The 115,343-nt window shown below is 38.9% G+C and carries 92 protein-coding genes, 2 tRNA genes and 3 rRNA genes (1 of these 97 running past the window's edge); 59 read left to right on the plus strand and 38 right to left on the minus strand.

All coding sequences use genetic code 11. The features are described 5' to 3' along the window. A protein-coding gene (mrcA, locus tag BTA34_RS16430) for a peptidoglycan glycosyltransferase/peptidoglycan DD-transpeptidase MrcA (protein ID WP_151436469.1) crosses the window boundary here: on the minus strand, nt 1–824 show its beginning. 1,711 nt of this gene lie to the left of the window's left edge; 824 of the gene's 2,535 nt are visible here — the first part of the coding sequence; the start codon lies at nt 822–824; the stop codon falls past the left edge of the window. A 115-nt stretch (nt 825–939) separates the two neighbouring features. Here mrcA and BTA34_RS16435 point away from each other — a divergent pair, with 115 nt between their 5' ends. The 11 genes from BTA34_RS16435 to trpS all read left to right on the plus strand — a co-directional run bounded on the left by BTA34_RS16435 (nt 940) and on the right by trpS (nt 10,672). Continuing rightward, nucleotides 940–1,764 carry a hypothetical protein gene (locus tag BTA34_RS16435; protein WP_151436470.1) on the plus strand — a complete coding sequence of 275 codons (825 nt, stop codon included), beginning with the start codon at nt 940–942 and terminating at the stop codon, nt 1,762–1,764. Continuing rightward, nucleotides 1,752–2,330, plus strand: coding sequence for a fimbrial assembly protein (locus BTA34_RS16440; protein WP_151436471.1), 579 nt, complete (start codon nt 1,752–1,754; stop codon nt 2,328–2,330). The genes BTA34_RS16435 and BTA34_RS16440 overlap by 13 nt, the downstream gene beginning before the upstream one ends. After that, a complete protein-coding gene (locus BTA34_RS16445; RefSeq protein ID WP_151436472.1) occupies nt 2,327–2,857 on the plus strand; it encodes a hypothetical protein in 531 nt (176 codons plus the stop codon). Before BTA34_RS16440 ends, BTA34_RS16445 begins: the two co-directional genes overlap by 4 nt. Continuing rightward, nucleotides 2,854–3,954 carry a type IV pilus secretin PilQ gene (pilQ, locus tag BTA34_RS16450; RefSeq protein ID WP_151436473.1) on the plus strand — a complete coding sequence of 367 codons (1,101 nt, stop codon included), beginning with the start codon at nt 2,854–2,856 and terminating at the stop codon, nt 3,952–3,954. Before BTA34_RS16445 ends, pilQ begins: the two co-directional genes overlap by 4 nt. Nucleotides 3,955–4,533: 579 nt before the next feature. Then, nucleotides 4,534–5,055 carry a shikimate kinase AroK gene (gene aroK, locus BTA34_RS16455; RefSeq protein ID WP_129586866.1) on the plus strand — a complete coding sequence of 174 codons (522 nt, stop codon included), beginning with the start codon at nt 4,534–4,536 and terminating at the stop codon, nt 5,053–5,055. A gap of 54 nt (nt 5,056–5,109) precedes the next feature. Next, on the plus strand, nt 5,110–6,204 hold the full coding sequence (aroB, locus tag BTA34_RS16460) for a 3-dehydroquinate synthase (protein ID WP_151436474.1): 1,095 nt from the start codon (nt 5,110–5,112) through the stop codon (nt 6,202–6,204). A 170-nt stretch (nt 6,205–6,374) separates the two neighbouring features. Beyond that, complete coding sequence (locus BTA34_RS16465) at nt 6,375–7,319, plus strand: SPOR domain-containing protein (protein WP_151436475.1); 945 nt, start codon at nt 6,375–6,377, stop codon at nt 7,317–7,319. Nucleotides 7,320–7,401: 82 nt separating this feature from the next. Beyond that, nucleotides 7,402–8,217, plus strand: coding sequence for an adenine-specific DNA-methyltransferase (dam, locus tag BTA34_RS16470; RefSeq protein ID WP_151436476.1), 816 nt, complete (start codon nt 7,402–7,404; stop codon nt 8,215–8,217). A gap of 44 nt (nt 8,218–8,261) precedes the next feature. Then, on the plus strand, nt 8,262–8,936 hold the full coding sequence (rpe, locus tag BTA34_RS16475; protein ID WP_151436477.1) for a ribulose-phosphate 3-epimerase: 675 nt from the start codon (nt 8,262–8,264) through the stop codon (nt 8,934–8,936). After that, nucleotides 8,933–9,622: a phosphoglycolate phosphatase gene (locus tag BTA34_RS16480; protein ID WP_151436478.1), complete on the plus strand. Its 690-nt coding sequence runs from the start codon at nt 8,933–8,935 to the stop codon at nt 9,620–9,622. Before rpe ends, BTA34_RS16480 begins: the two co-directional genes overlap by 4 nt. A gap of 21 nt (nt 9,623–9,643) precedes the next feature. Continuing rightward, nucleotides 9,644–10,672: a tryptophan--tRNA ligase gene (gene trpS / locus BTA34_RS16485; RefSeq protein WP_151436479.1), complete on the plus strand. Its 1,029-nt coding sequence runs from the start codon at nt 9,644–9,646 to the stop codon at nt 10,670–10,672. A 126-nt stretch (nt 10,673–10,798) separates the two neighbouring features. On the opposite strand, the gene yiiM is transcribed toward trpS, so the two are convergent. Together yiiM and sodA are read right to left on the minus strand one after the other, a co-directional pair. Continuing rightward, entirely contained in the window at nt 10,799–11,473 is a 675-nt protein-coding gene (gene yiiM / locus BTA34_RS16490) for a 6-hydroxyaminopurine reductase (protein ID WP_151436480.1), read from the minus strand. 115 nt (nt 11,474–11,588) lie between these two features. Beyond that, complete coding sequence (gene sodA, locus BTA34_RS16495) at nt 11,589–12,212, minus strand: superoxide dismutase [Mn] (RefSeq protein ID WP_075672604.1); 624 nt, start codon at nt 12,210–12,212, stop codon at nt 11,589–11,591. 372 nt (nt 12,213–12,584) lie between these two features. Here sodA and acs point away from each other — a divergent pair, with 372 nt between their 5' ends. The 4 genes from acs (at nt 12,585) to BTA34_RS16515 (ending at nt 18,682) form a co-directional block, all read left to right on the plus strand. After that, nucleotides 12,585–14,543, plus strand: coding sequence for an acetate--CoA ligase (gene acs / locus BTA34_RS16500; RefSeq protein ID WP_151436481.1), 1,959 nt, complete (start codon nt 12,585–12,587; stop codon nt 14,541–14,543). A gap of 158 nt (nt 14,544–14,701) precedes the next feature. Next, entirely contained in the window at nt 14,702–15,013 is a 312-nt protein-coding gene (locus BTA34_RS16505; protein WP_088494195.1) for a DUF485 domain-containing protein, read from the plus strand. Next, complete coding sequence (locus tag BTA34_RS16510) at nt 15,010–16,665, plus strand: cation acetate symporter (protein ID WP_151436482.1); 1,656 nt, start codon at nt 15,010–15,012, stop codon at nt 16,663–16,665. The genes BTA34_RS16505 and BTA34_RS16510 overlap by 4 nt, the downstream gene beginning before the upstream one ends. A gap of 433 nt (nt 16,666–17,098) precedes the next feature. Next, nucleotides 17,099–18,682, plus strand: coding sequence for a phosphoethanolamine transferase (locus tag BTA34_RS16515; protein WP_151436483.1), 1,584 nt, complete (start codon nt 17,099–17,101; stop codon nt 18,680–18,682). 355 nt (nt 18,683–19,037) lie between these two features. Here the strand turns inward: BTA34_RS16515 and rrf are convergent. The 5 genes from rrf to BTA34_RS16540 form a co-directional block, all read right to left on the minus strand. Next, nucleotides 19,038–19,153 (minus strand): 5S ribosomal RNA (gene rrf / locus BTA34_RS16520). A gap of 118 nt (nt 19,154–19,271) precedes the next feature. Beyond that, nucleotides 19,272–22,278, minus strand: a 23S ribosomal RNA gene (locus BTA34_RS16525). Nucleotides 22,279–22,594: 316 nt separating this feature from the next. Next, nucleotides 22,595–22,670, minus strand: a tRNA-Ala gene (locus BTA34_RS16530). A 160-nt stretch (nt 22,671–22,830) separates the two neighbouring features. After that, nucleotides 22,831–22,907: transfer RNA gene (locus BTA34_RS16535), tRNA-Ile, on the minus strand. Between the two features lie 71 nt (nt 22,908–22,978). Then, nucleotides 22,979–24,521: ribosomal RNA gene (locus tag BTA34_RS16540) — 16S ribosomal RNA — on the minus strand. Together the 16S, 23S and 5S rRNA genes with 2 tRNA genes alongside form the textbook arrangement of a ribosomal RNA operon. A 495-nt stretch (nt 24,522–25,016) precedes the next feature. On the opposite strand from BTA34_RS16540, the gene BTA34_RS16545 reads away from it, so the two are divergent. Both BTA34_RS16545 and mdtD read left to right on the plus strand, forming a co-directional pair. Then, nucleotides 25,017–25,703: a FadR/GntR family transcriptional regulator gene (locus BTA34_RS16545; protein WP_151436484.1), complete on the plus strand. Its 687-nt coding sequence runs from the start codon at nt 25,017–25,019 to the stop codon at nt 25,701–25,703. An 82-nt stretch (nt 25,704–25,785) separates the two neighbouring features. Beyond that, nucleotides 25,786–27,180 (plus strand): multidrug transporter subunit MdtD, encoded by a 1,395-nt coding sequence (gene mdtD, locus BTA34_RS16550; protein ID WP_151436485.1) that lies wholly within the window; start codon nt 25,786–25,788, stop codon nt 27,178–27,180. 67 nt (nt 27,181–27,247) lie between these two features. Here mdtD and rbsK read toward each other — a convergent pair whose 3' ends face one another. After that, complete coding sequence (rbsK, locus tag BTA34_RS16555) at nt 27,248–28,177, minus strand: ribokinase (RefSeq protein ID WP_151436486.1); 930 nt, start codon at nt 28,175–28,177, stop codon at nt 27,248–27,250. 281 nt (nt 28,178–28,458) lie between these two features. On the opposite strand from rbsK, the gene ravA reads away from it, so the two are divergent. After that, nucleotides 28,459–29,958 carry an ATPase RavA gene (gene ravA, locus BTA34_RS16560; protein ID WP_151436487.1) on the plus strand — a complete coding sequence of 500 codons (1,500 nt, stop codon included), beginning with the start codon at nt 28,459–28,461 and terminating at the stop codon, nt 29,956–29,958. 7 nt (nt 29,959–29,965) lie between these two features. After that, nucleotides 29,966–31,423 (plus strand): ATPase RavA stimulator ViaA, encoded by a 1,458-nt coding sequence (gene viaA / locus BTA34_RS16565; RefSeq protein ID WP_151436488.1) that lies wholly within the window; start codon nt 29,966–29,968, stop codon nt 31,421–31,423. Here the strand turns inward: viaA and asnA are convergent, their stop codons facing one another. Next, nucleotides 31,424–32,416, minus strand: a complete 993-nt coding sequence (gene asnA, locus BTA34_RS16570) for an aspartate--ammonia ligase (protein WP_151436489.1) — start codon at nt 32,414–32,416, stop codon at nt 31,424–31,426. 159 nt (nt 32,417–32,575) lie between these two features. Between asnA and asnC the strand changes: the two genes are divergently transcribed. From asnC to glmS, 15 genes are all read left to right on the plus strand, one after another. Then, nucleotides 32,576–33,037: a transcriptional regulator AsnC gene (gene asnC / locus BTA34_RS16575; protein ID WP_023583317.1), complete on the plus strand. Its 462-nt coding sequence runs from the start codon at nt 32,576–32,578 to the stop codon at nt 33,035–33,037. 99 nt (nt 33,038–33,136) lie between these two features. Continuing rightward, the gene (mioC, locus tag BTA34_RS16580) at nt 33,137–33,577 is read left to right on the plus strand and encodes an FMN-binding protein MioC (protein ID WP_151436490.1); all 441 of its coding nucleotides are present in this window, start codon (nt 33,137–33,139) and stop codon (nt 33,575–33,577) included. Nucleotides 33,578–33,954: 377 nt separating this feature from the next. Beyond that, nucleotides 33,955–35,853 carry a tRNA uridine-5-carboxymethylaminomethyl(34) synthesis enzyme MnmG gene (gene mnmG, locus BTA34_RS16585; RefSeq protein WP_151436491.1) on the plus strand — a complete coding sequence of 633 codons (1,899 nt, stop codon included), beginning with the start codon at nt 33,955–33,957 and terminating at the stop codon, nt 35,851–35,853. Next, complete coding sequence (gene rsmG, locus BTA34_RS16590) at nt 35,850–36,476, plus strand: 16S rRNA (guanine(527)-N(7))-methyltransferase RsmG (protein ID WP_151436492.1); 627 nt, start codon at nt 35,850–35,852, stop codon at nt 36,474–36,476. Before mnmG ends, rsmG begins: the two co-directional genes overlap by 4 nt. A 613-nt stretch (nt 36,477–37,089) precedes the next feature. Beyond that, nucleotides 37,090–37,467 (plus strand): F0F1 ATP synthase subunit I, encoded by a 378-nt coding sequence (gene atpI / locus BTA34_RS16595; RefSeq protein WP_151436493.1) that lies wholly within the window; start codon nt 37,090–37,092, stop codon nt 37,465–37,467. A gap of 31 nt (nt 37,468–37,498) precedes the next feature. Then, on the plus strand, nt 37,499–38,323 hold the full coding sequence (gene atpB / locus BTA34_RS16600) for a F0F1 ATP synthase subunit A (protein ID WP_100157813.1): 825 nt from the start codon (nt 37,499–37,501) through the stop codon (nt 38,321–38,323). 45 nt (nt 38,324–38,368) lie between these two features. Then, the gene (gene atpE, locus BTA34_RS16605) at nt 38,369–38,608 is read left to right on the plus strand and encodes a F0F1 ATP synthase subunit C (protein WP_004246596.1); all 240 of its coding nucleotides are present in this window, start codon (nt 38,369–38,371) and stop codon (nt 38,606–38,608) included. Between the two features lie 61 nt (nt 38,609–38,669). Then, a complete protein-coding gene (gene atpF, locus BTA34_RS16610; protein WP_036914499.1) occupies nt 38,670–39,140 on the plus strand; it encodes a F0F1 ATP synthase subunit B in 471 nt (156 codons plus the stop codon). Nucleotides 39,141–39,152: 12 nt separating this feature from the next. Beyond that, nucleotides 39,153–39,686, plus strand: a complete 534-nt coding sequence (gene atpH, locus BTA34_RS16615; protein ID WP_006534344.1) for a F0F1 ATP synthase subunit delta — start codon at nt 39,153–39,155, stop codon at nt 39,684–39,686. A gap of 14 nt (nt 39,687–39,700) precedes the next feature. Then, a complete protein-coding gene (gene atpA, locus BTA34_RS16620) occupies nt 39,701–41,242 on the plus strand; it encodes a F0F1 ATP synthase subunit alpha (protein ID WP_006534343.1) in 1,542 nt (513 codons plus the stop codon). Nucleotides 41,243–41,300: 58 nt separating this feature from the next. Further along, nucleotides 41,301–42,164, plus strand: coding sequence for a F0F1 ATP synthase subunit gamma (gene atpG, locus BTA34_RS16625; RefSeq protein WP_006534342.1), 864 nt, complete (start codon nt 41,301–41,303; stop codon nt 42,162–42,164). A gap of 34 nt (nt 42,165–42,198) precedes the next feature. Beyond that, a complete protein-coding gene (gene atpD, locus BTA34_RS16630; RefSeq protein ID WP_023583323.1) occupies nt 42,199–43,581 on the plus strand; it encodes a F0F1 ATP synthase subunit beta in 1,383 nt (460 codons plus the stop codon). 21 nt (nt 43,582–43,602) lie between these two features. Continuing rightward, entirely contained in the window at nt 43,603–44,019 is a 417-nt protein-coding gene (locus BTA34_RS16635) for a F0F1 ATP synthase subunit epsilon (protein ID WP_006534340.1), read from the plus strand. Between the two features lie 152 nt (nt 44,020–44,171). After that, complete coding sequence (gene glmU / locus BTA34_RS16640) at nt 44,172–45,545, plus strand: bifunctional UDP-N-acetylglucosamine diphosphorylase/glucosamine-1-phosphate N-acetyltransferase GlmU (protein ID WP_151436494.1); 1,374 nt, start codon at nt 44,172–44,174, stop codon at nt 45,543–45,545. A 161-nt stretch (nt 45,546–45,706) separates the two neighbouring features. Next, a complete protein-coding gene (gene glmS, locus BTA34_RS16645) occupies nt 45,707–47,533 on the plus strand; it encodes a glutamine--fructose-6-phosphate transaminase (isomerizing) (RefSeq protein WP_151436495.1) in 1,827 nt (608 codons plus the stop codon). Nucleotides 47,534–47,700: 167 nt separating this feature from the next. Here glmS and BTA34_RS16650 read toward each other — a convergent pair whose 3' ends face one another. Further along, a complete protein-coding gene (locus BTA34_RS16650) occupies nt 47,701–48,147 on the minus strand; it encodes a DUF411 domain-containing protein (RefSeq protein WP_151436496.1) in 447 nt (148 codons plus the stop codon). Nucleotides 48,148–48,624: 477 nt separating this feature from the next. Further along, nucleotides 48,625–49,032: a YgiW/YdeI family stress tolerance OB fold protein gene (locus tag BTA34_RS16655; RefSeq protein ID WP_151436497.1), complete on the minus strand. Its 408-nt coding sequence runs from the start codon at nt 49,030–49,032 to the stop codon at nt 48,625–48,627. A gap of 359 nt (nt 49,033–49,391) precedes the next feature. Here BTA34_RS16655 and satP point away from each other — a divergent pair, with 359 nt between their 5' ends. Then, nucleotides 49,392–49,955: an acetate uptake transporter gene (gene satP, locus BTA34_RS16660; RefSeq protein ID WP_151436498.1), complete on the plus strand. Its 564-nt coding sequence runs from the start codon at nt 49,392–49,394 to the stop codon at nt 49,953–49,955. Between the two features lie 19 nt (nt 49,956–49,974). Here the strand turns inward: satP and BTA34_RS16665 are convergent, their stop codons facing one another. From BTA34_RS16665 to BTA34_RS16675, 3 genes are all read right to left on the minus strand, one after another. After that, entirely contained in the window at nt 49,975–50,559 is a 585-nt protein-coding gene (locus BTA34_RS16665; RefSeq protein WP_151436499.1) for a rhomboid family intramembrane serine protease, read from the minus strand. Nucleotides 50,560–50,668: 109 nt separating this feature from the next. Then, nucleotides 50,669–51,580 carry an N-acetylglucosamine kinase gene (gene nagK, locus BTA34_RS16670; protein ID WP_151436500.1) on the minus strand — a complete coding sequence of 304 codons (912 nt, stop codon included), beginning with the start codon at nt 51,578–51,580 and terminating at the stop codon, nt 50,669–50,671. Nucleotides 51,581–51,738: 158 nt separating this feature from the next. Continuing rightward, on the minus strand, nt 51,739–52,290 hold the full coding sequence (locus BTA34_RS16675) for an NADAR family protein (RefSeq protein ID WP_151436501.1): 552 nt from the start codon (nt 52,288–52,290) through the stop codon (nt 51,739–51,741). 1,366 nt (nt 52,291–53,656) lie between these two features. Between BTA34_RS16675 and BTA34_RS16680 the strand changes: the two genes are divergently transcribed. The 9 genes from BTA34_RS16680 to BTA34_RS16720 all read left to right on the plus strand — a co-directional run bounded on the left by BTA34_RS16680 (nt 53,657) and on the right by BTA34_RS16720 (nt 66,848). Beyond that, nucleotides 53,657–54,055: a hypothetical protein gene (locus BTA34_RS16680; protein ID WP_151436502.1), complete on the plus strand. Its 399-nt coding sequence runs from the start codon at nt 53,657–53,659 to the stop codon at nt 54,053–54,055. A 171-nt stretch (nt 54,056–54,226) separates the two neighbouring features. Beyond that, a complete protein-coding gene (gene bcsA, locus BTA34_RS16685; protein WP_151436503.1) occupies nt 54,227–56,347 on the plus strand; it encodes a UDP-forming cellulose synthase catalytic subunit in 2,121 nt (706 codons plus the stop codon). Between the two features lie 2 nt (nt 56,348–56,349). Beyond that, entirely contained in the window at nt 56,350–58,701 is a 2,352-nt protein-coding gene (gene bcsB / locus BTA34_RS16690; protein WP_151436504.1) for a cellulose biosynthesis cyclic di-GMP-binding regulatory protein BcsB, read from the plus strand. 13 nt (nt 58,702–58,714) lie between these two features. Further along, complete coding sequence (locus BTA34_RS16695; RefSeq protein WP_151436505.1) at nt 58,715–62,416, plus strand: cellulose biosynthesis protein BcsC; 3,702 nt, start codon at nt 58,715–58,717, stop codon at nt 62,414–62,416. Nucleotides 62,417–62,431: 15 nt separating this feature from the next. Then, complete coding sequence (gene bcsD, locus BTA34_RS16700; protein ID WP_109373335.1) at nt 62,432–62,902, plus strand: cellulose biosynthesis protein BcsD; 471 nt, start codon at nt 62,432–62,434, stop codon at nt 62,900–62,902. Between the two features lie 39 nt (nt 62,903–62,941). Continuing rightward, entirely contained in the window at nt 62,942–63,853 is a 912-nt protein-coding gene (locus BTA34_RS16705; RefSeq protein WP_151436506.1) for a sensor domain-containing diguanylate cyclase, read from the plus strand. Between the two features lie 196 nt (nt 63,854–64,049). Continuing rightward, the gene (gene galU / locus BTA34_RS16710; protein WP_265576121.1) at nt 64,050–65,009 is read left to right on the plus strand and encodes a UTP--glucose-1-phosphate uridylyltransferase GalU; all 960 of its coding nucleotides are present in this window, start codon (nt 64,050–64,052) and stop codon (nt 65,007–65,009) included. Between the two features lie 73 nt (nt 65,010–65,082). After that, nucleotides 65,083–66,111 (plus strand): glycosyl hydrolase family 8, encoded by a 1,029-nt coding sequence (locus BTA34_RS16715; RefSeq protein WP_151436507.1) that lies wholly within the window; start codon nt 65,083–65,085, stop codon nt 66,109–66,111. 308 nt (nt 66,112–66,419) lie between these two features. After that, nucleotides 66,420–66,848 carry a TOBE domain-containing protein gene (locus BTA34_RS16720; RefSeq protein ID WP_151436508.1) on the plus strand — a complete coding sequence of 143 codons (429 nt, stop codon included), beginning with the start codon at nt 66,420–66,422 and terminating at the stop codon, nt 66,846–66,848. Nucleotides 66,849–66,969: 121 nt separating this feature from the next. Here BTA34_RS16720 and BTA34_RS16725 read toward each other — a convergent pair whose 3' ends face one another. The 7 genes from BTA34_RS16725 to fdnG form a co-directional block, all read right to left on the minus strand. Next, a complete protein-coding gene (locus tag BTA34_RS16725; RefSeq protein ID WP_151436509.1) occupies nt 66,970–68,619 on the minus strand; it encodes an LTA synthase family protein in 1,650 nt (549 codons plus the stop codon). A gap of 110 nt (nt 68,620–68,729) precedes the next feature. Continuing rightward, nucleotides 68,730–70,592, minus strand: a complete 1,863-nt coding sequence (selB, locus tag BTA34_RS16730) for a selenocysteine-specific translation elongation factor (RefSeq protein ID WP_151436510.1) — start codon at nt 70,590–70,592, stop codon at nt 68,730–68,732. Next, the gene (selA, locus tag BTA34_RS16735; RefSeq protein WP_151436511.1) at nt 70,589–71,980 is read right to left on the minus strand and encodes an L-seryl-tRNA(Sec) selenium transferase; all 1,392 of its coding nucleotides are present in this window, start codon (nt 71,978–71,980) and stop codon (nt 70,589–70,591) included. The genes selB and selA overlap by 4 nt, the downstream gene beginning before the upstream one ends. A gap of 15 nt (nt 71,981–71,995) precedes the next feature. Continuing rightward, on the minus strand, nt 71,996–72,916 hold the full coding sequence (gene fdhE / locus BTA34_RS16740; RefSeq protein WP_151436512.1) for a formate dehydrogenase accessory protein FdhE: 921 nt from the start codon (nt 72,914–72,916) through the stop codon (nt 71,996–71,998). 206 nt (nt 72,917–73,122) lie between these two features. Beyond that, nucleotides 73,123–73,779: a formate dehydrogenase cytochrome b556 subunit gene (fdoI, locus tag BTA34_RS16745; RefSeq protein WP_151436513.1), complete on the minus strand. Its 657-nt coding sequence runs from the start codon at nt 73,777–73,779 to the stop codon at nt 73,123–73,125. Further along, nucleotides 73,776–74,714: a formate dehydrogenase subunit beta gene (gene fdxH / locus BTA34_RS16750; protein WP_151436514.1), complete on the minus strand. Its 939-nt coding sequence runs from the start codon at nt 74,712–74,714 to the stop codon at nt 73,776–73,778. Before fdxH ends, fdoI begins: the two co-directional genes overlap by 4 nt. A gap of 11 nt (nt 74,715–74,725) precedes the next feature. Then, nucleotides 74,726–77,773, minus strand: a complete 3,048-nt coding sequence (gene fdnG, locus BTA34_RS16755) for a formate dehydrogenase-N subunit alpha (protein ID WP_151436515.1) — start codon at nt 77,771–77,773, stop codon at nt 74,726–74,728. Between the two features lie 178 nt (nt 77,774–77,951). On the opposite strand from fdnG, the gene fdhD reads away from it, so the two are divergent. Next, nucleotides 77,952–78,782 carry a formate dehydrogenase accessory sulfurtransferase FdhD gene (fdhD, locus tag BTA34_RS16760; RefSeq protein ID WP_151436516.1) on the plus strand — a complete coding sequence of 277 codons (831 nt, stop codon included), beginning with the start codon at nt 77,952–77,954 and terminating at the stop codon, nt 78,780–78,782. 75 nt (nt 78,783–78,857) lie between these two features. Here the strand turns inward: fdhD and BTA34_RS16765 are convergent, their stop codons facing one another. Together BTA34_RS16765 and umoA are read right to left on the minus strand one after the other, a co-directional pair. Beyond that, nucleotides 78,858–79,721, minus strand: a complete 864-nt coding sequence (locus BTA34_RS16765) for an ATP-grasp fold amidoligase family protein (protein WP_151436517.1) — start codon at nt 79,719–79,721, stop codon at nt 78,858–78,860. Nucleotides 79,722–79,976: 255 nt separating this feature from the next. Then, nucleotides 79,977–80,513, minus strand: a complete 537-nt coding sequence (gene umoA / locus BTA34_RS16770; RefSeq protein WP_151436518.1) for a UmoA family flagellar biogenesis regulator — start codon at nt 80,511–80,513, stop codon at nt 79,977–79,979. A gap of 227 nt (nt 80,514–80,740) precedes the next feature. On the opposite strand from umoA, the gene BTA34_RS16775 reads away from it, so the two are divergent. The 5 genes from BTA34_RS16775 (at nt 80,741) to BTA34_RS16795 (ending at nt 88,282) form a co-directional block, all read left to right on the plus strand. Beyond that, nucleotides 80,741–81,628, plus strand: coding sequence for a LysR family transcriptional regulator (locus BTA34_RS16775; RefSeq protein WP_151436519.1), 888 nt, complete (start codon nt 80,741–80,743; stop codon nt 81,626–81,628). 422 nt (nt 81,629–82,050) lie between these two features. Further along, nucleotides 82,051–82,827, plus strand: a complete 777-nt coding sequence (locus BTA34_RS16780) for a Slam-dependent surface lipoprotein (RefSeq protein WP_151436520.1) — start codon at nt 82,051–82,053, stop codon at nt 82,825–82,827. 185 nt (nt 82,828–83,012) lie between these two features. Beyond that, nucleotides 83,013–84,377, plus strand: a complete 1,365-nt coding sequence (locus BTA34_RS16785) for a porin family protein (protein WP_151436521.1) — start codon at nt 83,013–83,015, stop codon at nt 84,375–84,377. Between the two features lie 41 nt (nt 84,378–84,418). Then, complete coding sequence (locus BTA34_RS16790) at nt 84,419–87,472, plus strand: TonB-dependent receptor domain-containing protein (protein ID WP_151436522.1); 3,054 nt, start codon at nt 84,419–84,421, stop codon at nt 87,470–87,472. A gap of 27 nt (nt 87,473–87,499) precedes the next feature. Continuing rightward, nucleotides 87,500–88,282: an energy transducer TonB gene (locus BTA34_RS16795; RefSeq protein WP_151436523.1), complete on the plus strand. Its 783-nt coding sequence runs from the start codon at nt 87,500–87,502 to the stop codon at nt 88,280–88,282. 61 nt (nt 88,283–88,343) lie between these two features. Here BTA34_RS16795 and BTA34_RS16800 read toward each other — a convergent pair whose 3' ends face one another. Both BTA34_RS16800 and BTA34_RS16805 read right to left on the minus strand, forming a co-directional pair. Then, nucleotides 88,344–90,305, minus strand: coding sequence for an insecticidal delta-endotoxin Cry8Ea1 family protein (locus BTA34_RS16800; RefSeq protein WP_151436524.1), 1,962 nt, complete (start codon nt 90,303–90,305; stop codon nt 88,344–88,346). Between the two features lie 22 nt (nt 90,306–90,327). Then, a complete protein-coding gene (locus BTA34_RS16805) occupies nt 90,328–90,498 on the minus strand; it encodes a hypothetical protein (protein WP_265576122.1) in 171 nt (56 codons plus the stop codon). 368 nt (nt 90,499–90,866) lie between these two features. On the opposite strand from BTA34_RS16805, the gene fepB reads away from it, so the two are divergent. The 5 genes from fepB (at nt 90,867) to BTA34_RS16830 (ending at nt 96,963) form a co-directional block, all read left to right on the plus strand. After that, nucleotides 90,867–91,826: a Fe2+-enterobactin ABC transporter substrate-binding protein gene (gene fepB, locus BTA34_RS16810; protein WP_151436525.1), complete on the plus strand. Its 960-nt coding sequence runs from the start codon at nt 90,867–90,869 to the stop codon at nt 91,824–91,826. Between the two features lie 3 nt (nt 91,827–91,829). Then, entirely contained in the window at nt 91,830–92,837 is a 1,008-nt protein-coding gene (locus BTA34_RS16815) for a FecCD family ABC transporter permease (protein ID WP_151436526.1), read from the plus strand. Next, nucleotides 92,834–93,874 carry a FecCD family ABC transporter permease gene (locus BTA34_RS16820; RefSeq protein ID WP_151436527.1) on the plus strand — a complete coding sequence of 347 codons (1,041 nt, stop codon included), beginning with the start codon at nt 92,834–92,836 and terminating at the stop codon, nt 93,872–93,874. The genes BTA34_RS16815 and BTA34_RS16820 overlap by 4 nt, the downstream gene beginning before the upstream one ends. A 147-nt stretch (nt 93,875–94,021) precedes the next feature. Next, nucleotides 94,022–96,103: a TonB-dependent receptor gene (locus tag BTA34_RS16825; protein ID WP_151436528.1), complete on the plus strand. Its 2,082-nt coding sequence runs from the start codon at nt 94,022–94,024 to the stop codon at nt 96,101–96,103. Nucleotides 96,104–96,183: 80 nt separating this feature from the next. Beyond that, entirely contained in the window at nt 96,184–96,963 is a 780-nt protein-coding gene (locus BTA34_RS16830) for an ABC transporter ATP-binding protein (protein ID WP_151436529.1), read from the plus strand. A gap of 99 nt (nt 96,964–97,062) precedes the next feature. Here the strand turns inward: BTA34_RS16830 and BTA34_RS16835 are convergent, their stop codons facing one another. From BTA34_RS16835 to rpmH, 9 genes are all read right to left on the minus strand, one after another. Continuing rightward, nucleotides 97,063–97,524, minus strand: coding sequence for a DUF1097 domain-containing protein (locus BTA34_RS16835; protein WP_151436530.1), 462 nt, complete (start codon nt 97,522–97,524; stop codon nt 97,063–97,065). A 297-nt stretch (nt 97,525–97,821) separates the two neighbouring features. Then, entirely contained in the window at nt 97,822–98,496 is a 675-nt protein-coding gene (locus BTA34_RS16840; RefSeq protein ID WP_151436531.1) for a DUF4276 family protein, read from the minus strand. Continuing rightward, nucleotides 98,489–99,589: an AAA family ATPase gene (locus tag BTA34_RS16845; protein WP_151436532.1), complete on the minus strand. Its 1,101-nt coding sequence runs from the start codon at nt 99,587–99,589 to the stop codon at nt 98,489–98,491. The genes BTA34_RS16840 and BTA34_RS16845 overlap by 8 nt, the downstream gene beginning before the upstream one ends. Before the next feature lie 52 nt (nt 99,590–99,641). Next, nucleotides 99,642–99,899, minus strand: a complete 258-nt coding sequence (locus BTA34_RS16850; protein ID WP_151436533.1) for a helix-turn-helix domain-containing protein — start codon at nt 99,897–99,899, stop codon at nt 99,642–99,644. Nucleotides 99,900–100,047: 148 nt separating this feature from the next. Further along, nucleotides 100,048–101,412 carry a tRNA uridine-5-carboxymethylaminomethyl(34) synthesis GTPase MnmE gene (gene mnmE, locus BTA34_RS16855; RefSeq protein ID WP_023583363.1) on the minus strand — a complete coding sequence of 455 codons (1,365 nt, stop codon included), beginning with the start codon at nt 101,410–101,412 and terminating at the stop codon, nt 100,048–100,050. Between the two features lie 130 nt (nt 101,413–101,542). Further along, nucleotides 101,543–103,183 (minus strand): membrane protein insertase YidC, encoded by a 1,641-nt coding sequence (gene yidC, locus BTA34_RS16860; RefSeq protein WP_151436534.1) that lies wholly within the window; start codon nt 103,181–103,183, stop codon nt 101,543–101,545. A gap of 2 nt (nt 103,184–103,185) precedes the next feature. Further along, nucleotides 103,186–103,446: a membrane protein insertion efficiency factor YidD gene (yidD, locus tag BTA34_RS16865; RefSeq protein ID WP_072064717.1), complete on the minus strand. Its 261-nt coding sequence runs from the start codon at nt 103,444–103,446 to the stop codon at nt 103,186–103,188. Next, entirely contained in the window at nt 103,410–103,769 is a 360-nt protein-coding gene (gene rnpA / locus BTA34_RS16870) for a ribonuclease P protein component (protein WP_071788569.1), read from the minus strand. Before rnpA ends, yidD begins: the two co-directional genes overlap by 37 nt. Before the next feature lie 17 nt (nt 103,770–103,786). Next, complete coding sequence (rpmH, locus tag BTA34_RS16875) at nt 103,787–103,930, minus strand: 50S ribosomal protein L34 (RefSeq protein ID WP_004246509.1); 144 nt, start codon at nt 103,928–103,930, stop codon at nt 103,787–103,789. A gap of 778 nt (nt 103,931–104,708) precedes the next feature. On the opposite strand from rpmH, the gene dnaA reads away from it, so the two are divergent. Genes dnaA through gyrB form a run of 4 tightly spaced genes read left to right on the plus strand, consistent with a single transcriptional unit; the run spans nt 104,709 to nt 110,752 of the window. Continuing rightward, entirely contained in the window at nt 104,709–106,109 is a 1,401-nt protein-coding gene (dnaA, locus tag BTA34_RS16880; protein WP_151436535.1) for a chromosomal replication initiator protein DnaA, read from the plus strand. 4 nt (nt 106,110–106,113) lie between these two features. Then, nucleotides 106,114–107,217 (plus strand): DNA polymerase III subunit beta, encoded by a 1,104-nt coding sequence (dnaN, locus tag BTA34_RS16885; protein ID WP_151436536.1) that lies wholly within the window; start codon nt 106,114–106,116, stop codon nt 107,215–107,217. A gap of 11 nt (nt 107,218–107,228) precedes the next feature. Then, the gene (recF, locus tag BTA34_RS16890) at nt 107,229–108,317 is read left to right on the plus strand and encodes a DNA replication/repair protein RecF (protein WP_151436537.1); all 1,089 of its coding nucleotides are present in this window, start codon (nt 107,229–107,231) and stop codon (nt 108,315–108,317) included. A 20-nt stretch (nt 108,318–108,337) separates the two neighbouring features. Then, nucleotides 108,338–110,752: a DNA topoisomerase (ATP-hydrolyzing) subunit B gene (gyrB, locus tag BTA34_RS16895; RefSeq protein ID WP_151436538.1), complete on the plus strand. Its 2,415-nt coding sequence runs from the start codon at nt 108,338–108,340 to the stop codon at nt 110,750–110,752. A 75-nt stretch (nt 110,753–110,827) separates the two neighbouring features. Here gyrB and pepT read toward each other — a convergent pair whose 3' ends face one another. The 3 genes from pepT to asd all read right to left on the minus strand — a co-directional run bounded on the left by pepT (nt 110,828) and on the right by asd (nt 115,207). Beyond that, on the minus strand, nt 110,828–112,063 hold the full coding sequence (gene pepT, locus BTA34_RS16900; protein WP_151436539.1) for a peptidase T: 1,236 nt from the start codon (nt 112,061–112,063) through the stop codon (nt 110,828–110,830). 41 nt (nt 112,064–112,104) lie between these two features. Beyond that, the gene (locus BTA34_RS16905) at nt 112,105–113,652 is read right to left on the minus strand and encodes an AbgT family transporter (RefSeq protein ID WP_151436540.1); all 1,548 of its coding nucleotides are present in this window, start codon (nt 113,650–113,652) and stop codon (nt 112,105–112,107) included. A 448-nt stretch (nt 113,653–114,100) separates the two neighbouring features. Beyond that, complete coding sequence (gene asd, locus BTA34_RS16910) at nt 114,101–115,207, minus strand: aspartate-semialdehyde dehydrogenase (protein ID WP_151436541.1); 1,107 nt, start codon at nt 115,205–115,207, stop codon at nt 114,101–114,103. Between the last annotated feature and the right edge of the window lie 136 nt (nt 115,208–115,343).

Genomic DNA, 115,343 nt, shown 5'->3' on the forward strand with positions numbered 1-115,343 from the left:
CGCTCATACATCTCCATTCTCACCATTTCTGTTAAATAAGGTGCAGAGAAATCAATTTGTGGTGCATGGTATTTAGCAACGATAGGCTCGGCTCTTGCACTTTCATACTGCGCACGAGTGATATAGTTCTCTTCATACATACGCTGTAAAACGACATTACGACGTTTTAAGGCACGATCATAAGAATAGAGAGGGTTAAGTGTCGATGGTGCTTTCGGTAAACCAGCAATGACAGCCATTTCATTTAGGCTAAGATCATGAACACTTTTACCAAAGTAAACATAAGCCGCAGCACCCACACCATAAGCGCGGTTACCTAGATAAATTTTATTTAGATACAGCGCTAAAATTTCATCTTTAGTCAGCTCTTTTTCAATGCGGATCGCCAAGAAGGCTTCTTTTATTTTTCGCATTAATTTCTTTTCAGGTGTTAAAAAGAAATTTCTAGCTAATTGTTGCGTAATGGTACTCGCGCCTTGAGAGGCTTGTCCTGATGTTAATGCCACGACAACAGCACGTGAGATCCCAATAGGGTCAATACCGTGGTGTTCACGAAAACGCGTATCTTCTGTTGCGATAAAAGCATTAATAAGTTGAGGAGGTATCTCCTCCAATGTTAGCGGTAAACGACGTTTTTCGCCGTATTGCGCAATCAACTCTCCGTCTGCACTAAATACCTGCATAGGAGTTTGTAAACGAACATCTTTTAATGTCGCGACATCGGGTAACTGAGGCTCTACATACTTATACATACCGTATATCGAGGCAGCTCCCAAAATTATGCAAGCAAAAATGAAGATGAAAAAATATTTTAAGAACTTCACCTTAAATTTCCCATGTAATGTGAATTGGGCGGTTTATAAACAAACAGTGCGTAGTATAAAGGTAACGCCTCTTCGAAAATAGGCAATTACTCATCAATAGATATGGATATCATTTATGGAAACACACAATTACCAGATTGGTATTGAAATTAACACTCATCATATCAATGCAGTTTTGGTATTTCAGCAGAATAAACAATGGAAGATCAGTACATTTTGGCAATTCCCTTTACCTCTTAATGACGATTTAAATGACATAAAATTAAGAGAAATCCTAATAAATTGGCGTAAAAAATTACCCTCAATTAATAATGTTACGCTTTCTCTACCAGATATTTATGAAAACTATCAAATTATCTCACTGCCTCATGCAGTTTCCCTTACATCAGCAGCATGTTATCGGTTAGCGCAACTACGAGCCACATCTTACACACAAAATACGAAAATCCCTGTTAATTTTGATTATCGGCAAAATAATGGGAAACTCGCTATTCATCTGTGCCATAAAACGATTTTAGATAAGTATATTGACTTGTTTTCTCAAATAAACTTAACAATAACTGCGATTGATACCCCAGCATGCGCACTACGCTATTTAGCAACTTACCTTGATATCTCACCTCAGTACCCACTTTTGTACTGTAAAAACAAAACGCTACTTTGGATATCATCTGATGAAAACATGCCCCATTACGGCACTCTTGCCTATGAAAACCAACAAGAGCAACAAGCCTGTATTTACCAGTTAATAGAAAAATATCATTGGTCATTAAAACAGTGTTACTTAACAGGTGATAATGAAGACTATTTTAGTCAGTTGATGCCTATTTGGCCCCATCTGTCCCTCGACTTATTTAACACAACGTCAGATAAAAATCTCATTCCACTTGTTGCTTTGGGTTTGGCATTACGCCCTGAAGAGGTGTTATGTATCAAGTAAATTACTTACCTTGGCGCAGCCGTTTATTTAAACAAAATGCATTGTTATGGCTTTTTCAAACACTATCATTGGTCACGATCACTTTCGTTATTTGTAGCTATTACACCTACCATTTAGCACAAAAACGCTCACTCATAACAGATCAACAACGCCAAACTCAACAACAAGAAGATTTATTGCTAAAACAGCTCGATATATATCAACAACAGAAAAAACAGACACTTTTACGCTATCAACACTATTCACTCTATTATCAAAACTGGTTGCGCTATTTACATTACATTCGCTTCTTTCGAGCTATCGAAACACATCTTCCCTCAACCGGTTGGATTAGCCACTATGGTGAGGCAGATAATCAACGCTCACTCCATCTCACACTTCCCAATACACAATCACTCTCCTTTATTACCAACCTTAAAAGTCACCCTGTTTTAGCCTCTTTAACGTTGAGTTATTTACAACAAAGCAAAGCTGATCCGTCTTATACAGAAATACATTTAAACGGAAAATCAGAAGAACAAGCGCGATGGAATGAAGAAGGTGAAGAAGATGAGGGAAGCCAATGAAAATAAATGCACAGTGGTTGTTACTTATTGCGTTTCTACCCAAGTGGAAACTCACTTTACTGAGCTTAATAATACCTTTTATTACCCTTCTATTTTATTACCTCTTTATCTATACGGACTACCAGCAAAAGATAGCTCAACAACACCTAGAAATAACACAAAGACTAAAGCGTATTAATCATTATCAGAGCGCGTTAGACACAATGCCATCTATTCATTCACTAATCACACAACAAATAGATTATGACATTCCATTCGATAACCTACCGGTTAGTGAGCAATTACAACGTTTACTGATGACTTACCATTTTATACCGGAGATTTGGGAAAACTCGCCTAACTCTTTATATAAACTCACTTTTACTTTGTCTTACTCACAGTTTTTAGCTCTCTTGGAATACCTCAATCAAACAAGTTTAGCGCTGGTTTCTCTAAATATTGTTCCAATAGAAACCCATTTAATTTCAGTACAAATAAGCCTTACAGAGCTAAGTTATCCTAGCGCAATACAGGGTGATATATCATGAAGATAGGAGTTTTAATCGTCATATTATGTATGACTACCGCCACTTTGGCACACACCCGAGATCCCTTTTTTCCTGAGAATATCGATGATGAAAAGATATCATCTACTTTTATTGAAGAGCGAACATCAACTACGGAACAACCTGATGAGTTACATCACCAACTTTATCCTTTAAATTATGCTGATGCTGAGAGATTAGGCGAACAACTCAGTAATCACACTATTCCATTACTAAGTCAGCAGGGGCGAGTTATTATTGACAGAGAAGCGAATAGTCTTTCAATCGTTGATAACAGTAAAACACTGTCTGAAATTGAGGATTGGCTAAAATTACGGGACACTCCACAACAACAAGTTCATATCACCGCACATATTGTGAGTAGCAGTCAGGATGCTTTAAATGAATTAGGTACTCAATGGGGATTACAAGCATTAAAAACACAAACCGAAGCTGCATCTACCATACCTAATGCTATTTCAACAACCTCCTCGCTTAATTCGGCGCCATCAACGCCTTCACTTTCTGCATTATCACTCCATCAAAACACCAAAAATCCCCTGCACTATATTGCCTTTAATATTGCCAGAATTAATGGGCGTCTATTAGAGCTTGAATTAAGTGCGTTAGAACAAGAGAAACAGCTATCTATCATTGCAAGTCCACGGCTCACAACCGCTCATGAAAAAACAGCATCCATCAAACAAGGAACGGAGATCCCCTATGTCAGTCGAGATAATGAAATTACACGAGTTCAATTTAAAGAAGCCGTCTTGGGTATGGAAGTAACCCCCATTATTCAGAGAAATAAAAAGATAAGATTAATACTTAAGATTAGTCAAAACACACCGGGCATTGCACTTGTTCAAGGTGGAAGTGAACATCTATCTATTGATAAGCAAGAGATCAGCACAGAAGTGACTATTCGAGACGGAGAAACCATTATGTTAGGAGGTATATTTCAGCAAAAGCAACAAGAACACACAGCAAAGATCCCCTTCTTATCCTCTATTCCATTACTAGGCGTACTTTTCAGTCATAAAAGAGATCAACACAGTCGCCATGAATTGGTTATTTTTATTACACCCAAATTAATCTAATTTTTTATGTGATAAATACTTTTATTATAAAATACAAAGCACTACATGTTTTTTACTAGGATTAAACTGAGAGTTATTCATTGTTTTTTCTTATAATCAGTATTTATAGATTTGACGATGAAGGCGATTTAGCTTACAAGGGTTAGCTAATTTGAGTGAACCTGAAACATCACAATAAAAATACGGATACATTTTATGCACTTCCTCTATTCTTGGAGGTAGGGCTTTTTATATGTAATATTGATCGATTGATGACGAAAAAGACAATATTATCAGATGCGGTTTTCCGACTAAATTGTGTTAGAATCTCCGCGTTGCCAACAAAGATAATTACTTTTTGAGTAGTTTTTGTTATGTACTGTGGGCAAAGGGATTTTTATCCTATGTTGTCGTTTATGACAGCATGTGGTTATTTTATAGCGATCTACTGAAAGAACTCAGTCTTATTATGAGAGTAGATAACAAATGTTATCAGGTGTGTATTAGATAAACACTCATAAATTTCAGTTTAGGTCCCGTCGCTGAATGAATTTGGCGGGGCGGGTTATCATTAACGAATATCTTAGTAATACCAAAAACATGGCAGAGAAACGTAATATCTTTCTGGTTGGGCCTATGGGTGCCGGCAAAAGCACTATTGGTCGTCAGTTAGCTCAACAACTTAGTATGGAGTTTTATGATTCCGATCAGGAAATTGAGCGGCGTACAGGTGCGGATGTAGGTTGGGTATTTGATGTTGAAGGCGAAGAAGGCTTCCGTCAACGAGAAGAAAAAATAATCAACGAACTCACTGAAAAGCAAGGCATTGTGTTAGCAACAGGTGGTGGTTCGGTGATATCGCGAGAAACCCGTAACAGATTATCTGCACGCGGTGTGGTTGTTTATTTAGAAACCAACATCGAAAAGCAGCTCGCGCGTACCCAACGTGATAAAAAACGTCCTTTATTGCAAGGTGTTGAACCTGTGCGCGATGTCTTAGAGACATTAGCTGAAGAACGTAATCCTCTTTATGAAGAAATTGCTGACATCACTATTCATACTGATGATCAGAGTGCAAAAATTGTAGCCAATCAAATAATTGAATTATTAGAACAAAACTAATAAATTCAGCTATTTACAAGGTTAAGTGAAGACAATAAGAAGAAGGCCACTGTTATGGAAAAAATCACTGTCACATTAGGTGAAAGAAGCTATCCCATTACCATTGCTTCTGGCCTTTTTCATCAAGAAGATACCTTTTTACCTTTAAAATCAGGGCAGCAAGTTATGATAGTCACAAACGTGACACTTGCTCCACTCTATTTAGAAAAGGTAACGGACACCTTAAAAAAACAGGGTGTTTTGGTTGATAGCGTAATTTTGCCTGATGGCGAACAATATAAATCGCTTGAAATCATGAATGATGTCTTTACTGCATTATTAGAAAAAAATCACAATCGAGATACAACACTTATCGCGTTAGGCGGTGGTGTTATTGGTGATCTAACTGGTTTTGCCGCAGCAAGCTATCAGCGCGGCGTTCGCTTTATCCAAGTGCCAACAACACTATTGTCACAAGTTGATTCTTCTGTTGGTGGAAAAACTGCAGTTAATCACCCTCTTGGCAAAAACATGATTGGGGCGTTTTATCAGCCCGCTTCTGTTGTTATCGATCTCGATTGTCTTGCCACATTACCGCCTCGTGAACTTTCATCAGGTTTAGCTGAAGTTATTAAATATGGCATCATTTTAGATAAAGACTTTTTTATCTGGCTTGAAAATAATATTGATAAACTCTTGGCGCTTGATCCTAAAGCCATGGCATTTTGTATCCGTCGTTGCTGTGAGCTAAAAGCTGACGTCGTTGCTGCTGATGAAAAAGAAACAAGTGGTTTGCGCGCACTACTCAACCTTGGTCATACCTATGGACACGCCATTGAAGCTCATATGGGATATGGTGTTTGGTTGCATGGTGAAGCCGTTGCTGCAGGGATGGTAATGGCGGCAAGAACCGCTCAAGCGCTTGGTCAATTCACTGAAGAAGAGACTCAACGTGTTATTCAATTGCTTGAGAGAGCCAATCTCCCCGTCAATGGTCCTATTGAAATGACACCCGATGACTATTTACCTCATATGATGCGAGATAAAAAAGTATCTGGTGGCAAATTACACCTTGTTTTACCAAAAGGTATCGGTCAATCCGAATTGCGTGCCGATATTACTCGCGAACAAGTCCGCAAAGCGATAACATCTTGCATTAATGCAAATTAAGCTCCCCATTACCTGACAAGAAATAAACTAGAATATTCATTTAAGGAAAATTCTGGTTAATATTGTCAAATGCAACGTTTCAGAAAAAGCGTTTCATCCTTATACTATGAGGTAATGGCTAAGGCTGAATAGAATATTTTTCGCTTTTTGACGCTCTGACGGAGGGCATAATGGACGAGTTCAAACCTGATAATGAAACCAAGGGTGATAATTCACTCAAACCTGATACTTCGGATAGACCTGAACGTCGAACCAACCGACCTCGTAACAATCCATTAAAAAACGCACGATTCTCTGTATCCCGTCAACAGATGATGATTGGTGTAGGTGTTTTAGTTCTTATTCTGCTAATTATCGCAATAAGTTCAGCATTAAAATCACCGGAAACAACGGACTCAACGCCTGCGAGTAATACGGAAAGAAATATCGACCTATCTCAACAACCGTCATCCGTTACACCTTCAGAAAATGGTCAGCCATCGACACCTCAATCTATTACTGGACAAGAGATACAGCCTGCAACACCACCTTCACAAAATTTACCGCCAATGATTGATTCGCAAGGTCAACGCGTTGAGATCCCTGGTGATATCGTTGATTCTTTAAATCAACAACAGCCTGGTATAAACCAAGCGACAGGTCAGCAACAACAATTAAATGCACAACAACCAAAACCAGTGCAGCCTGTTACACAGCCACCAGTCACCAAGCCTGTACAGCCAGTACAAAAACCGGCTGAAATAAAAACACCACCGACAAAACCGGTAACACCACCAGCGACAACGCAACCTAAACCTGCAACGACTAAACCTGTTGTTTCAGGCTCCTTATCAGCAGGTAATTTAAGCGCTATTCCTGCCACTAACTATACGTTGCAATTAAGTGGTGCAAGTCGCCAAGATACCTTAGAGGCTTTCGCTAAAAAGAACCTCAATGGAAACTACACTATTTACAAAACACAGCGTAACGGTAATCCATGGTATGTACTCATCTATGGAAATTATCGTAATATAAGTGAAGCCAAACAGGCCATTTCTTCTTTACCAGCGCCAGTACAAGCAAAACAACCTTGGGTTAGACCGATGAAACATGTTCATCAGGATCTAAAAAAATAATTAAGACGAAGTTCACCGCTGATATGCTGTCTGAAACAGAGTACAATCGGCGACTCTGAAACGATTGAGAAATTTGGACGGCATGAAAAAAAAACGCGCATTCCTAAAATGGGCTGGTGGTAAATATCCTTTGGTAGATGACATTAAACGTCATCTGCCTGAGGGTAATTGTTTAATTGAACCTTTTATGGGTGCCGGTTCTGTTTTTTTAAATACAGAATACGATTCATATATTCTTGCCGATATAAATAGTGATCTAATTCATCTCTATAATACGGTGAAGCGACATCCTGAAAAATTTATGAAGGATGCTCGCTTATTATTTACCCCTCAAATGAATATCGCAGAAGAGTTTTATCAACTACGACAAGAATTTAATCGTTCAACGGACGCTTATCAGCGTAGTGTGTTATTTCTCTATCTTAACCGCCATTGCTACAATGGGCTGTGTCGTTATAATTCAAAAGGTGAATACAATGTCCCTTTTGGTCGTTATAAAAAACCTTATTTTCCTGAAGCAGAGCTAATTTGGTTTTCTGAAAAAGCACAAAAAGCCGAATTTGTTTGCCAAAGCTATTCATCAACAATGACAAATGCAAAAAAAGGCGCTGTCGTTTATTGCGATCCGCCTTATGCACCATTATCACCGACTGCAAATTTTACGTCATACCATACAAATAGCTTTAGTTTTCAAGAGCAGGAGCATCTGGCTCAACTTGCCTCAATGCTGGCTTACGAGAGACAGATACCCGTGTTAATATCAAATCATGAGACTGCGTTAACAAAAGAGTGGTATGTAAACGCAAAAGAGCTACACAGTGTGAAAGTCAGAAGAACAATCAGTAGCAACACACTTGGTCGTAGCAAAGTGAACGAATTACTTGCCTTATATAAATAATCGTTAACACCTCCCGACAATGGGAGTGTTGTCTGGAGAATGCGATGAAAGATTTTCTGATTGCCCCTTCTATTTTATCCGCTGATTTTGCTCGCCTTGGTGAAGATACTGAAAAAGTACTCGCAGCTGGCGCAGATGTTGTCCACTTTGATGTGATGGATAACCACTATGTCCCTAATCTGACATTTGGTGCGCCAATTTGTAAGGCGCTGCGCAACTACGGTATTACAGCACCCATTGATGTTCACCTAATGGTTAAACCCGTTGACCGTATCATTCCTGATTTTGCAAATGCGGGCGCAACTTATATCTCATTTCACGCTGAAGCCAGTGACCACGTTGACCGTACAATTCAACTAATAAAAGATTGTGGTTGTAAAGCAGGCTTAGTGCTTAACCCAGCAACCCCATTAAATTATCTCGATTATGTAATGGATAAATTGGATCTTATTCTGCTGATGTCTGTTAATCCAGGCTTTGGTGGCCAATCATTTATTCCTAACACCCTCGATAAATTACGCCAAGTTCGTAAAATGATCGATGATGGTGGTTATGACATTCGTTTAGAAATTGATGGTGGTGTTAAAGTCGATAATATCGCTGAAATTGCCCAAGCAGGTGCAGATATGTTCGTTGCTGGCTCAGCTATTTTCAATCAACCAGATTATAAGCATGTTATTGACAATATGCGCCGTGAATTAGAAAAGGTATCGAAATGACAGACAAAAAACTCAAAGGCATTCGTGCTATCGCCTTTGATCTTGATGGCACACTCACAGACAGCGCTGTTGGACTAACAGAAGCAACAGATTACGCATTAACATCAAAAGGTTTCGCACCTGCTGGTAAACATAATGTGACTATTTGGGTGGGTAATGGCGTTGATATGCTACTTACGCGCGCTTTGCATAACGCTGGCGTAGAAGATGTCACAGAAACCTTATTAAAAGAGATGCGTGACCTTTTTGATGAACATTATGCAACTTCGGTCAAAACAGGCAGCGATTTATTCCCACATGTCAAAGAAACGCTTGAAGTATTAGCTTCACATAACATTCCATTAGGTATCGTCACCAATAAACCTTCTCCTTTTATTGCACCACTATTACAGCAACTGGGAATTGATAAGTATTTTTCCTTGGTGCTTGGCGGAGATGATGTCAAAGAAAAAAAACCACATCCAGCACCATTATATTTAACAATGGGTACATTTGGTGTTAAAAAGGAAGAACTCCTTTTTGTTGGGGATTCTCGCAACGATATTATTGCAGCACAAGAGGCTCAATGCCCTTGCGTAGGTTTAACCTATGGCTATAACTATGGCGTTCCTATCGCAGACAGCAAACCTGATTATACACTCGATAATTTTGCTGACTTGCTATCAATCCTCGACATCACGCAATGACAACTGTGGAACAGAATTAAGATGACGACTTCAGTAGAAAAAACGGCACAAAAGCCAATTGTATTCAGTGGTGCACAGCCTTCTGGTGAACTCACTATTGGTAACTATATGGGTGCATTACGTCAATGGGTACAAATGCAAGATGACTATGATTGCATTTACTGTATCGTTGACCAACACGCCATTACAGTTCGTCAAGATCCAAAAGAGCTTAGAAAAAGAACCTTAGATACGTTGGCTCTTTATCTTGCTTGTGGTATTGATCCAGAAAAAAGCACTATTTTTGTTCAGTCACATGTTCCACAACATGCACAATTAAGCTGGGCACTTAACTGCTATACCTATTTTGGTGAATTGAGCCGAATGACTCAATTTAAAGATAAATCAGCGCGCCACGCCGAAAATATAAATGCAGGGTTATTCGACTATCCTGTATTAATGGCGGCAGATATTCTTATCTATCAAACAAATCAAGTCCCTGTTGGTATCGACCAAAAACAACATCTTGAATTAAGCCGTGATATTGCTCAGCGCTTTAATGCTATTTATGGCGATATATTCACCGTACCAGATCCTTTTATTCCAAAAGGCGGCGCTCGTGTGATGGCATTACAAGATCCGACTAAAAAAATGTCTAAATCTGATGATAACCGTAATAACGTTATCGCATTGCTTGAAGATCCAAAAGCCGCAGCGAAAAAGATCAAACGTGCAATGACAGACTCAGAAGAACCACCTCGTGTTATTTACGATCTTGAAAACAAAGCCGGTGTATCTAACTTACTGGATATTTTAGCGGGTGTAACAGGTAAAACTATTCCTGAATTAGAAGCTGAATTTGAAGGAAAAATGTACGGTCATCTAAAAGGTGCTGTCGCTGATGCGGTATCTGAAATGCTAACCAACATTCAAGAACGTTTCCACGCATTCCGTGATAATGAAGCACTATTGAATAAAATTATGAAAGAAGGTGCAGATAAAGCCAAAATTCGCGCTCAAGCAACCTTAGACAAGGTTTATGACGCAATCGGATTTATTGCACATCCGTAATTTTTCGTTAATGCATAAAAAACACCTCGCCTATTTTTAGGGAGGTGTTTTTTTAGTAAAGAAGTTAAATTAGCCCACAAGCTAATTTTTATTGATAATATCATTAATTATCAATTAGATAATTATTTATCTCTTAAACAGCCGTCTATCAAAGCTCTCAATAGTTTGATTTTGCAATCTTAACTGCATAGTCTTACTCCAACTCGCTGATAATCCTGCCGCACTTAATAAACGATGATAAAGCTCTTCATCAAAAGGCATATGAAAAGCAATAGAAATAGCTTCTTTAACAGAGACATCACTGTTTCTTGAAACTAACGCAAGAGGATGATGACTCCCTGTTTCTCCTGCACTCACAACACGATATAACCAACCACAATAACCACTATCTTGCATAATTTGCGAAAAATTACTGACTTCTGTCACTGTGTTAAGTTTGTAGCAAGGAGAGCGAGGTTGAGTAACTTGAATTAATGCAGTTCCCCATTGATAAATATCCCCAATAAAAACATTCTCTTCCGTCATGCCTGTTGTTGAGATATTTTCACCAAATGCGGGAGCATGAAAAAAATCCATCAATTGAGGGAATTGCTCAGCCCAATAAAGATAATGTTCGTTAGGATAGTGACAAAGTGCGCGATCAGGACCACCGTGAAAACTCTTTTCTGCTTGCTCATCACCTTCTAATCCTAGTGATGTCAATTTGATAGTGCCATCTACCAGCCTTTTGGTGATCGCACTGGTAAATCCATTAGATGTTGTTGTGATATTACCGATAAAAATACTAGGAGAATAGCGCATAGCTCACTACCTAAACAGAAAAGAATAACTCATAGTAAAGATAGTGTTCAAAAGAAACAATGCCGACAAATGTCGGCATTGAAAATATAAAAGAGAAAGGATGCTATCTACTCAATTATGCTTTGCTCTGAAAACGTTTTTGCGCTTCGTCCCAGTTAACGACTGACCAGAACGCTTTAATATAATCAGGGCGGCGATTTTGATATTTCAAGTAGTAAGCATGTTCCCACACATCTAACCCTACAATTGGGTAACCTGATGCGCCAGCTAACTCTTCACCCATTAATGGGCTATCTTGGTTTGCAGTAGAAACTACCGCAAGTTTGCCATCGTCTTTTAATACCAGCCAAGCCCAACCTGAACCAAAACGGCTTGCCGCCGCTTTTTCAAATAACTCTTTAAAGGCATCAACGCTACCAAAATCGCGCTCAATCGCATCTTTTAGTGAACCTTGTAATTGAGTCCCTAGCTTCAGACCTTTCCAGAATAATGAGTGGTTAGAATGGCCACCTGCGTTATTACGTAAAAAAGTACGTTGATCGGCAGGTACTTTATGAAGATTTTTAACCAACTCATCAATTTCTAAGCCAGCAAGCTCAGGTAATTTTTCTAATGCTGTGTTGGTATTATTCACATAAGTTTGATGATGCTTAGTATGGTGAATTTCCATTGTACGCTCATCAAAGTGAGGCTCTAATGCATCATAAGCATAAGGCAGTGCAGGTAATGTATAGCTCATATTAATCTCCAGTGCTGTTTTATCTTGGATCACACCATGTGATTTATCTTTTCATTTCATTATAGTGGAAAAAACGTTAATGAAAATCATTATCAAATCCATATTATTTTTGTGGTTTTTTTATCCAGCACGGTTAAATTAATTTTCACAGTATATTATTTTAATTTAAAAGCGTCCTATTAAACGATAATCCTATTAAACAAGAAAATAGTAGATAAATAATGCCCTACTCGCTTTAGCACTAATTGAACATTCCATGAAAAGCCTTTCCATTAATTCGTGATCTTCTGCGCAAAAAAGAAACAATCTTTATTTACCCTCTTTTGTTAACGACTTTTTGACATAGTATTAACAATAGTGAGGAGAACTATTATGACAAAAATAAACCAACATCATATTCCTGCAAGCATTGCAGAACACGCCCTGATCAATAAAGAGCAATACCAAAAAGATTATGAATTATCCATCAAAAACCCTGAGGCCTTTTGGGCAGATAAAGGGAAAATCATTGACTGGATAAAGCCATATACTGTGGTAAAAAATACTTCTTTTGACCCAGGCCATGTACGCATTCGCTGGTTTGAAGATGGTCAGCTAAATATCAGTCAAAACTGTCTTGATCGCCACCTTAAAACACGAGGTGATCAAACCGCCATTATTTGGGAAGGTGACTCACCTAATGAGTCGAAAAAAATCACTTACCGACAACTCCACCAAGATGTTTGCCAATTCGCTAATGTATTAAAAAATTTAGGTATTAAAAAAGGCGATGTTGTGGCGATTTATATGCCGATGGTGCCAGAAGCGGCAGTCGCTATGCTCGCTTGTACTCGTATTGGGGCTATCCATTCTGTTATTTTTGGTGGTTTCTCTCCTGAAGCTGTAGCAGGCAGGATCATTGATTCAAAAGCTAAATTAGTGATTACAGCTGATGAAGGATTACGTGCGGGTCGCGCTATTCCTTTAAAGAAAAATGTTGATGATGCTTTAAATCACGCTGATATCCCCCCTATTAATCATGTAGTGGTATTTCGTCGAACAGGGCATACCGAACAATGGATTGAAGGGCGTGATGTTTGGTGGGATGAAATCATCCAAGGTGTCAGCACTGAGTGTGATGTTGAAGTGATGGATGCAGAAGATCCTCTCTTTATTCTGTATACCTCAGGTTCAACAGGCAAACCCAAAGGCGTACTGCATACAACGGGAGGTTATCTCGTTTATGCTTCAATGACCTTCAAATACACCTTTGATTATCATGAAGGTGATATTTATTGGTGTACCGCTGATGTGGGTTGGGTAACAGGGCATAGCTACTTACTGTATGGTCCTCTATCAAATGGTGCGACTACGGTTATGTTTGAAGGTGTTCCTAATTATCCATCTGTTAATCGTATGGCTCAGATTGTTGATAAGCACCAAATCAATATCTTATATACAGCACCTACGGCAATCCGTGCATTAATGGCTGAAGGCGATAAAGCGATTGAAGGCACTCAACGCACCTCTCTGCGCATTTTAGGCTCCGTAGGTGAACCCATTAACCCAGAAGCATGGGAATGGTTCTATCAGAAGATGGGGCGTAGCCAATGTCCTATCGTTGATACATGGTGGCAAACAGAAACCGGTGGTTTCATGATAACCCCATTACCGGGTGCTATGATCCTAAAACCTGGCTCAGCAACACGCCCTTTCTTCGGTGTTCAGCCTGCAATTGTCGATAATATGGGAGAAGTACAGCAAGGAGCTTGTGAAGGTAACTTAGTCATTACTGATTCTTGGCCGGGTCAAGCAAGAACACTTTTTGGTGATCACGATCGTTTTGAACAAACTTACTTTTCAACCTTTAAAGGGATGTATTTCTCTGGTGACGGCGCTCGCCGAGATGAAGATGGTGACTATTGGATAACCGGACGTGTTGATGATGTCTTAAATATTTCAGGTCATCGCTTAGGAACAGCAGAGATTGAATCCGCTCTCGTTGCACATCCTAAGATTGCAGAAGCCGCAGTAGTTGGTATTCCTCACAATATTAAAGGGCAAGCCATCTATGCTTATGTCACTTTAAATCACGGTGAAGAGCCAACGCCTGAACTTTATACTGAAGTTCGCAACTGGGTACGTAAAGAAATTGGACCAATAGCCACACCAGATATCCTACATTGGACAGATTCCTTACCTAAAACACGCTCAGGGAAAATTATGCGCCGTATCTTGCGTAAAATTGCCTCTGGCGACACAACTAACCTCGGGGATACCTCAACACTCGCTGATCCGGGTGTTGTAGAGAAACTGTTAGAAGAAAAACAGTCTCTATCACTCACTGCTTAATACACAACAAAATAGCTGTCATTTAAAAAACGTAATACGACAAAGCAAAGGCATAAAAATGCCTTTGCTAGGCTCTCTTACCTAAAAATCATGGAATGCGGGGGATTAAGCCTCTAAATCAAGTGATAAACCAAACAATTATATAGAGGAGAACTCTGATGAATGCCAATATTTATCAAGAGATAGAAAACAACCCTCGCTTTAAAGAACTGGTTAATAAACGTAGTCGTTTTTCATGGACACTTTCAATTATTACGCTTGTTATGTACGTCTCATTTATCTTACTTATTGCGTTCTATCCACAATGGTTAGGTACACCATTATATGAGGGAAGTTACATTACACGAGGTATTCCTATTGGTATGGGTTTAATCATCGCCTCATTTTTATTAACGGGTATTTACGTTATTAAAGCCAATACCGAGTTTGACAAACTTACCGCTGAAATTATTGAAGAGGTAGAAAAATGAGAAAATTACTCTATGCAATAAGCTTATTTTTCCTCTCCTCAACGGTTGCTTACGCTGCTGCAATAACAGAAGGAGGTGAGAAACAACCGATGAATATTCAGGCCATCATCATGTTCCTAATATTCGTAGGATTAACGCTTTACATCACTTATTGGGCTTCTAAACGTACCCGCTCTCGTTCTGATTACTATACAGCCGGAGGAAAAATTACTGGCTTCCAAAACGGAATGGCAATCGCTGGTGATTTTATGTCTGCCGCATCCTTTTTAGGGATCTCCGCGCTGGTTTATACCTCGGGTTATGATGGGCTTATCTATTCAATTGGATTTCTGATTGGTTGGCCTATCATTCTTTTTATCATTGCTGAACGCTTACGTAATTTAGGGCGCTATACCTTTGCTGATGTTGTCTCCTATCGCTTAAGCCCTAAACCTGTGAGAACACTCTCCGCGATTGGATCACTGGTTGTTGTTGCTCTATATCTGATTGCACAAATGGTAGGTGCCGGTAAATTAATCGAACTCCTTTTCGGCTTAAACTACCATATTGCCGTTGTACTCGTCGGCATTCTAATGGTGCTATATGTGTTATTTGGAGGCATGTTAGCGACTACTTGGGTTCAAATCATTAAAGCTATTTTATTACTTGCAGGTGCAAGTTTTATGGCTGTTATGGTTATGAAAGCCGTCGATTTTAATTTCAATACTTTATTTAAAGAAGCCGTTAGTGTTCACTCAAAAGGGTTCTCTATCATGAGTCCTGGTGGATTGGTTTCTGATCCTATATCTGCGCTCTCTTTAGGTCTTGCTTTGATGTTTGGTACAGCGGGGCTTCCTCATATCATCATGCGCTTCTTTACTGTTAGCGATGCAAAAGAAGCCCGTAAGAGTGTTTTCTATGCAACAGGTTTTATCGGTTATTTTTATATTCTTACTTTTATCATTGGTTTCGGCGCTATCTTACTCGTTAGCCCTAATCCTGTGTTCAAAGATGCCGCTGGCGCTTTGATTGGTGGAACCAATATGGCGGCGGTTCACTTAGCGGATGCTGTTGGTGGTAATTTCTTCTTAGGCTTCATTTCAGCCGTTGCCTTCGCTACTATTTTAGCCGTTGTTGCCGGGCTAACTTTAGCAGGTGCATCTGCGGTATCGCATGATCTCTACGCTAATGTAATTAAAAATGGTCACGCAGATGAAAGACAAGAGCTAAAAGTATCCAAAATTACTGTGGTTATCTTAGGTATTGTCGCTATTGGTTTAGGTATTTTATTTGAAAAGCAAAATATTGCCTTTATGGTGGGGCTTGCTTTCTCAATTGCCGCAAGCTGTAACTTCCCAATCATATTGTTATCTATGTATTGGAAAGGGCTAACAACACGAGGCGCGGTCGCGGGAGGATGGTCTGGTCTATTAGTTGCTGTCACGTTGATGATCTTGGGGCCAACAATTTGGGTAAGTATTTTAGGTCATGAGAAGCCGATCTATCCTTATGAATACCCAGCATTATTCTCAATAATCATTGCTTTTGTTGTCTCATGGCTTTTCTCGGTTACAGATAAATCATCTTTAGGTGAACAAGAAAAAGCAAAATTCCAAGTACAGTTTATTCGTTCTCAAATTGGCTTAGGCATTGAACAAGGTAAACAGCACTAACCATCTAAAATAATGTTATCTTTCTAAACAAAAATAACCCCAAAGTAAATTCCAACTTTGGGGTTATTCATTTTCAATGATTTTATCCATTATTATAAAAATCTTACGCCTATTTCTATTATTTACTTATTTAGAATATTTTTAATCTTTAACTACATATCTATACGATTATTTAAATAACTTATTATGAGTTATTCCACTATTATAAAAAGAAAAATAAATTAAATTAAAATCAATTAATTACAAATAAAAATAAATATAATTTATTTACTATACATCTTATTAATAAAGCTAAAATTATCTAAGTAGTGAGAAAGAAACATAATAATATCAATTTCAGACACACTTCAGCCAAACAAGGCTTGTATTGTCAAAAAGTAAATGGTTAACTTTTTATTCTGTATAAAAAGAGGTGGTAGTTTTTAAATAAATTATGTCTCAATTAACTCATTACGCACTTTTATTTTTCTTATCAATGGCACCTGCAGTATTGGGGGCGTCAACACTGCATATAGAACAAAAAATCTATATTGTCCTTATTGGTTGGCTACTTATACTAATATGTAGTGGCATTTATCGTTCTATTTTTGGAAAAATAATAACCTTTATTACTAGTGCGCTATGGTCTTTAAACCTTTCTATTTCTCTATTTTTCTATCGTGAACACGATATTGCCTTTTCATCATCCATTGCTGAAACTTTTATTAATACCAACGGCAGCGAAACTGTCGGTATGCTCTCTTATAATAAGTACTATGTCTTATTTTATGTATGTGCTTTTGTCATTTACTATTTTTGCATCCATAAAGCCGCTCAAGTATCTGATCTAAAAACGACAAAAAAAAGTGTGATTGCTTTTGTTATCTTAATAGCCATTATTCCAATTTATAAAAGCTTAGCATTAAGAAACGATAACAGCAGTAAATTACTGACAGAATATGCACTTCTCAATACACCTTTTTATAATGCAGCGGCACTTGTTCGAACCTTCCATGAAAATCGCCAAATTAGAAAAATTGCCTCGCAAAAAGTTGAATTTCAATATAATAAAAATAATGATAATACAGAAATTTATATCCTTATTCTTGGAGAGTCCGTTCGCAGAGATCATCTAGGAATTTATGGCTATCCGCACGATACAACACCTAATCTAATGAAAGAAAAGAGTAACCTTATTTTATTCAATCAAGTTTATTCTCCGGCACCAGTAACCATTCTTTCTGTACCAATTTCACTCTCAAATATAGGGTTAGAACAGTTACAAAATAAAAATCATTATGCGGATAATATTGTTTCTCTTGCCAATCATGCTGGGTTTAAAACATATTGGTTAAGTAATCAAGGTGAAGGTAATCAGAAAACCAGTGTTATTTCTGTCATTGCTAATATGGCTCAAAATAAAAAGTGGAATGAATTTATCGGTTACGATGAAGAGCTACTTCCTTATTTAGATAAGGCGCTTGATGAGCCATCTACGCAGAAAAAATTAATCATCTTACATACGTATGGTAGCCATGAGCCGGCCTGTAATCGATTTCCAAGTCAGTATTTAAAGAAATTTACCCAAGAAGATGATGATAACTGTTATGACAGCTCTATCGCTTATACAGATAAGTTAATTAATGACATCATCGAGAGAGTTAAAGATAAGCCAGCTTCTATTCTCTACTTTGCTGATCACGCTTTACAGCGTCTCGATAAAAATAGAGAGGTTCGTTATCATCATGGTGTAAATACGCCACGAAAAGAAGCTTATGATATACCATTGTTTATTTGGTATAGCCCATCGTCTATTAAACCGATTATCAATAATGAAGCGTTAAATAAACCTTATTCAACGGTAAATAACTATTGGCTACTAAGTAGTTGGCTTGGAATAGAGCATAACTCTCACCAAAAGTGTCACTCACCATTAAATGAGTGCTATCAATCTAAATCATCAATCACAGTTATTGATGGCAATAAAAATATCTTAAACTATGATTTATTGCGCTCAGAAGAGCAGGAGCCTCAATAGCATACTCATTAAAAATACCTAAATAAAAACAATACACTCAGTAATAAAAATGTACTTTTTATATTTTCATCATCTGCTTTTAATAAGATCTATCAAAGATAACAAGAAATAAAAAGATCAGAATACTAGGCATTAAATTAAGTGATATTAGATAATTGATACAGGGATAATCTTACTAATAGAGTTGCCATAAATAGTATTTAACAGCATGAAGATTGGCTATTTTATTGTGGAATATAACAATTTTATTAAGGAATATAGCAATAGTTTCTAATTAACGACTAACAAATAAGCTAGGTAACGTCCAAACGCAAAAAAGCCAACCCATTGGGTTGGCTTTCTCGTCTTATTTAATGCCTGGCAGTTCCCTACTCTCACATGGGGAGACCCCACACTACCATCGGCGCTACAACGTTTCACTTCTGAGTTCGGCATGGATTCAGGTGGGTCCGCTGCGCTATGGCCGCCAAGCAAATTCGGTTTTATTACCCGTTACTGTTGTTTCTTCCTCAGTAACCAGCAATTTCAATCTTAAACAAGCCTACTTCATCTACTCTTCGTCTCTCAGACAAAACACCTTCGGTGTTGTCAGGTTAAGCCTCACGGTTCATTAGTACTGGTTAGCTCAACGTATCGCTACGCTTACACACCCAGCCTATCAACGTCTTAGTCTTAAACGTTCCTTTAGGTCACTCTAGGTGACAGGGAAGACTCATCTCGAGGCAAGTTTCCCGCTTAGATGCTTTCAGCGGTTATCTCTTCCGCACTTAGCTACCGGGCAATGCCATTGGCATGACAACCCGAACACCAGTGGTGCGTTCACTCCGGTCCTCTCGTACTAGGAGCAACCCCTCTCAATCTTCCAACGCCCACGGCAGATAGGGACCGAACTGTCTCACGACGTTCTAAACCCAGCTCGCGTACCACTTTAAATGGCGAACAGCCATACCCTTGGGACCTACTTCAGCCCCAGGATGTGATGAGCCGACATCGAGGTGCCAAACACCGCCGTCGATATGAACTCTTGGGCGGTATCAGCCTGTTATCCCCGGAGTACCTTTTATCCGTTGAGCGATGGCCCTTCCATTCAGAACCACCGGATCACTAAGACCTACTTTCGTACCTGCTCGAGCCGTCACTCTCACAGTCAAGCTGGCTTATGCCTTTGCACTAACCGCATGATGTCCGACCATGCTTAGCCAACCTTCGTGCTCCTCCGTTACTCTTTAGGAGGAGACCGCCCCAGTCAAACTACCCACCAGACACGGTCCCCGATCCAGATTATGGACCTAGGTTAGAACATCAAACGTTAAAGGGTGGTATTTCAAGGTTGACTCCATGCAGACTGGCGTCCACACTTCATAGTCTCCCACCTATCCTACACATCAAGGCTCAATGTTCAGTGTCAAGCTATAGTAAAGGTTCACGGGGTCTTTCCGTCTTGCCGCGGGTACACTGCATCTTCACAGCGAGTTCAATTTCACTGAGTCTCGGGTGGAGACAGCCTGGCCATCATTACGCCATTCGTGCAGGTCGGAACTTACCCGACAAGGAATTTCGCTACCTTAGGACCGTTATAGTTACGGCCGCCGTTTACTGGGGCTTCGATCAAGAGCTTCTCCCTAAGGATAACCCCATCAATTAACCTTCCAGCACCGGGCAGGCGTCACACCGTATACGTCCACTTTCGTGTTTGCACAGTGCTGTGTTTTTAATAAACAGTTGCAGCCAGCTGGTATCTTCGACTGGCTTCGGCTCCGTCCGCAAGGGACTTCACTTACCGCCAGCGTGCCTTCTCCCGAAGTTACGGCACCATTTTGCCTAGTTCCTTCACCCGAGTTCTCTCAAGCGCCTGAGTATTCTCTACCTGACCACCTGTGTCGGTTTGGGGTACGATTGTTGGTAACCTGAAGCTTAGAGGCTTTTCCTGGAAGCAGGGCATCAATTGCTTCACCACCTTAGTGGCTCGTCATCACACCTCAGCATTAAGTGACCGGATTTGCCTAATCACTCTGCCTACATGCTTGAACCGGGACGACCGTCGCCCGGACAACCTAGCCTTCTCCGTTCCCCCATCGCAGTCACCACCAGTACGGGAATATTAACCCGTTTCCCATCGACTACGCTTTTCAGCCTCGCCTTAGGGGTCGACTCACCCTGCCCCGATTAACGTTGGACAGGAACCCTTGGTCTTCCGGCGTGCGGGTTTTTCACCCGCATTATCGTTACTTATGTCAGCATTCGCACTTCTGATACCTCCAGCATACCTCACAGTACACCTTCGCAGGCTTACAGAACGCTCCCCTACCCAACAACACATAGTGTCGCTGCCGCAGCTTCGGTGCATGGTTTAGCCCCGTTACATCTTCCGCGCGGGCCGACTCGACCAGTGAGCTATTACGCTTTCTTTAAATGATGGCTGCTTCTAAGCCAACATCCTGGCTGTCTGAGCCTTCCCACTTCGTTTCCCACTTAACCATGACTTTGGGACCTTAGCTGGCGGTCTGGGTTGTTTCCCTCTTCACGACGGACGTTAGCACCCGCCGTGTGTCTCCCGTGATAACATTCTTCGGTATTCGCAGTTTGCATCGAGTTGGTAAGTCGGGATGACCCCCTAGTCGAAACAGTGCTCTACCCCCGAAGATGAGTTCACGAGGCGCTACCTAAATAGCTTTCGGGGAGAACCAGCTATCTCCCGGTTTGATTGGCCTTTCACCCCCATCCACAAGTCATCCGCTAATTTTTCAACATTAGTCGGTTCGGTCCTCCAGTTAGTGTTACCCAACCTTCAACCTGCCCATGGATAGATCACCGGGTTTCGGGTCTATACCCTGCAACTCATTCGCCCAGTTAAGACTCGGTTTCCCTACGGCTCCCCTATACGGTTAACCTTGCTACAGAATATAAGTCGCTGACCCATTATACAAAAGGTACGCAGTCACCCCACCACTAAGCCTCCTCTGCTTGATTTTGTGTGTTGGACGTCGCGTTGCTCCGTCTACCGCACTTATCATGCAAAAGAATCGCTGTGTAGGACACCACTAGCTTAGTGGTGGGGCTCCTACTGCTTGTACGTACACGGTTTCAGGTTCTTTTTCACTCCCCTCGCCGGGGTTCTTTTCGCCTTTCCCTCACGGTACTGGTTCACTATCGGTCAATCAGGAGTATTTAGCCTTGGAGGATGGTCCCCCCATATTCAGACAGGATAACACGTGTCCCGCCCTACTCGTCGAGTTCACAATAACAGCATCTTCAGATACGGGGCTATCACCCTTTACTGCCGGACTTTCCAGACCGTTCTCCTGATGCTGCTGTTGATTAAGACTCTGGGCTGTTCCCCGTTCGCTCGCCGCTACTAGGGGAATCTCGGTTGATTTCTTTTCCTCGGGGTACTGAGATGTTTCAGTTCTCCCGGTTCGCTTCATTAACCTATGTATTCAGTTAATGATAATATCCATTGGATATTGGGTTTCCCCATTCGGAAATCGTCGGGTATAGCGGTTCATATCACCTTACCGACGCTTATCGCAGATTAGCACGTCCTTCATCGCCTCTGATTGCCTAGGCATCCACCGTGTACGCTTATTCGCTTAACCTCACAACCCGAAGGTGTCTTCTAAAACGGATTGCTACGCTTCATGATTTCTGTGTTGGGCAGTGCTCGCAATGCTCACATACTAATGTATGCTGCGCTTGCTGTGCGCTGTCCGCCTTGAAATCATTTGGCTCGCATATCCTTCTTCTGAAGATTACATTCAGATTTGAGATTTTGAGAGACTCATCAATATACCTCGGTGATATATTGATTTGTTTTCAATTTTTCAGCTTGTTCCAGATTGTTAAAGAGCAAAATAATTCGCAGTATACTATTGCTAATATACTCTGAATTATTATTTTTTATTCAAGAGATTATGGTGGAGCTAAGCGGGATCGAACCGCTGACCTCCTGCGTGCAAGGCAGGCGCTCTCCCAGCTGAGCTATAGCCCCATAATGCATTCTTAATACCGTTTTTTGTTACTCAGCATTCTCTCTTATCGGAAATGTTCCTTTAATTAAGAAGAGAGCTAATCGTAGTGAGACAAGGCATGGAGTAACGAAGTTTACTTTAAGTAAACGAGTTGCTTCATAACGCAGTATCAATACGATTTGGTAGGCCTGAGTGGACTTGAACCACCGACCTCACCCTTATCAGGGGTGCGCTCTAACCACCTGAGCTACAAGCCTATACCGGTATTTCTGCTCGTTCTTCATCAGACAATCTGTGTGAGCACTGCACATAACACGTATCTCTTAGGTAAGGAGGTGATCCAACCGCAGGTTCCCCTACGGTTACCTTGTTACGACTTCACCCCAGTCATGAATCACAAAGTGGTAAGCGCCCTCCCGAAGGTTAAGCTACCTACTTCTTTTGCAACCCACTCCCATGGTGTGACGGGCGGTGTGTACAAGGCCCGGGAACGTATTCACCGTAGCATTCTGATCTACGATTACTAGCGATTCCGACTTCATGGAGTCGAGTTGCAGACTCCAATCCGGACTACGACAGACTTTATGAGTTCCGCTTGCTCTCGCGAGGTCGCTTCTCTTTGTATCTGCCATTGTAGCACGTGTGTAGCCCTACTCGTAAGGGCCATGATGACTTGACGTCATCCCCACCTTCCTCCGGTTTATCACCGGCAGTCTCCTTTGAGTTCCCACCATTACGTGCTGGCAACAAAGGATAAGGGTTGCGCTCGTTGCGGGACTTAACCCAACATTTCACAACACGAGCTGACGACAGCCATGCAGCACCTGTCTCAGAGCTCCCGAAGGCACTCCTCTATCTCTAAAGGATTCTCTGGATGTCAAGAGTAGGTAAGGTTCTTCGCGTTGCATCGAATTAAACCACATGCTCCACCGCTTGTGCGGGCCCCCGTCAATTCATTTGAGTTTTAACCTTGCGGCCGTACTCCCCAGGCGGTCGATTTAACGCGTTAGCTCCAGAAGCCACGGTTCAAGACCACAACCTCTAAATCGACATCGTTTACAGCGTGGACTACCAGGGTATCTAATCCTGTTTGCTCCCCACGCTTTCGCACCTGAGCGTCAGTCTTTGTCCAGGGGGCCGCCTTCGCCACCGGTATTCCTCCACATCTCTACGCATTTCACCGCTACACGTGGAATTCTACCCCCCTCTACAAGACTCTAGCCAACCAGTTTCAGATGCAATTCCCAAGTTAAGCTCGGGGCTTTCACATCTGACTTAATTGACCGCCTGCGTGCGCTTTACGCCCAGTAATTCCGATTAACGCTTGCACCCTCCGTATTACCGCGGCTGCTGGCACGGAGTTAGCCGGTGCTTCTTCTGCGGGTAACGTCAATTGACAAAGGTATTAACTTTATCACCTTCCTCCCCGCTGAAAGTACTTTACAACCCTAAGGCCTTCTTCATACACGCGGCATGGCTGCATCAGGCTTGCGCCCATTGTGCAATATTCCCCACTGCTGCCTCCCGTAGGAGTCTGGGCCGTGTCTCAGTCCCAGTGTGGCTGATCATCCTCTCAGACCAGCTAGAGATCGTCGCCTAGGTGAGCCATTACCTCACCTACTAGCTAATCCCATATGGGTTCATCCGATAGCGCAAGGTCCGAAGAGCCCCTGCTTTGGTCCGTAGACGTCATGCGGTATTAGCTACCGTTTCCAGTAGTTATCCCCCTCTATCGGGCAGATCCCCATACATTACTCACCCGTCCGCCGCTCGTCAGCAAGAAAGCAAGCTTTCTCCTGTTACCGCTCGACTTGCATGTGTTAGGCCTGCCGCCAGCGTTCAATCTGAGCCATGATCAAACTCTTCAATTAAAAGTGTTTGATGCTCAAAGAAATCGAAAACTTAGCTATTCATAAATGAATTTACTTTTGTTGTTCACTCTTCAAGACTTGATACATCTAATATTTTAGAAGATATCGTCTCTGCGAGTGCCCACACAGATTGTCTGATAATTTGTTAAAGAGCAGTGCAACTTTTGCTGCCGTTTCCGGTCTTCTGCGTTGTTGCGAGGAGGCGTATATTACGTTATTCCTCTGAAGAGTCAAGAGTTTTTTCAAACTTTTTTCTTTTCTCTTCACCGTCCTGCGTGGCTTGTTGTTTGCTCATCGCCGGTCAGTGGATGCGCATTATAGGGAGATCTCGGATTAGCGCAAGTGTTTATTTCAATTTTTTTTCTGTTCGCTTTTTTTTTCAACAAAATAAAGAAAAACGCTCTAATTTTATGCTGATAGCGTGAAATCCGAACAGCTTTCTCTAGCTGACTCACGTAAGATAGAAGATAAATTACGGTATAGGTAACCTTTATTATGCAATTTAGCGAACAACGTTCAGCTTCTCAAAAAAATCTTTCTTATATAGTTGCTGAAAAATTAGGTAAACAAATTCTTTCTGGTCACTATGAACCTGAATCTTTGTTACCAGGAGAAATAGAATTAGCAGAATTACTCTCCGTCAGCAGGACTGTTATTCGAGAAGCAATAAAAATGCTTGCAGCTAAAGGAATGCTTTTACCTCGTCCAAGAATAGGTACTCGTGTTACTCCAATGCAAAATTGGAACCTATTAGATAATGATCTTCTTAATTGGTGGATAGACAGTGGTGAATTTAATAAGGTCAGCCATTATTTCCATCACGTTCGTTTAGCAATAGAACCTCAAGCATGTTATTTAGCCGCATTTAATGCAACCGAAAGCCAAAAACAGTCTCTTGCTTTATTTGGTAAAGAAATGCAGTTGCTTGATGAGAATTTTGATAGACAACATTGGCTAGATATCGATACTCAATTTCACTATCTTATTTATCAAGCAAGTGGTAATCCATTCTTTGCCTCTTTCGGTTCATTATTTCTTTCTGCTTATAAAAAGTATTTCGATCTTATTGTGGGTAATGAAACCGTTCAGCCAGAAACGCATAACCAAATTGTGCAAGCTATTATTGATAAAGATGGAATTAAGGCGCGTGACCTCTGTTTAATCTTATTAACGAGTGATTGAATAGTTTTAATACAAATTTTGTAGGTTTTCTGTTTATAATGAAGCGATAATCAAAATATAGAACAAAGACGGTATATGCTTCATGTTGAAATCCGCCAAAAATATGTCTGGGTTGCCTTGGATTGCTGCAATGGCTTTTTTTATGCAGGCTCTCGATGCAACCATTCTTAATACGGCATTACCAGACATAGCAAAAAGCCTTAATCATTCTCCTCTTGCCATGCAATCGGCTGTTATCAGCTATACCTTAACTGTTGCCTTATTAATTCCCGTCAGTGGATGGCTAGCTGATAGATTTGGAACGCGTAAAATTTTTATTATTGCGGTTTCTTTATTCTCAGGTGGCTCTTTATTATGTGCACTTTCTCCTAACCTTACTTTTCTTGTTATTTCTCGGATTATACAAGGTATAGGTGGCGCAATGATGATGCCAGTTGCACGCCTTGCTTTATTAAGAGCTTATCCGCGCAGCGAATTATTACCCATTCTTAATTTTGTCACTATGCCCGGATTAGTCGGCCCCATAGCAGGACCTCTTTTAGGTGGGGTATTGGTTACTTATGCCTCTTGGCATTGGATATTTATTATAAATATTCCTATCGGTCTATTAGGTATTTTCTATGCCATAAAACATATGCCTAATTTCACTATGCCAAAACGTAAATTTGATTTGCTTGGCTTTATTTTCTTTGGTTTTGGCTTAGTCATGCTTTCTGTCAGCCTTGATCTTTTTGGTGATAAAAATATCTCTCGATATATTCCTATTGCCATTATTTTAGGTGGATTTTCTTTACTAGGGTTATACGTCAATCATGCAAGACGCCACCAGCAACCACTTATCCCTCTTAATATATTTAAAACACGAACTTTCTCTGTTGGTATTGCGGGAAATATTGCAACAAGATTAGGTACTGGCTGTATTCCTTTCTTAATGCCGCTCATGTTACAGGTTGGATTTGGTTATCCTGCTATTATTTCAGGAATGATGATGGCACCAATGGCATTAGGTTCTATTTTAGCAAAATCATTTGTTACTAAGATCTTAGTGAAATTTAGTTATCGCCGAACACTCTTTGCTATCACGATTATTATTGGTTTGATGATCGCCCAGTTCTCTCTTCAATCGCCAGAGATGTCTATTTATTATCTTGTTATCCCACTCTTTTTATTAGGCGTGGTGATGTCGATACAATTTACGTCAATGAATACAATTTCATTGGCTGATTTAACAGATAATAATGCGAGTTCAGGAAATAGTGTTTTAGCGGTTACCCAACAACTCGCTATTAGTTTTGGTATTGCGGTGAGTGCATCTATTTTAGGGTATTTTGATACTGAAAATGTGGGCACTACAGTCGATAACTTTCATTATACTTTTATTACTGTTGGTATCATTACATTGCTTTCTTCCTTTGTATTTTTACTCCTTGATAAACATGATGGTGATAATCTTACTAATAAAAAGAAAAAAGCCTGATAACGTTATTCAAACTAAAAAAGAGAGCCGATGCTCTCTTTTTCTTTATATGAAATAGAAAAATACATTATAAAGATGAAGCTAAAAAAGTATCTACCTCATGACGCCATGGTACTGATGGCTGAGCGCCTGCTCGAGTAACGGCAATAGCAGCCGCTGCATGAGCAAACTTAATCGCAGGCATCATAGATTGCCCTTCTAATAAAGCCGTGATTAGCGCGCCATTAAAGGTATCACCCGCAGCGATAGTATCAACAGCTTTCACTTTAAATGCAGGAACAATACAACCTTTACTATTTTTCTCACTCACCCAAACTCCACGGCTTCCTAATGTAATAAGAACTGTTTTAATACCTTTATGATGCAGCACACCCGCTGCTTGTTGAGCGCTTTCATCATCTATCACTTTAATTCCAGTCAGATATTCAGTCTCTGTTTCGTTTGGAGTAATAATATCGACAAGTGATAACAGCTCATCAGGTAATGCTTGGGCTGGTGCGGGGTTTAGTATTACTTGCACATTTTCTTGTTTAGCGATTTCAGCTGCTTTTAATACTGAATCAAGTGGCGATTCTAATTGCATTAACAGAGCATCAGCTTCTTTTATAATATTTTCATGGCGCTGAACATAACTTGTATCTAATCGTCCATTAGCACCAGCATGAATACCAATAACATTTTCACCCTGTTGATTAACGAAAATCAGCGCAACACCTGTTGCCACATCATCAATTAACTCAATGCTATTGGTATCAATGTTATCAGTTATTAATTGAGCTTTAGCTTTTTTACCAATATCGTCATTCCCTAAACAAGCAAGAAACGAAATATTAGCACCACAACGCCCAGCAGCAACCGCCTGATTAGCACCTTTACCGCCAAATACCATTTGAAATTGGTTGCCTGAAATGGTTTCACCAGGAAGCGGAAAATGGGCAACATTAAGAATATGATCAGCATTAACACTACCTAAAATCACAAGTTTCTTCGCTTCCATGATTTTTCCTTACTTTCAGTAATAAATTCTAGATGTATTGCATAAATGACATTCAATATTTTAAACCGATCATCTCAGCAACATTAATGAAAAAACGTGATCACCATCGAAACGTTTCGCTAGTAAAACAAAAAAGAACCAAAAATAAGCAGTAGGAAGCTGAATCGATTTTTGCTATAAACAATTTGTGTGCTAATAGAATGTTTGACTATATGCCAGCAATCCTTTTCTGATATTTTCGGAGGGATGAAGAAAATAAGTACCCATTATTAGGAGTGTTTATGCAACTTGCAGAGCGGATTTCACAACTTAGCCAATATCTTGAAACTGGGCTTTACGAGCGACAGTCAGCTATCCGTCTTTGTCTGCTTGCAGCACTGAGTGGTGAGAGTGTTTTCTTACTTGGCCCTCCAGGTATTGCTAAAAGCTTAATAGCTAGAAGAATGAAAGAAGCCTTTAAAGAGGCTAAAGCTTTTGAATACCTAATGACGCGTTTTTCAACACCCGAAGAAATTTTTGGCCCTTTATCTATTCAAGCCTTAAAAGATGAAGGTAAATATCAGCGTTTGGTTGACGGATATTTACCTGATGCTGAAGTTGTCTTTCTAGATGAAATATGGAAGGCAGGACCCGCTATTCTTAATACGTTATTAACAGCGATTAATGAGCGTAAATTTAGAAATGGAGAAGCTGAAGTTGCTATTCCAATGCGTTTATTAGTATCAGCCTCTAATGAATTACCTGATTCAGACAGTAGTCTTGAAGCACTATATGACCGAATGCTTATTCGTATTTGGTTAACCAAAGTTCAGGATAAGAAAAACTTTCGTGCATTACTTATTAATAAAGAAGTAGGCTCTTTTCATATTCCAGAACATCTTAAAATTACCGCAGAAGAGTTTTCACGTTGGCAATCAGAATTAGAAAAGGTCACTTTAGATGACCATCTATTTGATTTAATTTATCAACTTCGTGAGTCTTTAGATAAAAGTGATGCCGCACCTTATGTTTCGGATAGACGTTGGAAAAAAGCGGTACGCCTTTTACAAGCCAGTGCTTTTTTTAATGGCCGTAGTGTTATTTCACCATTAGATCTTATTTTATTAAAAGATTGCCTATGGCATGACCAAGCATCATTTGCATTATTAGATAAGTTATTGCAAAGCCTTTTAACAGAACAAGCCTACCACCAGCTCGAGTTGATTAGAAAAACAGAAAGTTTATGGGCTGAGTGGATGCAATCGACAAGAAGTAAGCAAGATCAACAGGCTTTTCGTTTTGAAAAACAAAGTGGAATGTTTGGACGAAATGCACATTTTAGCCTATCAGATAAAATGCAGGCTGATAAATTTACCCTGTTTTTACACATCCCTCTGCATATCCATAGTATCCAAGTTAACTTTATTACTCTCGAGAAAAAGGCATTAGAAAACTTTTTGGCCAAAGGGGATGAGTTACTCGCACGTTTAAATGGTATTGGTTTCCCTCAATCAATTAATGCACAAATACGCCAAGATGGCGTATTAGAAATTTTGGATGTGAGTCGTCGAACAACATCTCTTTATCAACAAAAAGAGACAGCGCCTGCTGTTCCTATTGGCGATAACAAAGAGTGGCAAGATAAGTTAAAAGATCTGACTCAAGAAATTTATGGTGAGCAGGAAAAATTTAATCATCATCAACCAAATTTATTTATTGATAATGATTGGCTTATTTCCATCGAACAAAGTTTTGTTCAGCTTAATGAAAAATTATCGCAATTAAAAAGCCAAATAAAGTAGTGATATTATGCTGACACTTTCAACATTAGATATGCTTTTAGCTATAAATGAAGGACAGCTTATTGAAGAAGTTATTATTGCTGTGCTTGCATCCCCTCAATTAGCGGTATTTTTTGAAAAGCACCCAAGGCTCAAAAAAGCCTTATTGAAAGATATCCATCAATGGAAAAAAAGCTTACAACAAAGAGTAAAAGAGACATTGGTCCCTACAATGATTGCTGATGAGTTTGCGCTTTATCAACAGACCCAATCATTTGGTAACGCCATATTTAATCAGCAAGTAGAACAAATACTGGCTGAATTAAACAAGCTAGACTCCTCTTTTACTGACGAAGCATCGCAATTGGTTAAAACCAATAAGCCTTTTTCACCCGCTCAACAAGCTTTGTTTATTCAACACTGGCGGGTAAGTTTAATTTTCCAAGTCACTGCATTACACAAAGCTCTATTTGACCAAGAACAAGAGCAACTCCTTGCAGAACTTCAGGAACGTTTAGCGCTAAGTGGAAGCTTAAGTAATACATTTTCAGAAAATGAGCGTGCAGCAGGGCGTTTATGGGATATGAGCAAAGGCGTTGTAACAAAAACCCCCTTCGATGAGAAAATTATTCAACGTTATAGCGACTTTCTCGATCAACAACCTGAATTGCATAAACTCGCAAGTTTGCTAGGTCGTAGTAAAACAGCGAAATCACTGCCTGAAGAGAGTGTTATTTTTGAACCAGTAACTATTGTTGAGAAAGCACCAGATACAACACCAGAGCAAGTCAATGGTATAGGGCTTAGTGATGATATCTTACGCTTACTTCCGACAGAGCTAGCCTTGTTAGGTATTAATGAAATCGAATATGAGTTTTATCGCAAGCTGGTGGAAAAACAGCTCAATACCTATCGATTACAAGGAGATAATTGGCAAGAGCGTACTGTATTGCGTCCAGTAACTCATCATCATGATGAAGAAAGACCAAGAGGACCTTTTATTGTATGTATTGATACATCTGGTTCGATGGGAGGATTTAACGAACAGTGTGCTAAAGCTTTTGGATTAGCATTGATGAAAATAGCGCTAGCTGATAATCGTTCATGCCATGTGATGTTATTTTCTACTGAAACGGTACATTATCAATTGTCATCACCCAATGGGCTGCAAGATCTTATTAAGTTTTTGAATCAGTCATTTAGAGGGGGCACGGACTTAAGTGCTTGTTTAGATAATGTCGCAGAAAAACTAAATAGCCCAGCATGGAAAGATGCTGATGCTGTTGTTATTTCTGACTTTGTCGCCCAAAGGTTACCCGAAAACCTAATCAACAAAATCAAAAAAAGCCAACAGCAACAGCACAATCGCTTCCATGCGGTTACCTTATCCAATTACGGTAAACCCAGTATCATGAAAATCTTTGACCATATATGGCGTTTTGATACTGGATTAAAAAGCCGTTTACTTCGACGCTGGCGCCAATAATTACAGCATATCAGCGAAAGCTAAGCGGGTGTCCTTTTCCCATACGCCACATTGTACTTGTCCAATGTGCTCTTTTTGTAGCAGTAACATCACTAAACGAGATTGGCCAATACCACCACCGATAGTTTGTGGCATATCACCATGCATTAATGCTTTGTGCCAATCCAGTTCAAGACGCTTAGTATCATCTGTTAATGTTAGCTGACGCATTAATGTTTCAGGATCAACACGGATACCCATTGATGACAATTCAAACGCATCTTGTAGAACTGGGTTCCAAACAAGAATGTCGCCGTTTAAACCTTCAAACCCATCTTCGTTTGGTGTTGTCCAGTCATCATAGTCTGGCGCTCTTACATCATGAGCTTCGCCACTTGATAATTTGCCACCAATACCAATTAAGAAAACAGCACCATATTCTTTTGCAATCGCTTTTTCACGGCCTTTAGCATCAAGGTCTGGATAACGACGCAGTAACTCTTCAGTGTGGATAAATTGAATTTGATCTGGCAGGAACGGTACCAGACCAAATTCTTCGCTGACGGCTTTTTCAGTTTCTTTTATTGCCTGATAAATTTTACCCACTGTCTGCTTAAGATAAGGAACTGTACGCTCTTTACCTTCCATCACTTTTTCCCAGTCCCACTGATCAACATAAACAGAGTGGATCTGAGTTAAGCGATCTTCGTCTGGTCGTAACGCTTTCATATGCGTATAAAGACCTTGACCAGAACTAAATCCAAAACGAGCTAATGTTTTACGTTTCCACTTAGCTAATGAATGGACAACCTCAAAAGTAGAATCTGGTAAAGATTTGACTTTAACTTGTACTGCCTTCTCATGACCAGATAAGTTATCTTGAGTTCCATCACCAAGGCGACTTAAGATCGGTCCTTGAACTTCAATCAGTCCTAATTCTTTTTCCAGCAGTCGTGAAAAATAAGATTTAACAAAGCTAATTTGCTGTTGAGTCTGGATGAATGATTTTTCCATTTTTATATTCCTAGTGGTGATGTCGTGTTTCGCTGATATAGATTAAGCAACAAAACAGGTACTAAATTCAATATACTTCATTAAAAATAGCCTTGCTTGTTTTAAATCGTTAAAAATAACGCTATAAAAATGTATTATCGTTAAAAACAGAGAGGATTTATGGACAATATTTATCAGATCGATAATCTCGATAGAGACATACTTCACGCATTAATGGCAAATGCGAGAACACCTTACGCTGAATTAGCCAAAAAATTCGAAGTAAGCCCTGGCACAATTCATGTTCGAGTAGAGAAAATGAAGCAGGCAGGAATTATTACAGGCACTCGAGTTGATATTAGTGAAAAGCAACTTGGTTTTGATGTCTGCTGCTTTATAGGCATTATTCTTAAGAGTGCAAAAGACTATCACACCGCATTAGATAAATTAGATAAGTTAGATGAAGTTGTAGAAGTGTACTATACAACAGGGCAATACAGTATTTTTACGAAGGTTATGTGTAAAAGTATAGAAGCCTTACAAGACGTACTTATCAACAAAATCCAGACAATTGATGAAATTCAATCAACCGAAACCCTGATCTCACTGCAAAACCCGATAATAAGGACGATCAAGCCATAAGAGTAAATTCTTATTTTTTTTATAACCACATTATCCACAGGTAGATCCCAAGTGATTCACAGCGTACAATAGCGCGTCTTAAACATAAGGAGATCATTAATGAAAAAAGTCACTCTTATTAGTGGCAGTACCATGGGTAGTGCTGAATATGTAGCAGAACACCTTGCAGAGATCTTATCTGATGAAGGATTTGAGACTGATCTGCACCATGGACCTTCTCTTAATGATCTTCCTAATGAAGGGATCTGGCTGGTGGTGACATCAACGCATGGTGCAGGTGATCTTCCTGATAACCTACTGCCTTTTGCTAATGAAATATCGGCTGATTCTGTTGATCTTAGTAATGTCACCTTTGGTGCGATCGGCATAGGAAGTAGTGAATATGACACTTTCTGCGGTGCGATCAGAACATTGGATCAAAAATTGGTGGAAAAAGGGGCTACTCGCCTTGGCGATCGTCTCGAAATTGATATTCAAAAGTACGACATTCCGGAAGATCCAGCAGAAGAATGGATAGCTTCTTGGAAAAATTTACTTTAAATCGAACAAAAAAACAGCAAACGAATGTGGATAACTATGCTTAAAAGCAGGGGTTAACCCGTAGTTATCCATTGTATAAGGCTATATCAAGAAATGACCTGTGCATAAGTCGTCATTTTGATCCCAGCTTATCAGCAGATAGATCACGGATCATTCACAGTATATGATCCTTTACACTTTTATGATCTTTAAATAGAAAATCCACTTATCCACAGAGGATCGCTTCCCTAATAAAAGATCTAATAAAGAGATCTTTAAATAAAAAGATCTTTAAATAATTACCTGCGGATCTGCTCGCTTGTATCTGTCAAAAAGTTGAGTAGAATTCGTTTTCCCAATGCAACACATTCAGCATTCGTAACATTTAAGGTTCACACATGTTTTATCCAGAACACTTTGACGTCATTGTCATCGGTGGTGGTCACGCCGGTACAGAAGCCGCTATGGCTGCAGCTCGTATGGGGCGTCAAACCCTATTACTGACCCACAATATTGATACTTTGGGCCAAATGTCTTGTAACCCAGCTATTGGTGGGATTGGTAAAGGGCATCTGGTAAAAGAGATCGATGCCATGGGTGGATTAATGGCGACCGCTATTGACCATGCAGGGATCCAATTCAGAACCCTTAACGCAAGTAAAGGGCCAGCTGTAAGAGCAACAAGAGCACAAGCTGACCGTGTTCTTTATCGCCAAGCTGTTCGCACTACTCTTGAAAATCAACCTAATTTAATGATCTTCCAACAACCCGTTGAAGATCTCATTGTTGAAAACGACCAAGTAACAGGCGCTGTTACTCGCATGGGCTTAAAGTTCCGTGCTAAATCTGTTGTTCTAACAGTAGGTACTTTCCTTGATGGAAAAATCCATATTGGTTTAGAAAATTACAGCGGTGGTCGTGCAGGTGATCCACCATCCGTTTCGTTATCGCACAGACTACGCGAATTACCTCTACGTGTAGGTCGTTTAAAAACAGGTACCCCACCTCGTATTGATGCTAGAACTATTGATTTTAGCCAATTAGCTGTTCAGTTGGGTGATACTCCAATGCCTGTTTTCTCGTTTTTAGGTAATGTAGATCAGCATCCTGAACAAATGCCTTGTCATGTCACATACACAAACGAAAAAACACACGACGTTATTCGTAATAACCTCGATCGTAGCCCAATGTATGCCGGTGTCATCGAAGGAATAGGCCCTCGTTATTGCCCATCTATTGAAGATAAGGTGATGAGATTTGCTGATCGTAATTCACATCAGATCTTTTTAGAGCCTGAAGGCTTAACCAGTAACGAAATTTACCCAAATGGTATTTCAACAAGTTTACCTTTCGATGTTCAAATGCAAATCGTAAATTCCATGAAAGGCATGGAAAATGCGAAGATCATTAGACCTGGCTATGCTATTGAATATGATTTCTTTGATCCAAGAGATCTAAAACAAACCCTAGAAAGTAAATTTATCAATGGGTTATTCTTTGCTGGGCAAATTAACGGTACAACCGGTTATGAAGAAGCTGCAGCTCAAGGCATGCTTGCGGGTCTTAATGCGGCACGTTACGCCTTCGATCAAGAAGGTTGGTTCCCACGCCGAGATCAAGCTTACATCGGTGTATTAGTTGACGATCTTTGTACACTAGGTACAAAAGAACCGTATCGTATGTTTACCTCTCGTGCTGAATATCGCTTGATGCTACGTGAAGATAATGCAGATTTACGTCTGACTGAAATTGGACGTGAATTAGGAATGGTTGATGATAACCGTTGGGCGCAATTTAGCGAAAAAGTGGAGTTAGTTGAAAAAGAGCGTCAACGTTTAAGAGATATTTGGGTTCATCCAAAAGCAGATAATATTTCTGAAATTAACGAGTTACTTAATACGCCACTATCGAAAGAAGCTAATGGTGAAGATCTATTACGTCGCCCTGAAATGACGTATGACATTTTGAAAAAAATCCCTCATTTTGCGCCGGGTATTGACGATTCAAAACCACAAGCTGCTGAACAAGTTGAGATCCAAGTTAAGTACGAAGGTTATATTAATCGCCAACAAGAAGAGATCGAAAAACAACTGCGCAATGAAAATGCAACGTTACCGATTGATCTGGACTATAAACAAGTTAGCGGATTATCTAACGAAGTTATTGCGAAACTTAACGATCACAAACCAACATCGATTGGTCAAGCATCAAGGATCTCAGGTGTCACACCTGCTGCTATCTCTATTTTATTAGTTTGGTTGAAAAAACAAGGCCTATTACGCAGGAGTGCATCATGAGTGACTTACTTAATCGGCTAAAAAAGCTGGCTAAGCAAGCCAATATTGAGCTAACCGATCTTCAAGCTGAAAAGCTAATCGGTTATGTTGCTATGCTTGATAAATGGAATAAAGCCTACAACCTCACCTCTGTAAGAGATCCACAACAAATGCTTATCCGTCACATTTTGGATAGCATTGTTGTGAGCCAATATCTTGAAGGTGAAAGATTTATTGATGTGGGTACAGGTCCTGGGTTACCCGGTATTCCGCTGGCGATAATGCGTCCCGATCACCAGTTTGTCTTATTGGATAGTTTAGGCAAGCGAGTTCGCTTTATGAAACAAGTTCAGCACGAGCTAGAACTTAATAATATCGAGCCAGTTCAATACCGTGTTGAAGAATACCAAACAGAGACCCCTTTTGACGGTGTTATCAGTCGGGCATTTGCATCAATGAACGATATGCTCTCTTGGTGTTCACATTTAGTGACTCAAGAACATGGTCGTTTCTATGCATTGAAAGGACAAATTCATCAAGAAGAGTTGGATGAACTTGCTGATAATGGATTAAAAATGCCTGAAAAAGTGATCAGCTTATCCATACCTGAATTGAATGAACAAAGGCATTTGGTGATTATTTAATCAAACATCTTGTGTTTCATTGATCTTTTTTTCATTTTTTGTGCTCTGGCGATAATATTTACAATGTTATCGCCATTTGTTTTATGGGGTTTTATGTGAAACATTAAAATTCACCTAACTAAAACAATAAATTAACAATTTCTTATCTTTTGTTTTAATTCACTTTTTAACCTTGGTTTTTCTCTTTTTATTTCCAAAATAAATTAATAATTCTGTGCATTATAAAAATATTGAATTTATTTAATTAAAATTCGGTTAATTATTTTTCAATTGCCACTAAATTGTTCATAAAAGGGCATTTATTTGTTAACCCCGTTATATAATTTATGAAATAAGCTTTATTTATACTTTTGTATTTGTGATGCATATCACGCTATTTATTTTATTCAGCTCTATTATTTTTACTCTTTTTGTTCTTAATCATTTTTCATAAATGGAACCTTGGTAAGAAATTTAAATTAATCTTCACTTTTTCGCTACTTATTGATTGAATTCATTGCCACGCCCCGTATAATTTGCTCGTTTTTGTCACTTGACACTTTATAGCAAAGACAGTTTGATACATCATTCAGTAATACCTTTTACGATAGCTAGTCTGGAGAATACAAACGTCATGTCTGTCTCCCTCTACAGCGGGAAAGTTGCACTGAAACTGTTATTTTTGCAGTTTATGACTTTTGTTATTCTCAGTGCGGGTTTCTACTTAAAGAGTACAGACTGGAGTTTTTCGGCTTTTTTAGGCGGGTTGGCATGTTGGTTACCCAATATTGCTTTTCTTTTGTTAATGCGCTTACAAAAAGTCAACGACGAAGAAACTCCAGTTCGCATAAACTGGCTTTTTGCTTTCAGTGAAGGGTTGAAGGTTATATTATCAATAGCCTTGCTGATTGTTGCTTTAGGAGTGTTTAAAGCGGCATTTGCACCACTGGTCATGACCTACTTAGCGGTGCTTGTTATGCAGGTCGTTGCACCAGCCGTCATTAACGGTTAGCGTTTTTAACAACAAAAGGGTAATTGGCATCATGTCTGCATCAGGAGAAGCATTAACCACTAGAGACTACATAGGTCACCATCTGAATAACCTTCAGTTGGACCTACGTACTTTCGAGTTGGTCAATCCCCATGCTGAAAATGCGCCATCATTCTGGGTGTTAAATATTGACTCACTTTTCTTTTCAGTACTGATGGGAGCACTATTCCTATGGCTGTTTAGAAAAGTAGCAGTAAGAGCAACCAGTGGCGTACCGGGAAAATTCCAGACTGCAGTAGAAATGATCATTGGTTTCGTTGATAGCAGCGTCCGTGATATGTATCACGGAAAGAGCAAGGTCATTGCACCTTTGGCATTGACTGTGTTCGTTTGGGTGCTGTTAATGAATGCCCTGGATTTATTACCAATCGACTTCATCCCTTATATCGGTGAACACATCTTTGGGTTACCAGCGTTACGCATCGTTCCGACTGCGGACGTGAGTATTACTCTATCGATGGCAATTGGTGTATTTATCCTGATCCTTTTCTATAGCATTAAGATGAAAGGCATAAAAGGGTTTACAAAAGAGCTGACTTTACAGCCTTTTAATCACCCAATTTTTATTCCTGTCAACTTAATCTTGGAAGGGGTAAGCCTGCTATCTAAACCTGTTTCCCTCGGTCTTCGACTGTTTGGTAACATGTATGCAGGTGAACTGATCTTTATTCTTATTGCTGGTCTGTTACCGTGGTGGTCACAGTGGTTATTAAGCCTTCCTTGGGCGATATTCCACATACTGATTATTACGTTACAAGCATTTATTTTCATGGTTCTAACGATTGTCTATCTGTCGATGGCATCTGAAGAACATTAATTATTAACTCTTTGAAGAAATAACTGAAACAAACTGGAGACTGTCATGGAAAACCTGAGTATGGATCTGCTGTACATGGCTGCCGCTATTATGATGGGTTTAGCTGCAATCGGTGCTGCAATCGGTATCGGAATCCTCGGAGGCAAATTTTTAGAAGGTGCTGCTCGTCAGCCTGATCTGATCCCTCTTCTGCGTACACAGTTCTTTATCGTTATGGGTCTGGTTGACGCCATCCCAATGATTGCTGTGGGTCTGGGCCTTTACGTGATGTTTGCTGTTGCCTAATGATGGCAATGAGCAGTAAAAGCATCAAGTTAGTTTATAACCAAGAAAGAGGTATTGTGCTGTGAATTTAAATGCAACAATCCTCGGCCAGGCCGTCGCATTTGTCCTGTTTGTTTTGTTCTGTATGAAATTCGTATGGCCACCAATTATGGCGGCCATTGAAAAACGTCAAAAAGAAATTGCTGACGGTTTATCATCTGCAGAACGTGCTAAAAAGGACTTAGATTTAGCGAAAGCCGATGCAGGCGATCAGCTAGCGAAAGCAAAAGCAGAAGCTCAAGCAATCATTGAATCAGCGAATAAACAACGCACTCAAATGATTGAAGATGCTAAAGCAGAAGCAGAGCAAGAACGTAGTAAGATCGTTGCACAAGCTCAATCCGAACTGGATGCAGAGCGTAAACGTGCTCGTGAAGAACTTCGTAAACAAGTCGCAATGCTGGCTATCGCAGGTGCCGAGAAAATTATTGAACGTTCCGTGGATGAAGCTGCTAATAGCGACATCGTTGATAAACTGGTCGCTGAACTGTAAGGAGGGAGGGGCATGTCTGAAATAGCAACGGTAGCTCGCCCCTACGCCAAAGCAGCTTTTGACTTTGCTGTGGAAAACCAGGCTGTCGATAAGTGGCAGGTTATGCTGGCGTTCACCGCTGAAGTAGCACGCAATGAGCAGGTAACCGAATTACTTTCTGGTTCTTTAGCATCAGAAAAACTGGCTGACATCTTTGTTGACCTTTGTGGCGAACAATTAGATGGTCATGCTCAGAATTTAATTCGTGTTATGGCTGATAATGGCCGTTTATCAACGTTGCCTGAAGTATTGAGCCAATTTATTCAATTGCGCGCAGTACTAGAGTCAACGGTTGACGTTGAAGTAACTTCTGCCATTGAGCTAACTAAACAGCAGCTAGCTAACATTTCTGCAGCGATGGAAAAACGTCTATCACGCAAAGTGAAGCTGAATTGCAAAATTGATAAGTCTGTTATCGCAGGCATGATTATACGCGCCGGTGACCTCGTCATCGATGGCAGTATTCGTGGCCGTTTAGAGCGATTAACTGACGTCTTGCAGTCTTAAGGGGACTGGAGCATATGCAACTGAATTCCACTGAAATCAGCGAACTGATCAAGCAGCGCATTGCTCAGTTCAATGTAGTGAGTGAAGCTCACAATGAAGGTACGATTGTATCCGTTAGTGACGGTATTATTCGTATCCACGGTTTAGCCGAAGTTATGCAGGGTGAGATGATCGCACTGCCGGGTAACCGTTTCGCTATCGCACTGAACTTAGAGCGCGACTCTGTTGGTGCGGTTGTGATGGGTCCTTATGCTGACTTAGCAGAAGGCATGAAAGTTAAATGTACAGGTCGTATTCTGGAAGTTCCTGTTGGGCGTGGTCTGCTTGGCCGTGTGGTAAACACACTGGGTGAGCCGATTGATGGTAAAGGTGCAGTAGAGCATGATGGATTCTCACCTGTTGAGATGATTGCTCCTGGTGTTATCGACCGTCAATCAGTTGATCAGCCTGTACAAACAGGTTACAAATCCGTCGATGCCATGATCCCAATTGGTCGTGGTCAGCGTGAATTGATCATCGGTGACCGTCAAACAGGTAAAACTGCTCTGGCTGTCGATGCGATCATCAACCAACGCGACTCTGGCATTAAATGTATCTATGTCGCTATCGGTCAGAAAGCCTCTACTATTTCGAACGTTGTTCGTAAATTAGAAGAACATGGCGCGTTAGAAAACACCATTGTTGTTGTTGCTTCTGCATCAGAATCAGCAGCGCTGCAATACCTAGCACCTTATTCTGGTTGCGCAATGGGTGAATACTTCCGTGACCGTGGTGAAGATGCACTGATTATTTATGATGACCTGTCTAAACAGGCTGTCGCATACCGTCAAATTTCACTGTTACTTCGTCGTCCACCTGGACGTGAAGCATACCCTGGTGACGTTTTCTATCTGCACTCCCGTTTACTTGAGCGTGCTGCTCGCGTTAATGCTGAGTACGTAGAAGCATTCACTAATGGTGAAGTTAAAGGTAAAACCGGCTCTCTGACTGCGTTACCTATTATCGAAACGCAAGCAGGGGACGTTTCTGCATTCGTTCCTACGAACGTAATCTCTATTACCGATGGTCAGATCTTCTTAGAATCTAACCTGTTTAACGCAGGTATCCGTCCAGCTGTTAACCCAGGGATCTCCGTATCTCGTGTTGGTGGTGCAGCTCAGACTAAGATCATGAAGAAACTTTCTGGTGGTATCCGTACTGCTCTTGCGCAGTATCGTGAGCTGGCAGCATTCTCACAGTTCGCTTCCGATCTGGACGATGCTACCCGTAAACAATTGAACCACGGTCAGAAAGTGACTGAATTGCTGAAACAGAAACAGTACGAACCAATGTCTGTCGCACAACAGTCTTTATCACTGTTTGCAGCAGAACGTGGTTATCTGGAAGATGTTGAAATTTCAAAAGTTGTGCCATTTGAAGCGGCTTTATTAGCTTATGCCTCTCGTGAACATGCTGATTTATTGAAAGAAATCAACCAGACTGGTACTTATAACGAAGAAATCGAAGCGAAGCTGAAAGGCGTGCTAGAAAACTTCAAAGCGACTCAGTCCTGGTAATAACTATTCGGCCTAATAGTTAAACATTAGGCCGTCTGGTTCATGAGGAGAAGCAGAAATGGCCGGCGCAAAAGAGATACGTTCGAAGATCGCCAGTGTGCAAAACACACAGAAGATCACTAAAGCGATGGAGATGGTCGCCGCGTCGAAAATGCGTAAAACGCAGGAACGCATGGCAGCCAGCCGTCCTTATGCAGAAACCATGCGCAGTGTGATTGGTCACCTTGCGTTAGGGAATCTGGAATACAAACATCCATACCTCGAAGAGCGTGAAGTTAAACGTGTCGGGTACCTGGTTGTTTCGACCGACCGTGGTTTGTGTGGTGGTTTGAACATTAACTTGTTCAAAAAACTGCTGGCAGACATGAAAGAGTGGTCTGAAAAAGGTGTGCAGGTAGATTTAGCACTCATCGGTTCTAAAGCCGCTTCATTCTTTGGCTCAGTAGGCGGGAATGTGGTTGGTCAAGTAACGGGTATGGGTGATGATCCAAAACTGTCAGACCTTATCGGTCCAGTCAATATCATGTTGCAGGCTTATGACGAAGGTCGTTTAGATAAACTGTATGTGGTGGCAAATAAGTTCATCAATACCATGGCTCAAGAGCCTAAAATTCTTCAGGTTTTACCATTACCACCAGGTGATGATGAAGAGCTGAAAGAAAAATCTTGGGATTATCTGTACGAACCTGATCCTAAGGCGTTACTGGATACTTTACTGCGTCGTTATATCGAATCGCAAGTTTACCAGAGCGTCGTAGAGAACTTAGCGAGTGAGCAGGCCGCCCGAATGGTCGCGATGAAAGCCGCTACAGATAACGGTGGTAACCTGATTAAAGAACTGCAATTGGTGTACAACAAAGCACGCCAAGCAAGCATTACTCAGGAACTTACAGAAATTGTGTCTGGTGCAGCCGCGGTATAACAGCTAGGTTTACGAATTACGTAGAGGATTCAAGATGGCTACTGGAAAGATTGTCCAGGTAATCGGCGCCGTAGTGGACGCCGAGTTCCCTCAGGATAGCGTCCCTAAAGTATACGACGCTCTTGAGGTTATGAATGGTAAAGAAAAACTGGTGCTGGAAGTTCAGCAACAGTTAGGCGGTGGTATCGTTCGTTGTATCGCAATGGGTACATCAGACGGTTTAAGCCGTGGCTTAAAAGTTGAAAACTTAGGCCACCCAATTGAAGTACCAGTAGGTAAAGCAACTCTGGGACGTATCATGAACGTTCTGGGTACACCTATCGATATGAAAGGTGATATTGCAACTGAAGAACGTTGGTCTATCCACCGTGAAGCACCAACCTACGAAGAGTTATCAAACTCACAAGAACTGCTTGAAACCGGTATCAAAGTAATGGACTTAATCTGTCCGTTCGCTAAAGGTGGTAAAGTAGGTCTGTTCGGTGGTGCGGGTGTTGGTAAAACAGTTAACATGATGGAATTGATCCGTAACATCGCGATCGAGCACTCAGGTTACTCTGTATTTGCTGGTGTTGGTGAGCGTACTCGTGAGGGTAACGACTTCTATCATGAAATGACAGATTCTAACGTTCTTGACAAAGTATCGTTAGTTTATGGTCAGATGAATGAGCCACCAGGAAACCGTCTGCGTGTTGCACTGACTGGTCTGACTATGGCTGAGAAATTCCGTGACGAAGGTCGTGACGTACTGTTATTCGTAGATAACATCTATCGTTACACCTTAGCCGGTACTGAAGTATCAGCACTGTTAGGTCGTATGCCATCAGCGGTAGGTTACCAACCAACATTGGCTGAAGAGATGGGTGTTCTGCAAGAACGTATCACTTCAACCAAAACAGGTTCAATTACCTCTGTACAAGCTGTATACGTACCTGCGGATGACTTAACTGACCCATCACCAGCAACAACGTTTGCTCACTTAGATGCGACAGTTGTACTGAGCCGTCAAATTGCTTCATTAGGTATCTACCCTGCGGTTGACCCACTGGATTCTACCAGTCGTCAGTTAGACCCACTGGTAGTTGGCCAAGAGCACTATGATGTGGCTCGTGGTGTTCAGTCTATCCTGCAACGTTATCAGGAGCTGAAAGACATCATCGCTATCTTAGGTATGGATGAACTGTCAGAAGAAGATAAACTGGTTGTTGCGCGTGCGCGTAAGATCCAGCGCTTCCTATCTCAGCCATTCTTCGTTGCTGAAGTATTTACCGGATCACCAGGTAAGTTCGTTTCCCTGAAAGACACTATCCGTGGCTTTAAAGGTATTCTGAACGGTGATTATGACCACCTGCCAGAGCAGGCGTTCTACATGGTTGGTACTATCGAAGAAGCAGTAGAAAAAGCTAAGAAGCTTTAATACGGCTGACGGGAGGTTGATATGGCCGATACATCGTTCCACCTGAAAGTTGTCAGCGCTGAAAAGCAGTTATATGACGGCGAAGTTAAACGAATTCAGGTAACAGGTAGCGAAGGTGAGCTGGGTATTTATCCGCAGCATACCCCGTTATTAACTGCCATAAAACCGGGCATGGTACGTGTCGTAAAAACATCGGGCGAAGAAGAGGTTATCTACCTTTCAGGTGGTATTCTCGAAGTTCAGCCGACTGGCGTCATTGTACTGGCAGATACAGCTATCCGTGGTCGTGATTTGGATGAAGCGAAAGCGTTAGAATCTAAGCGTAAAGCTGAAGAACACATTCAATCCTCTCATGGTGATGTTGATTATGCTCAAGCATCAGCAGAATTAGCCAAAGCGATTGCAAAACTACGTGTAATCGAATTGACTCGACGTTGATGTAAATAGGCAGTCTATGAATAAAAAAGCCAGTTGGTTCTTCGCTAACTGGCTTTTTTGCGTCATGAAATATTTTGTGTGACGAAATATGTAGTATTATTTGGCATAAACAGGTTTACTTGCCATTCTTTACGGGAGTTATCGGGTTAATTATGTCTAATTCAGCTAAAAGCGTTGTTATTCTTGCTGCGGGAAAAGGCACCCGCATGTATTCACAGTTACCTAAAGTTCTTCATAAACTTGCGGGTAAATCCATGGTTCAACATGTGATTGATACTGCCAAGTCATTAGGCGCTCAACAAACACACCTTGTCTATGGGCATGGTGGTGAACTAATGAAAGAAAAATTAGGTTCACAACCCGTTAATTGGGTACTACAAGCAGAGCAACTAGGTACAGGTCACGCAATGCAACAAGCCGCGCCTTTCTTTGCTGATGATGAAGATATCCTGATGCTTTACGGTGATGTTCCACTTATCACCAAAGAAACGTTAGAACGTTTAATTGAAGTCAAACCAGAAGGCGGTATTGGTTTATTAACGGTTATTTTAGATAACCCAACGGGTTATGGTCGTATTGTTCGTGAAAATGGCGAAGTAACTGGCATTATCGAACAAAAAGATGCATCTGAAGAACAACTCAAAATTACTGAAATCAACACGGGTATTTTAGTAGCAAACGGCGGTGATTTAAAACGTTGGTTAGGTAAGCTCAATAATAACAATGCACAAAAAGAGTATTACATTACTGACATTATCGCGTTAGCGTATAAAGAAGGTCGTAAAATTGAAACGGCTCACCCTCGTCGCCATAGTGAAATGGAAGGTGTGAATAACCGTTTACAACTGGCTGCATTAGAACGTATTTACCAAACAGAACAAGCTGAACGTTTATTATTAGAAGGCGTTATGTTGCTTGATCCTGCTCGTTTTGATCTACGTGGTACATTAACTCACGGTAAAGACGTCGTGATTGATACCAACGTGATTATTGAAGGTGATGTCACTTTAGGTAACAACGTTGAAATTGGCACAGGGTGTGTCCTGAAAAACTGTGTGATTGGCGCTAATTCTATTATTAGCCCTTATACGGTGATCGAGGATGCAAACTTAGCACAAGAGTGTACTGTCGGACCATTTGCACGCCTTCGTCCGGGAAGTGAATTAGCGGATAAAGCTCACGTTGGTAACTTTGTTGAGATGAAAAAAGCAAGCTTAGGTGTTGGCTCTAAAGCGGGTCATCTGACTTACTTAGGCGATACTGAAGTAGGCGCTAATGTTAATATCGGTGCAGGTACTATTACTTGTAACTACGATGGTGCGAATAAATCCAAAACAGTGATTGGTGATGATGTCTTTATTGGTTCAGATACCCAATTAGTTGCGCCAGTTACGGTTGCTAATGGTGCAACAATTGGTGCAGGAACAACACTCACTAAAAACGTGAATGAAAACGAATTAGTGATCAGTCGAGTTAAACAAACTCATATCAGTGGATGGAAACGTCCAGTGAAGAAAAAACAATAATTTTAAGAAAAGGGCGTATATTTCATTAGCGCCCTTTTCTTGTACGCTATTATTCTAAAAACAAAAAAAATATCCCCGCTTTCTACAATGGCTTGGGGAACAAACCAATCAGGTATAAGACATCCAAGTGCGAATAAACGCACAGTTTTAGGAATAACACAATGTGTGGAATAGTAGGTGCAGTTGCACAACGCGATATCGCTGAAATCTTAATTGAAGGCTTACGTCGTTTAGAATACCGCGGTTATGATTCTGCGGGTTTAGCTGTTGTGGATAATGACTGTAAAATGACACGTCTGCGAGAAGCTGGCAAAGTACAAATGCTGGCAGAAGAGGCAGAAAAAACACAAGTGATTGGTGGTACAGGTATTGCTCATACACGTTGGGCAACACATGGTGAACCTTGTGAAGATAATGCGCATCCTCATGTATCGGGTACGATTGCCGTTGTACATAATGGTATTATCGAAAACTACCAAGAACTGAAAGCAGAATTAATTAAAAAAGGGTATCAGTTTGCTTCTCAAACTGACACTGAAGTAATTGCTCACCTTGTTAACTGGGAACAGCGCCAAGGCGGTACATTACGTGAAGTTGTACAACGCGTTATTCCTCAATTACGTGGTGCTTACGGTACCGTTATTATGGATAGCCGTACACCTGAGTTATTAGTTGCTGCTCGCTCTGGTAGCCCGCTGGTGGTAGGTTTGGGCGTGGGTGAAAACTTCCTTGCTTCTGACCAATTAGCTCTATTACCTGTTACTCGTCGCTTTATCTACCTTGAAGAAGGGGATATTGTTGAGGTCACTCGTCGCCATGTTCATATTTTTGATGTGAATGGCGAAGAAGTTGTGCGTGATACGATTGAATCAAATGTTCAATACGATGCAGGTGATAAAGGTGTTTACCGTCACTACATGCAAAAAGAGATCTATGAACAGCCTCTCGCGATTAAAAACACGCTTGAAGGTCGTTTAAAATCAGAAACGATTGATCTCAGTGAACTAGGATCTAAAGCTGAAGATATCTTATCTAAAGTTGAACATATTCAAATTGTCGCTTGTGGGACTTCTTATAATGCCGGTATGGTTTCACGTTATTGGTTTGAATCTTTAGCGGGTATTCCTTGTGATGTCGAAATTGCATCAGAATATCGCTACCGTAAACCAGCAACTCGCCGTAATAGCTTATTGATCACATTATCTCAATCAGGTGAAACGGCTGATACATTGGCAGCTTTACGTTTATCTAAAGAGTTAGGATATTTATCATCACTGGCGATTTGTAACGTTGCTGGCTCTTCTTTAGTTCGTGAATCTGAATTTGTTTTAATGACTAAAGCGGGTGCTGAAATTGGTGTGGCATCAACTAAAGCATTTACCACACAGTTAACCGTTCTATTAATGCTGGTGGCATATATGGGACGTATTAAAGGTTTCGCGACATTAGAGCAAGAAGTTTCAACGGCATTACACGCATTACCAAGCCGTATTGAAAGCATGTTATCGAAAGATAAAGTGATTGAAGCGTTAGCTGAAGACTTCTCAGAAAAAAGTCACGCTTTATTCTTAGGTCGTGGCGATCAATACCCGATTGCGGTAGAAGGTGCATTAAAGCTAAAAGAGATCTCTTATATTCATGCAGAAGCTTATGCTGCGGGTGAATTAAAACATGGCCCATTAGCATTAATTGATGCGGATATGCCAGTTATCATAATTGCGCCAAACAATGAATTATTAGAAAAATTAAAATCTAATATTGAAGAAGTACGTGCGCGTGGTGGCTTACTGTATGTGTTTGCGGATCAAGATGCGGGCTTTGAAGAAAATGAAACGATGAAGTTAATTTCTTTACCTCATGTTGAAGAGCTTATCGCGCCTATTTTCTATACCGTACCATTACAGTTGTTGTCTTATCATGTGGCGTTAATTAAAGGCACTGATGTAGACCAACCTCGTAACTTAGCAAAATCGGTTACAGTTGAATAAATAAAGTTAGCTTTATTCTAAAAAAAACCAGTTATGCTGTAAAAAGCAGGCTGGTTTTTTTATGTCTAGAAAATAAAACTCTGCCCGTAAATCGATAACAGGCAGAGGAAAATAGCACCATCGGAGAGATATATTGCTATTAAAACAACACAACAGTAAAAACAAAACTAGTTGTAAGACTTAAACAGGGATTGGTTACCTGATTTATCAAAGGCGATCACTTGGTAAGGCTCTTTGTAATCACCTGCATACATACCTAAACTACCTGCGGGCATTCCTGCAACCGCAATACCCGATTTAGATTTATCCACTAAGTTGATATTTTTTAAGCTATCGACAGGGATGTGCCCAACTAAATCTTTACCTTGATAAGTCGCAAAGTGGCAACTTAATAAATTATTGGGTACACCTGCTTGTTGATATTTTTCCATTAATTGTGTTTCTGAAACAATATTCACTTTAATGTTAAAACCGGCTTCTTTCATACCATCAGCCCATAACGTACAGCATCCACAACTCTCTGTTTTATAAACCTCAACAATATTATTAGAAGCATAAGCTGTACTTGTAAAAGCAGAGATTGCAATGACAGAAGGCAGTAATAATTTTTTCATTGTTCATTCCTTTTATTAAGTTGATAGACGAAACACTAATCTTTCCCCCTACGGGAAGGTCAATTTAATTAAGGTATAAACGCGTAGAGTTTTGTAAAAAAATATTTATAGAAAACAAAGATATAAATAATACTTTGCTGACCCTTTTTTGATGCTTTTCGGGAATATAACCCGATATAAAAAGAAAAAAGCCTGCATAGCAGGCTCAAAATGGAGAAAACAGGGTAAACGTAGAGTTGAGGGTATCTCATTAAGTTAAATCACCTCTTGCGAAGAGTATTTGTGCTTTAACTTTAAATGACTATAAACCTAAACTTAACCGGAGGTTAAAGCGGAGAAATTTGTATAAAGGGTCCAAATTTATTGATTAAACTAAAATATAAAAAAGTAAAAAATAAAAAGCTAATATATTTCAATATATTAGCTTTTATAATAAACAGACTATGTTTAATTTAAATACAAATTATTTGATGGTAATTATTTGATAATGGTAATTTGTTTTACGTCGATCTCAGTACTTGTCCATTCTTTATCAACTTTACCTTCAATTCTGACGGTATTATCTGGTGTAACTGTTTGTCCACGCCATCTTTTATTGTCGATATCCACATTGATACCGCCAGTGCTGTCTTCAAAAACATACAGCTCATCACCAATTTTCTTGGTAATTTTGCCCGTTAAGATAACCCAAGTGTCATCGGAAAGATCTTTTGCTTTTGCAACAGTGGTTTCGCTAATGGAAGGACCTTTAAATCCCCCTTGATCTGCACTTGATTGGGTAGTGCCTTGAGGAGAAACAAAACCACCATTATTATGAGATGTTGTATTGGCTTGAGATGCAAAAGCCAACGTACTACCAATTAATAATACAAGAATTTTTTTCATATCAAGCTCGCTTTTTGGTTAAAATATAACTAATTATGGTACTTATTTTATTTCAGTTTTATATATAAAAAAGTATGTAAAGGTAAATCTAGGTATTAATGTATCAAATGATTGATGGTGTGATTTAAAAGCCAGAGTTATATTTTATAGTGTTGTTTTTTCCAATGTAAGTATCTATCACTAAAGACTTCTTTTCTTTAAGTTAAATCCTCTAGTTATTTCCCCTTAGGATCAGTGTAGACCGTTATTCAAATATATACCCTGTAGGATCATTGTTTTTAGATGTATTACCTCTTATCATCCAGCGCCTTCAAATTTTTTTTAATTTTCCCCTATTATTTTTAGAGGTTTTAGGTTTTATGACTAACGAACGCATTGCCAATCCGGGTCCATTAGGTTTAATGGGTTTTGGTATGACAACGATTTTGTTGAACATACATAATGCCGGTTTTTTCCCCGTAGTCTCAGTCATTATGAGTATGGGAATTTTTTATGGTGGGATCGCACAAGTTATTGCTGGAATTTTTGAGTTCAAAAAAGGCAATACTTTTGGAGCCACTGCATTTACCTCTTACGGCTTTTTTTGGGTAACATTGGTCGGAATTTGGTTATTACCCGTGATGGGCTTAAGTGAACCGACAACACCTCTCTTTTTAGGTGTATTTTTAGCGTTATGGGGAATTTTTACCTTTTTCATGTTTATTGGCACATTAAAAGCCAATAGAGCACTCCAGTTTGTCTTTTTAAGTCTGACCATTTTATTTGCATTACTGGCGATAGGAAATATCACAGGTAATGCACTGATTTTAAAAGTTGCAGGTTTTGAAGGTATTATTTGTGGTGCCAGTGCTTTTTATCTTGCAATGGCTGAAGTATTAAATGAGATGTATGGCAGAACAATACTGCCAATTGGTCACAAGTAACCGCTTTATAAAGAAGTGGCTATTTAGCCACTTCTACTACTTGGCTTTTACGGCGTATTAATTTTCTTGCACACCATGCATAAAGTAACCCGGCAACGACACCGGAAATATGTGATTCTGTTGATACACCTAATTGTCCCGGAATTAAACCATATGCCATTGATCCGTAATAGAATAGAACAAAGAGTGCAATAACAATATCGATTATTTTATGCCGAGTAAAAGCGTGAGCAATAAGTAAAGACCATAATCCAAAAATCCACCCACTTGCACCAACATGAATAGCATTTCGTCCAAAAATCCAAACTAATAAACCGCTTACGATAATAATAAATATGCTGGATAGCACATATTCTCGTAGAGATTGTGTCATGGATAAAAAGCTAAGAATAAGAAACGGGAGTAGGTTACTAAATAGATGGGACCAAGATCCATGAATGAAAGGCGCGATAAAAATACCAATTAAACCTTCACCCGTTCTTGGAATAATCCCCCATTGGAAAAGAGATATGGGGAATAGTGAGTTAATAAGTTGAAGTAAGACTAATATGATAGTTAACCCGCCAAGAAAGGTGAGCCTTTTTTTAAACCAAACTTTATCCATAACATAGCCTTAATAATGTGATGCCGTTGATAAAACACTATAACGCTATAACTATAAATATAAATAGAAGAGCCTCTAATAAAAAAGAAGAAAGGCTCTTTTTTATTTATTAGTCTAATAAATTAAGGCAAGCAGCTCCACGAGCGCCACCTGCATCACCATGACGTGCTTTTTCTATTGCTGGAATTTGTGCACTTCCATAGACACAGTGTGAGAGATATTCGGGCAATTGATCATACAGCGCATTAAATTGTGATAATCCACCACCAACAACAATTAAATGTGGATCAAGCACAGTAAGAATATTACTTAGATAAATGGCTAACACTTTCATATAACGATCAACGTGTTCTTCAGTTTTCTTATCTCCAGCATAGTATTGCTCAACAATATCAACAGCTCTTTTAGGAGTGTGATTGAAGGCCTTATACATACGTTCAAAACCACGACCAGATAAATAAGTTTCAAAACACGCTTTTTTGCCACAACCGCAGATGATTTTTGGCATTGTCTCGCCAATCACGTTATCTGCGTCCACATTCAGATTCATATGCCCAATTTCACCGGCAATTCCATTCTTGCCAGACAATACTTTGCCATCAATAACAAAACCGCCACCAACACCAGTGCCTAAAATAAGTCCAAGTACAGAAGGATGATGACGAAATTCGGGGTCCCATGCTTCCGATAAGGCAAAGCAGTTAGCATCATTTTCAACTTTAACCGGTCTATTGAGTATATGTGCAAGATCATGAACCATAGGTTTGTATTTCGCTGCTGGAACATTAGTAGTAAATACTGTTCCTTCTTTTGCATTCACAATACCAGGAACACCAACCCCGATTTTTCCTCTACATCCTAATTCAATGTCAGCTTCTAAGGTCAGTTCCTTAAAAACATTCAATAATGCCGGATAATCATTTTTAGGTGTAGGAACTCGTTTTTGCCACACTTGAGTCAGATCTTTATCAAAAACGGCAAGCTCTATTTTTGTGCCGCCCATATCAAAACCATAATACATATCAGTCTCTTAATTATTCTGTAAATATTATTTATAGCAACGACAAGGTTGTCGTTACGTGGCCATTTCTATTTCAGTCAATACTTAAGTTATCTCTACTGCTTATATACACTAGGTTAAAGAAGAACAGTGATTGGTGACAGTTGAGTTTTCTTTATCTATTGATTACTACTTTCAATCAAAACACTACGTACTTTCATTAGAGCAAAGCCTAATAAATTTAATCCATTCCAAAGTAGAGGATTGTTAATCTCATTGCCTTGCTCACTTAAACCGACTCCCCATATTTTATCAACGGGGCTTGCTTCAACAAGCACACGATTGCCTGTTGAAATCAGAAATTTACCAAGCTCTTCATTTTGGGAAAACTTAGCGATATTGGCACGAATAACAATATCCATACGGTGTTGTTCCCAAATACCTTGGTCAAATCCTTTTACTTCTCTGCCTAATGCTTTCGCAGAGCCTGGATTAGATGCAGTAATAATGCGCTTTCTGACTTCTATATCATTAAATAGCTTCGCTTTTTCAGCCATCATACAGTGCTCAGCGCTGGCATAACGTACATCATCTAATATAAAAGGTGCAGGATACCATTGGCTAAAGCAACTTTTTGCGATGTCATTGCCTTTACTTTTGTGTCCCCAAAAGTAGATGTACTTTATTTTCTTTCCTGCCCGAAATTCTTTTTTTAATTGTTCTAAATCCATCTTTTTTCCCGTTATGTTGAATACTCCTCATTCACTTTATAAAGATAGCATAGAAGTAAAGAAGGATAGAGTGCCTTTTTGCTATTCTGCTTATAGGTGAAGCGATTCCGCTATTTTGAATTATTCTTATAAAATTAATCTTAATTAGACTTATTTTTGCTGAATGATAAAAAAATAGCGCTTAGATTACTAGGATTACTCTTAAAAGAATTGAGCTAAAGAGCCTCTTTATTTATATAATCACACAAAAGGATAATCTTAAAACGATATTGCTTACTTAGTATAAAGGTGTAGTTAATTAAGTATTTCTAATATAAAAAAGTGTATTTATCGGTATTTATACTAATTATTGGTATTTATAACTAATATAATGGTTATTATATAATTAAATTAACAACTTATGTTAATTGATACGTTAATTTTCATTGTTACATTTATTATTTGAACTAGGTCACGCTTGTGCGTTTGTTAAGCTAAATTAACAATATTGTTTTATAGGTAAAATATTACTTAAGTTAATTATTCTGTAATACAGGTTATTCTTAGCGGTATTTACTATAAGTAAATAATAAAACCAATCATAGATTGATAATCTATTTTTGTCTTTTATTTTGATGTTTTTTTCTAAAACTTAACCAATACTGATATATTTTATTTTTTTCTCAGTGAAATAGACCGATCGTAATATGATAAAAAGCAATAAACACAACTTTTGGGTGTAAAAAAGGGGGCTATTTTGATGATGATCAATATGAATAAATAATCCTTTCTATTTTTAGTTGTTATTTTTTTAGTCTTTTTTGGAATGGAAAAAAGAGGGTTTATTAAAATTGATCTTGATGGGTTCTTTGGTTTTTAGAAGAAATAATATCAATAAATAATTATTTTAGAATTTTATTTTTATAAAATTTATACAAATTGTTATTAATTAACTCTAGTTATTATCTGGTTTAAAAACCTATTTTTTTAGGTAAAAAAGACGCTATTTTTGATAGTAATAATAAATATAAGATTAAGTAGAAGTACCCATTTTTATAAAGTGAAAATGAGTAGCGTTTTACTTTTTACACTTTTTTTGATGTTGTCTTTTTCATTAAAATAATTATACAATTTAAATTAAATAATCATTACTCCTAATCGGATGATGCTTATTTGTAATTAAATAGATTAGTATTTATAAGATTATTTTACCCTACATAGTTGATGTTCATTAATTGATGATTTAATGAGAGTTTAAATATGAATTTATAAAGATATATTTTTAACTTATTGTAAAAATTATCTATAAGGTTCTCTCTTCCTTATTTTGGATGAGCATCAAATTATTGAACAAGGTTTAGAGTACTGTTATTAAAGGGGCCACACTATGTATGATGATATTAGTAACCTAAAAAATAAGTTTCAGGAAGATGCCTTTGCTTTTCAAGAGTTTTCTTCCTCTACAATACAAGATATTGATAATAAAATAGAATCAGTAGTTATAAATAAAGAAGATAATAATAAAATTAGTAATTTGAGTAATAACACGTTTTCTGAAACTTCACTTGTCGTGAAAAACGAACCAAAACAGCCTGTTACTTCATCGTCTATTCCTTCTTATCACCAGGATGCTTTAGTTGTTAAAGCAAAGAAAGACAATTTAATTAAGAGTAATGAAAATTTGTTAGCAGATAATAAAATATTTGATAACAAAGAAACGGATAGAGTTCATGCCCATGAAAATATATCACTAAAAGATATATTGTCATTTATTGCCTCTGTCTAATCTAAATAAGTAAAACTCTTTGTGTAAATAAATAATATTGACTGGTGTCAATCTTTAGCCATTGTTATTTTATTTTTTAAGATAAGTTTATTTCTTTTCGATATTTATTAATGTCGATAGGGTGCCTTTGTCTTAAGAAAAGATCTATGGCGATGACAAAGGTATGGGTTTATGAATAAAATATTTAAAACATTAATTACGGCTTTTCTATTGATAACAATGTTTTCACTCATTGTTATGCCAATGAGCGCCGAACAACAATATATATTCGGTATTATCAATATATTGTTGTTATTTGTTGTCGGTTTTAAAAAATCAAAAAAACGATTATTAACAATGGTTTTTATTTCATTGTTGATGTCAACGCGTTATCTCTACTGGCGTGCAACAAATACCTTAAATTTTAATACAACTATCGAGGCTGTTTTAGGTAGTGGTTTATTTATGGCGGAGATTTATTCTTGGATAATATTAGTCCTAGGATATTTCCAAACCTCATGGCCATTAAATAGAAAAATAGCCCCTTTACCTAAAGATGTTTCTCAATGGCCTACTGTTGATATTTATATTCCAACATATAACGAAAGTTTGGATGTTGTGCGTGATACCGTCCTTGCTGCACAAGCTATCGATTATCCACAAGATAAAATGAAAGTTTATATATTGGATGATGGTAGTCGTGAAGAATTTAAGCAATTCGCGGGTGATGTTGGTGTAACTTACATTGAACGTGAAGTTCATGATCACGCTAAAGCGGGTAACTTAAATCATGCGATGGGATTAACAGACGGTGAGCTAATCTGCGTTTTTGACTGTGACCACATCTCAACACGTATTTTCTTGCAAGCAACAGTAGGTAGCTTCCTTGAAGACCCAAAATTAGCGCTGATCCAAACACCACACTATTTCTACTCAGCAGACCCATTTGAACGTAATTTAAGTGCGGCTAAAGATGCACCCCATGAAGGCGCACTTTTCTATGGTCCTGTTCAACGTGGTAATGATAACTGGAATGCGACATTCTTCTGTGGTTCATGTGCTGTTATGCGTCGTAGCGCTCTTGAAGAAATCGGAGGGATTGCTGTTGAAACGGTTACCGAAGATGCACACACTGCGCTTAAATTACAGCGTTTAGGTTGGAACTCAGCATTTATTGATATTCCTTTAGCCGCAGGCCTTGCAACAGAACGTTTAGCATTACACGTTAACCAACGTATTCGTTGGGCTAGAGGAATGACACAGATATTCCGTGTTGATAATCCAATGTTGGGTCGTGGTTTAACATTCCCTCAGCGTTTATGTTATCTCAATGCCATGCTCCACTTTCAGTACGGTTTGCCTCGTATCATCTTCTTGACTGCACCATTACTGTTTATGTTATTTAACCTTAATATTATCGCTTCATCCGCAAGCATGATATTTGCCTATGCATTACCACACTTAATCATGTCGGTTTATGTCAACTCGAAAAATATCGGTAAATACCGTTACTCTTTTTGGGGGGAAATTTATGAAACCGTCATGGCATTTAGTTTGGTATTACCTACCTTACTGAGTTTAGTTTCACCAAAATTAGGTAAATTTAACGTAACAGATAAAGGTGACTTGCTTGATAAAAGCTATATGGATTACCTCACTGTACGTCCATTAATTATCACTGCACTTCTTCTTATCACTGGGATTTCATGGGTTGTTGTCCGTTACTTATTAAATGACTTCCAAGGTATTGACCCACTGGTTATTGTTTTAAACCTTACTTGGGCAACTTACAGTTTATTTATCATTCTAGCCTCTATTGCAGTAGGTAAAGAGACGCGACAAATTCGTAAAAATACTCGGATCAACGCATCTTTACCGATTACGTTACATTTTGATGATGGCGCTGAATTAACAACGACCACAGAAGATATTTCAATGGGTGGCGTTCGTATTGCCGTAAATAAAATGTCTGAACTTCGCCAACGTAATGTCACTTCAATCACCCTGAATGTACAACGAGATGAAGTTACCGTTCCTGTTGATATGGTGAGTTTAGAAAGCAATCAACTACGTCTTGAATTCTTACCTATTGATTTAAATCTTCGTCGTAAATTGGTGCGCATTGTCTTTGGTCGTGCTGATGCATGGATCCATCAAGCTGATTATAAAGACAAGCCATTTAAAGAATTGGCGGGTATTACACGTTGTATTTTTGAACTGTTCTTTGGTCGTCGCCAAAAAGTGAAAGCGCCAGCAACAAGAACGAAAGCAAAAGCTTCACTCTCTGTGCAATCTATTAACGGGGATGACTAAGCATGAAAAAGAAACTGACATTAATGCTAAGCCTGACGGCGATAGCGATCGCAAGTATTCATCTTTCTCAAGCAGATACCGGAATGTTAGAACTAGGAGGGGAGCTTTTACCTGACCCGACTTCTTATACACATTCACAAGTGCAACAAAATGCGAATAACCCGATCCAACTTGAAGATGGCGTATTGTCTGAAGCGCGTAATATTGAAGAGCAATTAACATTAGCACAAATGGGAAGCCCCTCACCTATCGTGTTATCAGGAAGAAAATTACTTTCTGGTGTGACTTTTAATATGGCGAACGATTTATTTATTGATAAAGCAACATTAACGATGAAGGTGAAAGCGTCTCAAGGATTAATTCAATCTGATCAAACACTTCACTTAATGTTAAATGGTCAACCTATGGGATTTCTACCTTTAGAAGAAGGTGGGCAAGAGCATGAATATGTTTTAGAAATTCCTGAAATGATGTTGACGAATGTGAATAACCTCAGCTTTCGTTTAGCCAATCGTGATGCATTGGATGAAAACCAATGTATTCCTCCACTGGCGGAAGGATTAAGCCTGGTTATTTCACCGGATTCATCATTAGATTATCGAGGTCGCTGGATTAATGGCGGGTATAGTCTGGAACGATTGCCCCTACCGTTCTTTGATCCTGACAGAATGACAGCGACCTCGTTACCTATCATATTGTCAGATAAACCTGACCATGCAGAGGTAACAACGGCAGCTATAGCTGCATCATGGTTTGGCAGTTTTAGCCATGATATTAAGCAAGTTGATTTACCCGTTTTAATGAATCAGTTACCTGAAAGTGATGGTATTTTAGTTGGCTATTCAGGACAGACTATTGCGGGGATTACATTACCTTCAGGAAATAGTGGGCAATTAACTATTGTTGATAATCCGGTCGATCCTGTTTTCAAATTATTACTGATCAGCGGTGATAATGAAAAATCTCTTCGCCAAGCTGTATGGGCGTTAAACAACGGTAAATTGCCACAAAACGATCACTTAGTGGTGCCTTCTCAAACGCTTGCCATGAGCACTGATTACGATGCACCTCGTTGGTTAAATACCAATAAACCGGTTTCGTTAAGTCAAATTGCCAATAATAGTGATGATTTCTCACGCCAAGGTATTAACCATGCACCAAATCAGTTTTCGTTTCGAGTCTCTCCTGATCTCTTTTGGTGGGATGGTGATGCACTGCCTTTAGATTTGAAATATGTTTTTCCTCATTCGGATAAACTAAATAGTCGTCGTTCTTCATTAATTGTCTCTTTGAATAACCAATTCTTAGGTACATTGTATCCGGCGCGTTCAGAGCCTTTAGGGATGTTAAGACAATGGCTAGGAATGGAGAGCGAACAGCAAAATAGCACGCTCTATTTAAATCCTCGTCAAATTTATAGTCAGAACCAATTACAGTTTTATTTTGATTTACGTGAACCTGATGATTCACCGTGTATTTTAACGGATGGTAGTAGCTTAATTAGCCAAATAGATCCGCAATCAACGCTGCAATTTAAAAATACTTGGCACTACTCAAGAATGCCGAACTTGGCTTATTTTTCAGGAGCGTCATTCCCATTTAGTCGCCGTGCGGATTTTTCACAAACCACTCTACTATTACCTGAAAGTCCAACAATAGAAGAGCTTTATACCTTAGTGAACTTAATGGCGAGATCAGGTTATGCCACAGGCACACCGGTTTCTCATGCTTCAGTTTTTTTAGGTGCTAAAGAGCTTGAGAAAAATAACCTCTCTCAACACGATGTGTTAGCAATTGGCTCATTAAATAGTGAGGGATTTCTACCCGCTCGTTTTTCACAACAAACGTTCTCATTTTTAAATAAAAACGTCGAAATCAAACCGCAATCATTGATTGATAAGGCAAAAGGTTGGATGGCTGGCGATTATTTATCTCAAAGTGGTGATGCTGCAAGTTACTTATCTTCAGTGAAAGATTGGCGTGGCATGATGAGTTTTATCTCACCTTGGGCAAACGATAGGGTTGTCGTATTAGTTACAGCTAAAGGTAATGACTCGATAAAAACCATTATCAATGACTTAAATTTAGCTCAAATAAATGCGGCTATTAAAGGCGACATCACTCTGATTAGCGGTAAAGACACCGTAAAAAGTTTCCATTTAGGCGAACACTTTTCGCAAGGTGACTTACCTTTCTTACAACAATTCCTTTGGTATAGCTCTAGACACGTATATTTGCTGGGTCTTTTAGCTGTTGGTTTTTGTGCGCTGACGGGTCTCGTGACTTATTACTGGTTACAACGTCGTTCAACTCGTCGTTTACATCAGATATCACAGCATCGTTCAGACAAATAAGGGGGGATATAAGATGAAAAATCACGCACTTAATATCATCGTTAAAGTCATCTATGCAGGCTGCATTCTAGGGGCTTCAAGCCAAGTACAAGCAACTGCCGTTGAGGCGAATACAGCTGCAACTGATCCAAATATTGTCAGTTCTCTTATTGAACAAGCTAATTATTGGCACGGTAGAGCGCACGATGAACGAGCAGTAGAAGCACTGCAAAAAGTACTGATTATGGAAAGCAATAATCAGGATGCGCTGTATTTAATGGCATTCTTTACAGCGCAACAAGGTAATGAAAAACAAGCAACATATTGGCGAGAAAAACTTGCGCAAATTGCACCGCAAGATCCACGAATTGAAGGATTAAAAAACATCCGATCATCACAATTTAGTGAACAACAATTAGGATATGCCAGAGAGTTAGCCAAAAAAGGGCAACATGAAGAAGCAATAAAAGCGTATCAACGTTTATTTGTTAGTAGTGAGCCACCTGAAACACTGGCGTTAGAATATTATCAAACCATGGCTGGTGTGCCTGCTATGTTGCCTCAAGCTATTACAGGATTAAAGCAACGTGCTGCATTAATGCCTGATAATAAAGAAACGCAAAAAGCATTAGGACTAACGCTAACTTATAACGAAGAGACGCGTCGTGAAGGTATTACTATTTTAGGTAATATCTCAGGTGATGAATCAGCCAAAAAAGGTATGCGTCAAGCTCTGTTATGGCTGAATGTTCGTCCTGATGATGAAGTGTTATATAAAACCTATTTGCAAGCAAACCCGAACGATAAAGCGGTTGCAGAGCATTTCCAAGGCGCTATTCAAGGTAATGCACGCCAAGCAGGTTATACCGCATTAAATAAAGGTAAATTGAAAGAAGCCGAAGGTTATTTCAAACAAGCTTTAGCGGCAGATAACAATGATGCGCAAGCCTTAGCGGGTTTAGGTTATATCGCATTACGTTCAGGTGATTTAACCACAGGTCAGCGTTTATTAAACCAAGCTGCGCAATCAGGTGGTGAACAAGGCAGTAAATGGAAGCAACAAGCGGAAGATGCGGGTTTTTATGCGCAATTACGTGGCGCACAACAACGTGCTAAACAAGGGAATATTCAACAAGCTCTCGATCAATTAGCACCATTAACGGGAGCTTCCGGTGAAAAAGGCTTATCTGCCAACTTATTACAAGCTGACTTATTACGTAAGCAAGGTAATTTACCTGCAGCTCACCAATTGCTTTCAGGGCTTTATCAGCAAAATAGCCGTAATGAAAAAGTGATTTCTGCTTATTACTATTTATTAGTTCAGGAAGGACAGAATACGAAAGCAGAACAATTACTGGCTCAACAATCAGCCTCTTTGCGTCAAAAACTGACTGCGAATACAGATCCTTCTGAGAAATTACGTCGTGAAGCGCAAAAAGCATTAGAAAATGGTGATCGTGTTCAAGCAAGACAATTATTGACTCAAGCTCAGCGTAAAAACCCGCAAAATAACTGGGTTTACCTTGATTTAGCGCGCCTAATGGCTGCTGATGGTGATAGCGCTGGTGCAAAAAATATCATTTCACAGCTACAAAACCGCAGAACAAGAGATTCTGATTATGTGGTATCTCTGTTTTATGTTGAGCAAAAAGAGTGGGATAAAGTTTTTAACTTACTCAGTAGCCATAATCAACAAACTGAAGCTGAAAAAGCGTTATTACAGCGCGCTCGTTTCCATCGCCAACTTGCGCAAGCAGACCATTATCGTCAGGCAGGAAACCTTGTTGCAATGCGTAATATTTTACGTCCATTAATTAATCAAGTCGCTGATTATCCAAATGATGTGGGTGAATTAGCAGAAAAATTGGTTAACAGTGGATTAAACGATGAAGCGTTACAATTAGTTGAAAGTGATATTGCAAAAGGCACTAAAGGTTCGGTCGGTAACTATGCTGGCCATATCAACGTTCTCAATGAGTTAGGTCATTATACACAGGCATCTAGCTTGATTAATGATCCCGCTTTACAACAAGAAACACCGATTGTTGAGAAAAAGCGTTTAGAAGTTGCCACTAAAGTTGCGCAAGCAGATAGTCTACGTGAAAAAGGCGAAATTAAAGCCGCTTACGACGCGTTAGTGGTTGCTTTAAAAACATCACCGAATGATCCCGATTTATTAATGGCATTAAGTCGTGTTTATTTAGCGCAATCAATGCCTGAACAATCAAACAAAATTCTTTCTTATTTAGAAAAAGAGCAAGGAAAAGATAGCAAATTAATCCAAGCTCAAATCGAAGTGGCATTAGCACAAAAAGATGGAAGAAAAGCACAACAGTTATTACAGCAAATTCCTTCATCTTCACAACCGGCTTATTTATTACAAGCTGCGCAAATTGCGCAATTAAATGGTGAGAATCGCAAAGCATTAACGTTACTGCGTAGTGCGCAATGGCAAAACAGTGATAGCACATTAAAAACCTCTGCGGGTCAATTAAACGCATTAGGAGGAAGTGATAATCCTGTTCTTGCGGGTTCTATCTATGAACGTAAAGAGATGGCATCGGTTCAACGTTCTATTCGTGAGCTAGAAGAGAAAGTTTCACCTTGGGTACAAGGTGGGGTGGCTATGCGTCATCGTAATGGTGATAAAGGATTATCTAACGTCACTGAAATTTCAGCGCCAATCAGTATTTCGAGTGTGCCTGGTGAAGAGTTCCGTTGGGAATTTAGTGTTAACCCTGTTTCGATGACAAGTGGTTCGGTTTCAGGAGAAAGGGCTAACCGTTTTGGTACGGGTCAGCTTCAACATGCTGAACGCTTTGCTAAAAATAGTGATAACCACGATGAGAAAAACAAAATTAATGCCGATGAAGCCGGTAGTCAACGTGCTTCTGGTGTTGAATTAGGGCTGCGTTTATCAGACAAGAATGTCAGTTTCGATGTTGGCTCTACGCCATTAGGTAAAGATACGGCAACGGTTGTTGGTGGCATCACATATTCACCTCAAATTAGCCAAAATGGGCAATTAACACTAACAGCAGAGCGCAGAGCCATAAAAGATAGTCTACTTTCTTATATGGGGCGTACAGATCCAATGACAGGCGAAAGTTGGGGGCGTGTAACACGTAACGGCGCTAAAGTTCAATATGCTTGGGATGATGGAAAAATTGGGGCTTATGCTGGTGGTGGTTTCTATAACTACGAAGGTAAAAGTGTTGCGAGTAATGATGAAGTGAAAGCGTGGATTGGCTCTTATGCTAAGTTCTATCAAGATGATCAACAAGAAGTAAAAGCTGGCGTGCATGTTGATTATATGAACTTTAGAAATAACCAAAACTACTTCTCCTTAGGGCACGGTGGTTACTTCAGCCCACAAGATTATGTGTCTGTTTCATTGCCTGTTGCTTATACCCGCCGTTTTGAAAAAGGTGAAGTCTCATTAAATGGTGCAATAGGGATACAAAGTTACAAACAAAAAGGCAGTGATTATTTCCCAACGCATGGTTATATGCAAAACGCATTAAATAAACAGAATGCAAGCGATCCTCGTATTAAATCTCAGTACGAAGAGCAAGACGAAACGAATATTACTTATAGATTAGGTTTAGACGCGAAATATTATTTAAACAAAGAAACCGAGTTAGGTGTCAGCTTATCGCATGATACATCGGGTGATTATGCTGAAGATAATATGTGGTTACACTTAAAATATACCCCAGATTTCCTGTCTAAATAATTAAGGAGACAAATAATGAATAAGCATGACAGTGATATCTTACAATTACCTTTTGAAAGTGGCTGGCAAGATCTAACTCAATTATTATTTTTTCAAATTTTAAATGACAATGATATTTCTACTGCTGGAAATAAATTAAGGAATATAGGTAAAGATATTGCCTTACGTTATCCTTTACCTGAAAGCGAAAATATTCAATTACTTGAATCACATATTAATCGCGTATTAACGCTATTTAAATGGGGTTTTGTCACGATATCTCCTGCAATGAGCGAACTTTTACTGGTTCATTGTGCATGGCCTCATTTTACGCAAAGCCAAGATGATGCTCAGTGGCGTGTTGCAAGTGCGGGTGTTTTAGAAGGGTTATATGAAGGTTGGTTAACAAATCAAGGTGGTAATGCCAAAATGCAAGTGCATCGCCAACCTACTGATGCAAAAGATGTCTTTATTTTCCGCTATGCGCATAACTCATCAGCCGAATAATAATATATATGCTTTATTGATGAGCATAGGAGGTCAAAAATGAATGAAATGATATTTAATGATGATAATTCTAAATGCTTATTAATAAAGCAATTTACTAATAATGTTTTTATGATGTTAGTAACAGATATTAATGGCATCATTATTTATGCAAATGAAAAATATTGTGAATTTAATAATGTTCACTTTGAAAATATAAAAGGTAAAAATTACAGCTTATTTAATTTAATTGACGAGAATCAAATCAATTGTTGTGTAAATGGTAATAATGATAATAAAGGAGTATATCGATTAGAAGCCAAAAGAAATAACGATATGCAACAAGATATATGGGAAGATATTAGTATTATTCCTGTATTTGATGAAAACAATTTAATTTCTCATTATGTATTTATTAGCTTGGATATTACTGATAAGGTAGAGCTAAGAAATGAGTTATTTAATAAAAGTTATATTGATTCATTAACTGGAATATCTAATCGACTAAGTATCGTTGAAAAAATTGAAAATGAACGATTAAATATTTTACAACCCTCTTCATTTTGCCTTGGTATTATAGATTGCGATAAATTCAAATCTATTAATGATCAATTCGGGCATCATGCAGGCGATAAAGTATTGTGTGAAATATCTAAACGGTTGTCACAATTAGAAAATAATGAAGTCTATTGTGGGCGACTTGGTGGCGATGAGTTTGCTGTGCTTTTCCCTAAAGGATTACGTTCTTGTTCTGTGATTTTGTTAGAAATAATAGAATCACTTTGGAAATCAATGGAAAAACCCATCAATATTAATTCTGATTTTATGTTAACGCCTTCAATTAGTTTAGGTATTGCTGAATATCCTAAGGACGGAAAAACATTATCTGAATTATTAAAATCCGCAGATGAAACACTTTATTCTATAAAAGAAATGGGTGGTAATAAATATGGGTTTTATTCTGGATTTTAAATAAAGGGTTTTAAATAAAAGATTTTAAATAAAAAGTTTTTTAATAAAGATATATAAAAATAACGTTATCTCTTTTTAACGAAGAGGGAGGTGACTGTTTTTAAAATATATCTAGCACTCCTGATGAAATATAAGAGTAAATTTAAAATAATACTAAATATTAGTTTTAGATAAATATCTATTAGAGGATTTTATTATGATGAAAGCGGTTATCCCTGTTGCTGGATTAGGTACTCGTATGTTACCTGCAACGAAATCAATTCCTAAAGAAATGCTACCTATTGTTGATCGCCCTTTAATTCAATATATTGTTGAAGAGTGCGCTCAGGCAGGCGTTGAGGAAATTATTTTAGTTACTCACTCTTCTAAAAATTCAATTGCGGATCACTTTGATACCAGTTTTGAATTAGAAAATATGCTGGAGCAGCGTATTAAAAATAAATTATTAGAAGAAGTGCGTTCAATTTGCCCTGACAATGTCAAGATTGTCCAAATTCGCCAAGGGCATGCTTTAGGTTTAGGTCATGCAATTTGCTGCGCTCGTCCCGTTATTGGCAATAATCCATTTATTGTTTTACTGCCTGATGTTTTATTAAATGCACATTATTGCGATCCTCAACATGATAATTTATCCGCAATGATAAAACGTTTTGAAAAAACAGAACGTAGCCAAATTATGGTTGAACCTGTGCCAATGAGCCAAGTGCAACAATATGGTGTTGTAGATTGCCAAGGTGTTTTCTGTCCTCAAGGTAATTGGGCGCCTATTCGTCGTATCGTGGAAAAACCAAATCCTGAAGATGCGCCTTCTAACCTTTCTGTTGTTGGCCGTTATGTTTTCTCTGAAGCTATCTGGGAATTATTAGATGGTCTACCTGCTGGTGTGGGTGGTGAAATTCAATTAACAGATGCAATTGATTTATTATTGAAAAAAGAAGTCGCTGAAGCATATACCTTAGTGGGTAAATCACATGACTGTGGTAATAAGCTAGGATATATGAAAGCCTTTGTTGAATATGGGCTTTATAATTCGGTGTTAAAAGAAGAATTTTCTTCTTGGTTGCAAGACTTTTGTGAAAAAACATTGTTACCCAAAACAGAAGTCATAGCAGAAGATGAAGTCAGTGAAGCACAAAAGATAGTTGCTATCTTTTGAGTTTATATTGAAATAATATGCAATATGCCGACCGAAATAAAATGACGGTCGGCAATAGCAGGAGAGAAAGGTAATGTCTTTTTGGTACTTATCTCGTTGTCATTATCTATTTTCTACTTTTTTTATTTTAGGTTTGTTGCTTATGGTTTCTCCCTCAATACAGGCAGCAGATACTCAAGTAGGATGGCAACAGTTTAAAGAGCGCTATATCCAGAATGATGGACGAGTTATAGACAGCGCTAACAAAAATATTTCACACTCTGAAGGTCAAGGCTATGGCATGTTAATGGCTGTAATGAATGATGATCATGAAACATTTAATAAGTTATGGCGCTGGACAGCCGCTTCCCTTTATCGTGGTGATTTAGGCTTATTTAAATGGCGTTACGAGCCTGAAAATAGTGAACATACCCCTGATCCTAATAATGCAACAGATGGTGACATCTTAATTGCGTGGGCATTATTAAAAGCGGGTGAGAAATGGAATGATGAAAGTTATCTTTCAGCTTCTGATTCTATTCAACACGCTATTTTGGAACATACTTTAGTTAAGACAAAAAATTATACTGTACTTTTACCTGGTATTAATGGCTTTAAAACACCAGAAGAAATGATTATTAACCCATCCTATTTTATTTTCCCTGCATGGAAAGATTTTTACCATACAAGTAAAGATGTTCGTTGGAAAGCGTTAATTAATGATAGCCAGTCTTTACTTAGAAATATGCGGTTTGGTGAATATCAATTACCAACAGACTGGGTCAGTTTGTTTCCAGATGGAAAGATAGAGCCTAGTGAAAAATGGCCTGCACGATTTAGCTTTGATGCAATACGTATTCCGCTGTATTTGGCTTGGGCGCGTGATGAATTAGCGTTACAACCTTTTGTGCAGTATTGGCAGCAATTTGATCGTTATAAAACTCCTGCTTGGGTAAGTATCGATGCTCAAGAGCGTGCTGAATATAACCTCACTCCCGGTATGATGGCAGTGAGAGATTTAACGATGAAAACACCTATTGAAGATGTCGATTTAAGTAAAGATACGGATTATTACTCTTCAGCTTTACACTTATTAGCGGCATTTGCTCAAAACGGGCAATAAGTATATTTAGTTAATTTGAATAATAGATAGCTTTAATTCCTTTTAATACAGAGAGGCATTAAGTTATCTATTTTTTATATCGATGGTGATAAAAAATATTTTTCTAAATTATTTATACTTATTCAAATTTTATAAGTTAATTGTATTTCGTTATCTCTATTTGTTTATAACGTTATGTTATTTAAATAATAAATAAACTTTAATCTATGATCTAAGAATAATTTATTTAATACTATTTATGCTAAAGTTATCTCAATAACTTGATAATGTTATTAATATAATTTCTCATCAACAATAGAGGTGGATAAATGAAAGTTTCAGCACGCAATCAGTTAGTCGGTAAAGTTGTTGATATTATTGAAGGTGCAGTTAATAGTGAAGTGATTTTATCTTTAGCACACGGTGAGAAACTGGCGACAATCATCACCAAAGAAAGCTGTGAAAGCTTAAAGATTAAAAAAGACGGTGAAGCTATTGCCATTATTAAAGCGCCATGGGTTGTTTTGGCACTACCTGATTGTGGTTTAAATTTCTCTGCACGTAATCAGTTTGCAGGTAAAGTCACTCAAATCGCACAAGGTGCCGTGAATTCTACGGTACATTTAGAAACAGCTAAAGGCTTAGCGCTGACTGCTGTTATTACAAATGAAAGCTTACAAGAGATGAAGCTGGCAAAAGGCAGTGAGGTTTTAGCATTAGTGAAAGCCTCTAGCGTGATTGTTGCAACACGCAAATAATCAAGATGCTATTCTTTTAAAATAAAAAAAGAGGCTAAACGTTAGCCTCTTTTTCATTATTGATATTGCTTGTTTTGTTAGATTTATAATCCCGATCACCTTTTATGCAAGGTCACTAAAATTATTTATCAGTATCACCAGCGACTTTCAGTTTGCCATAGATATAATTTTTATAACTATTAACTAATTTTTCGTCTTCGCAGTCATTTAATTTACCTTCACATAAGTGGCGCATTTGAATGTTTGCTTTGTAGAAAGGGGATAATGGCAAACGAGCGCGCTCTAAGATCATACCACCTAAGAAGCTAATATCCGTTAGTTCACCCGTTGTTATTGGCGCACCTTGCGACAGATTATCTCTTAAGGTGAACTGAGTAATATACGCAGGGTTATTAAACGGTGACTGGTAATTTTTTAGCTCAATATTGGGTTGATGATCACCAAAATAGAGGAACATCGTCGGCTTTTCTCTTTGTGCAACAAAATAAGAGAAATCTTTAATAGCCGGATCGCTAGTGATGATTTTTTCCATATAGTGGCTAAATTTACCCGGAGCATTATTGCTTTCTGTATGACCTGTAATTTGGTACATATCTCGGTGTGATTCATCATAAGGACCATGCTCATACATGGTTAATGAGAATATAAACAGTGGCTTATCAGTCCGTTTTTTCAGTACCTCTTCAACGTAACCCAGCATATCTACCGTCGATATTTTCCAGAGATTTTCTTCTAATGTTCCTGGGTAGCCAAGCTCTTGAGGTTGAATAATCTCATCAATACCCATTTTTTCATAAGCGTAACCAGCATGGTAAGCACTACGATTAAATGGAGTGAGTAACACCGTGTAATAACCTTCTGCTTTTAGTTGGCGGAATAAACTCTCATTAAGTTTATCGACAACAAAATAGAAGACGGAGTTTTTACGCGCACCAAAATCATCGGTATTTAACCCTGTTAATACCGAAAATTCAGAAAGCCAAGTACCACCGCCAAAGGTTTGTACTCGTAATGGGCTTTGCGCACTGACACCTTCATCTTTTTGGAACATAAATAAATCAGGCAGTGCAACACTTGTATCAAATTGATAAATATGAGGATTAACCGTCGATTCTTGTAATAAAACGATAATATCAGGTTTTATATCTGTCTGTGTTTCAGGTAATACGGTTTTGTCTGCTTGTTCAAGGAAGTAATCTGCATTTTCATTGAAATAAGGAGGGTGATAAGCCGTTTGGTAACCAGACATGATTAAATTAGTAACCGTACCTCGTCCTCCCGGAAGTGTACCTTCCCATTCAGCTTGCCATTTTTCCACGGTGAAATGGAGAGTGGTAAACCCAATGACCATTAAGAGTAAGCTACTTATACGCAAGGCGGGGCGTGATTTTTTGGAAAAACGCCAAGCAATAAACATATTGATAAGAAGCCATATTAGCATCGCAACCAATGCAACGCCGGCCTCCCAATAATGACCTAATGTCCCTAAGTTAGAGCTATCAAAAGCTAAATCAAAGTCAGAGAACATTAATGTTTCTTTGTAATAATGGACTTTTATTTGATTAATAAACTTAGTTATCAGGAAGAGTGTGCCTGTGGTAATAACCGAAAATAAGACACGAGCTGATAAAATAAAGCAAAGAGAAAAAAGAATAAAATACACACCGACGGAAAGTAGTGCAGTATAAATAAACGTTGCTTTCTCAAAAACAATAAAGAGTGAGGCAATAAGAATAAGTGCAAGATAAACACTTCCTAATATTTTTTTCATATCTCTTCCGAGTATAGCGATAAAGAATAAAGGGGATATTTTACAAATATTGTAGGCGATAACCTTAAATAGGCTAAATAACTTTATTTAGCCTAAGTTGACATCTGGATTTAGAATAACCCTTTGTCTCGTAAAATATGAAGATCTTTTTTGCGGCGAGTAAAACCGGTACGGTCAAAATACTCTAAGATTTGTACTGCTAATTTACGCCCAACAGATAACTCATCACGGAAATCCGCAGCGGTGACACTGCCATTACTTTCATTATATTTCACAATGATAGACGCAAATTTTTCTATTGTTTGGTGTGTATAGTAGCGGTCGGCAATAATCGGAATAATTAAACCTAATTGTGCCGCTTTACGTAACAATGAGCGGATCACTTTCTCATCATTTTTCATTTCATCAGCGAGATCACGTACCCACCAAGGTTCAGATTGCTCAAAATAGACTTTAGCATTTTGCCATAGCGCATCTTGTTCTGGAGAAAAAGCAAGACCATGAGTTGGAAGATGAAGCCAACCACGACTTTGGCTAATAGCACCTTCTTTACGCAATTGATCAATTAAGTGATAGACCAATTCATCATGATAAGTCGGTAGTGCCATCCGTTTTAAACGAGAACGACCCACACCCATTTGATCATTATGTTGTTGATGATATTCCTCAAGCGTATCGAGTAATTTCTGTTTTGCGTTATCCGCATTCTCTTTAGAAAGAATAACGCCAGCAACACTGACTAAGTCAAAGGTTTCTAATAACTGAGCCAGCGCACTTTCAGTTAATTGTTGCGCCCAAGAAAACTGACTTAGAGATAGCTCACCTTTTGGTAAACATAACGCTAAATTCGCACTAGCGCTGTCTGCACTATCGAGTTGGTGTAACCAAGTTAAGAATTCAGCTTGTCGCTTGCCTCTACGTGGCGAGTGTAAATATAAGACTTTTGCTGCGGCTAAGGTGCGTTGCGCACTGATATCACGCAAGATAAGTCTGTCGTTATCCACCAGCCAAAGGGGGTTATCAAGAATAAGCTCGGCTAACTGTGGTGTTTCATTAGCATCATTTAAAAGAGCAACACGACCCGTAATATGACGTGTACCGTGGTGAATATGTACCGGCTGCCAATGCTTTAAAGGTTCATCCGCAATTAAACTGACTAATATTTTATGAGATTGATAGTTAGGTGCTTGAGAAAGCAGCCAGTCACCCCGAGAGACGTTTTCTTTACTGACATCACCTGTGATGTTAATTGCAATACGATGTCCAGCACCCGCACGTTCTACGGGCTGATTTTGAGCATGTAAGGCTCTTATTCTTACTGGTTTATCTGCACCCGTTAGCCAAAAGGTATCACCAACAGAAATTTGTCCCGCAAGCGCAGTGCCTGTGACAACTAATCCCGCGCCTTTAATGCTAAAAACACGGTCTATGGCTAAACGAAAACGCTTATGCCATTGAGGGTGTTGTTGTTCTTGCTGATGCAGACCAACCAGATAGTGGCGAAGCTCTGGAATTCCCTCCCCTGATGGGGCTGAAGTGACAAAAAAGTTAGGTTTTTGCCAGCCTAAATTGGCTAACATATCCATTGTTTGTAAACGAACTTCTTCAATTCGTTCTGGGGTAACACGATCGGCTTTGGTGAGAATAACGGTAACTTGAGGACAGCCAGCAAGACGTAAAATAGAGATATGTTCGATGGTTTGTGCCATAACGCCATCGTCACAAGCCACAATTAATAGCGCGTGAGAGATCCCTCCGACACCTGAGAGCATATTTGACAGGAATTTCTCATGACCGGGAACATCCACAAAACCAATTGAAGTTCCATCGTCTTGACGCCAATAGGCATAACCTAAATCAATGGTCATGCCTCGTTTTTTCTCTTCAGGTAAATGAGTAGTATCTACCCCAGTAATAGTCTGTATAAGTGTGGTTTTTCCGTGGTCTACGTGACCTGCTGTCGCAAAAATCATAGTAAAAGTGCCTGTATTAATGCATTTTCATCCTCGAGACAGCGCAGATCAAGCCACAGGCGACCATCAGTAATTCGACCAATAATCGGCTTTTCTAAATTACGCCAATGCGCAGCTAACGCATCTAATTGGCTACCTTTTCCATCTTTAGCTTCAAAGGTAAGTGCTGCACTCGGTAAACTTTCAATAGGTAACGAACCACTACCTATTTGAGAAGCACATGAGGATATCGTGATATGGTAATTATCCCCATAATATGCCTGAAAATGAGGCAATAACCGTTGCGCCATGTCATTAATTTCTGTTTGTGTCCGAGTTAACAAACGTAATGTCGGAATTTCAACAGCCATTTTTTCAGGTTGCTGATAAAGGCGTAATGTGGCACCTAAAGCCGCTAATGTCATTTTATCAACCCGTAATGCACGCTTTAAAGGGTGGCGTTGAATAGCCTCTATCCACACTTTTTTACCTAAGATTATTCCCGCTTGTGGACCACCTAATAATTTATCACCTGAAAAGGTAACAAGGTCGATACCTTGTTGCAGATAATCTTGAGGCATTGGCTCTGAAGGTAAACCTAATGCGGCTAAATTAGTCATGGAGCCACTGCCTAAATCGATAGCAGTCGGTAAGTTCATCTCTTTACCAAGTGCGGCAAGTTCGTCGCCATGTACTTCTGCTGTAAATCCTTGAATACAATAGTTACTAGTATGAACTTTCATTAGCAAACCCGTATTCTCATTAATGGCGTTACGATAATCTTTAAGGTGAGTACGGTTTGTTGTTCCCACTTCTTTGAGTGTGCAACCAGCTTGTGTCATTACATCAGGAATACGAAAAGCACCGCCAATCTCGACTAATTCGCCACGAGAAACAACCACCTCTTTATTGGGAGCAACCGTTGCGAGCATCAATAAAACGGCTGCGGCGTTGTTATTAACGATACAGGCATCTTCTGCTCCGGTTAATTCACAAAGCAAATCAGCAATTGCACGATCACGGTGCCCTCTTGATGCACCATCAAGAGAATATTCTAAGGTTGCCGGTGAGCGCATAACTTGGCTAACTGCTTCAATGGCGGATTCTGCCATTAATGCACGCCCAAGATTAGTGTGTAAAACGGTTCCGGTTAAATTGAAAACAGGTTTAATCGAGGATTTTCGTTGTAATCTAATACGATTTTTTAATTCATCTGCCCAATGGTTATGCCATTGTGGTAATGCATTTTCTTGACGAATAATGATACGCGCTTCTTCTTGTAACTTTCGTAAATGCTCAGCAATAAATGTCTGACCATAAGAAGCCACTAAGGCTTGAATGTCTGCTTGGTGCAGTAACTTATCAATAGACGGTAGTTGGCTGTAAAGTGAGCGCGTATCATTTGTCATGCTAATACCTAATTATTATTCATTTGGGAACAGGAATGGATTAATGCTGCTACGAGCAAAGCCTTCTTCTTCCATTTTTGCATCAAGAACAATCGACGCTAAATCGTCAGCGATAGCATCCACATTGGCATCTTTTTCTTGATATAAAATTTTCAGATAGCTTCCACAATCACCACAGCTTTCTGCTTTCACAGGGGCATTTTCGCTGTCTAAAGACCAGTAATTTAATTTACCTGTTAATTCACAGTTGGTGCATTTAATGCGTACAACATGCCACTGTGTTTCACATAAATTACAGTGTAAATAGCGTAAACCTTGTGTTGTGCCGATTTGTACCATGCTTGCCACAGGCATACTGTTACAAACTGGGCAGAATTGACGATTTTCACCGTATTCTGTTTTAGCCTTACCGGGAATATTCGCTGCTAATTGCGCCCAGTAAAGCGACAATGCTGCCCAAATAAAGACAGACTTATCTGCTGAGACTTTTGAATATTCATCATTGAGTAATGCCGTTGCCATGTCTTCTAATTCAGTTTCAGACGCTTTAGAGAGATTTTCTAAAGTGATAGTGGCACTTTCAGGCACAACTGGGCGTAATTCAGCAATAATTGAGGCTAATAAAGCATGCCAATGTTTACTGCGTTTAAATGTTTTTCTATCTAAAGGCGCTACACCGACTTGCTGCGTAAGGAGTGGGGCAAGATCGACGACTAATGGATTGTCATGAAGTGCTTTTTCTTGCGCTTTGACAATTTCTGCCGCAAATTCAAGGTAATCTGCGAAAGGATTATCTTTTGCTAGTGTTTGAAAACGTTCAGCACGACGCTGATAAAGGTTTTTCAGATTAGGGAATAATACGGGTGGAATAAAACTAATCCCTTTTTCTGATTGCTCTTTACCTAATTGCTCTTTAGGAACGATGCGAATACTCATAACGTTCTATCTTCCTATTATCATAAATTTTATAGTGAATACCCACAGGGTTTGGCTTCAGAATAAATCAAATGTAAACACGAAGCCATGACAGTGGGTAATAATAGCGTGATTTTATTGTTTTTTACGTCTTAAAAATGGGCGTAAATTGAATAAAAAACGGAGGCTAACAAGCCTCCGTTTGTTTAGAAATATACTTTAAGGCATTATTTCTGTGACTGCTTTTCGGCTTCTTTTTTCTCTTCTTCGAGAATTTCACGATACCAACGAGGGTGATGCTTTTTAGCCCAACCGCGAGTTACCCAGCCTTCAATCATGCTACGAATTGAACCTTTTACCCAGAATGCCGCATAAGCGTGAACCAATACGGTAATTATCAGTAAGATTGCTGATAATGAGTGAACTAATAAGGCAATTCTAATCACTGGGATCGAGAAATACTCTGCAAAATAAGGACGCCAAATGATAACACCACTGACTGTCAGTAAGATCAGACTGAGACTTAATGTCCAGTAGATCCCTTTCTGGCCCAGGTTGTAGTGACCAATATCGCCAGCTTCTTCATTTTGCAGTACTTTATGAATATTTTTAGCCCAGACTAAGTCATCTTTATCGATAAAGTTGTGCTTCAGATATCTGAAGAACATAAAGATAAAGAGGAACGCCATCAAGCTACCCACGAATGGGTGTAATAAGCGCGACAGCTCTGGTGTTCCTAAAATATTCATGAACCAGTTCAGAGATGGGAAGAAGAAACCCAAGCCGCTGATCGCTGTGAACAGAAAGACAATCACAACGACCCAGTGGTTTATACGCTCTGACGCGGTATGGCGAAGAATTTTATCACCTTTCTTCTTCATCATTTCTGCTCCTCCTTATTCACAGAGGTCTGTGTTTTAGAAGATGCTTCCATCTCTTTGAGTGCTTCTTCTTCATCTTCTTCAGTTGTACGGTTTGGACCGACACCTAAATAGTGGAAAATCGCACCCGCGAAGGTTGCGGCAAAACCAACAGCAGCCAATGGCTTCCAGATACCTTTCCAGAATTTAACGGTAGAGCTAATTTCTGGGTTTTCTGGTAAACCATGGTACAGGTTTGGTTTGTCAGCATGATGGAGAACATACATTACGTGTGTCCCACCCACACCTTGTGGATCGTAAAGACCCGCATTGTCGTAACCACGAGTTTGCAGTTCAGAAACACGCTCACTAGCAAGATTGATCATGGCTTCTTTCGAACCAAAATGAATCGCGCCTGTTGGGCAAGTTTTCACACATGCAGGCTCTTGACCGACTTCTACACGGTCAACACATAACGTACATTTGTAAGCACGGTTATCTTCTTCATTAATGCGAGGCACATTGAAAGGACAACCCGCGATACAATAACCACAACCAATGCAGTGTTCTGATTGGAAATCAACAATACCATTAGCGTATTGAATGATAGCACCTTCTGCTGGGCATGCTTTTAAACAGCCCGGATCAGCACAGTGCATACAACCGTCTTTACGAATCAACCATTCCAGCTTGCCGTTCTCTTCAACTTCAGAGAACCGCATCACTGTCCATGATTTCGGCGTTAGGTCAGTTGGGTTATCGTAAACACCAACGTTAGTGCCAATTTTATCGCGAATATCGTTCCATTCAGAACAAGCAACCTGACAGGCTTTACAGCCGATACAGGTTGTTACGTCGATAAGTTTTGCCACTTCTTCCTTGTAATCCCGCACCTGTGGTGCGGGAGTGAGGGAATTGGTAGCAGAGCGACGAATAATGTCTTGGGATTGCAGTGACATAATTTATCTCCTTACACCTTTTCCACATTAACAAGGAACGCTTTAAACTCAGGCGTTTGTGTATTTGCATCACCAACGAATGGCGTTAACGTATTAGCAATAAAGCCTTTCACTGCAACACCTTCAAAGCCCCAGTGAATAGGAATACCAATGGTATCCACTTTGCGCCCATCAACATCTAGGGTTCTAATACGTTTAGTCACCACCGCTTTGGCTTTGATATAACCGCGTTTGGAGCTGACTTTAACGGTATCGCCTTGAACAATGCCTTTTTCTGCGGCTAAACGCTCACCAATTTCAATAAATTGTTGTGGCTGAATAATCGCATTTAAGCGCGCGTGCTTAGTCCAGAAGTGGAAATGCTCTGTCAGACGATAAGTTGTACCGACATATGGGAAATCTTCTGCTTTACCCATATCTTCCCAGTCATCTTTAAAGATACGCGCTGCTGGATTTGAAACCACATTTGGATGCAGTGGGTTAGTTCCCAATGGTGTTTCAATTGGCTCATAGTGTTCAGGGAATGGACCTTCTGCCATCTTATCGATAGCAAACAGACGTCCCATACCTTCCGGCTGCATAATAAATGGCCCTACATCAGAACCCGGTGCAGCGTTGCTATAGTCAGGTACATCAATACCTGTCCATTTGCTGCCATCCCATTCGATTAATTTACGTTTAGGATCCCATGGTTGACCTTGTGGGTCTGCCGATGCGCGGTTATAAATAATGCGACGGTTAAGAGGCCATGCCCATGCCCAACCTAGTGTATTTCCTAATCCTGAAGGATCGGAGTTATCACGGTTAGCCATTTGGTTGCCTTTCTCTGTCCAGCTACCTGCGAAGATCCAACAGCCGCTTGCTGTTGTACCATCATCACGTAACTGAGCGAACGAGCTAAGCAGTTGACCTTTTTTCAGAATGATATTGCCATCAGCGTCTTTTAAATCGACTAATGCTCTACCATTACTTTCTTGTGCAACTTCTGCAGATGTTGGATTATCAGGATCGAAGTAATCCCAAGTCATATTCAACACCTGTTCTGGCATCGCGCCGCCTTCTTCTTTATAGAGTTGGCGTAAACGATGGAAAATACCAGATAAAATCTCAGCATCAGGGATAGCAACACCTGGGGCATCAGCACCTTTCCAGTGCCATTGTAACCAGCGACCAGAGTTAACGATAGAGCCGTCTTCTTCTGCGAAACAGGTTGTTGGCAGACGGAAAACTTCTGTCTGAATATCTGCTGTTTTAACGTCGTTCTCTTCACCATGGTTCTGCCAGAAACACGAAGTTTCAGTATTTAGCGGGTCCATTGTGATAAGGAATTTCAGTTTTGATAATGAACGAATAACTTTGTTCTTATTCGGGAATGATGCCACTGGGTTAAAGCCTTGGCAGAGATAGCCGTTGACTTCACCTTTATCCATCATGTCGAAGTATTGCAGAACGTCGTAAGGTTTGTCCCACTTAGGTAACAGTGAGAAGCCCCAATCATTATCACGTTGAGCATTATCACCATAGAATGTCTTCATCATACTGACGAAGAATTTAGGATAATTGCCCCAATAGTTAACTTGTCCCGGTACTGTCGCTTTTGGCGTATTTGCGGCTAAGTAGGTTTCTAATGAAGTCTGCTTTTCAGAAGGCAGCGTCATATAACCTGGTAAGCTTTGAGATAATAGACCGAGGTCAGTTAAGCCTTGAATATTGGAGTGACCACGTAGTGCGTTAACACCGCCACCAGCCATACCCATATTACCTAACAGTAATTGGATCATTGCCATGGTACGAATGTTTTGAGCGCCAACGGTATGTTGAGTCCAGCCTAATGCATACAGGAAAGATGCTGTTTTATCTTTCGCTGCTGTTTCAGCAATATATTCACAGACTTTTAAGAAATCATCTTTTGGTGTACCACAAATCTGAGTAACCACATCAGGCGTGTAACGGCTAACGTGTTGTTTTAACAGATTCCAGACACAACGAGGATGTTGTAATGTGGTGTCGCGTTTTGCGAAACCATTTTCATCCATCTCGTAGTTCCAAGTGGTCTTATCGTATTTACGTTTTTCTGCATCATATCCGCTGAATAAACCATCATCAAAATGATAGTCTTCACGGACAATCAAGCTAGCATTGGTATAAGCCTCAACGTATTCTTTTTGATATTTCTTATTTTCGAGCAGATATAAGATAACGCCCGATAAGAACGTAATATCAGTACCAGAACGGATAGGCGTATAGAAATCCGCAACAGCCGCAGTACGGGTGAAGCGAGGATCAATAACAATGAGCTTGGCGTTATTATGGATTTTAGCTTCCATCGCCCAGCGGAATCCCACAGGATGTGCTTCTGCCGCATTACCGCCCATTACGACGATAAGGTTGGCATTTTTCATATCAACCCAGTGGTTGGTCATCGCACCGCGACCAAATGTTGGAGCAAGACTTGCTACCGTTGGTCCGTGTCAGACACGCGCTTGGTTATCGACAGCCAGCATCCCAAGCGCTCTTGAGAATTTCTGAGTTAAAAACCCAGTTTCATTGCTTGCTGCAGAGGCGCAAAGCATACCTGTTGTTAACCAACGGTTGACTTCTACACCTTCTTTATTGAATTTCTGGAAGTTGGCATCGCGGTCTTTTTTGATTAAGCGCGCAATACGATCAAACGTTTCTTCCCATGAAAGTTTTACCCATTTATCCGAGCCGGGTGCACGGTATTCTGGGTGTTTTAAACGACCTTCACTGTGAATAAAATCCACAAGACCAGCACCTTTAGGGCATAATGCACCGCGGTTTACTGGATGGTCTGAGTCACCTTCAATATGGAATATTGTTTCTTTTGCGTTTTTTGCGCCATCGCCCAGACTATACATTAATAGTCCGCAACCGACAGAACAGTACGTACAGGTATTGCGGGTTTCGCGTGCTCTCAGTAATTTATACTGACGTGAGCCTGCTAGCGCAACTGCTGGTGTAAAACCTAGCGCCGCCGCTGTAGTACCTGCCATACCGCCAGCACAGATCTTAAAGAACTGCCTTCTGCTGACCTGCATGGGGTCTCTCCTCATCATACATTGCTTTTACTGACTCTGATTTTCTTCACGAAAATGGAGCTGATTGTTGTTTTATTCCTATTATCCTTAATAGGATCAGGTTCATTGCCTGATAGGTAGTGTAAAATCGTTTTACCCGTATTGTTATTATGTATTAATAAATTTAGGAATTCATCTTATGGATGAAACAAAATCGACAAAATTGTTAACTAAACGTGTAATCATTGGCGTAGATCAAACAATTGTGCAACACAAAGGATCTCTTAACAGACAAGAAGACGATTATATTGCACTCGAAGTTCCTGTTGCATTAGTGTACAACGGAATTTCTCACGTTGTTATGATGGCAAGCCCTAAAAATTTAGAGTTGTTCGCTGTCGGGTTTTCTTTATCCGAGGGCATTATAGAATCTGCGAATGAAATTCGCAGTATCGAAATTGTAGAAAGTTGTAACGGAGGCATTGAAGTTCAAGTTGAATTATCAAGTCGCCGCTTTATGGGATTAAAAGAGCGACGCCGCAATATGACTGGCCGTACTGGCTGTGGTATTTGTGGAACTGAACAACTAGAAGAGATTTTCCGACCTATTACACCGTTACCTTTTACACAAACATTTTCACTTTCAAATCTTGATAAAGCTTTAGAGCAAATGACAACCGTTCAAGAAATCGGTGAGCTAACGGGTTGTACACATGCTGCTGTTTGGTTGTCGCCAGAAGGTGAAATGCAAGGAGGATGTGAAGACGTCGGTCGTCATGTTGCGCTTGATAAGCTTTTAGGTATGAAAGCACAAGAAAAGTGGCATGAAGGCGCGGTATTAGTTTCAAGCCGAGCAAGCTATGAAATGGTACAAAAAGCGGCCATGTGTGGTGCTGAAATTTTATTTGCCGTTTCTGCTGCAACCTCTTTAGCGGTTGAAGTTGCTAATAAATACAATGTTACGCTGGTGGGTTTTTGTCGTCGCGGAAGAGCGACGGTATTTACGCATCCACAACGACTGACAGATTGACTAAATCAAATGAAATTTTTAAAAATAGGCGTAAATCGTTTTATGTAACAATTTACACCTATTTAATTTTCTCTTTTATGGCCACAATGCCCCTAATTTGTAATCCCACTCTTTAGGTTTGATGGGGATACGTCCTGCATTTGGGGTAAAGGTCATTTCGCTAAAGATAAGCCTATTTTCAGACATTAAAAAGTCAACTCGACAATAATTAAAGCCATTTGCCATTTTAGCGGCTAATTGCAACATATTTTCAAATTGAGTTGGTTTTTCAACAAGTTCTGGTGTGTTGGGATCTTCTAATGTGATGGGTTGTAACTGCCAATTTGTATCGTACACATTTATATACTCATTCCCTTTGGTATCAGAAATATCAATTTCAGCATAATGAGGCTGACCATTAAAGCAGTGAAGACGACAAGTCGTTGGTATCATTGGATTTTGTGTATCAAATAAATCAATATATTCTTCACAGATAATTTGAGCTTTGATGTTTTTATAATGCCATTCACGAGTAACAGGATAGAGATTACGTTTTAAATGAAATTGAAGCTTTTGCTTTGCTTTTTCAAAATCAAAAGTTGCTTTATCAAGGCAGATAATTGTACTACCACTATCGTGATTACATTTGAGTACAAAACGTGAAGGAAGTTGAGTGATATCGATTTCATCAGGATGAGAATAGGTATTAATGATAGGAACCAGATAGTGCGGACCAATCCTTTCGATGACATACTCTCTTACTTTGATTTTATCTGCTAAGCGCGTATAAATTGGATTTCTATCGAATAGCATACGTGCATTGATTTTTTCATTAAGTGATGTCGGTATTTTAAAGTTGGGTTGATAACCTAAGTTACGAATAAATTTATTCTTTAAATAGACTCGATCAGGCAATGCGATAGTTCGAAATTGTTTGAAATAATATTCTATGATTTTCATAAGCTAATGATTATTTTAAATAGATAAGTGAAATAAAAACTAACTTTTCTGTGGATTAAACTTCTATCTAAAGAAACAAGTAAATTAAATAGAAATTAAGAGAATAATGTCAGTTATTGATATGCTTATATTTTTTATTTATATAAACTTAGAAAGTATTAATGTAGGTTAATATTCAAAGTGCTTATTTTAATAAAAAGAAAAATGATGACATTAAGAGAGAGTTAACAAAAAGGAATATTGATTAAGAATATATTAATTTGATGACCATTTGGTTATATGAATTGGTTTATCCCAATTATTAAAGCGTAACCCTTTGCCTGTTCTATTTCCGTGCGCATCTAATATCTCATAGTACTCTTCAACAATTTGGCTACGACCACGTTGCCACTCATTGGCTGTTGCAAAAGGATCAATTAAATAGATATCACCGACAACAGTATATAACTCCCCTAAATAGCGAATTTTCTTCGTACTACTATTTGAATAGTGGGAAAACATAATTTGGTAGGTTTTATAGTGTTCAGGCTGACCATAAGGACCATACTTCATGGCAATATAACGGATACCTTGAGGATCAGAATGGCTTGCACCACCCGGAACAGGCATATCTGGCGTGATATTAAAAAGAGTATATCGAGAGGTTGCGGTCGGTTGCCTTAATGCTTGTCGATAACTTTGTGTATTTAATCCTGAAGCTGTCCATGTTCTATCCACTAAGCCATCTCCTGCCAAACAGGAAACAGATGATCCTAATAATGAAATAACTATAAATAGGGACTTAGCAGACATAAACACTCCTTTATTGCCATTATTATGCCAATAAATAAGGTATTTGTTCCGTGAAACAGAGGTGTATAACCCTGTTATTTCTAGCTGTTATCTCATTTCATTCCAAAATGTTATCAAACATAAAGAATAAGTGCTTATTAATGCATTTTTGGTGGTTATTAATTTTATTTATTTATTCTATGTTAGAATAATAAAAAGGAAGAGTGAAATAGGATTAATAATTAATCATGGATACCCGTTTATTGAATGCTTTTGTTGTTTTAGCGGAAACAGAACATTTTGGTGAAGCCTCATCAAGGCTTTGTATTAGTCAACCAGCACTCACTAAACAGATAAAAACGCTGGAATCTCAATTAGGTGTCACTCTTTTTCAACGAGGACGTCACGGAGCAAAATTAACGCCTGAAGGACAGTATTTACTGAGTCAATCTCAAGCAGTTTTAACAGAAGCCCGAGTATTAGAAAAACAGGCACGTCAATTAAGTGAACCTCAAAAAGCAGAGCTTTATGCAGGATTTGGTTTGTCCTCATTAAATTTTATTACACCATTATTGGCAAAAATTAATCACTCTCACCCTGATATTACCGTGCATATTGATGATATGCCTTCTAATACAATGGAAGATAAATTACTTTTAGGGGAGCTTGATTTTGCGTTTTCACGTTTACCTGTCACAGCGCCACTAAAGGGTATTTCATTAGTACAAGAGCGATTAATGTTAGCAATTCCCACGCAAACTATTAAGGTGTTAGAAACTGATGATGATCCATTACACTACTTTAATACGCTTGGGCTTATTCAGTTGGTTCCTGAAAAGGGAAAAAAACTGCATCAACAAATCGATGATTTTTTGCTGTATCATCAAATCAAACCTCGTGTATTGCAGCAATCACAAGATATTCAAACACAGTTAGCGTTAGTTTCTGCTGGATTAGGAATGGCATTGGTACCTAAAAATGCAGAACTTATTTGTGATAAACAAAAAGTCACTTTATTGCCACTGTCAGGTTTGTATACACAATGGGAAATAGGTGTTATTTGGAATAATAATATTCAGAATAAAGATCGTGATATTTTTATAAAAATAATTCCTGAGGAAATAAATAAAATATAGTGAATGAAAAAAGGCTTTAATTTTGGCAATGATTATATTTTTAAAATATAGCTTATAATAAAGCTAAGACACCTAATAAATATTAATTAGTTTTAAAACGAATAAAGATAAATAATTGCGAGTTTGTTCACAAAAATAAACATAAAATATTCTTTGTTTTTTTATGTGTTTAAATAAAAAATTAAGTTAAATCATTTAATTAATTTAATTCTCATAATATAAGTAAGGTTAATTAAAAACTTTTTAATTAAAATCTGTTATTTACAACAAAAGAGATTTATTTAATATTACCTACGCCAGAAACAGCGAGCTTTATATTCGAAAGTGAAGCTGTAAAGATAAAGTAGTAATACCTCTGTAGGTGGCTACTTATTATTTATAATAAGTAGCCACACCCTCAAACTAATGATATGGAAATTATTATGAAAAATGTTAATAAATTAACTTGTGCATTATTTATATTAATGGGTACGCATACTGTACAAGCTGAAATTTATTTTGCTCAAAGCGGTCCTTCAACTACCATGAGTGTGGGTCCGACGGATGCAATACAATATGGTCCTCATAAAACAGTGGCTGGAGAACCTGGTGTTGGTATTAGCGGCATAGGAGGTGGGAAAAAAATTGGTTTTGCTTCTTTAGCGAGAGGTGTGGCTGATAGTAATGGTATTCATACTATTCAAACTAATAATGCCCATAGAGATATGGGGGTTTTTCATTTCGCTAAAATTACGGATGCCAATGTCTATTTTGGTGACTGGGCAAAAACAACATCAGCAACGGATGCGACACATCAAACCTATTATGTTGGTAAAGACGTCACAACCACATTACCGACAGATAGTGCCACTTATACGATAACGGGTATTAGCCAATACAGTGGTAGTAACTTACTTTCAGGTTCGTTTGATGTTGATTTCTCACAAAAGAAAATTGACGGTTCATTGGCAAATAGCCAACGTACGGTTGAGTTAGAAAATGGAAATCTTTATACCGCAAATAACCAAGTGACGTTTTCTGCAGATGCGAAAGAAGGCACAACATCAGGGGAGGTTGAAGGTGCCTTTTTTGGCGAGAGTGCTGAAGTGTTAGCGGGTGTTGTGGTGTTCAGTTCGGATCACACAAAAGATATTGGTTTTGGTGGTGCGAAAAATAGCAGTGAAAGTGAAGAAATAACAGCAAGCACGGATGCTTCTTAATTTTTTCAAAAATAATATTATAAATTTGTTTGGTAATACAATCGGTTAATTCTTTAAAAAGTGGTATTAGTGGTCATTAAGCTAAATGTTAGCAACAGATAATCAGGTATAGGGTTATCTGTTTTTTTTTATCAAAAATAAACCGATCTTAAGGAATAGGTCGGTTTTTATTATAAGGATATACCATGAATTATTATCGACCTTTAATAAGAAGGTTATTGGCTTTACTACTTATTTTTTTACCATTTAATAGTATGGCGATAGAAAATAATGATAAATTATTGCGTGATCAATTTAATAAAAGAAGTGTCGCGGAAATTGGTCAGCAACTTTACCACTATTTGCAACAACAGCAGTGGCAAAAAGCCGAACAATTATTGCTTTATTATCAACAACAGCCTCAATATGAAGTATTACTTGTCAATTATGCAAAGGCGTTACTGGCTCAAAACAGAGGCGATTTTTTAAATGCTGAATTTTATTATCAGCAGCAACTTAAGCAAAAAGCCGATTTTATTCCAGCGCAAACAGGGTTAATTCAACTTTATTTTCATTTGCGAGAATATAAAAAAGCACAGCAGCAACTTAATCAATTGAGTAATATGATTGATTTACCTAAAGATATTATCCAATCCATTGCATTTTATAAGGTTAAGTTAGCATCTTATTTTCAAGGGCAACGTTTTTATCAACTTAGCTTCTTTTATGATGATAATATTAACCATGCACCTGATTTATCTGATAAAACTGTCTCACAATCCACTCAAAGAAAAATAACGCTAAGAGGTGCAAAACCTATCGCATCAACAGGTCTTACTCATTATTTTTCTTTTTATCAGCCTTTTATCATTTATTCTCACCATACTTTTTCTTCTTATAATTATGTACGATATATAGATTATCACTCTCATCGTAGCGCTAATTTTTTGGCATTATATACACAACTGGGTTATCGCTATCAAAAACCTCAATACCAATGGTTAATAACACCTTATTACGAATTAAAAAAATCACAAGCTCAATATGAATATCAAGCATGGGGTAGTGAAACACAATTTTTTTATTTTTTTAATAAAAAGCAAACTATTAATTTAAGTTTTGATTATAAAATAAAGAAATATCAAAAGGTGCTAAATAATCTAAATAGTCAGCGACTTAGTTATAGTACTAATCATAACTATTATTTAAATAATCGAGTGCATTTAGTTAATCAATTAAATTATCAATTAGAACGTAAAAAAAACACTTTATTAAATTATCAGCTATATGGTATAAAAACTGGCGTTTATTATCCATTGTTAGAAAATTGGAATATATCTATTTTTTTACAGTATCAATTTAAATATTTTAATAACTATAATCCTTTTTTTAAAAAGAGAAGAAAAGACAATAGCTTTGTTTTTACAACCAATATTAAAAATAAATCACCCTTTATTTTAGGGTTTTACCCCGCAATAGAGTTACGTTATACCCGAAGATTAAGCAATGTGGATTGGTTATATCAATATCAGCAACATGAAGTGTTATTTAAATTAGAAAAACAATTTTAATTAAATAAGTTACTTTCTTTATCAATTAAATAGGTAAAACAATGCATATAATGCTTTTTAGAAAGCGGAAAATTGTTTCAATCTTCGTTTCTCTATCGCTATTTTCTCCTTGTTTTTATCTGCAAGCCAAAGAAGATAAAACCGATCTTGGTCATATTCAGGTTTCAGATAATAAAGAAAAAGATAAACAAGGTTATGCTCAAGTTTATGAGAAAGATGTCTCTAATGTTTATTTAGGTAAAGAGCTATTAGAGCGTTATCAGGGGGTATCACCAGCGGACTTACTAAAAAGTGCGATTGGTGTTTATAGTGGTGAAGCACGTAATGGTGGAGCGCTTGATCCGAATATTCGCGGTGTTCAAGGGCAAGGACGAATTCCTGTTACTGTGGATGGAACAGAGCAGGCAATTACCGTTTACCGTGGTTACAGTGGGGCATCTAATCGTAACTATATTGATTCTAATTTGATTAGTAGTATCTATATTGAAAAAGGTCCTTCATTAACCCCAGATATGAAAACCGGTATCGGTGGCGGTATTGCAGTAAAAACTTTAGATATTCGAGATATTGTGCCTATTGGTGACTCTTTTGGAATTAACTTTAAAGGGGATATTAGTAATAACTCTACACGATATAAAGAAGTTTATTTAGATATGCTAGGAGATTACCGCAGTTATTCTCACTTTTATCATGAGGGAATAAAAATAATTGATCCAGCTTTAGAAATTACACCTCAAAAAAATAAAGATTGGAGTTTTCATGATCATTCATTTCGTTTAGGTGTTGGGTTTGAAAAAGAAAAGTTTAATTTATTATTTGCCTATGCATTGCGAGAAAAAGGAAATTACTTAGCGGGCAAAAAAAATACAAAAGCTTATCTAGAAACAGATAATATGAAATCCATTCATTCGAATGATTATAAGGTAAGATTAACACCTTATGTCCCTTTTATTGCCCATATTTATCGTCCCGGTAATGAAGTACCTAATACCTCTAGTCGTAATCGTTCTTTTTTAGTTAAAGGGACATTATTCCCCGAATCAGCACACCGTTTTTCCATTAATTACCGATACACTGACTTACTGTTTGGCGATATTATGCCATTACGATTAGAGTGGGCGCGTTACGAAAAAAACTTAGTGACTCAATGGCCATTAGCAACGATTAATCAACAGGCGGGAATATTAACTTATCAGTGGAAGCCAGAAGATAAGAAAACTGATTTATTGTTACGGTTATGGGGTAATTTAACCTCAGGTCATACCAATACTCGTGGTGGTGAGCCAAGAAGACCTATGCAGGTTGATTATAGCAACAGATTTTTTGATGCATCACAATGGGATTTAAAAACAAATACTCATTTTATTGATACCGCTTCTCTTTACCAAAAAAATAATCGTTATGGTATTGATTTATCTTCAATATTTAAATTATCACCCCAATTTTCTATTTCATTTTCTAGTAATTATCAATTTGAAAAATTAAATAGCGATGAAATTGATGTACCTGAGGGGCTTGATTTTGTTACCGCTGGACGTGGAGGGCAACGCCATGAAGTCAATTTAGCCCTTTCCACTGATTGGAAACCGCTTTCTTGGTTAGCCATTACTGCCGGTGGCAAATATCATTATTATCATTTAACAGATACTTTTTTAAATAATAAACGACGTAATAAAGTAGAAGGTTATGAAAAATCCTATTCAATAAGAGGACATATTATTCCTTATAGACGTACATTAACTGCGGAGGAGTATTTATTATATAGAGCAATTCACTGGATTGATGTGGAGACGTTACCTGAAGAATTAAAAAAAAATAGAAATAAACCAGAATTCTTTGAAAAAATACAAAATATTTTGCGGTCTACATTTGTTTATCCGGAATATGAAAATTTATCACCAGAAATAAGAGAAAAGATTATTAATAATCATTATGTTATGAAAGTGGTGTTAGAGATGATGACTGATGATTATATGCGTGATGAGCAAGGTAATGTCCAAAGAAAATCATTAAATGTTATACCTATGAAAACAGAATATACTGCCTTGATTTATAATGAACATGGAGAGTTACTCAAAAGTAAAAATATCCTATTAAATGGCTATCTTGATAGAAATGAAAAAGTGCCTGATCCAATTACAGGTAAATTAGTTAATAAATATGAAATGGGCGTGACAAATCCAATCCCTATTTATTTAGAAGATGATCAAGATGTCTTTGCACCAGAGCCAAGTTATCAACATGGTGCATTTTCACCCTTGGTTTCTGCAACGGTGTATGCCAACGATATATTGCGTTTTTATGGACGCTATACTGAGCAACTGCGTTTACCTAATTTATTTGAAGATACTAGCGGATTTTCAGGCTCTAAAGCCCGCTATTATGGTTTTAAATTAAAACCAGAACGAGCCAAAAGTACAGAGTTTGGTGTTGTGTTTGATTTTACCGATTGGCTTAATATAGAGCGCCATGCTGATATTAAAATAAATTATTTTCATACCAATATTGAAAATGTGTTTGATAGAGATAGTTCTTGGCAAATAAGGCAATTTGAGAAACAGATATTAGAAGGGCTGGAAGTTCAAGCACGTTTTGATAACGGTTTTATCTTTATGGATACCGCTCTCGTTTATAGTCATAAAAATAAAGTATGTGATAAAAATGCCTTTAATATTTTAGACCCATCAGGATTTTTTCACATAAAACAGTGTATGACGGGGGGCTACCCTGGTGGTTTTTTACGTACCTCTATTCAGCCTAAATATTCAGTTAATTTACATTTAGGTACTCGTTGGTTAGATAATAAATTAGAAATAGGTAGCCGTTGGCTCTATTCATCAGAAGTAGAAAATAAAGATGAAAAATGGTTAAAGGAAAAACTCCCTGATTTAATGTATGGAAGAAATAATAACCCGATGCGTTGGGCAAAAGTCTTTACCGTTGATGCCTATATTAACTATCAATATAGCCCTAATTTATCTTTTGAAATAACGGGCAGTAATTTATTAAACGAATATTACATTGATCCATTAACGCGATCAGGTATGCCCGCACCGGGAAGAACGTTCCGATTAGGTGTTACTGCACAATTTTAATTAAAAGAGAGTAAGGAGCTTTTATTTATGTTGGCACTTTCTGTCAGGCATCCGCTTAATATTTATTATTGGCTAATAGGGATATCGCTAGTTTATATCACCATATTAAGTTGGGTGTTACGTTCACTTTCTATGACAGAAAGTGCGCACCATATTCATCAGCAACAAGAAAATACATTATCCGTTTACCAAGTGGTATTTTCACCTCCCCAACAATCGACAGTCGTACCAGAGGCTTTAGTGGAAACGGAACCTCAAGAAACGCCCGTTGTTTTACCAAGTGCCGAAAAAGGAGAGTTTGTTGAAGCACCCAAGAAAATACCTGAAAAACCTATACCCATAAAACCAATCACACCAGTGAAAAAGCCAGTGGCGCAAGAAAAAGTAGAGCCGTTAAAACAGGCTGATTTAGAAAGCCAAATAGCGCAAATGACATCCGAAGCATCGGCAGAAAGCTTAACGCAACATACTGCAAGCTCGTTAGCAGGAAGAAGTCATGCATTAAGTGAAAATGGAATAGGGCAAGGTGAATCGGATAATCACTATATTAGTTCACTGCGTCGAGAAATAGAACGTCATAAACGTTATCCTTCACAAGCACGTCGTATGCAACATGAAGGTCAGGTAGTGGTGAGTTTTTCACTAACATCAGAGGGTGCGGTTTCAAGGATTGAGATAGAAAGTACTTCTGGTATTTCTTCTCTTGATAATGCGGCTATTGCTGCGGTTAAACGCGTAAAACCCATCGGCCCTAAACCCGAAAGCTTATTAAATCCTTTAGTTGTTTCATTGGATTTTCAATTAAATTAATAGGATAGATAAAACACCTAAAGCACAATGGCAATTTAGGTGTTTTTATCAGAGTTAATTATTAGAACAGCACCGTCATATCGGCTAATACTGTATTGGGATTAGAAAAGTGCAAATGAAAATAGAGATTTGATTCATTTTCACGGGGAAATAAATATTCTAGTTCAAGCTGATAGGTACGAAAATAAGCTTTATTTCTTGTAATTGGATGATTAAGTAAAGGTGTTATTTTATAAACGATATTGTTCTGATTTAGGCCAAGAGAAAAGGTATTTGAAGCAATTAAAGCACCGCTAATGGCATCACCGGTTCTCACTGAAATTAAAAGCGTTTGTTCGCTTTCAGCAGCGCACTGTAATAACACCTTCATTTTTTGTGTATTATCTGTTTTTCCAATCGTTTCTTCTGATGGTAAGCAAAAATAGGCTTCTTTATTTAGCAAAATACAGTTTTTACCCACCAACATATCACTATAACCAAATAGAGCTTTACTTAATTGCGTATCAAACCCATGATTTAAATCCAATTCATAGCTTTTTTGTGGTATCGGTAAGTGGTTTTTAGTTTCTAGCGTAAGAGAAGCATAACCGTCATAAAAACGGAATATAGGCGCAGATTCTATTAGCCGAGAGTCTGATTTAGCATTGCATTGTTCATCATTATGGTTGCTTAAATAAAGATTTATACCATTAAAACAGTAACCGGGAATATTCATATAGTATTTATAATATCGATTACCTGCTCCAATGATAAAATGACCATTATTCACATCATCAAGTACCATATAGTCTAATTTACCCTCAAGGGCATTAGAAATATAACGTACAGAAGGGAAAATTTGATCAGGTGATAAATATGACTTACTACTATCTGGCGTAAAAAAGATTTCTGTTTTTAATTCATCATTTCTATCACCAGTTACACCATAACAACCTTCATATTGATAACTATCTTTTACTTTTTCAATACTTAAGTAATTGTGTTTAATACGAATAATGGTATTAGCATGAGAATAAGCTTCCATACTTTGCAACATAGATGTTCTATGTAAAATATCTTTGCCAATAGCGAAATAGGTATCGTAATAATTCAGATTGGGATAGTGACTATAATCATTCCCATAAAGCTCTAAACTATTCCAATGAAATAATGGTGTATTAAATTCAATTTCAAAACTGTGTTTGACCCAAGATTGATAATAAGAAAGGCCAGAGGTATAAAGACCTGATAAAAAAGTATTACATTTATTATAGTCATCTTGAAATACATTAGCCGTTTGTTTATAAATTGCAGAATGAATAGCCGTATTGAATTTATCGATACTGTCTCTTAGGTTTTTTAAATTACTTTTAAAGTAGTCGTCTTCCAATTCAAGTTTATCTCTATTCGTTAAGATATCGCAATGTGCCGCAACAAAAAGGGCGCAACAGTGACAATAAAAAGGTAATCCCGCTGATTGCGCTAAATTTAATACTAAGGGTTGTTGAGAAACGATGATATAAATAACAGCATCAAAATGGTTGAGTACTTGTTCCCGTAAATCTTTTTTTTGTTGAGTCGAATAATTCATTGTGGGATCAAGATAACGAGCAAATGAATCAGAAAATAACTGATAAACGTTAGATATTACCTCTGTGGTGAATTTGATTGTCTCAACGTTATTCTCAGCGATTTTATTATCAATAATATGAGAGATATGTTCGATAATTTGCTTAGCTGATGATTCATTTTTCATATTTTTGCTCATTAGACCAAAGAGTGCAGCGGTGATTTTTGATAAAACACCACCGGCAACAGGCACTAAACTAATCATATGCCCAATCACAGTTTGGCCTACAACCATTGGAGCATTTAACGGATCTTGCTCATTAAATCTATCAACAATCGTTGGCAATGTATTATCGTTGCGATTTATCATATCTAGCATGCCATTTTTGAGATCTTGATAATTAATACTGATTAATGGTGTGGTTGCTGGTAATGATGATGGGCTAATTAGTATTTTTAACGGATTAAAATGCATAATGAAGCTCCTTATTTAAAAATTAATTCCATTTTTCACGGTGTAATAATTGAATGTTGTCCCTTATTTTTTTTATCGTTGATCCCCAACGGGATTGATCATCATTAGGATCATTATTATCTATGTTTAGTCTCCAAGGCTGAGGATCGGACATCACGATAATATTGTAGTTTGTTGGTTGTGTTGAACTCATCTTTATTTCCTTTCTTGTGTTGTTGTCCTCTCCTTTTTGCATCAAATTTTATATATTAACAATTTCATTTATTATCATGGGGTTATGATAAATTAAACGTATTTCATTTAGCAGGTATGATTAGGTTCTTAACTCTCATTTCATTAAGGTATGACGATGTTTAGAAAGAGAGAGATAAAATTTATTATCTGCCTTAATCCGTGTTTTTTAATTTGGTGATAACACTATATAAAGTGTTTTTTGTGCGCTCATTCTCATTTTTCCTATCACAACCCCACAAATCCATGTTGTTAATGATATTGATTATGATTAACATTAATAATTACGTTTATTATTTAAAGTAAAGATTATTTACTTGGAAAGTGGTCATGTTTAAATCCGTTGTCTCTATTGCCTGTCTTTTTCTTTTTTCTTTTATTGTTAATACAGCAAATGCTTTTGATGTTGGCGCTGATAGCCAATCTTGGCCTCGTACTTTTACGAGTGTTGATGGCACTAAAACCGAAATTAAAGCAAAACCACAACGTATTTTATCTGCATCGGTTTCTATCACCGGAACGCTTCTTGCAATGCAAGCTCCTGTGGTTGCAAGTTCAACTGCAGCCAATGGTCTGTTTTTTGCCCAATGGGATAAAGTAGCAAAAGAGAGAAATGTTGAAAAACTGTGGTCTGCGGGCAGTGTTTCATTAGAGATGGCTTATCTTTATGCACCTGATTTAATCGTTGTTTCTGTAAATGGGGGAGATACGGTTTATCCTCAAGTTGAGCAATTTAAACAAATCGCGCCTACCATTGTTTTAGATTACGGCAAACAGAGTTGGGAAAGCCTGGCTTTACAATTAGCACAAGCCACTGGACAAGAAAAAGAGACAGATACACTATTACAGCGTTTTGCAAATATAGTAAAAGAGGGGAAAGACGCGCTACAACTACCAGAAGGTCAGGTCAATATTATCTCTTATTTTGGTGCCGGTACTGTTAACCCTGTTTCGCTAACCACCAGCCCTCACGCCGTATTATTACAACAACTCGGTTTTACCATTGAAAGCGCAGATCTCGCTTGGCAACCGAAAGATAAACCTGTTTCAGATTTTGTGTGGGCTCAATATGAGCATTTAACACAACTCACCGCACCCACAACGTTTCTATTAAGTGGAACCGCTAAAGAAGTCGATGTATTTATGGCTGATCCTATTCTTGCCAATTTACCTTCTATAAAAAATAAGCAGGTTTATGGTTTAGGCGCAAATTCATTTCGTATTGATTATTACAGCGCGCAAGAAATTATCAATGAGATGGTCGCGCGTTTTAGTAAACATAAGCAATAACGTATGTTTACTTCTCACCACAACATAAAATGGGGAATAAGAGGCGCTATTTTCCTCTTGTTCTCTTTTGCACTATTAAGCTTATTTGTAGGCAGCCGACATGTTTCTATGTACACGACATGGCAGGCTTTTATCGATTTTGATACGACAAATAGTGAGCACTTATTAGTGCGCTATCTACGTTTTCCTCGCACATTATTAGCGATAGTTATTGGCGTCGCATTAGGCGGAGCTGGAACATTAATGCAAGCTCTGACACGCAACCCACTTGCTGATCCCGGTTTGTTTGGCATTAATGCCGGAGCCATGGTTGCGATTGTCTCTTTAATTGCGCTAACGGGGATCACTGATGTCACTATTTACATGTGGTTTGGTTTATTAGGGGCTTTCTTCGCAGGTATTGGTGTTTATCTTCTTGGTGGGATAAGGCATGGGCTTAATCCTGTAAGAATGGTGCTTGCAGGTGTTGCTCTCTCAGTGGTTTTACTCGCTATCACACAGCTTGTTACGGTAAATAGTGATGAACGTGTTTTCGATCAATTCCGTCATTGGGTTGTGGGTTCATTACAAGGACGTAGCTTCGATGTGTTGTATCCAATTACTGTATTGGTGGTGATTGGAAGTGTGATTGCTTATTCACTTACTCGTTCATTAGATATCGTGACTTTAGGTGATGATATTAGCCATGCGTTGGGAGCTAATCAAAAACGAGTTTGGTTGTTATCAGCTTTTGCCATCGTACTTCTTGCAGGAAGTGCAACTGCAGCGGTTGGTCCTATTAGCTTTTTAGGATTAACCGCTCCTCATTTTGCTCGTCGTTTAGTCGGCGCTGAATATCGACGTATCTTACCGATGTCGATGTTGATTGGTGCATTAGTGATGTTAGTCGCAGACTGCTTAGGGCGGTTAATCGGTACACCAGGGGAAATTAGCGTCGGTATTATGATCTCACTGATTGGTGGACCTTTCTTTATCTATCTTGTTAAACGTTGGCGGATCATTACATTATGAAACCTAAAAATAATGAGATTATCTGCCAATTGGGTACATGGTCTTGGATCTTATCTCTAAAAGATATCATCATCGCCTTTATTTTGTTTTTATTGATGATTTCTCTCGCTTTTTTAGCCTTAACAACAGGTAAGTTTCCCATCGAATTTTCTACATTGATAGATATTGTTGTTGGGCAATCAGAAGGTGGCATCAAAGAGAAAATCGTAATGGATATTCGCTTACCTCGTCTACTTACCGCAATGGGCGTTGGGGCTGCATTAGGTATTTCAGGCGCTATTTTCCAGTCGATTTCTCGTAATGTTTTGGGTTCACCGGATGTTATTGGTTTTACAACAGGTGCAGCAACGGGGGCATTACTTCAAATCATTATTTTTAATGGCACGGTTGTGGATATCGCTATTTCTACGTTAATAGGTGGTATGGCAACAGCGCTAATTGTTTATCTGCTGTCATTAAAAAATGGTGTTATGTCTGGTTACACCATGATTTTAGTCGGTATTGGCATCGGTGCCATTTTACATGCCTTTAATGGTTTATTGTTGGTAAAGGGCAATATTGATAATGCTATTATGGCTAATCTCTGGCTTGCAGGTTCGCTAAATGCGCGTACTTGGCAACACGTTTATCCTACTTTTATTGGTTTACTGATCCTTGTTCCACTTATCATTTTTTATGCTAAGTCATTAACGTTAATGGAAATGGGAGATGACATGGCACAGCAATTGGGTGTCCATGTGGGTAGAGTAAGATGGGTGATGATTTTTAGTGCCGTATTACTTGCCTCATTAGCAACAGCCAGCGCTGGGCCAATTGCCTTTGTTGCACTCGCTGCACCTCAATTAGTGATCAGATTAAGCCAGTCAGGAAAACTACCCATTGTAGGCTCTGCGTTAATGGGATCACTCCTTTTACTTTCTGCTGATGTGTTATCACAAAACCTACCCATCAATATTACGATGCCTGTTGGTTTAATGACGGGGGTTATTGGTGGGCTTTATTTGCTGTGGTTACTGACAAGAAAACAGAGAACTTAAAATAATAATAAAGGAAGTAAATATTTACTAACTTAAGGATGAGTCATGGGATGGTCGCCAAAAAGACTAATTAAACATTTGGGATGTAATGAGGGTATTTTATAAATCGTCTAATGGCATGCTCTATGGCATGAAAGGTATAGACTTATGTCTACAGTTCTTACTCTACACGCTAAAAAAGCGACAATAACAACACTTGTGCAAACAGCTTTGTTAGGCACTTTATGTATTGTCGTTCCTAATGTAAATGCACAAGAAATAGAAAAAACATCAACGTCACAAGATAACAAAAAACACGATGAAAAAGTGGATGTATTAATTGTGACGGGTGAAAAACTGAATAAATCTATCTATGACACAGGCTCCAGTGTCACAGTCTATGATGCGAAAAAAATAGAAGCTATACCCAATGCAGATGTGAACACATTACTACAAATGACTCCTAATATTGTTGATAACGGGAATAGTAATGCGTTACCTGCCATTCGTGGTGTTGATGGTTCAGGACCTGCCCAAGGTGCCATTGCTTTTTTAGGTGGTACACGCCCGAGAGTTAACTTCTCTGTTGATGGTCGCTCATTTACCTATAACGAATTTGGCTATGGCGCTCAATCATTATGGGATGTAAATACGGTTGAAATTTTCCGTGATCCACAAAGTTATGTTCAAGGTCGTAATGCTATTGCGGGCGCGATTTTGGTTAAAACCCAAGATCCAACATTCTATTGGGAAAATGCAGTAAAACTGGGTGCGGGTCAGCAAGATTTTCGTGAATATGCGGTGATGACGTCAGGTCCACTGATTGAAGATAAATTAGCATTTCGTTTTACCGCAGAAAGACAAGAGCGTGAAAGCTTTGTGCATATGGATAAATACTCGCCAACGGGTGATCCGCGCGATATCCATTCCAATACATTTCGTGGAAAACTGCTTTATGACTCTTTAGATAATCCTGATTTTAAAGCCAAGCTAACCGTTAGCCATCTTGATAGTCGATCACCGCAAAATGAGGCCAATATGGCGAGCAATTTAGCGCCAAATGCACCCTCACGTTTTCGCCCTGTGATTAAACGTAAAACAACGAGTGGTATTTTAAATACAACATGGGAAGCCAATAATAATTTAAGTGTAGAAAATACACTGATTTATACCGATTTCTCAACGCGTCGCTTAACTGAAGCACAAAGCCCTCGTGCAGATATCGATGCGAAAGAGTTTGAGTTTGAGCCAATGTTACGCTTTAAAACAGACAGTGAAGCATTAAGTGGGATTTTTGGTCTGCGTTATTTCCATGCTAAACAAGATGAGTTTGTGAATATCTTTGGTGGTAGTTACTTTGACGATAAAACAGAAACGGCTTCGGCTTATGGTTCATTAACTTATGCGTTATTCCCTGAAATTGATGTCACCTTATCAGGGCGTTTTGAACGAGAGCACCACACGCGTAATGGGGGAAGTAAAGCCGTTGCTATCGATTTTGATGAAACCTATAACACGTTTCTCCCTAAAGCGGATATCGCATGGAAACCCGCTGTGAATCAAACTGTCGGTTTTGCTGTTGGTCGAGGTTATAACGGTGGTGGTGCGGGTGTGACTATTGGTCAGCCGATTGTCACTTATGTGTATTCACCTGAGTATGTGTGGAATTATAGTCTCTATACACGTAATAACCTGTTGGATAACAAGTTAAGTGTGATGACGAATTTGTTTTACAACGACTACAAGGATATGCAACTGCCTTTCTATTTAGGGCCAAATTCTTCCACTATTCGTAATGCGAAAAAAGTTGAAACTTACGGTGCCGAATTAACAATTGCTTATCAACCAATAGACTCTCTTGAGTTAAATACAGGTGTTGGTTTATTAAAAACTAAAATCAAAGACTTTGGCAACAGTGGTATTGAAGGAAAAGAGTTAGCCCGAGCGCCAAGTTATACGGCGAATGTTGGTGCTAAATATCAATTAACACAGGCTATGGATATTAGCGGTAATGTTCAATTTTCGGGGGATTACTTCTCGAATGCGAATAATGCAGATAGTGGCAAAGTAGATAGTTTCTGGTTAGCTAATTTACAGCTTGGCTATAACTTTACATGGGGTAGAACAACGTTATTTGCCCAGAACTTATTTGATTCAGATAAGCGAATTCTTATTCCTGATAATAATAAAGATACCGCTATTTACCAGCGTCCTCGCATGATTGGTGCTTCAGTAGAAGTTCGTTTCTAAATATAAATCACAGCAAAGGGTGATGTTTATTTATCACCCTTATTTTGCTTAATGTGATCATTCAATAAAAAGACAATGTTATGCACAATAGCCGATTACAGACACATTCTTTACAGTTGGGATATCAACAGACAACGATTTGCCACGATATTTCGCTTTCTATTCCTGATAAAAAAGTTACCGTCATTATTGGTCCCAATGGTTGTGGTAAATCAACGCTATTGCGTAGCTTGTGTTGTTTATTAAAACCATTATCAGGTCATGTTTCATTAGATGATCGGCCTTTAACGACATTGCCAACCAAAAAACTGGCTCGCCAAATCGCGTTATTACCACAAACGATGCAAGCGCCTTCTGGGATCAGCGTGGCTAATTTAGTGGCAAGAGGACGCTTCCCACATCAAAGTTTTATGCACCAATGGAGCCGAGAAGATAAGTTAGCCGTAGAAACAGCAATGAAAGAGACAGGGATTGTCGAATTTGCAGATAAAACGGTAGATTCGCTATCTGGCGGTCAACGGCAACGTGTTTGGGTCGCGATGATATTAGCGCAACAAACAGAAATTTTACTGTTAGATGAGCCAACAACGTATTTGGATATTGCTTATCAAATTGAATTACTCAATATATTTCGAAAGCTCAATCAGCAACAAGGGAGTACTGTCGTTGCCGTTTTACATGATTTAAACCAAGCGTGTCGCTATGCAGATAATTTGGTCGTGATGGTGAAAGGAAAAATCATTGCGCAAGGGGAGCCAAAATCTATTATCAATCAAGCGTTAATTAAACAAGTTTTTGATTTGGAATGCCAAATTATTCCTGATCCTGTTGTGGGAACACCAATGATTGTACCTTGCTAACGATATTGCTAACTACGCTACTGACTGCGTTGCTGAGAAACAAAAAGCGGCTTTAGCATGACTAAATACCGCTTTTAGATTTAGGTTAGCATAAATCAATTACGCTGTTTTCGGCCATTTATTGGCAACCCAAAGCCCACTCATTTTCATCGAATAACCAAATAAAACGCCAACGATTAATGAAGGAATGGTTTGAAAGAGATCCCCTTGAGCAGCAAATATTGTGCATGCACCAATAAAGGTGCCGGGAATATAAGCAAGTAGCGTACTTTTGGCTTGAATACACATAACAAAGGCAATAACACCCGTGACAGCATAGCCAAAAATAGAAATATCACTAAAGACTTGGCTACCATAAATAATCGCCAATGCCCAAATTACGCCACTCATTATGGTCGCCATAGTAACGGCTAATCCTTTAATACCCTCTTTAGGATAAGCAAAATAGGCGGTACAACCTAAAAAGCCAGCCCAGCTTAATAAGTCAAATTGATTAGCAACAAATGCCCAAATGGCAGAAAGAATACCTGTTGTCAGCGCAGTAAAATAAAGCGTTCTCACGATAGACTCTTAAATACAAGGGGGATATTTACCCAGTTAACTAAAGGCGAAGTTTAGCATTGTCATTAGTTGATTTACTATATTTAGATCATTAAAAAGCATAATTAAGATGCGTATTTATGCGATATTTAATATCTCTTTTTATTAGAAAAAATAAAAACAGAAAGTAAACGTTTGCGTTGTCGAAATAGTTAATTAATTTGCAGGTGAATAAAAGGTAATTAAAGAAAAATATTAATTATCTTTTATTCTTTAAGTTAATTAAGAAGTTTAAATTAACTGGTTACTATGAATTGGCTATTTAAGTTTTGATTCTATTTTAATTAACCATTCGTTAAATAAAGGACAACGCTGGCGCATTTTTTCTATACCTATTCGTTTAGCTATAGCTATGCCATCAATCGTTTTTTTAAATTCGCCAGATGTTTTTAGCTTATTTAGCCTTTTTGATGGTGCAGTTTCTCGACTATTATTAATTTTTTCAGGCTCTTCATTTTCAGTGATGATATCGTTAATTATATTAACATTGACATTAAGTTCATCTGCGAGAATTTCTTCATCGCTAAATAAAAGAGATTCAAATTCATGCATAGCGATGTAAGGAATAAACCTATTTTCGGCTTGATAAGTACCATAGTTTTGTACTATTTGCTCTAATGTTGCATCATTCAATAATCGAGCAATTTCAGTATGTGTTTGTGTCGTGATAATGTGCAAATTAGGCCATTCTTTTAAGCCATAATAATCAAAAAATTGAGTCACAATAGTGTTTGGACGCTGTTTTAGAAATAATCCAATATCTTTTTCAGCACGACTAAATTTGACATCACCCCCTTTTTGGCCGGGCTTAGATATCTGTGTTGCAGTCATAAAAATATTCTGAGGAGCGAGATAGGGAGTTAAAACTCTTTCTATAAATATTTGCTCCGTTCTTCCTTCAACAATCGCAATGACTTCTATGTAATTATTCATTTACTGGGCCTCCAGTAATGATATTTTTATTCCATAATTCACCGACTGAATAGTTTTCTAGCCATGTTTGATAATCTTTCTCTTTCAATCGTTCAAATGTTGATGCACCTTCTTTTCTATTTACAACAATAATATTTTCGATTGAAAAATAATTAATTAACTCAGGGGATTGAGTCGCAACAACAACTTGAGTGCGCTCAGAAGCAGCTTTGATTAATTCAGCTAATATAGCTATTGCCGCAGGGTGTAATCCTAATTCTGGTTCATCGATAATAATGGTTGCAGGTGGATTGGGTTGTAGTAAGGCTGTTGCGAGGCAAATAAAGCGAATTGAACCATCTGATAGGTGATAAGGTTGCATTGGATAATCAGACCCTTTTTGTAACCAAGTCAGGTTTACAACCTCTTTTTCTCCCCGTGTAAAAGGCTCAAGCAGAAACTCATCAAAAAAAGGAGTTACTAATTTAATAGCGTTAACAATATCTTTATATTCATTTTGATAGTCATTTTTAAGTTTTAATAAAAATGAACCAATATTAGAAGCATTCCATCTTAGTACTTTATTATCTTGGATAATTTCTTCACCGCGCATAGGCGCAGTAGAACTGGTATCGTGAAAGTGGTAGATCTTCCAAGATGTAATGGCATCATAAACGGGTTTTGAGTATTTCGCGTCGGTCATTTTATTAGTGACTTCAGAGACCATTTTAGAGACACCTATGGAACTATCCCCTAATTCCCACCAACCACTACCTCGATAATATCTTGCTTCATCTTCAATCGCGGCATCATTACTTGGCGTAGCAACTAAATTAAAGCGAAAGCCTCTAATATCAAATTGAGTGGAAAACTCAATTTTTTTAGTCGTTTTAGGGCCACAAAAAAGTAAATCGTTAGCACCTCCACTATCACGTACAAAACGATTTAAATTGCCATCAATAAGTGCACGGAGTAGCTGAAAAAAAGCGATAAAATTACTTTTTCCTGCGCCATTAGCTCCAACAATGATGTTAAGTTTGGTGAGTTCAAAATTTTCTAAATTTTGAATAGATTTGAAGCCCTTAATGGTGACTTTATTTAAAGAGTTACTCATAACTTTGCTCTCTCAAGTTTAGATAATATGCTTTTCTATTACTGTGCGCCATTTACCACTCCTCTTTCCATTCACTTTTACGTGCTAAACTATTTTTAGCATCTTTAGGATGAATTTCCATCTCTAAATTCAGTGCAGAGAGTAGCTTGAAAAAGGTTTCGAGTTTGGTGGAATTAGGGTTAAGTTCAAAATTGGAGACGGTGTCTTGTCGAATTCCTACTTTTTGGGCGACTTTACCTTGAGAAAGCTTTTTTGTTAATCGTACATCTTTTAGATGCACGCTGAGCTGATAGGCGTTAATTATGATCATTATGTTCTACCGGTTATAGGCGTTAATGTCTAATATACCGGTTATAGCGTGTAGTTCAAGACTTAATGGCTATAGCGTGTAGATTTGATTTTACCTGCTATAACCGTTAAAAGCATGTTTACACGGTATAGCAGGTAAATATGAGTGATTACTTCCCAATACAGAAACTAGAGAAAATACGACCTAATAAGTCATCAGAGGTAAATTCGCCTGTGATTTCGCTTAATGCTTGCTGAGCCAGTCTTAATTCTTCTGCCAATAACTCGCCTGATTTTGCATAAACCAGTTGCTCATGGCCTTGTTGTAAGTGCTCTGCTGCAGTATTTAAGGCTTGTAGATGGCGACGACGCGCTAAGAAACCACCTTCTGTATTACTATTAAAGCCCATGGCTTCTTTTAGGTGATCGCGCAGCAATTCAATACCCATTCCATCGCGTGCGGATAAGCGGATCATCGGGTAATTACCTTGTGCCGTGATCTCGACATTTTCCCCTGTTAAATCTGATTTGTTACGAATAACAGTAACAGGCAAGGTATTTGGCAAACGAGCCATAAATTCAGGCCAGATATCTTCGGGTGTTGTGGCATCGGTTGTGGTGCTATCAACCATAAATAGCACTCTGTCTGCTTGCTCAATCTCTTTCCAAGCCCGCTCAATACCAATACGTTCAACTTCATCACTGGCTTCACGTAAGCCTGCTGTATCGATAATATGCAAAGGCATACCATCAATATGAATATGTTCACGTAATACATCACGCGTTGTGCCGGCAATATCGGTAACAATCGCTGCTTCTCGGCCTGCTAATGCATTCAATAAGCTTGATTTACCCGCATTAGGGCGACCCGCGATAACCACTTTCATCCCTTCACGTAATAGGCTACCTTGGCGAGCTTGAGCACGAACATCATCTAATTCAGCAATAACAGCGTTAAGTTTTCCTTCAATGATCCCGTCAGAAAGAAAATCAATCTCTTCATCAGGGAAATCAATGGCAGCTTCAACATAGATACGCAAGTGAGTTAATGACTCTACCATTTCGTTAATATGAGAGGAAAATGCACCTTGTAATGAATTAATCGCTGAACGTGCCGCTTGTTCTGAGCTGGCATCAATTAAATCGGCAATGGCTTCGGCTTGTGCTAAGTCGAGTTTGTCGTTTAAGAATGCGCGTTCAGAAAATTCACCAGGGTTAGCAATACGCACACCGGGAATTTGTAAGATACGTTTTAGTAATAAATCCAGAATAACGGGGCCGCCATGACCTTGTAGTTCTAGAACATCTTCGCCTGTAAATGAGTTCGGATTTGGGAAGAAAAGGGCGATACCCTGATCAAGCACTGAGTTATCATCATTGCGAAATGGCAGATAATCGGCATAACGAGGTTTAGGTAATTTACCTAAGACAGTTTGTGCCACAAGTGCTGCTTTAGGGCCAGAAACGCGCAGGATACCAACACCGCCTCTTCCCGGAGGTGTGGCCTGAGCGACGATAGTATCAGTGCTATGCATGGTGTACTCGCTTAATCAGAATCATCATATCAATATAAAAAACAGAAGGCGGTCATTGTAGACCGCCTTCGCTATTTTATGTCACTTTCCTTTGAATGTAACCAAGGAAGAGGTTTTTCCTCATGTGACCTTATTTTTTGTCTCTGCTGTGTAAGCCACGTTTTTCCAGACCGCGGTAAATTAACTGCTGCTGGATAATGGTCACTAAGTTACTGACGATATAGTACAGAACCAGACCTGATGGGAACCACAGGAAGAATACGGTAAATACAACCGGCATAAAGGTCATGATTTTTTGTTGCATCGGGTCAGTCACTGCTGTAGGAGACAGTTTCTGAATGACGAACATTGTCACACCCATTAATAATGGCAGAATGTAGTACGGATCTTGCGCAGATAAGTCTTGGATCCATAACATAAATGGCGCATGACGTAATTCAACAGAACCCATTAGCATGTAATACAATGCAAGGAAGATTGGCATCTGGATAATTAGTGGTAAACAACCACCCAGAGGATTCACTTTCTCTTGTTTGTATAACGCCATCATTTCTTGGCTCATACGTTGTTTGTCATCACCAATACGTTCACGCAGTGCAGCCAGTTTTGGTTGCAGTAAACGCATTTTTGCCATGGAGGTGTACTGCGCTTTAGTCAGCGGGTACATGATACCACGAACGATAAAGGTGATCATGATGATGGAGAAGCCCCAGTTACCGATAAAGCTGTGAAGGAATTTCAACAGTTTAAACAGTGGCTGAGAGATAAACCATAACCAACCGTAGTCTACAGATAGGTCTAAATGTGGCGCAATAGCTGACATTTCTGACTGAATTTCAGGACCAACCCATAATGTTGAGCTGATATCAGCACTACTATTTGGTGCAATTGTCACCGGCGCTGATTTATAACCAATCAGAGCAATAGATTTGTTTTCTAAAGTGATAGAGTAGAAGTTATTGTTCTGACTCTCTTTAGAAGGAACCCATGCTGTTGCAAAGTACTGTTGTAACATTGCAACCCAACCATTATTGGTGGTTAGAGATAAGTTTTTATCTTCGATATCACCAAAGCTGTATTTTTTATAGTTGGTTTCATCTGATGAGTATGCCGCACCACGATAAGTGTGTAGCGCAAAGTTGCTGCTACCTGTATCACGGCTTTCTGGCAATTTAACAGATTGTTTTAACTGACCGTAGAAGTTCATGGTCAATGTTTTATCTGTTGTATTCTCAATTTTGTAATCAATACCGATATCGTACTGACCTTTCTTCAGAATGAAGGTTTTGACGAATTTTACGCCTTCTTCATTTACGAAAGTCATAGGTACACGTAATTCATCTTGGTTTTCACCAAGTACAAATTCGTTTTTATCAGCACTATAAACTGGGCGAGATTTCTGATCTGGACCATCAGGGCCGATTAAGCCACTTTGAGCCTGATACAGGAATTGTGGTGTAGTTTCCAGTAAACGGAAAGGTGTTGTCGAATTAAGCTCGGCGGGATAGGCTAACAAATCAGCCTCATCGATAGTACCGCCCTGAGTATTGATGCGAAGATCAAGTACGTCAGTTTTTACGGTAATCAATTTTGCCTGCTCATTGCTGTTACCAGTTACAGCAAGACTATCACTGCTTGGCACGTCCGCTTGTTGCGAGACCTGTGCGGTAGTGGTGGTGTTTTGTGAAACTTTATCACCCTCCCACTGCTGCCAGATCAGGAAAGAAACGAACAGCAAAGCGATGAATAGAAGATTGCGTTGCGAATCCATCGTTAATTTTCTCTGTTATCGTCGTTTTTTCTAGGTGGGACAGGATCATCACCACCTTCGTGTAAAGGGTGGCATTTTAATATGCGTTTCACTGTTAACCAACTACCTTTTATCATTCCAAACCTGCGCAATGCCTCAATTCCGTAATTAGAGCACGTAGGATTAAAACGACAACGAGGCCCCAACAGAGGACTAATCCCCAGTTGATAGCCCCTAATCAGCAAGATCAGGACTTTTGAGCCAAGCGACAATGACGACGCCATAATTTACCCAACACTTCCGTCAATTGATGGTTATCAAGTTCAGCAACCCCTTTTCTTACTAATAGCACAAAATCCATCGGCGGTAATTCGTGCTGATGTAAACGAAAGTATTCACGGGCTAATCGTTTAATACGATTGCGCTCATGAGCACGTTTAACGTTTTTCTTTGCGATTGTTAGACCGATGCGGGGATGCCCCAGCTCATTCTGGCGACCCAAAATAGTAACTTCTGGAGAACTCGCACGTTGTGGTTGCTGGAAAACAAAATTGAAATGCTTGGGAGTTAACAAACGTAACTCCCTTGGAAAAGCGAGCTTAACCACGGAATGGTTAGCTTTTATTATTTCGAAGAAACGGTCAGACGAGCGCGGCCTTTCGCACGACGGCGAGCCAGAACCTGACGACCATTTTTAGTGGCCATACGAGCGCGGAAGCCGTGGTTACGGTTGCGCTTCAGTACAGACGGTTGAAAAGTGCGTTTCATGGCGATTTCTACCTACTTAATATAATTACTGATTCAGCAAATGCGTTGACAGACAGGCGTGCAATAAATAAACAAACCAGTACTTCAATCGCAGCATCAATGATGGAAAGATGCGGGATTGTAATAAAATCACTCAAATGCGTCAATGAAGATGACGCTTTAAGTACCGATTTTTGTCGTCTTTTTTAGCAAACCCGATAATCAATCCTGACTTATGCGCAACGAGTACGCTTATTAGCGACCTAAAAAAGGTCTTAATAAGTGACTTTGTTGGTACAAGCACGCAGGGTGCAAGATTATACGGACTCATGGTGAAAGCGCAAGGATCTTTAGTGGATCAAATGAGAGATATTTGATCGCTTTCTATAAGAAAGGGATATTTATGTGAAGAGAAAGTTATCCCCAATTGCTATTTATAGGGCGACTCAAGTACACTAGAACGCCTTTGCATATTTCATTTGGTGAATTATCGTAAATCAGCAAGCCTGTGGATAAAAACCATAAAAACTGTGCAAAAGAAAGAGGATCTTCGTTTCATTTTGCGATATGATCCCCCGTCACGATCAGAATAGCCAGTCTGCGATCGTGAGTCACGATGTAAAAAAATCGTTGTCACCAAGAGTTGTTCCTTATTAAGAATTGAAGAGGAACGGTGTTGTGCACTTTGTATTTAGGCGCACAGTGTTTAACTGCATTGTTTGATTGCATTGTTTAACTACATTGTTTAACTGCATTTTTCCTGTTTATTTTTTAGTCTTGTTTTTTAGGGGAGTCCGCCGTGTCACTTTCGCTTTGGCAGCATTGTCTTGCCCGATTGCAGGATGAGTTACCTGCCACTGAATTTAGTATGTGGATACGTCCCTTGCAGGCAGAACTAAGCGATAATACGCTGGCGCTGTATGCACCTAATCGTTTTGTCTTAGATTGGGTAAGAGAAAAATACATTAATAATATCAACGCATTATTAGTGGATTTTTGTGGCTCTGAAGTCCCTTCTTTACGTTTTGAAGTGGGTAATAAACCGGCATCAGCACGTACTACGGAAAGTATTCCTAAAGCTGTTGTACATCCAACAGTAAATACAGCTCCTCCCCATAGTCAGCCTGTTCGCCCTAGTTGGGATAATCAACCCGCGTCTCAGCTGCCTGAACTCAATTATCGTTCTAACGTTAACCCTAAACATAAGTTTGATAACTTCGTTGAAGGTAAATCAAACCAGTTAGCAAGAGCAGCGGCAAGGCAAGTTGCTGATAACCCAGGTGGAGCTTATAACCCACTCTTTTTATATGGTGGAACAGGGCTTGGTAAAACGCACTTGTTACATGCGGTGGGTAACAGCATTATGGAACGTAAAGCGAATGCAAAAGTCGTGTATATGCATTCTGAACGTTTCGTACAAGATATGGTAAAAGCATTACAAAATAATGCGATAGAAGACTTTAAACGCTATTACCGTTCAGTGGATGCACTATTAATTGATGATATTCAATTTTTTGCCAATAAAGAGCGTTCACAAGAAGAATTTTTTCATACCTTTAACGCATTGTTAGAGGGTAATCAGCAAATTATTTTAACGTCAGACCGTTATCCTAAAGAGATAAATGGTGTTGAAGACAGATTAAAATCACGCTTTGGTTGGGGATTAACGGTTGCTATTGAGCCACCTGAACTTGAAACCCGAGTGGCGATTTTGATGAAAAAAGCGGACGAAAACCAAATTCAGTTACCCGACGAAGTGGCCTTTTTTATTGCTAAAAGACTTCGTTCTAACGTCCGTGAGCTTGAAGGTGCATTAAACCGAGTGATTGCTAACGCAAACTTTACAGGTCGCGCGATTACTATTGACTTTGTACGTGAAGCATTACGTGATCTGCTTGCCTTGCAGGAAAAATTAGTCACTATCGATAATATTCAAAAAACAGTTGCTGAATATTATAAAATTAAAGTCGCTGATTTGCTGTCAAAGCGGAGATCCCGATCGGTTGCCCGTCCGAGGCAAATGGCAATGGCGCTGGCGAAGGAATTAACAAACCACAGCTTGCCTGAAATCGGGGATGCCTTTGGTGGTCGTGATCATACAACAGTCCTTCATGCATGCCGAAAAATAGAGCAATTGCGTGAAGAAAGTCATGACATCAAAGAAGATTTTTCTAACTTAATCAGAACATTATCATCCTAGCGCTATGAAATTTATCATTGAACGTGAACAGCTTCTTAAGCCGCTACAACAAGTAAGTGGCCCTTTAGGTGGTCGTCCAACATTACCTATTTTAGGTAACTTATTGCTTAAGGTAACTGAAAATACCTTATCGCTAACTGGCACTGACCTTGAAATGGAGATGGTGGCAAGAGTTAATCTTAGCCTATCTCATGAAATTGGCGCCACAACTGTTCCTGCGCGTAAGTTTTTTGATATTTGGCGTGGGCTACCAGAAGGTGCTGAAATTAGTGTAGAGCTTGATGGTGATCGCCTATTAGTGCGTTCAGGTCGTAGTCGCTTCTCCTTATCAACATTACCTGCATCTGATTTTCCTAATTTAGATGACTGGCAAAGTGAGGTTGAATTTACTTTGCCTCAAGCAACATTAAAACGTCTAATTGAGTCCACTCAATTTTCAATGGCGCATCAAGATGTGCGTTATTACCTCAACGGTATGTTGTTTGAAACTGAAAATACAGAGTTACGCACAGTTGCAACAGATGGACACCGTTTAGCGGTATGTTCAATGGATATTGGACAATCTTTACCGGGGCATTCTGTTATTGTTCCTCGTAAAGGTGTCATTGAATTAATGCGTTTACTTGATGGCGCGGGTGAAAGTTCACTGCAGCTGCAAATCGGTAGTAATAATATTCGTGCGCATGTAGGTGATTTTATTTTCACCTCGAAGTTGGTTGATGGTCGTTTCCCTGACTATCGTCGAGTATTACCGAAAAACCCAACGAAAACTGTAACTGCGGGCTGTGATATTCTTAAACAGGCATTTTCTCGTGCTGCCATTTTATCCAATGAAAAATTCCGTGGTGTGCGTATAAACCTTACTAACGGTCAATTGAAAATTACAGCAAACAATCCTGAGCAAGAAGAAGCAGAAGAGATTGTTGATGTTCAATATCAAGGCGAAGACATGGAAATTGGCTTTAATGTCAGTTACCTCCTTGATGTACTTAACACATTGAAATGTGAAGAAGTTAAGCTTCTGCTAACCGATGCGGTTTCAAGTGTTCAAGTGGAGAATATGGCAAGTTCTGCGGCCGCTTATGTTGTTATGCCAATGCGTTTATAATAGTCACTAACATGATTTTATCCCGTTTATTGATCCGTCATTTTAGAAATATTGAACAGGCGGATCTGCCATTAGCGGATGGCTTTAATTTCCTTGTGGGGCCTAACGGGAGTGGCAAAACAAGTATACTTGAAGCGATTTACACATTAGGTCACGGACGCGCATTTCGTAGCTCTCAAGCTAATCGCGTGATCCAGCATGATGAAAATGAATTTATTCTTCATGGGCGCTTAAGTGGGCTAAATGAAGAGAGCCGTGGTTATGCGATTGGATTAAGTAAAGATCGCGAAGGCAATAGTACAGTTCGTATTGATGGCAGCGATGGTCATAAAATTGCAGAGTTAGCAAAATTGTTACCCATGCAATTAATAACACCTGAAGGCTTTACGCTACTGAATGGTGGACCTAAATATCGTCGCGCTTTTATTGATTGGGGTTGTTTTCATAATGAACCTCGATTTTTTGCTGCATGGTCAGATTTAAAACGTGTATTAAAACAACGTAATGCAGCACTGAGGCAAGCAACGTCTTATCGACAACTGATGCCTTGGGATAAAGAACTTATCTTACTAACAGAACAGATAAGTGAATGGCGAGCTAAATATACCGAAGATATCGCTAAAGATATTGAAGAAACGTGTCGTCTGTTTTTGCCTGAGTTTTCGTTGAAAGTCAGCTTCCAACGGGGATGGGATAAAGAAACAGATTACGGTGAGTTGCTAGCACGTCAATTTGAACGTGATAAAATGTTAGCGTATACCTCACTTGGCGCTCATAAAGCGGATTTACGTATTAGAGCAAACGGCACGCCAGTAGAAGATATGTTGTCACGAGGCCAGCTCAAGTTGTTGATGTGTGCTTTGAGGCTGGCACAAGGTGAATATTTCACTCGTAAGAATGGGCAAAGATGCCTGTATCTGCTCGATGATTTTGCTTCCGAATTAGATGCAAGTCGGCGCCAGTTGTTAGCCGAGCGTCTAAAGTCTACGCAAGCTCAAGTGTTTGTCAGTGCGATAACACAAGGGCAAGTGAAAGATATGCTAGATGTAAATAGCAGGCTATTTAGCGTAGAACGTGGCAAAATAGAGGTTAAACCATAGGAATAAAGCGAGAAACGTTGATGTCGAATACATATGACTCCTCAAGTATCAAAGTATTAAAAGGGCTGGATGCGGTGCGTAAGCGCCCGGGGATGTATATCGGGGATACAGATGATGGAACCGGTCTGCATCACATGGTCTTCGAGGTGGTCGACAACGCAATCGACGAAGCCCTCGCGGGTTTCTGTGATGAGATAATTGTCACTATCCATTCAGATAACTCCGTCTCTGTTCGAGATGATGGTCGTGGAATTCCAACCGGCATTCACCCAGAAGAGGGTGTCTCAGCAGCAGAGGTTATTATGACCGTTCTGCATGCGGGGGGTAAATTCGATGATAACTCCTATAAAGTCTCTGGTGGGCTTCATGGTGTAGGGGTTTCTGTTGTTAATGCGTTGTCTGAAAAACTTGAACTGACAATCCATCGTGATGGAAATATCCATCAACAAATTTATCGTCATGGTGTGCCTGATGATCGCTTAAAAGTGATTGGCGATACTGAAAAATCAGGGACATTTGTACGCTTCTGGCCAAGTCTTGAAACCTTTAAAGGCGAGACTGAATTCCAGTATGAGATCCTAGCAAAACGTCTTCGTGAGTTGTCATTCTTAAACTCAGGTGTTTCTATCCGTTTAATTGATAAACGTGATAACCGTGAAGATCATTTCCACTATGAAGGCGGTATTAAAGCATTTGTTGAATACTTAAGCCGTAATAAAACACCAATTCACCAAAATGTATTCTATTTCTCAACTGAAAAAGATGGCATTGGTGTGGAAGTGGCAATGCTGTGGAATGATGGTTTCCAAGAGAACGTTTATTGCTTTACCAACAATATTCCACAACGTGATGGTGGTACTCACTTAGTTGGTTTCCGTACTGCAATGACACGTACATTAAACAACTATATGGATAAAGAAGGATTTAATAAGAAATCGAAAATCAGTGCAACGGGTGATGACGCTCGTGAAGGCTTGATTGCGGTTATCTCTGTTAAAGTTCCTGATCCTAAATTCTCATCACAAACAAAAGATAAACTGGTTTCTTCAGAAGTGAAAACAGCGGTAGAAACGCTGATGAATGAGAAGCTGGTGGAATATCTGTTAGAAAATCCAAATGACGCGAAAATCGTTGTTGGTAAAATCATTGATGCTGCTCGTGCGCGTGAAGCTGCACGTAAAGCGCGTGAAATGACACGTCGTAAAGGCGCATTAGATTTAGGTGGCTTACCGGGTAAATTAGCGGACTGTTCCGAACGTGATCCTGCTTTCTCTGAACTGTATTTAGTGGAAGGGGACTCTGCGGGTGGCTCTGCAAAACAAGGGCGTAACCGTAAAACACAGGCTATTCTTCCGTTAAAAGGTAAGATCCTCAACGTTGAAAAAGCGCGCTTTGATAAAATGCTGGCTTCTCAAGAAGTCGCAACGTTAATCACTGCATTAGGTTGTGGTATCGGTCGTGATGAATATAACCCAGACAAACTGCGTTATCACAGCATTATCATCATGACGGATGCGGACGTCGATGGTTCTCACATTCGTACTCTGCTACTGACTTTCTTCTATCGTCAAATGCCAGAAATTATCGAACGTGGTCATATCTTTATTGCTCAGCCACCACTTTACAAAGTGAAGAAAGGTAAACAAGAGCAATACATTAAAGATGACGACGCAATGGACGAGTATCTGATGTCGATCGCTCTTGATGGCGCAGCACTTTATGTGAGTGAACACGCACCAGCAATGCACGGTGAGCAACTTGAAAAACTGGTTGTTGATTACCATGCAGCGCACAAGATTATTCGTCGTATGGAGCGTATCTATCCACTTAGCATGTTAAGCAGCTTGGTGTATCACTCAACGCTGACAGAAGATGCGTTATCTGATAAAGCTAAAGTCGAAGAGTGGATGAGTGGCTTGGTTAATCGCTTAAATGAAGCGGAAGATCAAGGCAGTACTTATAGCTACACTATTGCTCAAAACGATGAAAACCGCCTGTTCGAACCTGTATTACGTATTCGTACTTATGGCGTGGATACAGACTACAAATTGGATTATGACTTTATCCACAGTAGCGAATATCAACGTATTACGCATTTAGGTGACATTATCGGTAACCTAATTGAAGAGGGTGCGTTTATTGAGCGTGGTGAGCGTCGTCAGCCAATTTCAAGTTTTGAAGAAGCTCTTGAGTGGTTAACAAAAGAATCACGTCGTGGTCTTGCGGTACAGCGTTATAAAGGTCTTGGTGAAATGAACCCAGAACAATTATGGGAAACCACTATGAACCCAGATACACGTCGTATGATGCAAGTCACTGTGAAAGATGCGATTGCAACTGATGAATTGTTCACCACCTTAATGGGTGATGCGGTTGAACCTCGTCGTGCCTTTATCGAAGAGAATGCGCTGAAAGCGGCAAATATTGATATCTAGTTTTAGATTCGATGAGATAAAAAAAGCGGAGCTGTAAAAATGGCTCCGCTTTTTTGTTGGCTACAACAATCACGTTTATCCGCGTTGACCGACCAAACGGCACAGCATTTCTGTCACTAAATAACTCTTTTCAAAGGAGCTAACAGGTAAAAATTCAAAACGAGAGTGGAAATTCAACGCACCTGTAAAATAGTTAGGTGTGAGCAAGCCTCGTGCTGAAAGTGCAGAGCCATCTGTACCTCCTCGCATTGGGATCACATTAGGTTGAATATCTAATTGTTTTAATGCTTCAAAAATAAGTTCGATAGCGGTGCGATCTTCCCCAATTGAATCACTGATATTGCTATACACATCGACAATCTCATAGTCGATTTGCGCACGAGGGTGGCGAGCTTGGATCAAAGCAACAGACTGTTTAATAAACTGTTTGCGAGCTTCATAACTCTGCTTGTCAAAATCACGAATAGCCATTTTGATGACCGCATTATCAGGATTGGCGATTAAATCAGTGACATAGAAATAACCTTCACGGTGCTCGGTGTGCTCGGGGGTATCAAAACGGTCAAAACAGCCAATAAAATCATGAGCAACACGAATTGGATTTAATAATACGTTTTTCGCAGACATTGGGTGTGCAGTCACACCTTTTACAGACACGTTAATTGATGCCGCATTAAAGGTTTCATACACAACTTCTCCTAATGCACAGCAATCAATGGTGTAAGCAAAATCAACGTTGAAGCGAGATAAATCCATCAGTTTTGAACCGCGCAATCCAATCTCTTCATCAGGGACAAACGCAACATAGATATCGCCACAATCAAAATCAGCATGTTGAAGTTTATCCATTAACTCCATAACAACGGTGATCGCCGCTTTATTATCAGCGCCTAATACGCTTGTACCATCACTAAAGATAATCTCTTCACCAATATAAGGCTCGGCTTCAGGGTGCTCTTGCGCTTTAAACCAGATATCCTTCTCTTTATTTAAGCAGAGATCTTTCCCTTCATAACGCAGTGTTTGTGGGTGAATATCAGGTGAAATACCGACATCAACCGTATCAAGATGAGCAACAAATCCAACTTTAGGGGCATTGGGTTTAGTACCTGGTCTCATTGTATATAAAATGGCATGAGAATCGATATAGATATCTTTTAGCCCATAAGTTTCCAACTCTTTAGCCAGTAACTTTGCTAACTCAAGTTGCCCTTGCGTACTGGGTACCACAGAAGCTGATGCATCACTTTGGCTTTCAATTGCCAGATAACGGAAGAAACGCTGTTCTAACTTTTGACCTAGGGTGTTCATTATCATCTTGTTCCTAATACAGTTATTTTTATAAGTGTGAGTTATGATGCTGGTTGCCATGTATATCCACTGTCAAAACCGAGAGGAATATCGAGTCCCCAGAAGATAAACAGTGTCGCCGTTAATACAATAAGCAAGCCAATAGTGAAAGGGATCATCATGGAGCACAATGTACCGATACCCGCCCCTTTATAGTATTTTTGGCAATACATCAAAATCAGTGGGTAGAATGGGAACATCGGTGTACTCACATTCATTGCGGAATCACTGACACGGAACGCAGCTTGGGTTAATTCAGGTGAAATTCCGACAGCCATTAACATTGGCACTAATACTGGTGCAATCACAGCCCATTTTGATGTTGCTGAGGTGATCATGATATTTAAAATCGCAGTCAGCAAAATGACACCTAATACCGTCATACCTGAAGGCATATTAAGTGTACGCAGTAACTCTGCACCTGATAATGCTAATAAAGTTCCTAAATTTGAGTGTTGGAAAGAGTAAAGGAACTGAGCAGCAAAAAAGGCAAAAACGATAAATGGGATCAACGAGTTAGTGATATTTTCCATTGCTTTGACAATATCTTTTGTGGAAGCAAAAGACTTGGTCATATAGCCATAGATTAAACCGGGTACAGAGAAGAAGATAAACAGTAAAGGTACCACAATTTGCATAATTGGGGCTTTAGGGCTGGTTAAACTGCCTTCTGGTGAACGTAATGGTGAGGTTTCTGGTAATAACAGTGCAAATAAACCAATCCCCATTAGCACCACTGCCCAACCCGCAAAACGGAATGCTCGTTTTTCTGTTGGTGTAATTTCACCTAACTCTGCATCTTTGGTATCAATACCAGAAGAGACAGGGCAGTTTTTATTTAACCAAGGCTCGACAATTTTTTCAGTGATATACCAACAAGTTAAAATAACGCCAAATGTTCCACCTACGCTAAAAAAGTAGTTACATAAAACGTTAACGCTATATCCCGGAGCCATAATTTGCGCCGCTTCCTGAGTAAAGCTTTGCATTATTGGGTCAATAATTGACGGTGTATAACTTGCTGTAAATCCACCCGCCAAACCTGCAAATGAGGCCGCGATACCTGCTAAAGGATGACGACCACTGGCATAGAACATCATCGCAGAGACGGGCATAAGAATAACGTAAGCAGAGTCGGAAGCTAAGTGCGCAACAATACCAACAAACACAACTGTTGGTGTCAGCATTTTAGGAGAAATAAACGAAAGCATTTTTTTTAGAGCCGTTTTAATAAAACCACTGCTTTCTGCAATACCAATTCCTAATGTTGCAACAATCGTTATTCCAAGTGGAGGAAAGCTAATGAAATTTTTCACCGCACTTGTCACAAATAATATGATCTCTTCATATTGAAACATATTAATAACGGCGATTTTCTCTTTAGTCACTGGGTGGAAATAATCAAAATGAACAAAAGAGAGGAAGAATGAAAATATCCAGCAGATCACTAAGGCGTAAACGAACAACATAGTAACATCAGGCATGATATTGCCAATGCGTTCGACTCGGTTTAAAAAACCTTTTTTATTGGGTTGTGTTTGCGTTGTCATATTTATAATGCATCTTTTTATAAAAGTAATAAAAATCACCTTAAATAAATGACAATAAAAAGTAAATTTATTTTTAAATAATAAGTAGTTACCGCAGTTTCTATAAAATAAATAATATATTAGAAATTATTATATTTAAATGTTTGTCATCATTACTTTTAGTTGTTAAAAAATAATTTATTTATTTTCACACTCTGTTTTGAATAAAAAGAGGTGGATTATGCTGAATAATCTGCCTGAATTCTTTAGCGTTATTTTTGAAACTATTGTAGAAAATATATTTTATACCGAGTCATAAAATTAAAATAAATAAAATATGAAAAATTCAAAAAAATTTTATGAGAAAAAGAAGGGATGAGAAATAAAAAATAAAGCTAATGATTATTTAGAATAAGAATATCAACCATTTTCATTTTCTAAAAATGGTCGATATTCTAAATAACTCATATTAACGCAGAATATTCAGCATACGACGTAAAGGCTCTGCGGCACCCCATAACAGTTGGTCACCCACTGTAAAGGCTGAAATAAATTCAGGGCCCATATTCAGTTTACGAATACGACCTACTGGTGTGCTCAATGTACCTGTGACTGCTGCTGGTGTTAATTCACGCATAGTTAATTCACGATCATTAGGGATGACTTTTACCCAATCATTATGGTTTGCGAGTAGCTGTTCAATCTCTGCAACAGGTAAGTCTTTTTTCAGTTTTAAGGTGAATGCTTGACTATGGCAACGTAATGCACCAATACGAACACAAAGACCATCCACAGGAATGATATTAGAGCCTGTATTTAAGATCTTGTTAGTTTCAGCTTGCCCTTTCCACTCTTCGCGGCTTTGACCGTTTTCTAGTTGTTTATCAATCCAAGGGATCAAGCTACCCGCAAGAGGAACACCAAATTGTTCGGTAGGCATTGTGCCACTGCGCGTAAAGTTAGTGACTTTACGTTCAATATCTAAGATTGCAGAGGCTGGGTTTTCTAGCTCTTTAACCACTTGATTATGTAAAGAGCCCATCTGTGACAGTAACTCTCTCATATGGCGAGCGCCCGCCCCAGAAGCTGCTTGATAAGTCGATACGCTTGCCCATTCCACTAAATTGTTAGCAAACAGACCACCTAATGACATTAGCATTAAACTGACGGTGCAGTTACCACCGACAAAGGCTTTAATGCCTTTATTTAAGCTGTCTTGAATATGTTGTCCATTAACAGGATCGAGAATAATAACGGCATCATCATTCATACGTAATGCTGATGCGGCATCAATCCAGTAACCTTGCCAACCGGCTTGACGCAGTTTTGGATAGATTTCATTGGTGTAGTCACCACCTTGGCAACTAATGATAATATCGAGTGATGCTAAGGTATCAATGTCATAAGCATCTTGCAGAGTGCTACGGTGGTTACCATAAGCGGGTGCTGCTTCACCTAATTGAGATGTGGTGAAGAAAACAGGGTTTATCCCATCAAAATCACGTTCTTCAACCATTCTTTGCATTAAAACGGAGCCGACCATACCACGCCAGCCCACAAAACCAACATTTTTCATTGTAATTACCCTGTCTTTATCTGTAGGAATAGTGAGAGACCTCACACTAACCTGACAAAATATAGAGATAGGTGCAAGTTAATTTATTGATTATTTACCAAAGAATTAGAAGTGTTTCTTATAGTCTTCGTAGAGT

It is taken from the genome of Proteus sp. CD3 (assembly GCF_008808075.1).
In the GTDB taxonomy this organism is placed as follows: Bacteria; Pseudomonadota; Gammaproteobacteria; order Enterobacterales; family Enterobacteriaceae; genus Proteus; species Proteus appendicitidis.

What these genes read in the sequence shown, in the direction of transcription:
- BTA34_RS16435 (WP_151436470.1), top strand. Translation starts at nt 940, where the DNA reads ATGGAAACACACAATTACCAGATTGGTATTGAAATTAACACTCATCAT.
- BTA34_RS16440 (WP_151436471.1), top strand. Translation starts at nt 1,752, where the DNA reads ATGTATCAAGTAAATTACTTACCTTGGCGCAGCCGTTTATTTAAACAA.
- BTA34_RS16445 (WP_151436472.1), top strand. Translation starts at nt 2,327, where the DNA reads ATGAAAATAAATGCACAGTGGTTGTTACTTATTGCGTTTCTACCCAAG.
- pilQ (WP_151436473.1), top strand. Translation starts at nt 2,854, where the DNA reads ATGAAGATAGGAGTTTTAATCGTCATATTATGTATGACTACCGCCACT.
- aroK (WP_129586866.1), top strand. Translation starts at nt 4,534, where the DNA reads ATGGCAGAGAAACGTAATATCTTTCTGGTTGGGCCTATGGGTGCCGGC.
- aroB (WP_151436474.1), top strand. Translation starts at nt 5,110, where the DNA reads ATGGAAAAAATCACTGTCACATTAGGTGAAAGAAGCTATCCCATTACC.
- BTA34_RS16465 (WP_151436475.1), top strand. Translation starts at nt 6,375, where the DNA reads ATGGACGAGTTCAAACCTGATAATGAAACCAAGGGTGATAATTCACTC.
- dam (WP_151436476.1), top strand. Translation starts at nt 7,402, where the DNA reads ATGAAAAAAAAACGCGCATTCCTAAAATGGGCTGGTGGTAAATATCCT.
- rpe (WP_151436477.1), top strand. Translation starts at nt 8,262, where the DNA reads ATGAAAGATTTTCTGATTGCCCCTTCTATTTTATCCGCTGATTTTGCT.
- BTA34_RS16480 (WP_151436478.1), top strand. Translation starts at nt 8,933, where the DNA reads ATGACAGACAAAAAACTCAAAGGCATTCGTGCTATCGCCTTTGATCTT.
- trpS (WP_151436479.1), top strand. Translation starts at nt 9,644, where the DNA reads ATGACGACTTCAGTAGAAAAAACGGCACAAAAGCCAATTGTATTCAGT.
- yiiM (WP_151436480.1), bottom strand. Translation starts at nt 11,473, where the DNA reads ATGCGCTATTCTCCTAGTATTTTTATCGGTAATATCACAACAACATCT.
- sodA (WP_075672604.1), bottom strand. Translation starts at nt 12,212, where the DNA reads ATGAGCTATACATTACCTGCACTGCCTTATGCTTATGATGCATTAGAG.
- acs (WP_151436481.1), top strand. Translation starts at nt 12,585, where the DNA reads ATGACAAAAATAAACCAACATCATATTCCTGCAAGCATTGCAGAACAC.
- BTA34_RS16505 (WP_088494195.1), top strand. Translation starts at nt 14,702, where the DNA reads ATGAATGCCAATATTTATCAAGAGATAGAAAACAACCCTCGCTTTAAA.
- BTA34_RS16510 (WP_151436482.1), top strand. Translation starts at nt 15,010, where the DNA reads ATGAGAAAATTACTCTATGCAATAAGCTTATTTTTCCTCTCCTCAACG.
- BTA34_RS16515 (WP_151436483.1), top strand. Translation starts at nt 17,099, where the DNA reads ATGTCTCAATTAACTCATTACGCACTTTTATTTTTCTTATCAATGGCA.
- BTA34_RS16545 (WP_151436484.1), top strand. Translation starts at nt 25,017, where the DNA reads ATGCAATTTAGCGAACAACGTTCAGCTTCTCAAAAAAATCTTTCTTAT.
- mdtD (WP_151436485.1), top strand. Translation starts at nt 25,786, where the DNA reads ATGTTGAAATCCGCCAAAAATATGTCTGGGTTGCCTTGGATTGCTGCA.
- rbsK (WP_151436486.1), bottom strand. Translation starts at nt 28,177, where the DNA reads ATGGAAGCGAAGAAACTTGTGATTTTAGGTAGTGTTAATGCTGATCAT.
- ravA (WP_151436487.1), top strand. Translation starts at nt 28,459, where the DNA reads ATGCAACTTGCAGAGCGGATTTCACAACTTAGCCAATATCTTGAAACT.
- viaA (WP_151436488.1), top strand. Translation starts at nt 29,966, where the DNA reads ATGCTGACACTTTCAACATTAGATATGCTTTTAGCTATAAATGAAGGA.
- asnA (WP_151436489.1), bottom strand. Translation starts at nt 32,416, where the DNA reads ATGGAAAAATCATTCATCCAGACTCAACAGCAAATTAGCTTTGTTAAA.
- asnC (WP_023583317.1), top strand. Translation starts at nt 32,576, where the DNA reads ATGGACAATATTTATCAGATCGATAATCTCGATAGAGACATACTTCAC.
- mioC (WP_151436490.1), top strand. Translation starts at nt 33,137, where the DNA reads ATGAAAAAAGTCACTCTTATTAGTGGCAGTACCATGGGTAGTGCTGAA.
- mnmG (WP_151436491.1), top strand. Translation starts at nt 33,955, where the DNA reads ATGTTTTATCCAGAACACTTTGACGTCATTGTCATCGGTGGTGGTCAC.
- rsmG (WP_151436492.1), top strand. Translation starts at nt 35,850, where the DNA reads ATGAGTGACTTACTTAATCGGCTAAAAAAGCTGGCTAAGCAAGCCAAT.
- atpI (WP_151436493.1), top strand. Translation starts at nt 37,090, where the DNA reads ATGTCTGTCTCCCTCTACAGCGGGAAAGTTGCACTGAAACTGTTATTT.
- atpB (WP_100157813.1), top strand. Translation starts at nt 37,499, where the DNA reads ATGTCTGCATCAGGAGAAGCATTAACCACTAGAGACTACATAGGTCAC.
- atpE (WP_004246596.1), top strand. Translation starts at nt 38,369, where the DNA reads ATGGAAAACCTGAGTATGGATCTGCTGTACATGGCTGCCGCTATTATG.
- atpH (WP_006534344.1), top strand. Translation starts at nt 39,153, where the DNA reads ATGTCTGAAATAGCAACGGTAGCTCGCCCCTACGCCAAAGCAGCTTTT.
- atpA (WP_006534343.1), top strand. Translation starts at nt 39,701, where the DNA reads ATGCAACTGAATTCCACTGAAATCAGCGAACTGATCAAGCAGCGCATT.
- atpG (WP_006534342.1), top strand. Translation starts at nt 41,301, where the DNA reads ATGGCCGGCGCAAAAGAGATACGTTCGAAGATCGCCAGTGTGCAAAAC.
- atpD (WP_023583323.1), top strand. Translation starts at nt 42,199, where the DNA reads ATGGCTACTGGAAAGATTGTCCAGGTAATCGGCGCCGTAGTGGACGCC.
- BTA34_RS16635 (WP_006534340.1), top strand. Translation starts at nt 43,603, where the DNA reads ATGGCCGATACATCGTTCCACCTGAAAGTTGTCAGCGCTGAAAAGCAG.
- glmU (WP_151436494.1), top strand. Translation starts at nt 44,172, where the DNA reads ATGTCTAATTCAGCTAAAAGCGTTGTTATTCTTGCTGCGGGAAAAGGC.
- glmS (WP_151436495.1), top strand. Translation starts at nt 45,707, where the DNA reads ATGTGTGGAATAGTAGGTGCAGTTGCACAACGCGATATCGCTGAAATC.
- BTA34_RS16650 (WP_151436496.1), bottom strand. Translation starts at nt 48,147, where the DNA reads ATGAAAAAATTATTACTGCCTTCTGTCATTGCAATCTCTGCTTTTACA.
- BTA34_RS16655 (WP_151436497.1), bottom strand. Translation starts at nt 49,032, where the DNA reads ATGAAAAAAATTCTTGTATTATTAATTGGTAGTACGTTGGCTTTTGCA.
- satP (WP_151436498.1), top strand. Translation starts at nt 49,392, where the DNA reads ATGACTAACGAACGCATTGCCAATCCGGGTCCATTAGGTTTAATGGGT.
- BTA34_RS16665 (WP_151436499.1), bottom strand. Translation starts at nt 50,559, where the DNA reads ATGGATAAAGTTTGGTTTAAAAAAAGGCTCACCTTTCTTGGCGGGTTA.
- nagK (WP_151436500.1), bottom strand. Translation starts at nt 51,580, where the DNA reads ATGTATTATGGTTTTGATATGGGCGGCACAAAAATAGAGCTTGCCGTT.
- BTA34_RS16675 (WP_151436501.1), bottom strand. Translation starts at nt 52,290, where the DNA reads ATGGATTTAGAACAATTAAAAAAAGAATTTCGGGCAGGAAAGAAAATA.
- BTA34_RS16680 (WP_151436502.1), top strand. Translation starts at nt 53,657, where the DNA reads ATGTATGATGATATTAGTAACCTAAAAAATAAGTTTCAGGAAGATGCC.
- bcsA (WP_151436503.1), top strand. Translation starts at nt 54,227, where the DNA reads ATGAATAAAATATTTAAAACATTAATTACGGCTTTTCTATTGATAACA.
- bcsB (WP_151436504.1), top strand. Translation starts at nt 56,350, where the DNA reads ATGAAAAAGAAACTGACATTAATGCTAAGCCTGACGGCGATAGCGATC.
- BTA34_RS16695 (WP_151436505.1), top strand. Translation starts at nt 58,715, where the DNA reads ATGAAAAATCACGCACTTAATATCATCGTTAAAGTCATCTATGCAGGC.
- bcsD (WP_109373335.1), top strand. Translation starts at nt 62,432, where the DNA reads ATGAATAAGCATGACAGTGATATCTTACAATTACCTTTTGAAAGTGGC.
- BTA34_RS16705 (WP_151436506.1), top strand. Translation starts at nt 62,942, where the DNA reads ATGAATGAAATGATATTTAATGATGATAATTCTAAATGCTTATTAATA.
- galU (WP_265576121.1), top strand. Translation starts at nt 64,050, where the DNA reads ATGATGAAAGCGGTTATCCCTGTTGCTGGATTAGGTACTCGTATGTTA.
- BTA34_RS16715 (WP_151436507.1), top strand. Translation starts at nt 65,083, where the DNA reads ATGTCTTTTTGGTACTTATCTCGTTGTCATTATCTATTTTCTACTTTT.
- BTA34_RS16720 (WP_151436508.1), top strand. Translation starts at nt 66,420, where the DNA reads ATGAAAGTTTCAGCACGCAATCAGTTAGTCGGTAAAGTTGTTGATATT.
- BTA34_RS16725 (WP_151436509.1), bottom strand. Translation starts at nt 68,619, where the DNA reads ATGAAAAAAATATTAGGAAGTGTTTATCTTGCACTTATTCTTATTGCC.
- selB (WP_151436510.1), bottom strand. Translation starts at nt 70,592, where the DNA reads ATGATTTTTGCGACAGCAGGTCACGTAGACCACGGAAAAACCACACTT.
- selA (WP_151436511.1), bottom strand. Translation starts at nt 71,980, where the DNA reads ATGACAAATGATACGCGCTCACTTTACAGCCAACTACCGTCTATTGAT.
- fdhE (WP_151436512.1), bottom strand. Translation starts at nt 72,916, where the DNA reads ATGAGTATTCGCATCGTTCCTAAAGAGCAATTAGGTAAAGAGCAATCA.
- fdoI (WP_151436513.1), bottom strand. Translation starts at nt 73,779, where the DNA reads ATGATGAAGAAGAAAGGTGATAAAATTCTTCGCCATACCGCGTCAGAG.
- fdxH (WP_151436514.1), bottom strand. Translation starts at nt 74,714, where the DNA reads ATGTCACTGCAATCCCAAGACATTATTCGTCGCTCTGCTACCAATTCC.
- fdhD (WP_151436516.1), top strand. Translation starts at nt 77,952, where the DNA reads ATGGATGAAACAAAATCGACAAAATTGTTAACTAAACGTGTAATCATT.
- BTA34_RS16765 (WP_151436517.1), bottom strand. Translation starts at nt 79,721, where the DNA reads ATGAAAATCATAGAATATTATTTCAAACAATTTCGAACTATCGCATTG.
- umoA (WP_151436518.1), bottom strand. Translation starts at nt 80,513, where the DNA reads ATGTCTGCTAAGTCCCTATTTATAGTTATTTCATTATTAGGATCATCT.
- BTA34_RS16775 (WP_151436519.1), top strand. Translation starts at nt 80,741, where the DNA reads ATGGATACCCGTTTATTGAATGCTTTTGTTGTTTTAGCGGAAACAGAA.
- BTA34_RS16780 (WP_151436520.1), top strand. Translation starts at nt 82,051, where the DNA reads ATGAAAAATGTTAATAAATTAACTTGTGCATTATTTATATTAATGGGT.
- BTA34_RS16785 (WP_151436521.1), top strand. Translation starts at nt 83,013, where the DNA reads ATGAATTATTATCGACCTTTAATAAGAAGGTTATTGGCTTTACTACTT.
- BTA34_RS16790 (WP_151436522.1), top strand. Translation starts at nt 84,419, where the DNA reads ATGCATATAATGCTTTTTAGAAAGCGGAAAATTGTTTCAATCTTCGTT.
- BTA34_RS16795 (WP_151436523.1), top strand. Translation starts at nt 87,500, where the DNA reads ATGTTGGCACTTTCTGTCAGGCATCCGCTTAATATTTATTATTGGCTA.
- BTA34_RS16800 (WP_151436524.1), bottom strand. Translation starts at nt 90,305, where the DNA reads ATGCATTTTAATCCGTTAAAAATACTAATTAGCCCATCATCATTACCA.
- BTA34_RS16805 (WP_265576122.1), bottom strand. Translation starts at nt 90,498, where the DNA reads ATGAGTTCAACACAACCAACAAACTACAATATTATCGTGATGTCCGAT.
- fepB (WP_151436525.1), top strand. Translation starts at nt 90,867, where the DNA reads ATGTTTAAATCCGTTGTCTCTATTGCCTGTCTTTTTCTTTTTTCTTTT.
- BTA34_RS16815 (WP_151436526.1), top strand. Translation starts at nt 91,830, where the DNA reads ATGTTTACTTCTCACCACAACATAAAATGGGGAATAAGAGGCGCTATT.
- BTA34_RS16820 (WP_151436527.1), top strand. Translation starts at nt 92,834, where the DNA reads ATGAAACCTAAAAATAATGAGATTATCTGCCAATTGGGTACATGGTCT.
- BTA34_RS16825 (WP_151436528.1), top strand. Translation starts at nt 94,022, where the DNA reads ATGTCTACAGTTCTTACTCTACACGCTAAAAAAGCGACAATAACAACA.
- BTA34_RS16830 (WP_151436529.1), top strand. Translation starts at nt 96,184, where the DNA reads ATGCACAATAGCCGATTACAGACACATTCTTTACAGTTGGGATATCAA.
- BTA34_RS16840 (WP_151436531.1), bottom strand. Translation starts at nt 98,496, where the DNA reads ATGAATAATTACATAGAAGTCATTGCGATTGTTGAAGGAAGAACGGAG.
- BTA34_RS16845 (WP_151436532.1), bottom strand. Translation starts at nt 99,589, where the DNA reads ATGAGTAACTCTTTAAATAAAGTCACCATTAAGGGCTTCAAATCTATT.
- BTA34_RS16850 (WP_151436533.1), bottom strand. Translation starts at nt 99,899, where the DNA reads ATGATCATAATTAACGCCTATCAGCTCAGCGTGCATCTAAAAGATGTA.
- mnmE (WP_023583363.1), bottom strand. Translation starts at nt 101,412, where the DNA reads ATGCATAGCACTGATACTATCGTCGCTCAGGCCACACCTCCGGGAAGA.
- yidC (WP_151436534.1), bottom strand. Translation starts at nt 103,183, where the DNA reads ATGGATTCGCAACGCAATCTTCTATTCATCGCTTTGCTGTTCGTTTCT.
- yidD (WP_072064717.1), bottom strand. Translation starts at nt 103,446, where the DNA reads ATGGCGTCGTCATTGTCGCTTGGCTCAAAAGTCCTGATCTTGCTGATT.
- rpmH (WP_004246509.1), bottom strand. Translation starts at nt 103,930, where the DNA reads ATGAAACGCACTTTTCAACCGTCTGTACTGAAGCGCAACCGTAACCAC.
- dnaN (WP_151436536.1), top strand. Translation starts at nt 106,114, where the DNA reads ATGAAATTTATCATTGAACGTGAACAGCTTCTTAAGCCGCTACAACAA.
- recF (WP_151436537.1), top strand. Translation starts at nt 107,229, where the DNA reads ATGATTTTATCCCGTTTATTGATCCGTCATTTTAGAAATATTGAACAG.
- gyrB (WP_151436538.1), top strand. Translation starts at nt 108,338, where the DNA reads ATGTCGAATACATATGACTCCTCAAGTATCAAAGTATTAAAAGGGCTG.
- pepT (WP_151436539.1), bottom strand. Translation starts at nt 112,063, where the DNA reads ATGAACACCCTAGGTCAAAAGTTAGAACAGCGTTTCTTCCGTTATCTG.
- BTA34_RS16905 (WP_151436540.1), bottom strand. Translation starts at nt 113,652, where the DNA reads ATGACAACGCAAACACAACCCAATAAAAAAGGTTTTTTAAACCGAGTC.
- asd (WP_151436541.1), bottom strand. Translation starts at nt 115,207, where the DNA reads ATGAAAAATGTTGGTTTTGTGGGCTGGCGTGGTATGGTCGGCTCCGTT.